Origin of the sequence: Streptomyces sp. NPDC048659 (genome assembly GCF_040650575.1) — a bacterium.
Taxonomy (GTDB): Bacteria; Actinomycetota; Actinomycetes; order Streptomycetales; family Streptomycetaceae; genus Streptomyces.
Map to the genome: position 1 here is coordinate 1 of NZ_JBEZHM010000039.1, position 86179 is coordinate 86179.

Consider the following 86179-nt stretch of genomic DNA (forward strand, 5'->3'; position numbering starts at 1 on the left):
CACCTTCTACAACCACTCCGGCTCGGTCGACCTCATCGCCGACATCGCCGGCTACTACACCGGCTGACCCGGACGCCACACCCCGCGGGGCCTCATGACGGGCGGTACGAACACGAGTCGTCCACCCTTCATCGAGGCCCTGCGGCCGTCGCACCCGGCCGGACCGTCTCCTCCAGCAAAGGCACCTCACCCTGATGAAGCGCTCCACCGCCGTTGCGGCCGGCCTCGCGGTCGCCCTCGGCTCCGTGTTCCTGGGCACCGCCCCCGCCGTCGCCGCCCCGGCGCCCGCCCCTCCGCTGGTACGGATCATGCCGCTCGGCGACTCGATCACCGAGGGCGCGCTCAGCTCGAACGGGGGCGGGTACCGGGCGCCGCTGTGGGAGCTGATGGCCGGCCAGTCCCGCTTCACGCCGGACTTCGTAGGCTCGGGCTCGTCCGGCGGTGTCCAGGACGGGGACCACGAGGGGCACAGCGGCTGGACCATCGAGGGGATCCTGCCCCGGGTCACCCAGTGGCAGCGGGCGGCGGACCCCGACGTGGTCCTGCTCCACCTCGGGATCAACGACCTGAAGAACGACCACACCGCTCCGGACAAGGCCGCGGGCCGGATGACAGAGCTGATCGACACGCTGTTCGCCAACCGGCCCGGCGTGACCGTCATCGTCCAGGGCCTGTTCACCGAGACGACCGGGGTCGCGGCGGAGACCGTGCGGTTCAACGGCCTCCTCCGCGACCAGCAGTTCGACCGGCGCGCCCGAGGGGAGCGGTTCACCTTCGTCGACGCGCCGAACGTGGACGTCGCCACCGAGCTCCCCGACGGCATCCACCCCAACGACGCCGGGTACCGCAAGATGGCCCGGGTGTACGACGACGCCCTGGAGCAGGCGGTCACCGACGGGTGGGTCGTCCGGGCGAAGGCCCCGCGGGCCGGGAACGAGGCGGGCGGCACCGGTTCCGTCCGCTGGGCCGACTTCGACGGCGACGGCCGCACCGACCGGCTCACGATCGCGGACAACGGCGAGGTGCGCGCCTGGCTGAACCGGGGCGGTACGCTGGGCGGCGGCTGGCAGGCGCTCGGCACGGTCGCCACGGGCACCACGAGCGACCGCACCCGGGTCCGTCTCGCCGACTTCGACGGCGACGGCCGCGCCGACTACTGGGCGATCCAGGCCGACGGTTCGGTGCGCGTGTGGCTGAACCACGGCGGCGACCCCGTGGGCGCGAGCGGCTGGCAGGGCATCGGCACGGTCGCCACGGGCACGACCACCCGGCCCGAGCAGGTCCGGCTCGCCGACTTCGACGGCGACGGCCGGGCGGACTACCTCACCGTCGCCGACGACGGCGCGGTGAACGCCTGGCTCAACCGGGGCGGAGACGCCGCGGGCGGCACCGGCTGGCGCCCGCTGGGCCAGGTGGCCACCGGCACGACCCAGGACCGCACCCGCGTCCGCCTCGCCGACCACGACGGCGACGGCCGCGCCGACTACTGGGCCGTCGCCCCCGACGGCTCGGTCACCACCTACCTCAACCGGGGCGGCGACGGCCACGGCGGCTGGCGGTTCCTGGGCCGGACGGCGACCGGGGTGACCACCGACCACAACCGGGTCGAGCTGACCGACTTCGACGGCGACACCCACGCCGACTACCTCCTGGCCGGTCCCACGGGCTCCGTCTCCGCCTGGCTCTTCGACGGCGGCGACACCTCGGGCCCGAACGGCTGGAAGCCCCTCGGCACGGTCTTCCCCGGAAACTAGGGCGCGCTGCGTGCGGCGGGCGCCCGGTCGTCGTGCTCCTCGACGGCCGCGGCGAGGACGGTGATGTCGTCGCGCTCCCAGTCGGCGTCGTGGTCCTCGACGGTGCCGTCGGCGCGGCGGAGCAGGACGATCTCGTGGCCGGCGTTCAGCCAGGCGAGGCGCTCGCCCCGGGGGGCGAGGACGGAGATGACGAGGGTGGTGAATCGTTCGTCCTCGGGAGCGACGATGGCCCAGGCGGCGGCCGCCGCCGCGCGGGGGTCGGGGTCGAGGCGGAGGACCGCGACGACGGCGCTCTTGATCTGGAGGGCGAGCAGCCCGGCGTGAGTGCCGTGCCCGGCGACGTCGCCCTGGATCAGGACCGTGGTGCCGTCCGGCAGGGGGGGACGTCCAGGAAGTCTCCGCGATGACGCCCTCGGCCGTGTGGATCCGCCCGTCCGTGACGACACCGGCACCGGGGGAATGACGGGTGTTCAGGATGGCCCGTACTCCCTCGGACGCCGCGGCGTCGGTGCGCAGGGCCTCGCGGTCCCGGCCGGCCTGGTACTGGGACGGGGGCGGTGTCGGCGGCGGTGCGTCCCAGGTGGGATTCGAGGTCGGCGAGCGGCAGGACGATCCTGCGCCACACCGCGAGGGCCAGTCCGCCCAGGATGAGCAGGAGAGCGGAGACACAGGCGAGATGGAGAGTGAGCAGGACCTTCTGGGCGGCGACGGCGTCCGCGCGGTCCTTCGCCTTGTGCTCGTCGAGAGCGACGGCCAGGACGTCGGCGGCGGTCAGGAGGGCGACTGTCCTGGCCGCGTGCCCAGAACCCGATGTCCTGGCGGCACACGTGCGCTCGTTCGCCCGCATGCTCACCCAGCTGGAAGGTCACCGGCTGCCTGAATGGATCGAAGCCGCCAGCACCGCCAGCCTTCCCGCCCTTCAGTCGTTCGCCCGCCGCCTCGAACGGGACCTGAACGCCGTCATCGCCGGCCTCTGACTGCCCTGGAACTCCGGAATCGTCGAAGGTCATGTCAACCGGATCAAGATGCTGAAACGCCAGATGTTCGACCGCGCCGGATCCCGAGTGCACAGCCTGTGATCTCTCCGGGCGCGTTGTGTCGGCTCTGTCGCTGATCTTGTGACGTACCCCTCGGTGCCCGCCAGCCAGCCCATCAGGCTCTTTGGCCGCGTGAGATCATCGCTGACATGTTCGAAGTCGAGCGCAGGGGGCAGGCCATTGCGGCCGTCGAGTCGCATGTCCGCAACTTCTTCGCCGGGCACGGGATTCAAGCTCACGACTACGATCTTGGGCCTGGTCGGCGGGAGGCCGTTCCTGGCCTTCGCATCTTCGCGGTCAGCCCGGGGCCGCGCGCCAACCTCTGGACATACGTCACCGCCGGCTGCTGGTCCGCAAGGGAGAAGCACGGACAAGGACTGGAGTTCGCCCTGACCGCTCCAGTGGGCGACGAGAGCTTCGTCGACCCTTCTCGCGAAGATCGCGTACTACCATGCTGGACACCGTCTTGACCTTGAACACAGCATGCCCATCGGTGAGCCCTGGATCCCCGGGTCCTCCTGCGACCACCTGCTCGTCAGCCTGCCCTACCTCCATGGGCCGGAGCTCGAACATTGCCCCCTGTCGAACGGCCACGCGCGCATCCTCTGGACTCTTCCCGTGACGGCGAACGAGATCGCCTTCCGTCGCGAACACGGCCACGAAGCACTTGAGCGGCTCTTCGACCAGCACGAGATCGACCCCGTGGATCCCAAGCGCGCCTCCGTGGTCTGACCCGCGCCACCGACAACGGGGGAGCGGGTCAGTTCCTCGGGAGGATGCGAGTGCGGAGGAGGTCGAGCCTGACCCCGACCACAGCCGGCGCGTTTGCGAAGCTGTCTCTGGTCACTTGGTCTTTGACCTGGCCGGAGTTCCACGGGCTCGACGGACCGGCGACGATCGCGTCCCGCTAGTGGAAGTCCGTCGGCGCACTGCCGCAGGGCGCAGGCAGCCCTTCGACGTGATATTGAGCTCCAGGTCCGGGCCGTCCCGGCCCGGACCTGGTCCTTCGCCTTCTCTCGCAGTGCCTTCGCGGTCTCGACGTGGAAGGTCTTCAGGCCGGCCTTCTGCCGCCGCTCGGAGTGCTGGGGCGGCGAGTCGGTGGAGCAGCCGCTGACGAAGACGGCGGCAAGAACGGTGAGGGCGCCGAAGAGGCGGGACCGCCGAGGCGAGGAAGAGGAGGACACGGGCAGGGGTGTCGTCACGACACCCGGGACCCGCACAGTTTTTGATCTTCTGCCGGTCGAACGGGAGAAACGACCTCCGGCCGGACCAGACGCCCGTTCAGCGCGCAATGTGACGGACTACCCCGCCTCATGGGCGGCTTCACCGGCCTTCGCCCATCTGCGTCATACGGTGGCTTCGCTCCCCGCGCTCGGCCGCACGGCCCAATGCGGGTGAGCATCGACGACCACGAGACGGGAGGTCCGCCGGAATGACGCAGGCCGCGGTGCGCGAGCTGGAGGAACGGGTGCCGGGGCGCAGCTGGACGGTGCGGCTGGACGCCTCCGGGCGGGGCGGTACGGCGGTGCGCATCTCGTGCAGCCGCCCCGCCTGCGCCGAGCAGCGGCATCCCTCCGCGGCAGCCGGCCGGGCGGCCGCGGTCGCTCACATCAGGGACCACCTGCGCGCCGACCCAGCCCCGAGAGCCGGGGTCTACTGCGCGTGCAGGGAAGAGGGCTGCCAGAGCCACATCGCGGACAGCGGTCGCGGGCGCGCCGAGCCTTGGCGGTGCGGCGGTCCCGTCGTCCTGGCCGTCATCACCGACCGGCAAGGCCGCTTGTGGCAGGTGAGGGAATGCTGCTCCCGGTGCGCGGCAGCCACCCCCGGCGCGAAGACCGCCGCCACCTCCCAGAAGCCCCAGACACCGGACCGGGCCACTCCCGCCGCCCCGGGTGCAGTCGCGCCGCAGTTTTCCGACCTGCATGACGCCTCAGGCCCGGTTCCGGCGCCGCGCTCGGCACCAGCGCGCCGGAGGCCGCCGCAAGCGAAGATCGCCCAGCGGGTCGTCCCCCACGACCTGCGGCCCGTCACCTTGCGGGACGAGCTCATCGAACTCGGGGACCTCTTCCGCGCCTACCAACTGCGCAACGAGCCCGACTTGGCGCTCCTCGCAGACCTCCACGACCGCAAGGCCCGCGCTTTCACCGCCTGGGCCGATGCCAACCGCGACGAGGCCCTGCGGAGGGAAGCCCGACGCGCCGAACAGGCCGCCCGCGCCGCCCGCCTCCAGCACCAGCAGCGCACCGGCGACATCATCGTCGACGGCGGTCCGGCCGTGGCCCGGCTGCTGGCGGTCCCGGCGCAGTGGGAGCACGCGCGCACTGTCCTCGCACACGTGACCGACCACACCCCGCTGCCCGGGCCGGAAGCCCGGCTCCTGGTGCTGATGCTGACCTTGCGCACCGCGCACACCGGCACTGGCAACGTCGTCGGCCAGGACCTGACCGGGCTGGGCCTGACCGGGCCGGAGGAGCTGGTCGAGAAGCTGAGCGACTGCGGCTGGCTGGAACTTCCCGGCACCGCCGCCGACCTGCTCGCCTCCCGGCCGGAGAACGCCACCCCGGTCACCGTCCCCTCTCTGGCGCCCGGCGACGACGGCACGGGCCCGTTCACGTTCGGCAAGAAGATGAGGCCCAAGCTCTCCGGATGGGCCCAGAAGATCGTCTCGGACAAGAAGCTCCGCAAGACCAAGGCCACTGCCGCCACCCGGCTGCTCGCCCTGACCGTAGCCACTCAGACCGACACCTCAGGCTCCCTCGGCCTCCAGGGACGCGGCATCACCCTGGACACCCTCACCACCTGGGTCCCGGCCACACCCGGCGAGCTGCAGATTCAGGTCCACCAGCTGACCGAAGCTGACTGGCTCACCAACGCCGCCCTCACCGACACCCACCTCACCGGACAGGTGAGCGAGCGGATCCTCCCCCTCACCTGCCCTCTGCTCCCGCCAGACGACAGCCCATAAGCCGGCAACGGCGAGTTGTGCCACCGGACACACGGTCCGCCCCAGACGCCGCATGGCCGGCCTCCGCCCGGTCTCGGAACCGGGCGGAGCCGCAACGCACGCAGCCAGGCCGTCTTCAGGCACCGTGGCCCCTCGGCGTGAACGATGTCCATCGCACTGGGTCTCCAGGGTGCGGATGGCGGGCCAGAGGCCGAGCTCATACGGCCTTGGGGATCAGTGGACGGTGGAGATGCGGGCCCACCAAAGTGCCCACACGGTCGACGAAGGCGGGCCGCTGCAACTCGCCGCCTGACGGTCACCGTGCGAAGGCCCGCTGCCTGTCCTCACCGTGGGCCTTCACCATTCCCGCTCCCGCCCCACCGGCGGTAGCGACACCCCCATGACCGACACCGCCACCCTGTCGCCCGCCGTCATCCTGGACGCCCTCCCCGCGCCGTGCTGCACGGAGGGCCAGGCCGTGATCGCCCGCTGGGTCCAGGCCCTGGCCGACGACCCGTTCAGCCGTGACGCCCTGATCCTGGGCAACCCCTACAGCGCCCACATGATCCGCGCGCACAGGATCACCGGCCGTCCCAACCTCCGCTGCGTCAACTGTCTGGAGTGGATCGCGGGACTGAAGCTGGAAGACAGCCAGGACCCGGACCTGGACACCCAGCTTGGCCGGTAGGCCGCCGGGCATTTCATCCGACACTGGGTGCTGGACCCTGTCGCCGCCGCCCTGGAAGCCGGCGGCACAGCTGTGCTCCCGGAGGGTGACCCCGATCCGCGCGTGAACGGCTAGCCTCTGCCTGCCGGTTACCGCTGCGGCGAGCTCGCCGTCCGCCGGCGGGTGTGGGCCGTCTCCGGCGGGAACCACGTCCGCAGCGCCCGCCCCGACGGATCCGAGTGCGGGAGCCCCGGAGCACGGGGCTCCCGCTCTTGCCTGTGCTGTCTCGGACACCCATCATGCTCGCAGGCCGAAAGGCCCGACGGGCGGCGGCGCGAAAGCCCCCACGAACCCGTCACCCGGTCAGTCGAATCCGCAGCTTCAAGATCATCCCGAGGTCCCTGCTGGTGTCATGCGATGATCCCCCGCGATGGAGAACGGCAGGTGGGGAACGTGGACCAGCGCCGCGGCGCTGGCGGTCGTCGTAACGGCGGTGAGCCCCTGCAGCAGCTCTGGCGGCGAGTGTGTCGGTCGTCGTTGACGTGGGGGAAGCCGCAGCCCTTGTCGAAGTCGTGCCCTGTCGCACCGACGGACTGGAGACGGATGATGGAGCAGGACGAAGCCCTGCAGCTCGGGGTGGCGTTTCTCGCACGCAGCCAGCGAGATGACGAGCCACCTCTCGCCATCGACACTGTGGGGGTACGCGAGAGCAACGGGCTCCTGATCCTGCCCTACAACTCCGTCCAGTACCTTGCCTCGCGCGATTCGAGAGAGCAGTTGTTGGGCTGCTGGCCCATCCTCGTCGACCTTGAAAACGGAGACGTACGGTTCGGGACCCTGGGCGAACGGCATCTGTGGAGGGAGCCGAGCATCTGACGAGGATGCGGCCACTCCGCAACCACAGTTACGGGACAGCTCTTGCTGATCGATTCAGAATGAGTTGAGCTGCGTGTCTCATACTTGCCGATCTTGGCCGGCAGGGTGTCCGAATGAGTGGTGATCTTGTTCCTGGCGACCCGTGGGAACAGGTGGCCTCGCTGCCGCTCCCACCTCCCGACCGGCGCCGCCGGCATCCCGGGCGGCAAACCCGCCCGGTGGACCAAGAAGACCCCAGCAGCCGACGGTGTGACCTGACCCGGCAAGGAACTGCGGGAAGCCTTTCAGTCCCACCAGAACGTCCAGTGGGAGTTGCCCACCAGAGCTTCCTCCGCGTAGAGGCGGATGCTCTCGTACCCCTGCCAGATGTTGTCAGGGCAGAACGCGAAGTGCTCCGCGGCGACCGTGAGAGCTTCATCCAGCGTCTGCGGAGGGGCCGCGACCGACAGGTCCAGCCGTGCGTACGACAGAGCAACCACCCGCACTCCGAAGCGGTCCTCCCAGGAACGGAGAACGGCACACAGCCGGGCCACGTCGTTCTCGTGGTTCACCGGACCTGACCAGCCGATCGCCGCGGGGAGGTCAGCAGACCGGTCCACCGGGACCAAAGCCAGCCGAGGGCTCTTGAGCGAGTGCCCGACCAAAGCCTTGGCCACTTCCGCGGCAGTCGTGTCCGGACCTGCCGGCGTGCTTCCCGGCAGCGCAATCCCGGGCCAGCTCTGCGTGAACGGGGCTATGGTCTCGCCCGCGTCCTCATCGTCTTCGCTCTCCTCGGTTTCCGATGCCGCGGACTCCCAGAAGTCCTTGAGGACCTCCTCGGCGTGATGGGCGCCCGGGTTCGACATCATGCCGGGGTCCAGCTCGCCGGCCCACCACTCCTCGACACCGGATTCGTCCTGGAGAAGGACGGGCTGCAGTCCCGCATCCCGGGCCGGCAGGTACTCGGCCCACGTACGAGGTGCTGCGACCCCATCGGCCACCCAGAGCAGCGGCTCAGGCCAAGGGCCGTCGTTGGTCTCTGTTACCAGTGAGCCCGGCGGCAGGCTAAGTCCCAGGCTTCCGCCCATAGGGTCGGTCAACAGCACCGTCAGCGGCTTGGCGTGTGTCGTCATGACTGTGAAGGTAACGGCCCCCACTGACAGACCACGGCCGCGGCCAGGCATCAGGACGAAAAACAACCACTCAAAGAGCGTTCTATCCCGTAGGTGGTGTTTGGCGGCCGCATCCGAGTGACCTGTCCGATGCCCGGTGGGAACTGCTGGGACCGATCCTATCGGCCTGGCGGGCCGAGCGGAGAGGGAAGGGCCTGGGCATCGGCCGTCCGCCCGAGCACGACCTTCGCCGGATCATGGACGCGGTCCTCTATCTCCCAGATCGCGAAGGCCCACCCGCGGGTGACCAAGGCATGGGCCGAAACCGGCTATCGAACCAAAGCCATCGACCACGGAGCCACCCTCGGCATCGACGTCGAAGTCCTTCACCGCGCCCCTGTCGTGAAAGACTTCAAGGTCATCCCTCGACGCTGGGTCGTCGAGCGGACCTTCGGCTGGCTCATGCGCCACCGCCGCCTGGCCCGCAACTACGAAACCCATCCCCACTGCTCCGAAGCCATGATCCGCCTCGCGATGATCGACCTTATGAGCCGCCGGCTCACCCGCGAATCCACCCCGAACTGGCGCAACGCCTGAACGCGGCATCCCGCATCACCCAGGGCTCACCGACCGCTCCCGAATCACCGTGAATCGCTGATCCAGCACACCCACGCACTCATGCAACCCTGGCCGAGGCAGCTCAGCGCGCTCGCACATCAACGCAATGGCCTCCACGTTCCGCTCCGCGGCAACGCGGCGGTCCACCTCCACCCGGACCTCGACCGAGAGTCTGTCCCACAAAGCGTTCTCCATAACCGCATTGAACCCCGCAGCCGATCGGAGCCGCACCACGTCTCTGAGCAGCTGCTTCACCAAACACCACCTACGGGATAAAACGCCCTTTCATGGGCATCGTGTACGTCCTGCGGACCGATGTCGCCCGGCGCGAGGTCCCGGCGGAGACGGTGGGCTGCTCCGGGGTGATTTTGGCGGGTCATTTGGGGTTCTGGCTCAAGTTCCGTGGAGCGCGCACAGTGGGTAACCGCTGGTGGGAGTTCGGCGCCGCGAATCACGGCCTGCGCTACGCGGACCTGCGCGTAGGTGGCCCCTGGTGCATGTCTAGGATTCGGGCATGAGCACGAGTACCACCAGGCCCCTCGTGGGCGTGCTTGCGTATGCGATCGAGGTCGCCGACGCGCCGCTTGATCGACCGAGACGGGACTCGATCGGCGGATGGCCCTTCCTCGACGAGGGAGAGGAATGGCCGACGTGCTTCTGCGACGACCGGATGGTGCTGTTCTTCCAGCTCGACCTGCCGCACGACGTGGAGCACTTCGGCGGTGACCACCTGCTTGTCTTCCACTGCCGGCAGCACAACGACGCCACCGATCCGCCGACGTCTGACGGCCGCCTTGCGCCAGCCTTCTGGAACGCACCTCAGCCGCCGTACCCAGGGCCCTTTTGGCGGGTCCTACTGCAACGCCGTCCCACACCACTGGCGCAACGTGAACCGTCCCTGCATCCGGTGCCGCTGACCCTGCGTCCATTCGCAGACGAGTCGAATGAGCGCGGCCTGGGTTCGCAGTCGTTCAAGGTCGGGGGAACTCCCTCGTGGGCTCAGCACCCCGAGTCGTACCAGTGCGCGTGCGGCACCGAGCTGGTCTACCTGTGCCAGGTGCCGGAGGACATGGACTTCACCACCGCGCCCGGCGCACCCGAACAGCCGTACTCCAGCTCAATCGACGGCTATCAACTGTTCCTCGGCAACGAGGTATACCTGCTGGCATGCCCGGCGCGCTGTGATCCCGCCGCCATCTGGCCAGTGAACCAGAACTGAACTGGATGAGGCCGCATCCGATGGGGGCGGCTCCGTCGCGGAGCGTCAGGCCAGAAGCACTCGCTTCCGCAGGAGCGGGAAACCGGCACGTCGGCCAGACCGGAGGGCCAATGAATGACTGTCGGTGCTGACCCGCGGAAACACCCCTCCTGAACTCCTCCTGGAGCCGGTCAGGAATCCTGACCGGCCCGACGGCCTGCTGAGGGGGAGCGTAGGCGGCCAGTTCGTGGGCCGCGGGCCGATGCCAGGGGCGGGCCTGACCCGAGTGTCAGTGCCGCCCTGCATAGTGCCGGTCATGATCAACGACTTGGACAAGGCCGACTGGGCGTCCCTGGGGCACGCCTACGGGCCGGCCGACGACGTGCCGGGATGGCTGCGCGGCATGATGTCGCCCGACCCTGCCGTACGCGAGAAGGCGTTCGGCAACTTCTACAGCGCAGCGCTCCATCAAGGGAGTCTGTTTTCGAGCACGCAGGCCAGCCTGCCGTTCCTGTTAGCGATGGCGGACGCCCCTGGGACTCCTGACCGCGGGGAAGTCGTCGCGCTGTTGCTCAGCATCGGGCGGGAAGCGGTCGATGCCGAGGAGATCTACGCCGTCATCTGCGGCGAGGACGGTGAAGAGTCCACGATCTACCCGGACATCGCACGCCTGATGCGCGAGCACGCCGACGCCTTCGTCACCTACGCCGAGGACCCCGACCCGAGGGTGCGCCGGGCGTCGATCGAGGGTCTGGGCCTTTTCCTGGACGATGCCGAACGGGCGGTGGGGCTACTGCAAGGCCGCCTTGTGGAGGAGAGCGGGGCCGTCGAGCGTCTGCTGGTGGTGCGGACGATGGCCGACCTGGCGCTTCGGCTGCCTGCGGCCGCCGCGCCGGCGCGGGCGTGGCTGGACGCGTTGGCCGACAGCGAAACAACCGATCCGGACACCCGTCTGGCGGCGCTCGTCCACCGGGCCCGCTGCGCTCCCGGATCCATCGACGACCAGACGGCGCGGACCGCGATCGAATTGCTCCGCCAGGTCACCCCCGCACCCCAGACCAAGGAGGCCGAGCAGAGGGAACGGGATCCGTCCCGTCCGTGTGCGTGCGAGGCCGAGCCCGAACCCGACCCGAACGTCCCCGGGCACATCGCGGCCGCCTTCACCGACCTCGAACGGCAGGGCCGCGTCCACGCCACCACCACCCCCTTGCTGACGGCTCTCCACAGCGCCCTGGGCACACGTGTCGAAGACCGCACGGCTCTGCTCAACGAGCAGCTGCACAGTCCGGACCCGGGTACCCGCTACGACGCCATCCACATGGCACGCAGTCTGATCACCTCCTGGCGGGGCGACCACACCGGCCTGGTGCGGCTCATCGGCGACTGCCTGCTCCCGGACGACTCCTACACCGCCGCGGCCGCGGCCGAGGCGCTCGGATCGCTGGCCGCCCTCGCCGAACCGGCCCGCGAAGCCCTTGCCGCCTACGTCACCGCCCACCGGCCGGATGCATGGGCCAGCCCGCACCGTGCCGTGCGCCGCGCCCACCAGCTGGCCGTCGTGGCCCTGGCCAGCCTCGGGGACGAGCGGGCCCTGCCCAGCCTGCTCGTCGCGCTGGACACCGACACCGATGCCTGGCGCGCCATGAACGCGGTGGGTCACCTGCCAGAGTGCGCCGCGGATCTCGCGCCCCGGCTGATCCGGCGCCTCGCTGACGTAGACCACTCCCGGCAGTGGCCCGACATCAGCCCTGCGACGCTCGCCTTCGCCCTCGCCAAGCTCGGGGATCCGACGGCCGTACCCGCACTCGCCGAGACCGTCCGAGCCGCCGTCCGGCACAAGCAAGGGCGCACCGCTGAGCCTGTCCTGAAGGCGCTCGCGTCGTTCGGTTCCCGCGCCGCATCCGTCCTGGACGTCGTCCGCCCCCTCACCGACTCAGACGATGATGCCCTGAGCACCGCTGCGGCGGGCGCCGTCTGGGAACTCGAACGCCGCCCTGAGAGCGTCGTGCCGCTTCTGGAACACCTCCTCGACGACCACCGGAACTTCGACGCGATCGACCTCGCCGGCCGGATCGGCCCTGGCGCCGCAGCAGTACTGCCGCGCCTGCGGCAGATCCTGAGCGAGCGGGTCGAGCAGAACGCCCGCAACGAGCAGAACGGCTCGGCCGTATCGAACGACTCGTGGACCCTTGTCCACGTCGCATCCGCCCTGTGGGGCATAGGCGACGTGAGCGAGGCCGGCACCGTAGTGCCGGCGCTGCTGGCCGCCTGGAAAGACAACGACTCAACCGTCCGCGACGTCCTCGCCTGCCTCAACCGTATGGGCGCGGCCGCACGCCCCGCCCTGCCCCAGATCCAGGCCGCCCTTGCGCAGCCCCATCGCGGCGACCAGATGTGGTCAGGCGCCGTCGCTGTCGACCTCGAAGTCGAGCACACCTGCCGTGCCATCCTCACGCGCCTGAGGGACCTTCCGGACCCGGCACGGGCAAGAAGCGAATAGGCCGGCCGCACCGGTGTGCAAGGCTCGCAGGTCTGGATCGAGTGCCGCACCGTCTCCGGCCGGGGTACGAAGGACAGCAGCGGCGCTCAGCAGCGCGACGTCGGGTGGGGCCACCGACGAGCCCGACGGGGAACAGAGGCCCATCCAGGGTGCAGACGCAGGAAGGTTGCCCCGCAGCGGCAGAATTCCAGACGCGCCTCAGTGGCCGCGCTGCCGACAGCAGCCGACCGCGCCGTCGGCGTCCCGTGACCGCCAGACCGCGGCCGCCAACGTCACATCCTCGGCTCCGTCGGCTTCTTGGTGCAGGTGTTTCTAGCGGGTTGTTAGGAGAGCCATTGGGACGGGGTTTTCGGGAGCCACCCGGTGTGATGGCGTGTGACATGCCGCTTTCGGGCCGCTCAGACTCTGTGCTTGTTGACCACGGTCATGTCAGGAGACCGGTGGGTACAGGTCGCGTGAGTGAATCTTTGAGCGGACCCGCCGGGACAAGCGGCTTGATCCGACGGTGTCGGGGTGGATGCTGGCCCAGCGGTACCGGGTATCGCGAAACACGGTGGCGAAGGCGCTGGTGTGCCCGGTGCTGGCGAAGCGGAAGAAGCCGCTGCCACGTGAGAGCGTGCTGGAGCCCGCTGCACCCTCATCCAGACCGGCACCGAGTCCTACCGCTTCCGCGTCACCGAGGCCGAAGGACGCAACTGAACAGGTTGCTCGACCAGTCAGTCCCGGCGGGAAAGAAAGAGGAGTCCGCAGTTCAACGCGAAGCCGGATCGAGGTGTCGGTGGGCAACCCGAGGCTGGCGAGCCTCAGATCCTTCGAGTATCTCGTGATGAGGTCGAGATCCCGCAGTTGGCGCTGGAGCTCGGCAATGGTTGCCTCGTCGAGGTCGGGCAGGTCCTCTTCCTGCTCGGCGAGGTACTCAAGGTGCTCGTCCACGGCATCCACGGCCCGTCGGCTGGCCCAGACCGCGAAGTCACGGCACTCGAACAGGTAGGCGTGCGCGGCATACAGCGTCGCGGCCGCCGCGTCGTCGTCAGCATCCTCGGGACCGTGCTGCCCATCGTTGTGGCAGTACTCGCTGAGCATGTACTCGGCCACACCCCGTTTCACGGCCGTGAAGCCGGTCGAGTCCCCGAGGGAGCCCTCCCAAACGGAGTTCAGCAGTGGCCGCAGACTCATCGTGAACGGTGCCCGATCCTCCTCGGGCAGTGCTTCATGCCAGCTCATGAGCCGTTCAGCGGTGCCAGCGGCGAAGACGCCGCGCTCGCCCGACGACATGGCCGTCAGGCGCTCCTCCACCGACGCCGACAACTCCTGCCACGTGTTCAAGCCGAGCCACCCCCGGGTCGAGACACCGGCGAGCTCACGCCCACCTCGGGGATCATCGCACCCGCCCCTGACAACGCTGGAAGGGGCCGTCCACCAATCTCGCGAACGCAGCAAAAGGGGTGGGCCCGTCCGCACCGCGCCTGTCAGGGACACGGACCGGCAGGGCCCAGAGCACCAAACTGCTGGCATCCATCCCCCGCTGCCGCAGACACTCCCAACCCGAAGTCACTCGATCAAGGTGGCTCTCAGTCCCGCCGCCGATCAAGGACCTACACCGTTGTCCATCTCCTGCACGGACGGATCAAGGCGGCTCTCGAAACCACCGCCCACGTGGCTCTCGTTCACCCCACCGGAAACAGTGCGGGCCTCGCGTCGGGACGCCGTCGGCGGGGTGGCGCTGTTGAGGCAGCGGTCGAGGAGTGTGCGCATGCGGGCTTTGGGGAGGGACGGGTTGGCCGCTGCGCCTTCGGCCGTGCGGAGGTCGGTGAGGAGGGATTCCAGGGCGTCGGGTGTGAGGCTCGGGTTGGTGGCGGCTGCCCGGCGCACCGACTCGTCGGAGTCTTGCACCGGGGGCTCGGGCAGGGCCGGATCGGCTGCAGCCAGGGCGCGTACTTCGGGGTCCGGGTGATTGATGAGGTGGGCCATGCCGATACGGGGGAACGCGGACAGGGTCTGTAGGTGCGGCCGGTGGGCCGGGCGGCGGATGAAGACGTCCAGGAGGAGGTCGGGGGGAGCCAGGGAGTGGTGGCAGGCCAGCCGGATGCGTACCTCTTCGTCGTCATCCTGCGCGAGTTTCCCGACGAGCGTGGCGGGCAGGCCGGGCCAGCTCGCCGCAACCCGGCGGAGCACCGGTTCCTCTGCCGCGGCGCAAGCGGCGAACCAGTCGGGCGACGGCTCGGTGGCCGGCTCGGTGATCGGGCAGGTGCAGTCCGCACCGTGCCCTATGACTCGCTGGATCGCCCAGTACTCGGCCCAGGTGCGGGGGAAGGGGTGGAGCCGTGCACGTGTCCGCACATCCTGGTCCGGATCCTCCCGCAACTCGGTGACCAGGTCGGCTTCCAGGTCGGGCCGGGCGGCCACCATCTCTCGGACCTTCGCCTCGGGGTGGCGGGCGAGCCGGGCGACAGCGTTGGCCGGGGTGTGGCGGTTCCAGGTGAGCGGGTGCACCATGCCGTCCGCGAAGCACTGCTCGACAACCGCGGGGGACAGGGCGCATGTGGCGAGCACGTGCGGCTTGCTGAGCGCACCGATGGACGGCAGCGTGGCCTCCACCGCTTCCGGGTCCAGTTCCCAGCAGCTCTTCCGGGCCGCTTCCCGAACCGCCGGGTCGGGGTCGTCGAGCAGAGCCTCGCGCTGCGCGGGAGTGAGCGACTGCCACCTCCAGGCGGCCTGTTCACGGATTCTGGGGTGCTCGTGCCCGGCCATGGAGCGGTAGAAGGACACAGGGATCTGCCGGGAGGACCTGAGCTCCTCGACGATCTCGTGTTCGGTGAGCAAGCCGTCCTCACCCCCGTCCTGGGCCGTCAGGAGGGTGACGAGGATGTCGTCCGGCAGCGGTCTGACCCATCGGGAGCGCGAGCGGGGGCCGCCGGCGAGCCATCCGCGGACGATCCCCGACGGGTCCGCTGCCAAGGGGGCGAGTCGCGACGGGTCGACATGCCGGTTACAGGCGAGCGCACGCCGGATCGACCGGTCCGGGTGCCGCAGGGCGGCGTCGATGACATCGTCGGGCAGGTCACGACCCTCACACATCCACGGGCCCGCCTTACCGGCCGCTCGATCCATCAGGCGTATCAGTACATCGGAAGGCGCCGCCGGATTGAAAGCGATGCCACGCAGCCACAGTTCACGGAGAGAATCGGACACCGTGTCATCCTGCCATCGTGCTGCGCCCGGACCGGACTACGCGGCAGCCACGCGATGCTGGTCAAGTCCAGCAGTTGAGTATGGTGACGTACGACCAGCTGACCGAGTGGGCCGGTCTGGGACGTGTCGCGCGAGCCGGACGGGACGTTGTAGCCGGCTGGCGGATCCCGGGCTTGATGGTGCACGCCAGACGGACGGGTCCACGTCTGCTCCGCCGCTCCCTGCACGTTCGGCACGGGCTGCCGGGCGGTGAACACAGCGGGCGTGGCCTCTCCTTCCCTGGCGAGGTGAGGAGCGGGCAGAGAGAGGGGCCTGCAGGTCTACCGCGCTGCCACGTCCCTCTGCACCTGCTTGTCGTTGAGTCACGTGCGTGGGTTGACGGCCTCGGGGCGCTCGCTCTCTCACCTGACCTCGTCGGCGGCCTGTCCGGCCTGGATGACCGCGTGCTCTGTGGCCTGGCGGGCGTACGCGAGGGCCTTGGTGACGGTCGGCAGGACGGCGGCGGATCTCAGGCCGGCGGGTCGAGTCCGCGCAGGCCCGATGGCGCGCGTCGCCGGCGCTGGCCTGGTCCCGTTCGTCCGCGCGGGCGCCCACTCCGGGTACGGCTACTTGGTTGAACGTGCCGAGATCCACGCGGCCTGAGGAGAATGCCATGATGAACGTCTTCAAGACCTACGGCACCAACACCCACACGGCCAGGGAGCTGTGCGACCTGCTCGCCGGCCGGCTCGGTGTGACCTTCGTCGAACGCGAGAGCGACTACCTCGGCGCCTACTTCCTCGCCACCCTCGCCGACACGACCTGCCTCCAGGTCCAGCCGAACGCCGTCCCCGGAGACGAAGGGGAAGACGACCTCTACATGGACGAGTACCCCGACGTCCCGGTGCTTCTGTCAGTCACCGCATCGGACACCGTGACTCCCCTCGACGACGCGCTCTCGACGGTCGAAGGACTCGCCCGGCTCGCGCCATCTCGAAAGTTGAGCAGCCGCTGATCCGCAAGTCCTGACGATCACTACTTGAGAGCTCGGTCAGGGACGCTCGGGGCCGGAGGGGTTGGTGGTCCGGGCCAGGCGAGGGTCGACGGCGTAGATGGGGGAGGGGCCGGGGCGCGGCGGGAGGTGTTCGTTGATCCAGGTTCCTTTGACCCGGGTCCGGCGTCGGGTGAAGGTGGTGCCCTCGACGGCGTCGGGTCCGTAGACGGGCCCGGAGGGCCGGCCGTGTTCGCCGGGGAGGTGGACGCGGGTGTTGCGGGTCCAGTGGGCGCGGCGCCCGCCCTGGTACTGCGCGGCCGCCCTGCCTGAAGAGCCCGGCGTTCTCGGCGGCGGGAGTGCGGGGGCTTGGTGGGGCGGGGCGGTGAAGCGGAGGACCCGGACGCCGAGGAGCGCGCCGGCTCGGGCCTGCGGGGTTCGGGCTGCCTGTTCCAGCTGCCGCTGGCGCCGCCGCGCCGCGGGGAGCCGGTTCTTCCTGCTCTTGCCGCTGGCGCGGGCCTGGCCGGGGACCGGCGGGGGTGTGTCCCAGTCCTCCAGCACGTTGAGGGCGGCGTAGTTGCGCAGGACGCGCGCGGCGGGGCCGGGGTTGGCGTCGAGCCGGTGGACCGGATGCATCGCCCAGGCGTACTGGCCGTTGACGCGGTTGGCGACGACCAGCCACCCCTGCAGCGGGTCGAGCAGCAGCGCGGTGTCGCTGCCGTCGTCAGGGTGGGCCAGGAGCACACCTCCCATGACGAGGGGCTCGCCGTCGAAAAGCGTGTCGTGGCCGGCGCCGTAGTGCGCGGTGGCATGGGCGTGAAGGTCGCCGTCGTCGGCGATGACGGCCGGCAGCGGAACCCCGTCGTGGAAGACCATGACCGTCTCGGCCGTCAGCCGCAGCCGCGCCCCGGTCTCCGGCCGCAGCCCGGTGGCGGCGTCGAACGCCTCGCTGGCGGGCACGAAGTACGGGGCGGCGGTGTAGACCGCGAGCATCATCTGCAGGTCGAGGAACCGCTCGGCCTCGCGCTCCCGGCCGCCTTGCAGCGGTTGCCCGTCGGCGGTGGCCGGGTTCAGGCTTCGGAAGCGGATGCTGGCGGCGTCGCCCGGCTCCAGGCCGTGCCCGCGGGTGGCGTGCTCCTCACGCCGGGCGATGTCCTCATAGATCACATCGCCACAGAGCCTCTCGCCCAGCACTCACGGGATGAGCCGGACCAGATCGGTGGTACTCCCGTCCGTCGTACGCAGGACCCGGCGCGGAGCCCCGCCGCGCCAGCTCAGATCCTGACCCGGGGCCAGCCACCGCGTCACCCCGGCGTTGCCCAGCAGCCGTTCCCAGATCCGGGAGAACCCCTGCTGCCCCCGCTGCTCTTCCTCGGGCGTGAGGCGGGCGGCATCGGCCAGGGCGGCGCCGTGCATCAGGCGGGCGTATGCCTCGCTCGACGGGTCGCCGGGCGTCATGGTGCCGAACATCGCGGGCATCGGGCAGGTCCTCTCGGCGGCCGAGCCAGTGCCGCTCGATGACGGGTTTGTCACCCAGGTAGCGATTCCACAGCAGGGGCCCGACTCCCACCCAGGCGGGGAGGCCGGACGTGGGCAGCGGCGCCCGGCCTGCTCGCTCGGCGTCGTCGGCCAGCAGCCGGGCGAGGCTGGCCCGGTGCTCGTCGTTGCTCCGGTGGCCGCGCTCGACGTTGGCGAGGACCTGCCGCAGAGGGTGGGTGCGGATCTCGATTCGACCGCGGTGGGTGGTGTGCTGGTTGTGGGTGAGGAGCTCGACCCAGGAGCAGGCGTCCAGCCCGCGCGCGAGCGCCAGGCGGTCGATGCGGTCGGCCAGCGGCCCGCCCCCGTCGGTCCAGGCCGCGTACAGGCGCACGGAGCCGTCGGGCTGGGGCACATCGGTGCGCACCAGCGTCTCCGGGCCGGCTGCGGCGAGCACACTGGCCACGACGGCCCGTTCGGCCGGGCCACGGTCGCCGGTGGGCGCGAGGACGGGGCGCGCGGTCGAGGGCGGGGCCGTGAGGACCGGCAGGGGCAACTCCAGCAGCGGCGCGTGGGTGAACGAGCGGAACTCCGCACCCTCAACGACGAGTCAGCCACCCGGATACGGACCTGTGCGAACAGCCCGGCCCGGCCCCGTGCCGACCCGGTAGGTCTGGTGCCTACGGCAAACCAAAACGGGGGCGCAGCCCAGCTCGCGAGCCCTGCCCGGCCGACCCATAGCGTTGTCACGGCCCACGGCCCACGGCCCACGGCCCACGGCCCACGGCCGCCTCCAGGCCGATCGCGATGAACGGCGGCTCTGCTCGGGGCTACGGCCTCTCCCAGCGCGCCGTGCCTGCCGTCTCCCGCTCCGCCGACCCGTACCCCACCCCCGCCCCCACTGCCCGCCGAACTGCCGGCGGACTTGTCGACCGCCGTCGGCCGCACCCTGGTCGCCGAGCTCCTTGCTGCCCGCCACGCGCCCGGCGAGCAAGGCGGGCGCGCGGGAAGCGCGCGGAGGCCGTGCCCGTCTTCCCATCGCCGCAGGCTCGTTGGCCGGGTGTGACCGCTACCGACTTCCTGGGCCGCCCGCTCGCAGAGCCGCCGGCCAACACCGTGACCGCCGTCTGCCGCTTCTGCTCGTTCATGGGCCCGATCCACTGGGCCACAACGCCGCTGGACGACGTCCTGGCGGTGGTCGGCGCGCACGTACGCGAGGAGCACGTGGAGTCCGGCATCGAAGAGTGCTACCCCAAGCTCTACTACGGCTTCGTCAGCGGCCTCACCGAGGAGACCCGGACCCGCGTCAACGCGGAGCGCGCCGACACCCCATACGGCACCACCGGCGCGGTGTGCCCGCCCGACTGCGAGTGCGGACAGTAACCCGACGGCCCCGCCGCCCGTACGCTCCCCTCTGTGACCCCACCATCCCCCGCCCGCCGCACCCTCGGCGCCGGGCCACCGCACCGATCCACGCCGCCGAGGTCGACATACTCCCCGGCCTGCCACACCTCGACATGCCCGACCTCCAGGACCTGCGGGCCCGCGGAGTCCTCGGCCCGCCGCCGGCCCCGGCGCCCTGCGGTCGTCGTGCGCTCGGCACCGGCGGCGACGCCGCCCGCACCGAGCCCCCGCAGGGCGGCTGACCGGGCGGCGCCCGCCACGCCCACCCGGCCGCCCGGTACCCGCGCCGCCCCGCGAAACGGGGCGGCTTGTTGCCTGTTGCCAGAATCCAGACGCAACGGGCAACCCCTCCCGGGCACGCTGCGACGCCGGGAGGGTGTAGTCCATGCAGAGCACACTTCTCGCCGGGACCGGCGGCTTCTTTACCACCGTCATCAGCTCGATCGGTGTCCGTCACCACGGCGCTCACGACCTCGTCACCGATGGCCTGTACCTCGACCTGCGCCGGACCCTGCGCAACCCCGCCGACGACCCGGTACTCCGCTACGGCACCGGCCTGGACGCCAAGGTGCGGGCTCACGTGATGGCCACCCCCCGTGCCCGGGAGGTGATCACCCTGACCGCGCTGCGGCTGCGGGCCCTCGCGGACGAGACCCCTGCGGACCGGCTCACCCGGCTCACGGTCGCGTGCCAGGGAGGCCGGCACCGCAGCGTCGCGGTCGCCGAGGCCATCGGCCGTCTTGTCTGGGAGGCGTGGGGCGGCCGGTACGGCGTCGAGATCCAGCATCACCACATCGACCACTCCGTACTGCCCCCCGGCACCCCCGCCTGACCCGCCCACCCGGCGGCTGCCGACACCTCAGCGCGCTCCGCCGTGCACCCGAGCGGGACGCGGCACTGGCGCGGCCCGTTCAGCGGCCTTGTACGTTGGGCACGCGCCCGAGCAGCCCCCACCCACCCCAGACCCCGGTGCCCGGACCGGTGACCGTGGTCCTGGCCGACGGGCAGGAGCTCCGTGGGGCGACCTCGCCGTGCTCCGCGCCGGTGACACCTCAGCCGCTGGCCTGCGCGAGGGCCTCGCCCGTGTCGGGGTCGTGTTGCCCTCGCTCCGGCCGGGGATGCCCGTCGGCGACACCTCGTTCATCGAGCCCGGCGGCTGCATCGCCGTCCGTCTCGCCGAAGTCCTCGACGCCGCCGCCGACGCCGTCCCGCTCTGCAGGTGGCGAAGTGAACACCACCGGCCGCCGGGTTGCTGCGACGCTCAGCGCCGGTGACGTCGTCCGCCCAGGGCGACGGCGTCCGCACCGTCGTGCGGACCTCGACGGCGACCGCCCCGATAGGGGGCCTGACCGTGGTGGTCCACTTCACCGACGGGACCTTGTCCCGCGTTGGCGCGGGCGTCGAGTTCGACGTCGAGCGACCCTCGTTGACCCGCTCGCGCCGCGGCCTCGGGTGGGTATCCGGGGGTGTCGCTGGACCACTACCGGGAGTTCACCTGGCTTGGCGCTGTCGTCCGCGTACGGGTGTACCCGGGAAGACGGCGGAGACATGACCACCCCGCGCACCAACCACCGGAGTCGACGTCCGGCGGCGCGACCACGCTCACGATCTCCAGGTACTCCGACCCAGCCCGGACCGCCGCCCACGCGCATGCCCTGGATGCCGTGTCCCACACGGCCGCCCTGGACCCGCAGACGGCGGTCCTGCTCGCCGCCTGGCTGGAGACCACCGCCACACTGGAGGACCAGGCGGCGGAGCTCTTGACCGGATTCGGGTGCGGGTCTACCGGGCCGCTCACCACCGCACGGTGTCGATGTGGCGGGGTCAGGGAGCGAAGTACCAGCAGTAGAGCTTGAGGTGCTTGTCCGCACGGCTGGCGGCCAGAGCTGATACGCGTTCGAGGAGATCCGTCGCGCTGTCCGGCGATATCTCGTCGTCCGGTTCGGAGGCGGCTGCCGCCCACGCGCGAGCCGTGGCTTGGAGCCGTTCCGCTCCCGCGGTCGCCATGGCCTCGCGCAGAGGTTCCGGGACGGCGAAGACGGAGAACCCGTCGTTGGCCGGGGGGACCACGTGCCGGAGTGTGCTTTCGGCGCCCGTCAGGTGGACTTCCCACCTCCAGACCGCGTCATCGGGGTAGATGCCGTCGCACGCCACGGCCGGGAAGTCGTGACTTCGGCGAGGGCCCACCCGCCGGGCTGTCTCGTCGTCTTCTGCAAGGAAGAACTCACCTATGAGCACCATCAGACGATCATCGCAGCCTCCAGGGCGACTCAGCCGAGCGGCTGGCCCGCACGGCCAGTCAGACACGCCGGCCGCGGCGCCCCGCGGGCGTCATGTGCTCGGCACCAGCGGCAACGCCACCCGCGACGCCCCGCCAGCACGGTCGCGCCCCATCGCCGGGACAAGCGAGTTGCGGACCAGATTCCGCAAGGCCCGCAGTTGCCCCCTCCCTCACCCTTACGGTGAGCGCGTGACGCACGACCACCTCAGCGCGCCCGCGACGGCGTTGGCCGCGCGGGCGGAGTGCGACGCCGACTGGCACGTCTATGTCAACGACCCCGTCCAGGGCCCGCTCAGCTTCTGCACCGGCACCGGGCCCATGGCCCCGTTCGCCCCTGATGCCGCCGCCTGGGTCCTGGAGCGGGACGGCCGGCGCGTCACCGGCCTCTGGATCCCGACACCCCCGACCGCCGAAGCACAGTTCACGGCGACGGTCGAGGAGACGGCTGACGCATAGCCACAGGCACGAGCCGAGCAGGACGTCCGGGTACCGGAAGAGGGAGCAGTGCGTTGTCGTGGAAAGACGCGGTCCAGCCGGCCCTGCGGATGCTGCTCCAGCCGGGGCCCCGGACCGACCCGCACCTGGAGATCCTGCGCCTGGGCGCGGAGCACGAAGACATCGAGGCCGAGAACGTCGTGGTGACCCTGGCCCTGGGCGGTGCGCTGGTGTCCGGCACCCTGGCCTCCACCGGCACCTGGGAACGTCTGCACCTGCGCCAGCTCGGCGATTACGACGACACCCTGCGCCGGGTTGTGCGCCATGCGGTCGGGCACCTGGACGGGGCCGCCGAGAAGCGCCGGCGGCCCCGCGAGACCGACCAGCGCTTCCTTCATCTGCGGGATGTGACCTACCGCTCCGGCCGCACCACCCACACGCTGCCGACCTGGCGCGGCCCGATCTCCGCGATCAGCGGCTGGACCCTCGGCGAACCCGGCAAGGTCTGACGCTGGGCGCGGCGTGTCGAGCCGGACGCCGTCGCGGGCGATGCGCCAGCCCGTCTTGAGCGGGCCTGCGCGAAGCGGCGCCGGCAGGCTGACGCAGCGTCAGAGTGCCGGACTCGGACCCGGGTGCCGGAGGCTGATCAGCCGGATGGCGGTGATGCTGAGCGAGGCCGGGGCGCTGGCGTAGTAGACGACGACGGCCTGGGCGCCGCGAAGGGCGGCCTCTCGGTTCCTGCGCACGAGGCTGTGGTGCGGTCGATGCGTGGCCGTAGGGGCCGTGGGCGGTGGTGGTGCGCGTCTCGGTGCCGATCTGGGTGCGGCGCGGTCGGGGCAGGCCCCGCAGCACGGATTCGGCCCGGGGCCGAGTAGACGATCCGATAGGCCATCTCCGCGGCTTCGTGGCCGTCGAGCGAGGACCAGGTCGCCGTTCTCGTCCAGGGTGACGGTCTCGCTGTAGTCCCTGGCCCGCCGGGCGGTCTCCGTGTCGGTCTCCTCGACGGCACCGGGCACGGTCTCCAGCGCCCGCCACATCAGCCGCTCGTCCTCGGCCGTTCCTGCGGCGCCCCGGACGCTGTCGGCTGGGGCGGCTGTGTCGCCTCGGTTGGGGTGTGGGCCCGGCGCCCGCCGGCACCGGGCTGCGGTCGCAGCGGGACCCGTGCCGATCGGGCAGCGATCGCTGCCCGTTTTTCTGCCCGGCGAGGCATTCCTCGGACGTGCTTGACGCGGTGTCGTGGCGTGGAACCCACTGCCCTCATTTAGTGAAAGGATTTCGCATGTCCACGGAAGTACCACCGGGTAGACCTCCAACGAATGTCCAGAAGCCGGTGAGGCCGGCTCTGCATCGAAGTTCCAGCGCGATGCATCGCCGAATATCAGAGGCCAGCATTCTCGCGCTCCTCATAGGACTCCTTTCAGTCTTCGCCCCTGCGACTCCCGCATCGGCTGTTCCGGTCAACCAAATGGCCATGGTCACATGGAACTTGGCGTCGAACGCGGATCGATGGGTCACGGTGAATGGCTATGCCAGAGGTACGGGTGTAGTCGCACTACAAGAACTGCCTAGAATTCCGAGTCAGGACAGGATCAGGCTACCGCAAGGTGTCACGCATGAGAGGATTATACCTAATTCTGGTCCCGCCGGGGGGGGGGGGTGGTCACTGAATGGCTCTGGCAGCTTGACGGATGGCACCCCCGTCGCCGAATTTAGGTATCTCTACACCTATCTGCCGCCGTCGACCGGTGCGACGGGGATGAACTGGGAGCTTCCTCTCGGTATTGTCACCAGCTTCCGGGCGGGTCGTGTTGATGTGGTGGGGACATCCGTTCAGGGCGAGCGCCGCCCTGCACTGGTCGTGACGGACGAGGGCGACCGGATCGCGTACGCGTCGGTGCACGCAATATCCGGCGGCGGTTCTAATTCCCCGGCACTCGTGGAAGCGATTGGCAGCAGTGTGCACGCTGGGATCGGCGCCGACTGGCACTGGGTGATCCTGGGAGACTTCAACCGCGCCCCAGGCGTACTTCAGCAGGACTTGGCGGCTGCACAAATCCCGGGGAATGTCATCAGAAGCGGCAACCCTACCCATCGAGACGGTGGCGAGCTTGACTATATAGTCACAGATTTGCATGGTACGACATGGGCGGCCAATACGGAGGGCTTGCAGGGAAGTGACCATACTCCGGTCCGCTTCGCGCCCATACAGGCCGGCGGCTTGATTCCCGAGTACACCTACCGATTCCCCTGGGCGGGCCAGCTTCGGGCGGGAACCGTACTGAGTGCCGAAAATCCGAGCGCCATGGATTTCGAGCCCTGGGGGCAAAGGTTCTCTCAGGTTTGGACGCCGACCAATTTTGCCTCATTCAGTCAGATGGGGGCTGTCTATTCGCGTCTCGTCAATCGAGAGTCAGGGGAATGCCTGACGGCGGAGAGACCCAATCCGAGCCTTATGACGCGGCCTTGCACGGGGCTCGACGCCCGCCAGATGTGGCGCTTTGACTATCAAGACAGGCTTACCAACGCAAATGATGTGAGCGTTGGCATGAATGGCGCTTATGTGGGGGCAGTGGAGGGAGCCGACCGTGGCGTGGCAATCGACAGAGAGATGGTTGATCTCCGCTATTGGGGGCATGCTGGTTTTCCCGATCCGACGGCCGGTGATCTTGTCCTCAGGGATAACAGCACCGGACTGATCGTCGCTGACGAGGAACTCACTCCCGATGTGGAAGAGGTCGCCCGCCCCTCCGACAGTGCAAATATTTCCGCTCGGGCAAGATGGCATGTGACGCCGTCCAATCGTCCTGGATATGTGCAGCTAGTGAATCGAGAGACCGGAGAATGCCTGCGGGGAATGGAAAGCTACAACTCATCGACGTACCCGTGCATGAACGACACGGATCAATACTGGGAATATGTTGAAGGGCATGTAAGCAATACGCGGCGTGGCCACCTCGGCCGCTTCCCGGATACAAAGCCGAGGGATCTGGTTACTCGGTTCGGAGTTCCCACGACGTTCACGCTGGAACTGGTGAACAGCGTTCCTCCTCCGTCCTGGATACCGCAGGTGTCCCGCCTGGCGGTCATGCCGCTGGGCGACTCGATCACGCTGGGCGTGGGAAGCAGCACCCGGACCGGTTACCGCCCGGAGCTGAGCAGGCAGCTGTCCAGCGAGGTGCAGCAGGTGGAGTTCGTCGGATCCCAGCGTGACGCGGACGGCACGCACCACGAGGGGCATTCCGGTTGGCGGATCGACCAGCTTCAGGCCAACATCGAGACCTGGCTGGCCGAGGCGAAGCCCAACCTGATCACGCTGCACATCGGTACCAACGACATGAACCGCGACTACCAGGTGGCGACGGCCCCGCAGCGGCTCGGCGCCCTGATCGACCAGATCCACGCGGCCTCTCCGGACACGGTGGTCCTGGTGGCGTCCCTGGTACCCGCCACCGACCCCACGGTGCAGAGGCGGGTGGACACCTACAACAAGGCGATTCCCGGGATCGTCGCCGACCGGGTGCAGCGCGGCTACCGCATCGCTCAGGTCAGCATGGACGGGGTGTCCACCGCTGACCTCAACGACAACCTGCACCCCAACAACAGGGGCTACACGAAGATGGCCGCCGCATTCCACAGCGGCATCGCCAATGTGGGCGGCAAGGGCTGGGTCAAGCCGACGGTCGAGGTCAAGCCCGCCCCGCCGATGCAGGGCCGCACCGCCGGGGACTACAAGGTGGACATCGACGGTGACGGCCACGCCGACTACCTCGTGGTCGACGACAACGGCGCGGTCCGCGCGTACGTGAACACCACCGGTGCCGACGGCAAGGTGAACTGGCTCGACAAGGGCTACATCGCTTCCGGGTCCTCGCAGTGGACCGGCGCCCAGGTACGGTTCGCCGACGTCGGCGGTGACGCCCGCGCCGACTACATCGTCCTCAGCCCCAACGGGGCGGTGCGCGCGTTCATCAACAACGGCGGCAACGGCAACGGGGGCTGGCAGGACATCGGCGTCATCGCCACCGGCTCCACCAACTGGACCGACAAGCAGATCCGGTTCGCCGACATCGGGGGCGATGCCCGCGCCGACTACATCGTCCTCAGCCCCAACGGCGCCGCACGCGCGTACGTGAACACCACCGGTGCCGACGGCAAGGTGAAATGGTCCGACAAGGGCTTCATCGCCGCCGGCTCCGCCAGCTGGACAGACGAACAGATCCGGTTCGCCGACGTCGGCGGTGACGCCCGCGCTGACTACATCGTCCTCAGCCCCAACGGCGCCGCACGCACATACGTGAACAACGGCGGCGACGGCAACGGCGGCTGGCAAAGCGTCGGCTTCATCGCCTCCGGCTCCGACAACTGGCTCGCCAGCCAGGTACGGTTCGCCGACGTCGGCGGTGACGCCCGCGCCGACTACCTCGTACTCTCGGACACCGGAGCCCTGACCGCCTACTACGCCGTCACTGCCGCTGACGGCAGCGTCGGATACAAGAACCAGGGAGTGATCGCCACCGGCACCGGCGCACCCGGCTCCCGCGTGCGCATCTGACAGGGCCAGCACCACCCCCGCCAAGGCCGGCCAACCCGACGAAACACCGGGCTGGCCGGCCCTCCTGGGCTACCAGCCACTCGGCGTCCGCCTGCACGAATACCTGCCTCCGCCTCCAGCCACGCATGCAGTCGGCCCAGGAGGCATACCGGCGTGAGGCCGCCGCACTCTGACGGACCGCCCGCACTGTCCCGACCCCGACCGCGCTTCCGGTCACCTGGTGAGGTCGGCGGATGGGGGAGCGAATCCCATCGGTCCGCACGGTTCGCTCTTCGCCGGACCGCAGGAGTCGGAACTCGCGGGCTCGCAGTCGCCCGGCCCGCACGCCATCACGTCGGGTCGGCGCGGGACCCGCGCGCTCGCGTCGGCCCACCGGTCACCGGACAGCACTGCCCGCAGCTCCTCTTCGCGGACGTTGCCACCGGTCAGGAACCGGCCGATCTCGCACGCCGCGACGTCCCCGTTCGGCAGGACCACCGCGCGCCCGTCCGCGCACCGCCCGCACAACGCCAACACCAGCGGCCCCGCGTTCCCCACCGGCCGCACCGCGCCCAGGTGGACGTCGCTGAGGCCCAGGCCGCGCAGCTCCGCGCACGCCTCCTTGGCCCGGCCGCTCCCGCCGGAGACGAGGACGGACACCCGCAGGGCGATCCGGCGCCGGACGGCCTCGATGATGTTGGCGCGCGTCGCCGCGTGCGACCCCGCCGCCCGGCCCGTCACCGCGTCGTGCTCGGCGGCATCCCGGCTGTGGTACGTCGTAGCAAGCCGCACGGCGGGATCCGCGAACAGCTCCCACTGCTGCTCGCCGACCCGGAACAGGTTCGTGTAGACCCGCACCCGCAGACCGGCGTCGACCGCGTGCCGGACGATGCGGACGAACGAAGGATGCCGTGTCGGCTCTCCGCCGATCACCTGGACTTCCCGTACCCCGAGGGCGAGGGCCTGGTCGATCGTCCGCAGCCAGTCGTCGTCGCTCATGGTGCCGTGACCGCGCGTCGGCCCGGACCCGGCGTAACACACGGACGGGCAGGTGAACTGGCACTGCCCGGTGATCTCCACCGACAGGTGCCGTAACGAAGCCTCCGCCTGCACAGTCGTCATCCGGCGATCGTAGGGGCCGGTGCCCTGGCCGGTACCCGGTCAGGGCACACCTGTTCTCCCCGGGGCGCGATCCGAGACGAGGTGCCGCACGACGCCTCGCCGGCAGGGGTCCGGGGACGCGGGTTCGGCGGATAGGTGATGGTCCTGCACCGCCTCATGGTCGACGGCGCGGCCGCCGGGACCGCCGATCCGCCCGCCGCCCATGCCGCTCGCCTCCCCGCTGGCCGTTCCGGCGCCTTCCCAGAGACGCTCGCGGGCGCGGTGACCGTGGCGCTCGGCCTGCGCCGCGCCCGCTCAGAGCCCCTCCGGGCCCGTATCCGGTAACCGGTAACCGGCCTGCCGCCCGGCCCCGTCCGCCCGGCCCGCCGGCGCCGTACGGTGGACCCGTGCCCGAGCAGCCCGACCCCGGCCTCGACGCCGTACCGGTCCCGGTGACGGTGTCCTGGCCGACGGCCAGGAGGTCCGCGGCCGGCTCTACTCCTGGCACCAGACCCAGACCGGGTGGCAGGGCGATGTGGGCCTGCCCCTGTGGCGCAACCACCCCGGCGACCGCGACGCGGTGACGGTGGAGCGGGCCGAGTACCGGGTGTGGCTCGACGCCCCGCCCAGCTCCGCCCGATTCCCGGCGTCGACTACTCGGCCGTCCCGGCGGTGCGCCTGCCCGAGCCGTCGCTCATCAAGGTGGCCCTGGGGGAGCGGCGCCCGTCCGGCTGGGGCATGCGCGGCGGTCCGCGCGGCCAGGGCACCATCCACGCCCCCGACTGCACCGAAGCACCCCCCGGCGCCACCACCCTCTCCCTGGACCAGGCGCTCACCCTCGCCGAGCGGCCGGCGGTCACGCTGTGCTCGCTGTGCGGCGCCGCCGCCGAGCTCACCCCGCTCCTGCGCGGCTTCGAGGACGGCTTCGACCAGCCCTAGGGGGGTGCCTCCTCGACGGGGCGGATGGCGCGCGGCGATGGAGCGGGAGGGAGGCGCGGGGGACGCCGCCCTGCCCGCTCGGTGGTCGGCGGGTGCCGGCCGAGGCAGCCCAGATCCAGGGCCATGATCGCCTGCTTGATCTCGTCTTTGCTGACGATGCCGTCCTCGTCCGTATCGGCCCGGGCCGTCAGCCCTTTGAAGAGCTCCCTGGCCTCCTGCTCGTACGAGCCCAGCTGCGAGGCGATGGCGAAGAGGAGCTCCTCACCCTCCTCGACGGTTGTCGTGTCCAGCCAGATGTCCGCCAAGTGCTCCACGACGGTCTCCTTGAACTCCTGTTCCGCGTCTGCCATGTGCCCGTCCTTCTCGTATGCGAGTACGACCGTGGTGGACGCCAGCCAACCACGCAGGTGACTGCCCAGACCGGGGTTTCCCCAGACCAGGGCACCGCCGTCCCTCTGCCACGGCGGGCCGAGACGGGGCGGCAGCGCCCCTGCTCCGCCAGCCGCTCCGGATGCGCGACGCCGCGCTCGACCAGGAACGCCTCCAGCCCGTCGAGCGGCCCCCCGGCGGCTCCAGACCAGCCCGCAGCGGGTACCTGGGCCTGACGACCCGCCGGAGCCGCCGCACGAGCGGCGGCCGGCAGTCTCCAGCAGCGCTTTTGTACTCCCGTGCACTCCCATGCACTCGTGTGCACGGCCTGCGCCGGGTTCCGCGCGACCCGTATACCGACGGGAGACGACGGGAGTCCGAGCGTCTCCCGGGCCCGGCCGCACCTCATCGAAGGCCGCCCGCACCGCCCGTACCGCCCGTAGCCGCTCCCCGCGCGCCGTCGGCAGCGCGCCCCGGCGCCCGTCGGCCAGCTCGAAGCCGTCCATCCCCAGGCCGTACGCGACCCCTCAGCCCCCCCGGCCGGTTCACCCGCACGAGTGATCCACGGCCCTCGTGTACGCGGGCGCGGCTTGTGAGACCCGCCCCCAACTCCCTCCCAAAATCTAGCTATTGACAGTAATCAGGACCTATCTGCATGTTTCCGGCACCACCCGGACTGCCACCACCACCCATGGAGGTTCCGCGATGCCCACGACCAAGCCCCAGACCGCCACGGCCAAGGCCCTGGACAGCTTCGGCCCGGTCCAGTTCCCCGCCGCCCTGGACTTCGCGACGTGGCGGTTCGAGCGCGCCCTGGCCCTCGGCCTCATCCCGCCCGCCGACATCGCCGGCACCCGCTGGTCGGCCGCGGCCGTCCAGGCCGCCCTCGACGCCAAGGCGGAGATCTGGGCCGCGACCGGCACCCTGCCCGACATGGGAGCCACCCGCGCCGCCGAGCTCCTCACCGACCGCTTCGGCATCCCCGTCGACCCGGACGTGCTCCCGGAACTCGCCCGCAAGGACCTCATCCCCCGCACCGGCTACTACAAGGGCCACCCCCTCTACGACGGCCTCGCCATCGAGCACTTCACCGACCGAGCCGCCCTCGACAAGGCCCGCCACGACGGCCAGCTCCTCACCCGCGACCGCGCCACCCACTACCTCGGCATCCGCGACAGCGACTTCACCCACCTCACCCGCGCCGGCCTGCTGCTCCCCGCCGTCCACGTCCGCAGCAGCCACCAGCCCCGCCGCGCGGCACCCTCGGTCCCGCTCTACCGCCTCGGCGACCTCGACGTCCTCCTCGCCCACCCCGCCATCGACTGGCACGCCGTCCGCGCCACCCCGAAGGGCCACCGCTCCGCCCTCGCCCGCCTCACCGAGCCCCAGAAGGGCCTCCAGGAGAAGTAGTCAGCACACCCCGGCCCCCTTGACGACCCGCCCCGACCCGCGCGGTTCATGCATCGCGCAGGTCTCTGGGAGCAACCTGTAGGGCAACTTGAACAGCAACTTGCAGGGCAACTCGTAGAGCAACCCCCAGCCCCACCGCTCCGCCGACAACCCGAAGGACAGCCCCGTGTACCCGCACCACGCCACGAACGAGGACCAGGCCGCCGAGGCCGAGGCTGTGCGCCGGCACGCCACCGTCCAGCGGCCCGGCGACCGGGCCTTGCAGTGCGATGCGACCGCCGTCTGCCACGCCCCGGGCGGCACCCGCGCGTACGCCCTCCTCGACGGCGTCGGCGACACCCCGGCCGTCCGCGCCTGGACCCGCACCGCCGCCCGCCGCCTGGCCCGCGCCGCCGCCCTCCGTCACGACGCCGAGGCCGGCCTGCGGGCGGAGTACGACCGCTACGCCGCCGAACCCGCCCGCGCCTCCGACGGGCACGGTCTGCCGTGCGCCGCGGTCGTCGTCGCCGTCCACACCCCCGACGGCCGTTTCTCCGTCGCCTGGTCGGGCGACGCCCGCGCCTACCTCCTCCTCGACGGCCCCGGCCCCCTGCGCCAGCTCACCGAGGACCACAACGCCCGCCGCGCGCACGGGGGCCGGGGCGACCGCAACCTGATCACCGCCTGCCTCGGCGGCACCCGCACCGACGCGGACACCGAGCAGATCTGGGGCCACCCGGCCGTCGAGTACACCGCCGGCCCAGCCCTGCCCGGCTGGCTCCTGCTCGTCTCCGACGGCGCCTACGAAGCCCACGAGGACGCCGGCGGCGACCTCGCCGCCTACCTCACCGGCGCCCCCACGCCGCCGCCGAACGTCTCGTCGACGACGCGATCGGGCATCTGCACGAGCTGGGTGGGCTGTACGTGGACAACGCCACCGCCCTGATCGCCCGCCTCACCGACCTGCGGGCGCGGCCGGATGCGCCCCGGTCATAGGGGCGGCTTATGGGTGCATAAGGGCGGTGTGTCTTCCAGGGTGCCTGACGGCCCGTAAAGCTGGCGTCATATCAGCTATTTGATGGGATTCCGGAAGATTTTCATGAAGCGTAGACGTCGCACCCTGCTCACCACTGCCGTAATTTTCGTGAAGCGTAGAGGTGTCGCTCTGGTCACCGGTGCCGTTTTCAGCGTGCCGGTCTGGGCGGGAGGCGCGATCGCGGTGGCACCGGCACCGGCCGGGACGGCCGCGGCCCGCTCCGCCGGACAGTCCGTGACCGCACCCGGGAGCGTCGCAGGCGCCGCGGGGCAGGCACCGGTGTACGCGGCAGCGGAAGCGGGCCGGGCGAAGGGCGTCCTGACGGTCCGGGTCGCGGGCTGGCCCGCGGAGTTCCGGGCAGGCGGTGACTGGGAACAGTTCGATCTCATCCTGGGAAACACCACCCAGCAGCCGATGGACGACTTCATCATCGGTATCGCTATGAACACGGATTCCGATCCGGGCCTTCATCCCGATCACGCGCAGTTCCAGGCCCTGCTCGCAGGTAAATGGACCGATATAGATCTCCAGGATCCCGGTGAACGGGACATCGACGTGGATCTTCCCCTCGACGGCATGGTCCTGCAGCCCGGAACAACGACTATTCCTTTGCGTCTGAGGTTCTCCGAAGATGCCCCACTGACGAAGTTCTCTTTCGGGCCTCGTGTAGACGATGAGCACGCGGAGGAGGGGAGCGGTGGGTACTGGGAATCCGCGTGGATCGTCCGCCCAGGGAACCCGACTCCGGACCCGACTCCGGACCCGACGCCTGACCCGTCGGGGAAGCCGGACCCGACCCCGGACCCGACGTCCGAGCCGACACCCGACCCGTCAGGGAAGCCTGACCCCTCGGGGGCCCCTGCCCCGGACCCGTCGGCGAAGCCGGAGCCGTCGGACCCCACCCCCACCCCCGCACTGCCGGGATCCGGGGGCAGCGAGGGCCAGACTCCGCCCCCTGCTCGGGATTCGGGTCGTGCGGATGGGGCGTCGGGGTCGCTGGCGCGTACGGGAGGCAGCAGCACGACGGGCTGGTTCCTGGGCGCCGGGACTGTCGTGACCATTGCGGGAATCACTCTCGCAGTCGTCGGACGCCGCGCGAGGAAACGCCACACGGCCTGAGCGCCGAGGACGTCGTCACGGCGATCCGGGCCAAACCGGTCCATGCGGGCCAGCCCGGTGCACACGGCCCCGCCGAACCCGGCGGGGCCCCACGTGGACCAAGGGGCGGAGGTGAAGTGGACGGCGGTGTCCTCACGCGGTCCGACGGGGCACGGTCTCAGGGCGTTGGCCTCGCCCGGGGTCGGCTGTCAGGCCCCACCTCAGGTTTGTGCCGCCCCACTCCGGCAGGTACCGGCACACGGCGTTGATCCAGCCCGCCGAGGTATCGCCCCGGCCGTGGCTCTCGGTGCGGACCCGCAGTGCGCGCCGCCCCGGCAGGACAGCCGTATGCCTGCCCCGGGGCAGCCAGGTCCGGTGTGCAGGCCGGCTGTTCGCGGACAGCAACTCCGCAACGTGGAAGCGGCGGCCCCGGCCCACACCAGACGGGTGCTGGCGGCCCAGACAACGCGACATCAACATTCATCAAGGAGGAGCAGTGGATCCGACCGCAGGGTTCGGTTTCGCCGCAGGGCTCGCCGCGTTGGGGGCTGTGGTCCATTACGTGAGGAACCAGGTCGCTCACGGGAGGATCCGCCGCAACTCGGCCGTGGGTATCCGGACCAAGGCGACCATGGCTTCGGACGAGGCTTGGTATGCCGGGCATGCGGCGGCCTCGCCCTTGCTCACGGCCTCGTTCCTGAGCGCGTACACCCCGGCCGCGGCATGTCTGCTGTTGGCTCTGACCAGCTCCAGGAGTCCGGCGGCGGGCATCGTCGCGGCGGCCGGGGCCGGCTCGGCCCTCACGCTCCTCACAGCGGCCGCGATCAAGGCGAACTCGATCGCGGCCTCGGCCGGCGATCCCGAGGGACGCTCCGGCACGCGCTGAAGCGCGTCTCCCTTCCGTTTCCGTTCCAGGTCTCACCGTCCCAGGAGGACACCATGAAATTCACGTCCAAGAGGACCATCGCCGCGGTGGCGATGCTTTCCGTACTCATGACAGGCGGCGTCACTGCCCAGGCAGCGTTCGCCGACGCGGGTCACGGAGCCTCCGCACCGGGGAAAGCCCGCCTCAAGGAGACGATGAGGCAAACTACGGAGTACAGCAACGAGGATCTCCTGCAACTGCTGCTCGCCGCCCAGGGCCCCATTGCCGACACACATCCCGACCTGAAGCGGATGCTCGGCTTCAACCCCGACAAGCCCCGGACCGACACCGAAGCGCTGGACACGGTGATCGCCGGATACCTGGCCGCCCGCCCTGGTTTCCGCCAAGAGGTGGCGGCTCCTTTGCACAGCGGCGACCCGGTGCGCGTCGACGCCGCCTTGCGCGACTTCTCACTTTCCTTCAACAAGTGGCTGAAAGAGACCGCCCAGCCTGCGCCCGACGGAGGCGCCCCCGCCGTGGCACAGGCACGGGGCTGGTTCTGGATGGGCGCCTACGTCGCGATCTACGCGAATGCCGTCGGGGCCGCCAACGCCGTCGCCTACACGAATGCGGGCGTGGCCACCAATGCCCTCGCCACGCTGGTCGTCGTTACCTGGTACCTGGAGGACGGCAGCCCGACCGGATCGGGCATCGAGCGCGACGCGTTCGTCGACGCCCTCACCTCTGCTCTGACGTGACACGCACTCAGACAACCGAGAGCCGACAGGGCGCCGTCCACACGGGCGGGCCGGGCCGGGGGCCGGTGCCGGCCGCCGCCGTCGGCATCCTCCTGGTCGGCGCCCTGCTGGCCGGGTCGGTCTTCTTCTCGCTGCCCAGCAACGTGCTCTCCACCCGCGACGGGGGTGAACTGCGAGAGTGGTCGGCGAGGCTCCTGCCGCAGAGCTGGGCCTTCTTCACCAAGCCCCCCAGCGATCCCGAGTTCGTCCCCTACGTCGTGTCCGGCGATGCAGCGTCCGCTGCATCGCTGCTGCCGAACTCCCGGCCGGAGAACCTCTACGGGCTTACCCGACGCCAACGCTCCCAAGGCCCCGAGGTGGCGAACATGGCCAACCAGGTGCGGGAATGGCGCAACTGCGAAGAGGTCGAAGGAGACTGTCCAACCGTGGTCGCACGGTCCTCGGCGCCGGCCCGGGCAGAGAACTCCTCCCCCGTGCCGACCCTCTGCGGGCGAGTGGTCCTCGTCGAGACGAGACCTGTTCCGTGGAAATTCCGTGACAGGTACGACGGATGGCGGCTCGACAAGCGGGCGGCCTTGGTGGAGGCGACGTGCCCGGGCAACGGCTGATCGCGGCGCTGGAGCGTTCCGTCCGCGCCTTCCCTGCAGAATCCCGGGCCCTCGGGGCGGGCCGGTCCACCATCGCCCTCGCCCAGGCATCGGTCTTGCTCTTCACCCCAGCGTCCCACCTCTTCGTACCGGTGGGCGGGACGGACGCCGCGACCGACTGCTCGACCCCGGTGCAGGCCGTGGCCCTGTACTGCCTGGCCGGCACGGCGGACCGGCAACTCCTCAACCTGGTGCTCCTGGCCGTGCTGCTCGTCGTCGCAAGCGGGATTCTGCCCCGGTACAGCACCCTGCCACACTTCTGGGCGTCCCTGTCGCTCGGGCAGTCGGTCTCCCTGCCCGACGGCGGTGACGCCGTCTCCCAGGTCGTAACCTTTTTCCTCATGCTGGCCTGCGCCAACGACAGAAGGACCTGGCACTGGCAGCGGCCGGACGGCGAGGTCCGGTCAGAATCCCTGTGGCAGGGCCTGGCCTGGGCCGGCTGGTGGGGCGTGAGGCTCCAGGTCGCGTACATCTACCTCAACAGTGCGCTCGCGAAACTGCCCATCGGCCCTTGGTCGGAGGGGAGCGCGACGTACTACGTCGCCCGCATGGAGAATTTCGGTGCGGCCGGCTTGTTCGCCGACATGTTCCGATGGGCGACAGGCATCACGGCGATCGCTCTCCTCTCCACATGGGGGACGATCCTCGCGGAATCCGCGATCGCGCTGCTCCTGCTGCGCCGAGCCTCCCGGCAGGCGGTGGCCGCGCTGATCAGCATGGCCCTGCACGTCCTGATCATCCTGCAGATCGGTATCGTGTCGTTCGGTCTCACCATGATCGGGGCGGTTCTGTGCGCGGCGTCCCGGGGCGTCGATACGTACGCCCCACGAGGATGGCGGCGACTCACCCGCAAAGGTCGGGCCGCTCCCGCCACGTGCTCCTGAAGGCAAGGTCCTCAGTTCCGCATCGTGCGCGGCAACCAGCACATCCTCGACGTGCTCGATGTCCTGCACCGCAACCGTCTCGCCCTGCGCATCCACGACGGCGCGTTCTCCGCTATGGACCTCACCGCTCGCCCCCCGCACCGGCGAGCTGATGTCCACCGTGAAGTTCATGGTGCAGACCCTCGCCGCCGCCGGCGAACTCCAGCGCGACCTCCAGCGCGAGCTGACCTATGACGGCCTGCGGGCCGCCGAGGCCAAGGGCAACAAAGGCGTGCGCCGCCCCGCCGTCGCGGCCGCGACGGCCGCTGGCGTGCGCACCGCATACCTGGAAGGCCACCCCATCGCCGCCCTCGCCCGCGACCACGGCGTCAGCCGCGGCGCGATCCGTACCGCCGTCGCCGACCTCCTGCCCGAGTACACGGCCGCCGACCCGGGCGCCACCGCCCCGGAGCTGCCGGTCGTCCTGGACATGCCGGGCAAGGTCGCCGACTTCCTGCGCGCCACCGAGCTGGAGCCCGCCGAGCGGGCCGCGCTCGACCAGGGCGTGACCGTACGACACGGCCAGGGCTACACCCTGCGCGTCAGCGCCACCCCCGCGGTCCACCACGAGCTCCTCGCCCGCTGCCAGTCCCTCGACGGCACCCAGGGCGCCCCGGCTATCCCGGCCCAGCGCAAGGCCCGCCGCGAGTACGAGAACCGCGTCAACTCTCTCGTAAGATGATCCTGCTCCAATAGCATCCCGAGACGCCACCCAAGATCTACGCCAGAACCGAGAAACAGGAACACCTGCTGCGGCAGGCATGTGGATCGAGGCCCAGGCAGGTGCCCGGCCGTGGCAGGATGGCCAAATGTTGATCCGAAAGGGCGATGCCGCGTAGGCGTCCCAAGGCCGTACGCGCAGAGCGGTGGCGGCCACGATGGCAGTGTCCGGTCCTGAAAGTCCATGATGTCTCCGCGCGGACTCGTGCAGCGATCCGCAGGGTCGAAGACCAGGAGATGTGGCCCAACGCGGTCGCTGACGCGCTCTCTCGTATCGAGTGGGCTTTCGCGCAGGCTGGCCGGTACCTGGATGCCTCCGTGTTCTGCTCGCCCGGGATAAACGATGCCCGTGATGACCTGGAGTGGGCGATGCGGCACCTTCCTCCGGGAGCCGGACAGGACTTGGGCCGCCTGATCACGCGCATCGACGAAGAACTAGAGCGTCGTACCTTGCCGGAGCCGAATCACATCGAGTTGGCGACGTTCGGCTGGTGGTGGACCAGAATGCGGGAGCGCTGACGGGCTTGGGACGTGCGCACCTCCCCTTCCAGTCGAACGAAACCGTCACCCTCCGCGACGGCTCCCCAAGATCTGTGTCAGAACCGGGAAATGAAGGCACCTCCTTGACCGTCTCGGCGCCCTGCGCCTGCTCACCGAGGACCACAACGCCTGCCGCGCGTACGGGGGCCGGGGCGACCGCAACCTGATCACGGCCTGTCTCGGCGGCACCCGCACCGGCGCGGAGTCCGTGCAGATCTGGGGCCACCCGGCCGTCGAGTCCACCGCCGGCCCAGCCCGGCCCGGCTGGCTCCTGCTCGCCTCCGACGGCGCCTACGAAGCCCACGAGGACGCCGGCGGCGACCTCGCCGCCTACCTCACCGGCGCCCCGAAGGACGCCGCCGCACACCTTGTCGACGACGCCATCGGCCACCTGCACGAGCCCTACGTGGACAACGCCACCGCCCTCGTCGTCCACCTCACCGACCCGCAGGCGGACACCCCTTGACCACCAGCAGGACCCCAGCCACGCACCCCTTGACCACCGGCGGACCCGAAGGACCCAGCCCCTCGCAGCCCGCCGCTACTCCGTCACCGCGTTTGCCGCGCGGTGGCGGAATCCGGCGGCGAGGCCAGCGCTTCCGGCGCCGTGAGCGAGGCGGATTACGGGTTCTGGGGATCGTCGGCGGGCATCTCTGCTTTGAGGTGTGCGAGGACGCGGAGCAGCAGGGTGTCGTCGTCCGAGACCCAGCCGGACGCCGACGGTTCAGGGGAGTGCGCGGTGGACTGCGCGTGCGTGCAGGCGCGGCTCGGCAGGCCATGCCGCGCCGTGTCACGGTGGATGTCACTCTCGTGAGGGTCGAGGGGGAGATCCCGAGGAGAGGTGTCTGGAGTGCTGGCTCCCCGCCCGTGACGGGCGGTGGTGCTTTCGCCCCGTGCCGGGAGGGAAGACGTGTTCTGCTGGTGGCGCATAGGAGCCTCACTTTCGCGTTGTTGACTGGTTTTGCGCGGAGTCCCGTGGGGTGAGGTGGCGCCGCCGTGTCATGCGGTCAGCAGTCCCGTCACCGGCAAGGTGACCTGTGGCGGCGAGCGATCAGAACAATGCGGCCAGGCCCGTGCGCTCTGGCGCGCTGCCCGTTGCTCTGACGCACCGAATCCCTGCGGACTACTTGAGCCGAGAGCTGCCGAGGGTGTCCGTGGTCATGTGCCATGGCTGGAGTCCGGGCAGGACTCCGTCGGGTGGCTGCTCCGGTTGTTGCGGGTGCGGTGGACGGCGACGAGCGTGGTGCCCAGGACGAGGAGTGCTCCCGCGCCGGTGAGGGTCCATGTCACGGCGGCGTCGCTGCCGGAGTGGGCGAGTTGGCCGGTGGGGGCGGGGCCTTCCGGTCCGCCCTCCGATGTGCCCACGGGGCCTGCTTCGGTCGGGCGGGGGTCAGCGGTGTGCGCGGTGGGAGTGGGTTTCGGAGCGGGCGCTGCGCTGGGCGACGAGGACGGGCCTGGGGAAGGGGACTGGGTGGGCGGGGTTGGATCGGGTACTGCGCGCAGTCCCTGGTGCTCTTCCGCGAGCTCGGCGACCGCGCCGGAGAGGCCAGATGCCTGACCGACCTCGGCATCATCCATGAACGCCGGGGGCGGTACGAGGACGCCCACGACCACCATCGGCAAGCGCTACGCGTGTACCGGCAGGCGGGATCCCGCATCGGCGAGACCATCGTGCTGAACAACATCGGGCTGCTCCACCAACGGGAAGGCCACTACGAGGAGGCCCGGCACCAGCACCAGCAGGCACTGGAGCTGAGCCGCAGGTTCGACTTCCCCGGAGACGAGGCGGAGTCCCTCAACGCCCTCGCGGAAGCCGCGCGGTCCATGGGCGACCTCGCCCAGGCAGCGACCGAGTACGAGACGGCGCTGGCCGTCGCCCGCGAGTTCAGCTACCGCCCCGAGCAGGCCCGCGCCCATGACGGCCTGGCACACGTCCACCGCGACCTCGGCCGCATCGCCCTCGCCCACGACCACGCCCGACAGGCCCTCGACCACTACACGGCTCTCGCCGTCCCACAGGCCGACGACATCCGCACCTTCATCACCGGGCTCCCACCGACCGAGGGCGAGCCCGGATCACCGTAGGCGCTCACCCCCCGGCCGGGGCTGGAAGAACGTGCACCGCCGGGCAGTCGGGCGGCCGCTGGGTGGCCACCGCTCTCCTCCGTGTCGTACAGCCGGGCCGTCGCGTGGTCGCCGTCCTGCTGGGTCGCTGTCCGTCCCGCCGCTGTCGTGTGCGAGTTGCGGGGCTCGGGGTTGTCGCACTCCGAGCCCCGGGACTCCTGTCTCTGGGGCAGATCAGATCGATGCGTTCCTGGGCGATCGGGTAGCCGGCCCTCGCGAAGTGGGCGGCCATCGGAACGTCGGTCCGGTCAGTGCCGGCCTCGATGCGGTCCGCACCCTCGCCGGCGACCATGTCCGAGCGCGGCGAGGTTCGCATCGAGGCGGTCGCGCGCCGCAGCGGGCTCGGTACCGCCGCCAACCTGCGCGCGCTGATGCGCCGCGAGACCGGCATCACCCCGTCGGCGTACAAAGCCCGATTCGGGCTGGAGGCGCACCAGGCGTAGTCCGCTGCGTTCTTCGTCATGCCGCCCGTCTCCGTCATCTCCTCTGACAACGGTGGAGCCCTGGCCCTCGGCGCGTCGGCCAGCCGTCGCTCCGGCTGGCGACCGCCCGCGCGGAGGCCCGCGGAACGGCCCGCTCCCACCCGGGGCCGCGCCAGGCGTTGGAGGCGGGCGAAGGGCATCTCGTCACCTCACGGCCGCCACCCAGAGCGAGTGGAGTGAGCGCCAGCGCACCGCGCCGCGGCTGGCCGTTCCCCTCCCGGACATGATGATGCTCTGCCGAGCTGAGGAGCGCGCCCATGCGCCCCATGGCGTGCCGGTGCTCTGCCGACCTACCTACGGGAGGCAGTTCTGTTTCACCCCGCTGCCCCGGCTGGGGGGCCGGGGCAGCGGGGCCGGCCGGCCGAGGTGCTGAAGTACACCCGGGGGCGGAATCAGGGCGCACTCCACAGGTTTCCTCGGACGCGGCGGCTCAGCGAGGTGCGTATGTCTCCCGCACGAAGGGAGCGCACCGGGGAACCGGACCTTCTGGACACGGCGGCCGACTGGCGGTGGTCGCCTCGCCCCGTTGGGCCGGTGTGTGCTTGGACGGAGGTTCAGGACAGGTCGTCCTGGTGACGATCCTCGCCGCTGGCTGGCATGCCTGGCAGCCCGTCCGAGGCAGGGCATCCATAGATCCACGCTCTGACGTGGACGCCGGCGGACCCGCGCCACGCGGATCCAGGCCAAGGTTGGTCCTCTGCATCCCTGCGCGGGCTCGGGCTCCTCACCGGCCGCGTCCACCGGAACACTGAGGCATCCGCGAGACCACGCATCCCGCCTTCCCGCGCTCCGCGGCAGCGGTCGCGGGAGGAGCGGGCCCGAGGCGGACCGCCACGCGGTGCCGATGCAGAAAGCTGCCATGCAATCACTGAGACACCCCCCGTCCCCGTCGCGCCGCTGGACGCGGCGCCTCTCCTTCCTCGCGCGTCTGGCACTGGCCGGCACCTGGTGCTGGGCCGGCTGCGCGAAACTCCTCGATCAGCGGGCGTCGGTGCAGGCGGTCCGTGCGTTCCGGGTCCTTCCCGAACCATGGGTCGAGCCGTTCGCGTACGGACTGCCGGCGCTGGAGATCGGCGCCGCCGTGCTGCTCCTCGCGGGAACGGGGGGCCGTCTCGGAGCAGTGCTCTCCAGCGCTCTACTCGTGGTGTTCACCATCGGGATCGCCCAGGCGTGGGCCCGCGGGCTGAGCATCGACTGCGGATGCTTCGGTGGCGGCGGTGAGGTGGAGCCCGCCGAGGCCCACTACCCGACCGAACTCGCGCGGGACTTCGGCCTGCTCGCCGTCAGCCTCTGGTTGTCCCTCAGGCGCTTGCCACGCGCGGCTGCGGCCTCCGGATCCTTCTGATCATCCCCACTCCGCCGGCGCAGCGGAAGTCCGGCGGCTCCGCACAGCTCCTGAGAGGAACCATGAGTCCTTCCCCCACATCCCGGTACGCCGCCCGCGACGAGCTGCGTGAGCAGCGGCGGAGCGCCGAGCGGCGTAGGCACCGCCGCCGCGGCGCCGTGAAGATCGCCAGTGTCTGCGCGGGGCTCGCAGTCGCCGTCGGCGTGTCCATCGCAGTGCAGTCCGGAGCCAAGGACGGCGGCCGACCGGTGGTCGTGCCCGCGGGTGCGATCGGCGACGGCCATCTCGTGATCCCCGTCGGCCGCGAGGACGCCCCGGTCACGCTCACGGTGTACGAAGACGCGCGCTGCCCGGGCTGCGCCGAGCTCGAAAGGACCCTGAACCCCACGATCAAACGCCTTGAGGACGACGGGAAACTCCGTATCGAGTACCACATTCTGTCCTTCGTCGACCGGATCGTCGGAGGCGAGGGCTCGAAGGCGGGGGCGAACGCACTCGCCGCGGCTCAGGACGCCGGGCACTTCCGGGAATTCCACGACGTGCTGTTCTCCCATCCTCCGGAGGAGGAGAGGGTCGATTCGTTCAAGGACCGCCGTTTCCTCCTGGACCTCGCCGGCCAGGTGCCCGGACTGCGCTCGACCGCGTTCGACGAGGCGGTCCTGGAGGACACGCACGGTCCGTGGGTGAACGCCGTCCAGGAGCGATTCGACGAGCAGACTCGGATTCAGGCGACGCCCGCTGTGATCTTCCGGGGCAAGGACCTGGTGCGGGACAGGCGGCGTCCGCTCACACCGCAGTGGCTGGCCGAACTCGTGGAAGGGGCAGCACAGGCGAAGGACGGCACCACCGCCGGGTGAGACCGCCGATGAGCTCAGGGGGCCGGCGCGACGCCGTCGGCCCCGACTGCGAGGAGCCGGCGGCGACAGGACGGGCCGTCGTACCCCGACGCGGCATCCGGTTGCCGGCCGGCAGGCGTCGCCCCGTCCCGTCCGGTGCCGTGCGGTGTCAGACGGTCCCGCCCCTTCGCATCTGCCGGTGCGCCGTCCGGCGGGCGATGGCGAGGAGCTGGCGGGAGGGGCCGGTGAGGCGTTGCCCGGTCGGCCAGACCGCGAGGAGCGAGCGTTGTATGCGCAGTCCCGTGACCTTCACCGCCGTCAGTGCACCGGTCTTGACCTCCTGGGTGACAGCGAGCGAACTGAGCACCGCGGGGGCGAGGCCCCGCACCGCCGCGCTCTTGATCGCTGCGGTCGATGACAGTTCGAGCGGCGTCGTCGGCTGCCACTGGGGCACCGGGGCCTTGAGGGCCCGCTCGAACGCGGTGCGGGCGCCGGATCCCACCTCTCGCTGGAGCAGCGTCGCGTCGGCCAGCTCCTCGACGGTGATCGCCGTACGGCGTGCCCAGGGGTGCTGGGGCGAGACGACGATCAGCAGTTCGTCCCGCGCCACGGTCTGCCGGTCGAGTTCCTGGGGCGGGCAGGGGCTCTCCATGAAACCCAGCTGGGCCCGCCCTTCCTCCAGGGCGGTGACGACCTGCGCCGAATTGCAGGCGTCAAGAGTGACCGCCGTCTGCGGACTGTCTGCGCGGAGCTCCTTCAGCCACTGAGGGAACAGGTACTCGACGATCGTCTGGCTCGCCGCGACCTGCAGATGGGCATCGCGGCGGGACCGCAGCTGTGAGATCTCGGCGTCCAGGCACTGTGCGGCCGCGATCACTTCTCGCGCGATGAGTGCGATGGCTCTGCCCTCGGTGGTCGGCGTGGATCCCAGGCTGGTCCGTCGCAGCACGGGTGCGCCCACGAGCTGTTCCAGGTAGCGGATACGGGAGCTGGCGGAGGGCTGGCTGATGCCGTGCGCCTGAGCGGCCCGGCCGAGACTGCCGAGCTCGATGACGCTGAGGAGGAGGTCGAGGGCGGAGAGATCGGGGACTCGGGTCGAGATGCGCATACGGGTACCTGTGGGTAGTGCGGGGTGCCTGCGGCCTGGGCTCTCATGCCACGGGCTCTCGGCGGGGGAGGGGAAGCTGCTGCACCGGGTCGTGGCGGGAGCTCGGTCCCGGCAGCGGCTGTCCAGCCTGTTACAGCTAGACATGTCTCATCCGGATATGTCAATCGAGTGCCTTCGCGGTGCAGGTCCTATGGACATGCGCAGATCGGTCCGGTCCGTGCCCGGTGATATCATCCGGACTCGACACATCCGGATTGATAAGGGGGTGGTGCGCATGGCCGGAGGGTCACAGCGCATGCGTGTGACACGAGCCGCGCAGCCACCCCCTTCCGTGGAGGCGTGCGTCGAGGGGGAGGGAACCTGGGTGCGCGAAGAGCTCGCCCACGGCAACTTCGAGGCATGGCACTTCTTCCGGCACGGCACCGCGGGGTCGGCCCCCAGTCATGTGGTCATCCAGCCCGTGCCGGGAGGCGACCCCGCGGCCATCGCCCGCGGGGTGACGACGACCGTGCTGCGTGAGGTCCGCCCCTCGGAAGCGGTGGCACTGCTGGGGGACCAGGAGCGCGAGGAGCGGCGATACCCCCGCGCCCGCCAGGTCGACACGCTGCTGACTGCCGCGAAGCGGCCCGATGACCCCTATCTGGCGGCGCTGGCGCTCCGCTACGAACGGCTGGTGGATTCCGGGGACCGCGTGCCCGTCAAGCGGCTCGTCGACATCACGGGTCTGCCACTGGGAACGGTCAAGTCCCACCTTCAGCTCGCCCGGCGCAAGGGGCTCCTGGAAGCGGTCGGAGCCAAAGCCGGTGGACGGGCCACCGAAGCCGCCCACCGGATCCTCGCCGACATGGGAGACGGCGACAGCCCTGCGGAAGAGTAGTGAGGGCCGTGTCCCTCCGGACGTGGCCCACGGCGCGGGAACATGCGGCTCACCCCCGCTCGGCGGCGGGCCGGACCATCATGGCGTCTGACGTCGGCCGGTGGGCCGGCGGGGGAAGGCGCGGACGCGGTGTCTGAACCGTGATCGCGCGGATGGATCTTCATCCCGGAATCGTCCAGGCTGTCGCTCCGCCACGGCAGCCCGCCCGACTCTGTGGACCCATAGACCGGTGCTCTGGCGGCCACGACCTCCCGGGCGCACGGCGACGGACAGGGGGATCCGGCGCCTGGTGCCCTACGTCGCATCGCGCGGAGACGAGGTCGGCCCCGCAGGCCCATCGGGGAGAACGCGGGCTCCGGGAATCCCCTCCGGTGCGGCTGTGTGCCGTCGTGCACGCGTCGCCGACCGTGACAGCTGGGACCAGGATTGAAGCAGCGCGGCACGAAGCGTCGCCGACGCGACGTGCTCGAGCGGGGCCCGGGAGTAGGCCGCCATGAGACGAATCCGCGCGTCCGCGGAGATGTGCGACGAACCGGTGGTGCTCGACATACGCCGAACCGCACGCCGGCCGGGGAGCGTGGTCGGCGCCGGAACACCGAGCCCCGAGCTTTGACTGGTACTCATTCTCTCTTCCTCCTCTGCGGGCCGGAGTTCCTCGGACTGATCGGTCCCGCGGTCAGTGGTCAGCGGCCAGGGGGCCAGGGGGGTCAGGGCATGGAATCAGCGTTCAGGCCCTGCACGCGATGCCAGACCTGAGCGCCCGACACGGCCCGACCGGAGCCAGGCGCCTTCGAAGGGAAAGGTCTGCTTCCTCTGTCTCCGGGGGGCGACGCGGTGCGTGACCTGCGGCGACCGTGCGGCGCCGCAGGAACCGGTCAGGCCGTTCCGTCAGGTCGACGGAACCGTCGAGCGCTTCGGATCCCAGGAAGTCCGTGGGGCGAAGCTGTCGGGGTCCGCCCGATCCCAGTCGTATGCCCACCCCGAGGGCGGTGCGGTGAGGAGCGAACCCTCGTCGGGCCACTCGTACAGCTCGTCGTAGCCACGGCTCAGCCCGTCGGGCAGCCGACGGCGGAGCATCGCGGGACGCAGATCCGCGGCGGTGCTCGCGCCGAGCGCCGCCATGACGTGCTGGGCGCTCCGAACGGTCGACTCCTGGAAGCGGCGGATGCGTGCGGCCTTGTCGCCGACGTGCAGAGCCCGGGCCCGCAGAGGGTCCTGGGTGGCCACGCCGCTCGGGCAGGCGTTCGTGTGGCACTGCTGGGCCTGGATGCAACCGAGGGCGAGCATCATGGCGCGGGCCGAGTTGGTGAAGTCGGCCCCCTGGACGAGCCGGGCGACGATGTCGCTGCCCGTGGCGATCTTGCCGCTGGCGCCGATCTTGACCTGGTCACGCAGACCGCATCCGACGAGTGCGTTGTGCACGGTCGTCAGACCGTCCGTCAGCGGCAGGCCCATGGCGTCGGCGAATTCGAGCGGCGCCGCGCCCGTGCCGCCCTCTGCCCCGTCCACCACGATGAAGTCGGGAGCGGACCCCTCCTCGACCATGGCCTTGCACAGGGCCAGGAACTGCAGTCTCGACCCGACGCACAGCTTGATCCCGATGGGCTTCCCACCCGACAGCGTGCGCAGTCGGGCGACGAAGCGCACCAACTCGCGCGGCGTGGAACAGGAAGGGTGGGCGGGCGGCGAGATGACGGTCTTCCCCTGCGGTACGCCCCGCGTGCGGGCGATCTCCGCGTTCACCTTCGCGCCGGGCAGTACCCCTCCCATGCTGGGCTTCGCACCCTGGGACAGCTTCAGCAGGATGCACTTGACCTGTTCCCGAGCCGCTGTGACGGCGAAGCCGTGCGGATCGAAGGCACCGTCCGGCGTGCGACACCCGAAGTACCCCGTGCCTATCTGCCAGATGAGATCCGCGCCCCCGGCGAAGTGATGCCGGGACAGTCCGCCTTCACCTGTGTCCTGCGCGAACCCGCCCGCGCGGGCCCCCTCGCCCAGCGCTTGGACCGCCTGGCCGGAGAGCGCGCCGAAACTCATCGCCGAGACGTTCAGCAACGGCATGTCGTACGGGTGCGCACACGCCGGCCCGCCCACGCGAACCGTGGGGGGCTTCGCGGGTACCGGGACGGGAGCCATGGAGGTGGCGAAGAACTCGTGCCCCGAGTCGTACACGCTCCGCTCGGTACCGAAGGCCTTCTCGGCCGGAACGCCCTTGGCCCGCTGGTAGACCACTGCGCGCACGTCCCGTGGGAACGGCGTGCCGTTCACATTGGACTCCGCGAAATACTGGCGTATCGCCGGACGGAAATGCTCCAGCCAGAACCGAAAGTGCCCGAGCAGAGGGTAGCTGCGCAGAATCGCGTGCTCGCGCTGACACAGGTCGTATACGCCCTGCAAGGTGAGGACGCCCGAGAGCACCGCTACCGGCGTCCACCATGGAGAAAGGAGGAAGCACGCCACACCGCTCAGTGCGGCGACGGCGGCAGCCACAGCCAGTGCGGAATAGCGAGCGACCTTCATGAGGCATTTCATGAGACGGATGACACTCCCGGTCGTGATGTGGGTCCCTTCGACCTTCTCCGCACATCGCCCGTTCGGGAATCCCGCGGAGACCTCTGCACCCATAGGCCTCCCCTGGTACCGGGGGAGGAGCGAGCGCGGCCTCACACACCTGGTCGGCCGAGCGTGTCCCCGGTCCGGACGGCGTCCTACCCAAACTGTCCGGCCGTTGCGGCGAACGTGCCGCTGGGGGCCTGCCCCCGGCCCCTCGGGAGCCTGCGTCACGCAGCCCGAGGGACCGGGGCCGGTTCATCGCTCGTGCCTGTGGTCTGTGTGCCGACTGCTCCGGTCCGCTTTCTCTTCGGCGGCGATGTCGGCTTTGAGGTGTGCGGCTACGCGTAGGAGGAGTGTGTAGTCGTCGGCCGCGCTCCACAGGGGCGTGAGGTGCTCGGGTGAGTGGTCGGCGGAGTGCTCGTCGCTGAAGCGACGGCGCGAGGAGGGACGGCGTTCGGTGCCGGGGTGGGTGTCGTCCGTGTGGCCGTCGAGGCGGTGCTCCGTAGGTGACGTGTCTGGAGCGGTGACCCCTCGGTGGGGAGACCCGGTCGCGTCCTTGTTCTGCGCCCGGTGGGAAGGGCAGTCGTGCGGGTGATGCATGAGAGCCTCGCTGTCGAGTGGTGACTGATGAGGTCGTGCGGGGGGCGGATCCGGTGCTGCGGCCCTCACCGCTGGGAGCGGTGGTGCCTGATGCGCCGGATGGTCAGCAGTCCCGTCACCAGCAGGTGACCTGCTATGGCGGCGATCAGGACCGTGCGCCCGGGGCCTGTGGCCTCCGGCGGGATGCCGTCAGCGATGGCGCGGGCGCCGGAGCCGGCAAGGAATGTGGGCATCGGTTCTCCAGTGGAAGCAGTCGTGCTGACGCCCGGAACGCATCCCTCTGAAGGAGCCCGGGCTGCGTTGCGTGTCGGCCGCCCGCCGATCGGGCCTCTGGCCCGCGGTCTGCGCCGCCCCGCGCCCCAGGAGTGTCTCGGGGTAGGCCGGAGGATCTACGGGGTCCGCTCCGAGGGTCGTGTACGGGTGTCTCCTCGGCGGGCTGGGTATGCGCGAGTCAGCCGGTGTGGACCTCGGTGCCGATCGACGAGACGGTGGCCCCGACGAGGGGCGAGCAGGCGCCGATCGAGATCTGACCGCTCCCGACCCGGGGCCCGTACCGGACATGGTCGACGCGGTTCTGGCGGCAGGTCACCTTCGCGCGGAAGTCTCCGGCCCTGCCGATCCCGGAGCATGCGCCCGCGCCGCCGCCCCGGACCTGCACGGTGGTGCAGGCGTGCCGCGGATGAGGGCGGTCGTCCGAGGCCTGATCGGGTGCCGTCAAGGCCCCTCCGACGCCGAGCGTGACGGCTACGGCCGCGGCGCTCAGGACCGCTGACCCGCGCCGGCGGATCGGGTGATGCCTCGCGAGGGCCTCCTCGTCCGGGGAACCGTTGACGTGTTGTTCGGTGGTGGGCCGGCTCACGTGTGGTTCCCCTCGTATCCGACCGAGGTGACGGTGGCCCCGCCGAGGGGCGGGCAGACGCGCGTGGATGTCACTCCGTCGCCGGCCCATGGTCCGTGGCGGACGGGACTGACCATGCTCCGGCAGGACGTCGCCTTCACGCGGACGTTCCCGATGTCACCCGGACTCGTGCACGTGGCGGATCCGACACCGCTGACCTCCCAGGCGTTGAATGAAGCTCTCTTGGCCGGACGGGCGGCGGGCTCGGCTCGGAGGCCGACGCCGTCGCTGCACCGCTGCCCGGGACCCGCCACACGGCAGCCGGGATCGTCACTGATGTCCTGAAACGCAAGAGGCATCCTCACTCGTCAAGGTCCACCGAAGGGGGCCCAACCCTCCCGGGTTCCGGCTTCTCCCGCCGGACAGGCCCGGAAAGGATGGGCACGAGCCGCTCCGGGCGCGCCTCTTCGGATCGGCCCGGCTCGACGCGATCTGCATTCTTCAGCCTGATATGGACCGTTCTGTCCCAGGTAGGCGACTTCGACCTTCCGGCGCATAGGCGTGATCTATGGCCGCTCTTGGCGGGCTGTCAGATCCAGACCCGTACCGCATGGTGCTGCCGCGGCCCGTCACGAGGCTCGATGAGCTGTCCCCGACTCCGGGGCCAGCCGGATCCGGCGCAGATGGAGCGTCCCCGTCGTCGTCCGTCTCGACAGAAGCAGGGGCGAGATCCGATAGCACACGGGCCGGTGTGAAGAACGCATTCCTGGGAGGTGAGGTTGAGGAACTGGCGTCGGGCGCGAGTGATCATGAAGACTTCGTGACGACCACGAAAGGACCCGCTGACCTGCGGGTCGTCGCGACACGGGAGAACTCATGGACGCCACCAAGCTGCTCGCGCTGCTGCCCGAGGAGAACATGTGCGACGACGAGCGGAGTCTCGTCTTCGAAGAGCTCGACGCCGCACGCACCGACGCCGTCGCCCTGCTCACCTTCACGTTCCTGGCCGAACATCGGGGGCTCGCCGCGTGACGAGCGGGTCCGGGGCGGCCGATGTGCGGCTCGGTTTCAAGCGGCACCTGACGGTGAGTGTCCTGCCCGGCGAGGGCGTCTGCCTGGTCTCGTCCCGCGGGGTGACCGTCCTGCGTGGAATGGCGGCCGAGGTGCTCGCGCCGCTCCTCGACGGGGAGCGCAGCTATGCCCGGGTGCTTGCCGAGGCGTGCGAGGAGCTGCCCGAGGACGTCGTCGTGCCCGCGTTGCGCGAGCTGATCAGCGGCGGCTTCGTACGGGCCGTCGGGCGGGGCGGTGACGTGGCGGCCGAGGCCTTCTGGGACCTGGCCGGGCTCGACGGAGAGAGGGCCGGGGCGGAACTGGCCGGGGCCGGGCTGTACATGCTGGCGCTGGCGGGCACGGACCGGGAGGCCGCCGCCGAGGCCTGCAGCCGCTCCGGGATCCGGGTCGTGGACGACCCCGAGCGGGCCGCGCTCACGCTGGTGCTGTGCGCCGACTACCTCGACCCGCGGCTCGCCGCGATCGACGCCCGGCAGCGGGCCGCGGCCCGTCCGTGGCTGCTGGGCGCGCCGGTCGGCGCCGAGCCGTGGACGGGCCCGGTCTTCCGCCCCGGCGAGGGGCCCTGCTGGCACTGCCTTGCTGCCCGGCTGCGCGGACACCGGCACGCCGAACTGGCGGTGCAGCAGGCACTGGGAGCCACGGGCCCGCCGGCCCGGGCCGAGGCCTCGCTGGCCGCAGGCCGGGTCCTCGGTCTCAGCGTCGCCGTTCTGGAGGCGGCCAAGTGGCTCGCCGGGATCCGCCACGCGGGGCAGGACGCCGTCCACGCCCTCGACACGCTGACCCTGCGGGGCGGACTGCACCCAGTCGCTCGCCGGCCCCAGTGCCCGCAGTGCGGCGTACGGGAGCTGGTGGCCGAACGGGTGCGGCGGCCGGTCGTGCTCACCGCGCAGCCGAAGAGCACGGTCGCGGGCAACGGCCACCGAGTCCTGACACCGCGGCAGATGCTGGACCGCCACGGGCATCTGGTCGACCCGGTCACGGGCATCGTGAAGGAGATCCGGCGCGACCCGCGGGGCCCCGCCTTCGTGCACTCCTATGTCTCCGGCCCCAACCTGGCGCTCGCCCCGCAGAGCCTCGTCGGGCTGCGAGCCGGGCTGCGAGCGCTGTCCGGAGGCAAGGGGCTCAACCCCGAGGAGGCGCGGGTCGGCGCCCTGTGCGAGGCGGTCGAGCGGTACTCCGGCTCCTGGCAGGGCGACGAGCCCGTGCTGCGCGCGAGCTACCGCGAGCTGGGCTCCGTAGCGGTGCACCCGGCGGAGATCCAGCTGTTCGATGAGAGGCAGCACCGCGAGCGGGAGGTGTGGAACGCCGCGCACTCCGCCTTCCACCACGTCCCCGAGGCCTTCGACGAGGACGAGCGGGTGGACTGGACCCCCCTCTGGTCCCTGACGCAGAGTCGCCAGCGACTGGTGCCCTCCTCCCTGCTCTACTTCTCCGCCGGGGGCGACGGCCCGCGCGTGCCGCGTGCCGACTCCAACGGCAACGCGGCGGGCGGGAGTCTGGAGGACGCGGTCCTGCAGGGGTTCCTGGAGCTGGTCGAGCGGGACGCGGTCGCCCTGTGGTGGTACAACCGGACCCGCCAGCCCGAGGTCGACCTGGACGCGTTCGCCGCGAGCGAGCCCTGGCTTGCTCGGCTGCGGGAGGACTACCGGGGGATCCAGCGGGAGGTGTGGGCCCTGGACCTCACCACCGACCTCGGCATCCCGGTGGTCGCGGCGCTGTCCCGGAGGACCGACAAGCGTGCCGAGGACGTGCTCTTCGGCTTCGGCGCCCACCTCGACCCCGCCGTGGCGCTACGCCGGGCGATGACGGAGATGGGCCAGCTACTGCCCGCCGTCGCCGACGCCGGGCCGGACGGCAGCGGGTACGCCCTGCGTGACGGAGAACCCCACCGCTGGTGGACCACCGAGACGGTGGCCCGGCAGCCGTACCTGCTGCCCGGTGCGGACCTGCCCGCCCGGGGACCGGGGGACCGGGTGTACGTGCCGAGCACGGAACTACGCGACGACCTCGATGCCGTCGTCGCTCTGGCCCGGAAGCACGGGCTGGAGGTGTTGGTGCTGGACCAGACGCGGCCGGACATCGGGCTGCCGGTCGCCAAGGTGGTCGTGCCGGGGCTGCGGCACTTCTGGGCCCGCTTCGGACCCGGCCGGCTGTACGACGTACCGGTGGCGCTGGGGCGGCTGGAGCGGCCGACCGCCTACGAGGACCTCAACCCGATCCCGCTCTTTCTCTAGGCGCCTGGAGAAGTCGTCCCCGCCCGGCCGAAGACAGGCGGGATCAATCCAGGCGGAAGTCGGGGAAACATCCGGAGCGGTGATCGCTCCGGTCCGGGCGGGACTGCTCAACGCGACCCGGATCAGGAGGGAAGTCGCAGTTCAGAGAGGGTCTAAAGGCCCTCAGTGCAGGGCCTTTCGTTGGCTCTCAGGGGTGGCTGACACGCCATAGGATCATGTCCGGAATATGGGCTGGGGAGCACAGGGGGACGGGAATGAACGACGATCATGATGCCCGGACTCCGCAGACACGGGCCGATGCCGCCGATGTTCTGGCGCCGCGTTTGGCCCGCATCATGCTGTACGCGATCCTCGCGTCGTACCTGACGGTCACGCTCCTCAACATCCTCGCCGAGCACCTCGGCACAACCGCCGTGCTGGCCAGCATGGTCGGCGTCCTCGCCGTCTACGCGCTGCAGCTCCTGCACTCCTCGGGTGGTATCCGGCGGGCGCCGCTGCGCCGCAGGATCGTGCCTCTTGCCGCGCAGGCCGCGCTGACGTTCCTTCCGCTGATGGTCCTGCACTGGCAGTGGGGCAGCATGGGCGGGCTCTTCGCCGCCTCCTGCCTGCTCCTGCTCCCGCCGCGGATCGGGTGGATCCTCTTCGGCCTGACCGGCGTCCTGATGATGCTCTACGCGGCCCAGGCCGGGCTCCCCCTGGCCGAGGTCTTCTACATGGGCCAGTCCACCTGGCTCGGCGGCATCGTCGTGTACGGGATCTCCCGGCTGACCGAGCTGGTCGTCGTCGTGCACGAGACCCGTGGCGAACTGGCGCGGCTCGCCGTGACCAACGAACGGCTGCGCTTCGCCCGCGACCTGCACGATCTGCTCGGCTACAGCCTCTCGGCGATCTCGCTGCGCAGCGAGCTGATCCGCCGGCTGCTGCCCGCCAGCCCCGAGCGGGCCCGCGAAGAGGTCTCGCAGGTTCTCGACATCTCCCGGCAGGCGCTGGCGGACGTCCGGATGGTGGCCAGCGGCTACCGGGACATGTCGCTGGTTCAGGAGTGCGCGTCGGCGCGGGAGGTGCTGCGGGCCGCCGAGGTCGACACCCGCCTGAGCGTCTCCTGCGGCGCGCTGCCACCCGCGGTGGACACCGTCCTGGCGACCGTGCTGCGCGAGGCGATGACGAACATGCTCCGGCACAGCCGGGTCCGCACCTGCGTCATCGAGGCCGTCCAGCAGGAGGGCGTGGTCCGCCTGTCGGTGGTCAACGACGGTGCGGAGGCCGCGATGCGCGAGGTCGACCCGAACGGCGGCAGCGGCCTGGGCAACCTCGGCCAGCGGGTCCGCGCCATGGGGGGCACCCTCATCTCGGGCCTTCACGAGGGCGGCCGCTTCCGGCTGGTCGCCACGGTTCCGGCCGGGTCGGCAGCGCTGGCCCCGGGGCCGCAGCCCCTGAGGATGCTGCGCCGGCTGTCGCGGCGAACGGCCGCTCGATGACGGGGATCGGGAGGTCGCCGATACGGATCTTGCTCGCCGAGGACGCGCACATCGTCCGTGGCGCCCTGATCGCCCTGCTCGGGCTGGAACCGGACTTTCCAGGTGGTCGCTGACGTCGACCGGGGCGACCTCATCCGGCCCGCGGTGCTGGAGCACGCGCCGGACGTGGCCCTGCTCGACGTCGCGCTGCCCGGGATCGACGGACTCAGCGCCGCCGCGCAGATCACGGCCCGGATGCCGACATGCCGGACGCTGATGCTGACTTGCCTCGGACGGCCCGGGATGCTGCGCCGGGCCCTGGACACGCACGTCAGCGGGCACCTGCTCAAGGATGCCCGGCCCGAGCAACTGGCCCACGCCGTGCGGTCGGTCGCCGCCGGCCGGCGGGTGATCGACCCGCAGCCGGCCGTGTCCGCGTGGGAGAGTCCGGAGTGCCCTCTGACGGCGGGGGAGACCGAGGTGCTCCAACTGGCCTCGGCGGGGGAGCGGGGGGCGACATCGCGCGGGGCCTGCACCTGTCGGAGGGCACTGTCCGCAACTACCTGACCTCGGCCGTCAGCAAGCTCGGCGGCCGCACCCGGATCGATGCCATCAGGATCGCCCGGGAGGCGGGCTGGATCTCCTGACCACGGCGCGGCTCAGAGCCAGCCGCGCTCCCGGGCGGCCCGGGCGGCTTCGACCCGCGTCCGGCTGCCTGTCTTCGCGATGGCCGAGGAGAGGTGGTTGCGCACCGTGCCGTGCGCGACATGCAGCCGTGCGGCGACCTCGGTGAGCGGAGCACCCGACTCCGAGGCCTCCAGCATGTCCCGTTCGCGCGGGGTGAGCGGATTGGGCACGGCGGTCAGGGCCGTCAGGGCCACGGTCGCGTCGATCACCCGCTGTCCCGCAGCCACCTGACGGATGGTTCTCACGATCTCCACCACCGCGGCGTCCTTGGCCAGGAAGCCGTCGGCCTTGGCGGCCAGGGCGCGCGTGAGGTAGCCCGGCTGACCGAAGGAGGTCAGGATGATCACACGGCACTGGGGGAGTTGCTGCTTGACCCACTTGGTCACGGCGAGGCCGTCCTGGCCCGGCATGTCGATGTCGAGGAGCGCCACGTCCGGCCGGTGGCGCTGGATGGCGGCGACCGCTTCGTCGGCGTCGTGGGCCAACGCCAGCACGGAGATGTCCTCCTCCTGGTCGAGCAGCTGGCCGAGGGCGTCTGCGATGGTCCGCTGGTCGTCCGCGAGCACGACGGTGATCACTGGTTGTCTTCCTCTCGTCGGGACGGCTCCGGAGCCGGTACGGAGTCGGTGGGCCCGCGGCGGACTGGTGCCTCGGCGACGACCTGGAAGCACGTGCCTCGGTGGTCGGTCCGAAGCGTCCCGCCCAGAACGGACATCTGGGCCAGCATACTGGCCAGTCCGGTGCCCGCCCCGGGGCCGAGGGGGTCGGCGGGCGAGTGCGGCCGGGCCTGCGGTGCCCCGTTGTTGGTGATGGTGAGACGGATGCCGGCAGGACCGACGCGGAGGGAGATCCGCATCCGGTCCGCGGTGCTGTGCCGCAGGAGGTTCGCGGTGCACTCGCCCGGCACCCAGCCGAAGGCGTTTCTCAGGCGGGGCCCCAGGGCGTCCAGCGCGCCCAGAGCGCGAAGGGTGCCCGGGGTGTTGAAGGATCCGAGGGCACCGGGGCCGTCCGGGGCGCCCGGCTCGTCCCCCGGCGTCGCGGTCCGGCGACGGGTTCCGCCGCCGCGGCGGGTGCTCCACGACGCGGCAGTCGGCCTGGACGCCCACTGCGCGCGGGATGGTGACCGCCCGGTCGAGCGCCGCGCCGAGGCGGACGTCCCGGCGGTAGCCGGGGTCGGCGAAACGGGCCTCGTGCAGCACCGCCCGCAACCGCCGTTCCAGTACGGTCCATTCCGCCGGTGCGGCCCCGCCCCGGCTTCCGGTCGAAGCGCCGGAGCCCCGGGCCAGGACCGCGAGGCGGTCGAGTCGGTCCCCGACCGGGTCGGCGGGCCAGGGCTCTGCCGGGGTGCCCATGGAGGCGATGCCCGGAGAGGGGCCGCGGAACGGCGGGCGTAGCCACCGGGCGGCCAGGCCTCCCGGGCCGGCCGGGACCGGCGTCACCGCTTTCGGGCGGCCCGCCGGAACGCCGCCAGCGCGAGCGCTGCGAAGGCCGCGGTCCAGACCGCGAACACGGCCGGAGTCTGCCAGCCGGGCAGCCCGCCGGAGATCAGCGTGCGCCCGGACTCGGCGACCTGGAAGGACGGCGTCAGGGTGCTCAGGCTGGCCACCCAGCCGGGAAGGACCTCCGCCGGCAGCCACAGGCCGCCGAGCAGCGCGAAGAACATCAACGCGATCATGCTGGCCGCGTAACTGGTCTCGCCCGTGGTCGTCAGGCCGATGACCACGCCCAGCGCGCTGAACGAGAGAGAGCCGACCGCGACGACCAGCAGAGCCAGTGCCCAGCGCTCCGGTGCCATGCGCACGCCGTTGAACAGTGAGCCGGTCACGAAGACGGCCAGGACGGCCGGGACGCCGACCGACACGGCCGACAGCAGCTTCCCGAGCACCACCTGGGCCGCGGTCAGCGGAGTCAGCGTCAGCTGCTGGAACCAGCCGCTGCCGCGTTCCTGGGACAGCCGGTGTCCCGCGGTGGACAGACAGGCGGACACCGTCGCGAAGGCCGCCATGTTCATCATGTAGTGCGAGGCGAACTCGGCTGGTGGAGAGTCGCCCAACCGCCCCTTGTTGAGCTGGACGAAGACGATGTTCATCATGACCGGCATCAGCAGGGTCATGACCAGGAAGCGGGGATTGCGCAGCGTGCGCCGTACTTCGAAGAGCAAGTAGGACACCATGGGGGAGTTCAGCCTCCGTGAGGGGTGGGGAGCGGGGACGGCGCCGGGCCGGGCCGACGGGCGGCCGAGGCGACGACGGACAGGTAGGCCTCCTCCAGGTCCACCGCCTGCACTTGGAGGTCGTAGCTGTCCGGCACACGGTGCACCAGGGCCCGGACGGTCGCGTCGGGGTCCGTCGTGCGCACGGTCAGGGTGTCGGCCTCCGTACTGCATCCGGTCGCGCCGGGCAGCGCGAGCAGCTCCGCGGACGGGACCTGCCGGGCGCAGCGGAACCGGACGGTCGAGCCGCCCGAGCGCCGGCGCAGTTCCTGCGGGGTCTCGTCGGCGACCGTGCGGCCTTGGGCGATGACGACGACCCGATCCGCGGCGTGCTCCACCTCGCTCATGTGGTGGGTGGAGAACAGGACGGACCGGCCGTCGGCTGCCGCGGCGCCGACCTGGCCCCAGAACGAGTGCCGGGAGGCGACGTCCATCTCGTTCGTCGGCTCATCCAGGACCAGCAGCTGCGGCCGCCCGACCAGGGTCAAGGCGAACCGCACGCGCTGGCGCTGGCCGCCGGAGAGCTTCTCCACGCGGAGGCCGGCGATGTCCTCCAGCGACGCCGCGGCGAGCGCCTCGGCGACGGGCAGCGGATCGCGGTGCAGCGAGGCGACGAAGGAGAGCAGCTCCCGCACCGTCACCTGCTCGGCGAGGCCCGCCGTCTGGAGCATCGCGCCGACCCGGCCCGCCTCGAGGGCGCCGCGCGGGGCGGACCCGTACACCCGGACCGAGCCCTCGGTGGGGGCGATGAGGTCCAGCAGCGTGCCGATCAACGTGGACTTGCCCGCGCCGTTCGGGCCGAGCAGAGCAACGATCTCGCCCGGACGCACCCGGAAGTCGACGCCGTCCACGGCATCGACTTCCGATCCCGGATAGCGGACCCGCAAGCCGCGCACGTCGACCGCGAGAATTCCTGAATTCACGCCCTTTGTCGTGTCCGTGCGTTCCGCTTCCACGAATGTCACCTCTTGGCTCAGTTCTGCGCGTGTAGGGCGATTCGAGCCTATTTCGCTTCATCGGTGCTTGCCAAGGTTCGTTTGTCGGGCATGACCCATGACAGTTGTCACGGGTTTTGCTGCATTGATGACGGAGAACGGTCGGAGGGGGTCTGCCCGGAAACTCTCGGGGAAGGGTTTCCTCAAGTGGGGCCGGACGTGAGGGCCGGTCGTGGTCCGGGTGGAGCCGGAACTTCGAGTGACAGTCGTCATGGTGCGGGGGCTTTTCTGTGCGCTCTGTCACCGGTCGCGTCTGACAATCGTCATCAGAATTGGTGATCATTTGACGGATCGTCGGAATGGGTGTCAGAAATGTGTCACCGGCCGGACGGGGCGAACGAATCCGGAAGGTTGGAAGGCGGCAAGTCGCCGCAATCATCGAATTCTCTTGAAGGAGACATCATGTCGAACACCGTCAACCCGGCCGCCGGCATCGACTTCGACGGCCTGGACCTCGAGGTCCTGGAAGTCGGCGAGGTCCGCGACGCCGTGCAGCTCCCGGAGACGGGCGCCTCCTCCGGCAGCAGCAGCTGCGACTCGCACTCCACCTGCGGCTCGACCTCCACCTGCTGCATCTGATCCCCCTCGTGGACGACCACGGCGGATGACCTCGCTCGGGGGGCGGCGGGACACCCCGTCTCCCCCCGAGAGGGCGCCGCAGGCCAGCCCCTGACGCCAAGGAAGACCCGCATGCCGAGTGCAGTGACCACTCAGCCGGCAGAACCCCACGCGGCCACCGCCGGCGCGTCCCGGATCGGGGCGGCGCCCTGGGTCCTGGTGCGTGCCAACCTCGTGACCGCGCCGCCCCGCCCCCGACTCCACCACCAGGCCCTCGACGAGCTCCACCGCCTCCGCGACGCGCGGCACCGCTCCGCCCGCGCACTGCTGGCCGCGCTGTTCACCCTGGGCAGCCGCGATCAGCAGCCCGAACTTCGCCGGGCGGCCGTCGCGCTGGCCCGGCGGATCCGGCGCGACGTGGACGCCGTGGCCACCCCGCCCGCCGTCCCGCCCGCCCCCGCTGACGTGCTCCCCACGGCCGTGCGGGATGCCGCCGAGCACTGGCGCACCGCCCTCGGCACCGAACACGAGGCCCTGGCCCGGCTCTCAGCCCTGGCCGCGCGCCAGCTCGCGGGCGAACGCTCATGGCTGTCCGCGACCCTCGCCGACCCCGCGTTCCAGCTGGCCGCCACCATGTCCAGCGTCTCCCTGGCCCACACCGCGCGACGCTACGCCGAGGCCGCCGGCCGCCCGGACAGGCAACTGCGCAAGCGCGAGCCCCGGCTGCTGCGCACTGCGGCCCGCGCCCTGCACCGCACGAGCCCCTTCTCTCACTACACCGCGGTCGGCCTGGCCTGGGACGCCGCCGGGGCCGACACCGCCGTGGCCGTGGACGCCGGGCCGCTCGACCTGGACCCGGACACCGGTCTGTCCGCCCGCCTGACCACCGACCTGGCCGCCCTGCACCGTCTGGTCCGCGCCCGCTCGGCAGCTCTCGGCGGAGCCGGGCCGCTGACCGCCGCCGCGGTCGCCGCCGACGACGGATCGGTTCTGGTGTTCCAGCAGCCCGTGGACGACCCCGACGGCCAGTCCCGGATCGTCGACGGCCGTGGCCGAACCGTCAGCCTGCGCGCCACCCCCGCCGTCCGCACCGTCCTCGGAGCCCTCGCCGGGGGCCCGCGCTCGCGCGACGGCTTGGCCGCGCAGCTCGGCGGCACCAGCCCCGACCGGACCCGCCGCGCCGCCGCCCTCGTCGACGAGCTGCTGGCCGCCGGAGCCCTGCGCCACTGGGATCCCGTCGACCCCGACGACCCCGACCCCGTGAGATCCGCCGCCGACCGGCTCCGGTCCCTCGCAGACCCCGGCACCGAACGGCTGGCCGACGACCTCGTCGCCATCGCCGCCGCCACCGAAGCCCTTCACCCGCGGGACGGCTCGGGCGACCGTGCGGGCGCGGCCCTGGCGCTGGCGGACACCTGGACCGCCGCGGGGGCGAGCCCCGCACGGCCCGCGTACGAGGACGTGTCGGCCGCCCGCCCGGTGGCCTTCCCCGCCGCGGCCTGGGCCGAGGTCCGGAACGACCTGGCCGCGCTCACCGCCGTCGCCGACGTCTTCGACAACACGCACATCGGGCACGCGATCCTGCACGGCTCCCTTGCCGCCGAGGTCGGCGTCGGCGGCACCCTGCCCTTCACGGAACTCGCCCGGCGCCTGCCCGAGTTCCTGGCCGGACAGTCCCTCGACCGAGACCGGCTGCTGGCCGAGGTGTGCGCCTCGAGCCCCGCCGTCGCCACGCTCGTCGAGATGCGCGCGCAGGCCGCCGCCGAACTCGCCGCCGCGGGCCGAGCCGGTCAGAGCGAGGTCGTCTGGACCCCCGCCCGGCTGCGACGCTGGGCCGAGGCCGTCCCCACCGAACTGCGGCGTGAACGACAAGCCCTGGCCTACTTCGTCCAGCCCACCGGCCGTGATGACCGGTCCGACGGCACCCCGCGGGTCACAGGGGCCGTCCTCAACGCCGTTCACGACGGCTACGCCCAGATGGCCTCCCGCTTCCTGAGTGGCTGGGGCGACGGCGTCATCATGGCCGTCCGCGAGAGCCTCGCCGGGCTGCTCGGCCCCGACGCGGTCGAGCTTCGGCCGGTGCACGGCTTCAACGCCAACGTCCACCCGGCGCTGCTGGAGCGGTCCTTCACCACGACGGACCGGCCCCACTCCCATGTGCCCGGCGCGGACCTCCTCGACCCTGCGCAGGTGCGCGTCCGCGTCGGCGCGCACACCCTCCGCGCCGAGGGCCCGGACGGGCGCCCCGTCCATCCGGCCTACTTCGGCTTTCTGGTGCCCTTCCTGCTGCCCGCCCGGGACGCGGCCCTGTACATGCTCGGCCGCGGCCCGCTGGTCCGGATGGACCTGGGCGCGGACGTGGAGCGCACCAGCGACCCCGCGGCGATCGTGCACCATCCGCGGGTGACCGCCGGGCGGGTCGTGGTGACCCGTCGTGCCTGGACCATGCAGGCCGGGGCGTTCCCCGTCCGAGGTCCCGGCGACGACGACACCACCGCCCTCCTCGCCATGGAGTCCTTCCGCCGCCGTCACGGCATCCCCGCCCGGGTCTTCGTCCGGGCCGAACCACAGGCCGAGGGTGCCTGGCAGCAGTTCGTCGCCATGCGCACCAAGCCGGTTCCGGTGGACCTCCGTTCGATGCTCGACCTGCGCTCGCTGCCCGCCTGGACGGCCGGAGCGGCACGCATCCGGGTCACCGAGGCACTGCCCGACACCGAGGACCGGCCCACCGATCTGCTGGCCGGCGACCGGTGCACCGAATACGTCCTGGAGACCGTCGTGGCCGCCGGACCCGCCCCCGTCGAGACCAGAGGACCGGAGGACTCATGACGAACGACCCGAGCACGGGCACCGCCCGACCGCGCGTCCTGGTGCTGTCCCACCACGCCGACAGCAAGCTCGCCCTGGCCACGGACCTCGCCGCGACGCTGCTCGCGCAGCACGGGACGGGGACCGGGGCCACAGGCGGCTCCGGTCCCCACGTCGGAATGGAACGGCACTGGCTGCGCGGACCGCACATCCGGATCTGGGCCGCGCCCGACCGCCTCAACGCCCTGGCCGGAACCGCCCGGACCGTACTCGGCAGGCACCCCTCGCCGCAGCGCCTGGAGGAACGAATCCACCTGGACCGCTCGGAGGCCCTGGGCCGGGCCGAACTCGTCCCCGGCCCCTACGGACCGCTGCGCCCCGACAACACCGTCGCCGTCGAGGAGCTGCCCGCCGGTCCGATCACCGAGCTCATCGGCGGCGCCGGCCTGCGCCTCAAGCAGCGAGTCGCGGCTGAATTCCTGCCCGCCCTCGCGGTCTCCCGAAGTCTCGACTCCTTGCCGGGCGGGCTGCGGGCCGTCCCGGCGATGGTCGCGCTGGCCGCCACCTGGCCGGTCGGCGGAGTGCGATCCGGCCACCTCACCTACCGCTCCCACCTGGAGGAGTACCTCCACCTCGGTGACCCCGAAGGGCGGCTGCGGGCGCGGTTCGCCGGCCGGCACGCGCAGATCGCGGACGCCGTGGACCGGCTCGTCGGAGACGTCCTCGCCGGTATCGACGACGACCACCCGGACGGGGCCCGCCGTGGCCCGTACACCGGCGACGACCCGGTGACCGCTGCCTGGTCCGCGGCCTTCGGCCGGGCCTTGGCCCACGCCACCGCGGCAGCGGAACGTGGCGAGCTCGGCGAGGACCTCGGCTCCGGCTACGCCGCCCTGGCGGCCCGTCACTGGCCCGCGGACCGGGCTCGCTGGGAGTTCGGCGAGGACCGCGGCTACAGCGAGTTCCACCGGACCCTGCGGGGCCTCGACCACCTGCCCGAACGGGTCCACGTCACCGAGTTCGCCGCCTACCGCTTCGTCGTCAACCAGTTCCTGCGCACCGTCCCGCTGCTCGATGTCTCACCCGTGGAGCGGTACTTCGCGGCGTTCGCGCTGTGCGCCTCCGTCGAGCGGCTGCTCGGCGTCGACTGGCGCGGACTTCTCGCCACCGGGGCGGAGGCGCGCTCATGACGACACCACCGGCCACGTGGCCGACCACGGCGCCGGCGACCTCCGCGGCACCTCCGACTTCTTCGGATACGGCACCTGACACCGTCCCGGCCGCCTCCCCGGCCGCGGCACCGGCCGCCCCGCGGGGGAGCCTGTCCGGCGTGCCCCGGCTGCGGCCCGGCGCCGGGGTACGGGCCGTCGACGACGGCCTCGTCCTGCACCGGCCCGGCGCCACCGTCCGGCTGCGCACCGCTCCCGGCCTGCCCGCGCTCTGGCGGGCCACCGGCATCGGGCTGGTCACCGGCCCGGACCCCGGGCCCGGACAGGACGGTGCCCGCCGGGCTCGGGCCGTCCTGACCGCGCTGCTCGACGAACACGGTTTGCTGACCCGCCGCGACGTCACCCCGGGGGAGGCCCAGACGGCCGCCCTCGCCTCCGACGACTCCTGGTGGGACCCCGCCGGACTGGACTGGGAGCTGGCCGGCGGCCCGGAGTGGACAGCCGCCGCCAGGGCCGCCCTCGACGGTCAGGCCGTTCCGGCCCGGACCACCGTCCTGGCGGGCGGACCGGGGGCGCTGCTCCGCGTGTCGGCCCTCACCACCGACGGCCACCGGGTCGCCGGCGCCGCCGTGCTGCCCCACGCGGAGGGCGCCGCGGTGGTCGACACCACGGCCCTGGAGCGGTTCCGACGCCTCTCCCCACCCCTTCGGCCCGCCGTCAGGGCAGCCATGCCCTCGGTGGCGGCCGCCGTCGCCGCGCACCGGGTGCTGCGAGCACTGGCCGGGCGGGCGCGGGCCGACCAGTGGCACCACGTCGGGACCGACGGCGTACGGCTGCGCGCCCTGCCCGCGGACGCCGACCTCGCCCCCCGTGCGCCGCTGCCCCTCGGCGCGCCCCGCCGGACCGCGCCCGACGACTTCGGCCCGGTCATCGACGCCCTCCGCGCGGACTGGGACCCCGAACTCGGCCCCTGGCGGGAGCCACACCCCGGACGACTGCTCCAGATGCCGACCGCGCTGGCCGCGGTCACCGGCCCGCGCGTCGTCGTCGGGCTCGGCGACACGCACGACGCGGCCTGGGTGGCCGCCGCCCTCGGTGCCTCCCGGCTCGCGGCGGCCGCCGCAGCCCCTCCGGGCGCCCTCGCGATCGCCGGGCTCGGCGACCTCGGCCTGGTCGCGGACCTCGGCATACGCGCTGCCGTGGTCCTCGCGCCCCCGCACGCCGACGCACCGGAGCAGTGGCAGCCGGTCGACCCGCTCCCGGAGGTGGCGCGGATCCGCTGGGCCGAGGGCATCGCCGTCCTCGCTCCCGCAGGAACGCCCCGCCTCGGTGCGGTCCGGCTGCACCACGGGGGACCGCTGCCCGTGGCCGAGGCCGACCTCTGGCTGCCAGGCGCGGACGCACCCGTGCCGCACCGGGCGGCCGCGGCGGACGCGGACACGGCCGTGGCGGAGGCGCTTCGCCTGGCCACTGCCCGCACCCAGCTCCTGGTGGGAGAGGGGAACGCGGGCGCGAAGCTGTCGGCCGAGGCCGTCGACCCACACGCCACCGCCCTAGCGGCGCTGAACGGGGACACGGAGCTGGTCGACCGGCTGGCGGCCGGGGGCGGCGACGCCGAGGCGTTCCGGCAAGCCCTGGAAAGCCTCGCGGCGCTGCTGCCGGGAACGACCGTTCGCCAAGCGGCCGTCGGACCGCGGTGGCGGGAAGCCGCCGTACACGTGGGATGGGTGGGCGCATCGTGACGCTGACGACCAAGACCCCGGCCGGGACCGAGACGCGGACCGCTCCGTCCGCCGTCGCGCAGGCCTCGGCGGACGGGGGCGAGGCGGCTGCGGCGGCCGACGGGGCCGCGGTGGCCCTCGACGCGCCTGTCGTGGCCGACCTGGCTCGGGCTCGGCTGGCGCGGGTCCTGCGGGACTGGGCTGCGGCGCAGGACACCGTGACGGCCCTCGTCGGTTTCGACGCCGCCCCGGCCGCCGAGGCCGGCCGCCTCGACGCCCTGGCTCGGGACGCGGGCCGCCACACCCTTGCCGCCCGCCTGATCGGCGACGTCCTCCAGCTCGGCCCGCTGCTGCCGCCCGGCGGCCGCGGCTGCCTGCTCTGCGCCGACAGCCGTCACCGAGCGGTGCTCGACGACACGGGACTCGACCCGGCCGCCACCGAGGCGGGGCCGGAGATCGCCGACGACCTCGGCCGGGCCCTGCCCGGCGCGCACTGGCTCCCCGCGCTGCCGGCCCTCCTGACGGAGCTCGGGCGGCGCACCCACGGCTGCGACGAGGCCACCGGCCGCCCCATTCTCTGCATCGACCTGGTCTCGGCCACCCTCACCTGGCACCGGCTCACCCCCGTCGTCGGCTGCCGCGGTTGCGACGACACCGCCGCGGACCCTCAGCCCGGCCCCTTCGTCCACCGCCCGATGAACGCCCCCGGCTCGCTGCGCTGCCAGGACGTGCCCGACGGGGAACACCTGGAACGCCTGCTCGTCGACCACCGCTTCGGCCCGATGCGCCGCGCCTACCGTGACGCCTTCGCCCCCGGCGCGCTCGTCGGTGTCGAGGTGGCGCTGCCGCGGGTGCACCGCCGACTGTGGGGGTACGGGCGAGGAGACGACCACGCCGGAGCCCGCACGGTCGGGCTCCTGGAGGCCGTCGAGCGCGAAAGCGGCTGTCGTCCGCAGCGCCGCCACGACAAGGTCACCGCGAGCTACAGCGAACTCGGCGACCGGGCCCTGGATCCCGCCCTGCTGGGCCTGCCCGATGCCGGGTACGAGGACCACCCCGCCTCGATCCTCGACCCGTACCGGCCGGACACCGTCACCACGTGGGTCCCGGCCTGGTCCCACGCCGAGCAGCGCCACCTCCTGGTCCCGGAACACGTCGCGCACTACGGCGTCCCCTCCCGGCCGGACCGGGCGATGTTCGTCTACGAGTGCTCCAACGGCTGCGCCGTCGGCGCCAACCGGGAGGAGGCGACCTTGCACGCGGCTCTCGAGGTCCTCGAACGGGACGCCTTCCTGCTGCGTTGGTACGCCCGCGAGGCGGCCCCGCCGATCGCCCCCGGGACGCTCACCGACCCGACCGCACTGCTCTTCCGGCAGCGGGCGCAGGCCGAGGGCTACACGGTCCACCTCTTCGACGCGACTACGGACACCGGCGTCCCCGTGGTCCAGGCCCTCGCCGTCGCGCCCGACCGGCCCGACGCCGCCAGCTTCTCCGCCGCGGGCGCCCACTTCGACCCGCAGCGGGCCGTCCGGGCGGCGCTGCTGGAGGTCGTGGTGATGATCCTCCTCCAGGGCCGTCGTCCCGGCGTGGACCGCGACCGGCGACTCGCGATGCTCCAGGACCCCACGCTGGTCGAGGACATGGAGGACCATGTCGCGCTGTACACCCTCCCGGAGTCACTGCACCGCTTCGACTACCTGCTGGAATCCGGGCTGCCCGCGACCGACCTGTCCGCACACCGGGAGCGGTGGGAGCGGATCCGACGCAGCGACGACCTGACTGGCCTGCTCACGGAGGTGCTCGACGCGATGACCGCCGCCGGAGTGCCGCCCGTCGTCGTCGACCTGACGAGCCGTCGGGACGCCGCTCTCGGACTGGCCACCGTCAAGCTCGTCGCGCCCGGGGCGGTGCCGGTGACCTTCGGGCACGTCCACCACCGCACCACCGGACTGCCCCGCCTGGACCGGGCGCGAGCCCGCACCGGACACCGCGGAGCGCCGCTGCCGCACCCGTTCCCCTGAGACCACGGCGCCCGTCGGCAACCCCGCCGATCGCCGTCCGTCCGGCCCGTCGTCGCTGTCGCCCCGCTCCCGAGGAAGACCCATGCCCACCACCCCGAAACCCAGAGCCTCCTCCGCCACTGCCGGCATCACCGGTGCCGACCGTGCCGGGTCCCGCTGGCAGTCCCTGCACGTCTTCGCGCACGGCGACCGGACCACCGCCGACCACCTGTACCTCGCCGCGGCCTCGGAGGGCCGCCGGGCCGTGGCCGAGGACCGGGCCGCTGGATGGTTCGCCCTGCGGTACTGGGAAGGAGGCCCGCACGTCCGGCTGCGGCTGCACGACGCCCGCCCCGGAGCCGCCGAAGCGGTCGCGGACCGCCTGGCCGCCGCCGTACCCGGACTGCCGGGGGCCGCGCCGCTCGACGCGGACGCCTTCTACGCCCGCACCGCCGACCCGGACGGGGCCGCGAACCTGGGCTGGCAGCCCTCGGGCACCGTCCTGCGGCCCCCGTACCTGCCCGAGACCGACCGCTACGGCGGCCCCCGGGCACTGCCCTACGGCGAACGGCTCTTCGAACTGTCCAGTGAGGTGGCCGCTGCCGCCCTCCCCGCCGTCCTGGCGGGCACCTCGCGGACCGGCGCGGCCCTCGGGCTGCTCGCCGGGCACGTCGCCGGCCTGCTGGACGCGGGCTTCGACGAGACCGTCACGGCCGCGGTGCTGCGCCGGTACGCGCTCGCCTGGGCCGACCTGCCCGGGGCTCCCCGGCTCGATGTCGCGGCCGCCCGTGCCCGCGCCGAGGCCGAGCACGACCGGCACCCCGAACAGTTCCGACAGGCCGTCGCCCGGCTACGGGCCTCCCGCCCGGCCCCGGCCGGGCTGCCGGGGCGCTGGGCAGCCGCCGTCCGTGCGTACGCCCATGACCTGGCGGGACTCGGCGACGACCTGCGACACGGCCCGTGGCCCGCGCTGACCAGCCAGTGGCACATGCTGGCCAATCGGATGGGTGTCCCCGTCGCCGACGAGGCGTTCCTCGCCTGGCTGGCGAGCCTCGCACTGGCCGGCGCGGGCGGCCCTGAGACCATGCACGCCACCGGCCGCACCGCGGCCTCGGACTTCCTCCAGGCAGGCAAGTTCCGGCGCGGCGCGATGGCCCGCCAGGCGCCGCGCAAGGGGGCGGCCCGCCCCGATCCGGCGGACGCCCCCGATCTGCGCGCCGACAGCGACGTCCCGCTGCCCACCGCCGATCCGGCGCGGCTGGAGGCCCCCGCCCTTGCGGACGCCCTCGCCGGGCGCCGCAGCGCGTACGGCCGTTTCGCGGGCGAACTGGACGCCGTCGAACTGGGCACACTGCTCGGCCTTGCGGCCGGGGTCACCGACACCGTCGAGGCACAGGAGGAGGGGCGGCCGGTCCACCTCGACCTGTACGCGCACCCCTCCGCGGGCGCCGTCCGCCCGGTGCTTCTCGACGTCATCGTGCAGCGGGTGGCCGGAATCGCACCAGGTGCCTACCGCTACCTGCCCGGCTCCCACTCCCTGGCCCCTCGCGCGGCAGTGGACGCCGCCGCCCTGCTTGCCGCCTCCCCCTACACGGAGCCGCGCGGCGGGGGACCGCGGCCGGTCGTCGCCGAGGAGGCACCGGTGCTCCTGGTCCTGGGCGTGGCGCCCGGGGCGATCACCCCCCGGTACGGGCAGCGCGGCATCCGCTTCGCCCTGCTCGAAGCCGGCCACCTCGCACAGAACCTGCTGCTCACCGCTACCGCGCTTGGTCTGAGGACGCTGCCGGTGGGGGGCTTCTACGACGACGAGCTGGCCCTGGCCGCCGGGTGGGACGGCCTCGTCGCCCAGCCGCTGTACCTGATCCCGGTGGGGGTGGGGCGGTGAACCGCAGGGTCGTGACCGTCCCCAACCCGGACCTGCGGGGGCTCTTGGCGGAGCGGGCCCGGGAATTCCGGTTCGTGGCCGGGGCAGAGCGGGAGAACGCGGAGCTGGCGGTGGTGGAACGGTCCGGCTGGCTGGTGACCGGAGACGCCGAACTGGCCGGGGCCGGGGCCGGGGACGGCGCGGAGCGGCGGCCCGTGCCGACCGGTGCCCTGCCGCACCACGCGGCCGTGCTGGCCGGGCTGCTCCGCCGGCTCGACCCGGCCCGCCCCGGCGACTGGTACGCCCTCGACCTCGACGGGCTGCGACTGCGTGGAGGCAACGGTGCCCCGGATCTCGGCTGACCAGCGCATCCCCGCCCTCCTCGACGCCGTCCGCGGCGGCCGGCTCCCGGCCCGCCTCGCACCCGGAGGCCCGCCTGCGGGGCTCGGGGTCGGCCGTGGTCCCGACGGGCTCCTGGTGACCGGGGGACCGCGGACCTGGCGGCTCACCGGAGCCGCGGGCACCCGGCTGGGCGCGGTCCTGGCCGGGCGCACACCGGACCTCGCGGAGGCGGAGCTGCTGCACGCGCTCGGCCTGTGGGAACACCACGTCCCCGCGCTGACTGCCGCGCAGCACGGGGCCTTCGCGGATCCCGCCGTCCGCGACGCGGCCCTGCGCTTCTGCGGCCGCTGGGCCGCGACCACCCGCCACCACCCGGGTGGCGCCGCGGCCCTCTCCGCCTGGCGCGGGATCCGCCCGGTGGTCGTGGGGCACTCCGTCCTGGCCCGCGCGATCACCCACGCCTTGACCCACACCTGGCCGACCCCACCGCCCGGGGCTACGACCGCCCCGGCGGGACCCCCGCCGCCCGGGTGCGGAACCAGAGCTGCGAGTGTCGGCACCGGTGACGCCGGAGCAGCGCGGCCCGGTCCTGTCCTGGCGGGGGAGCCCCTGAGACACCCGGCCGTCCTTCGTGCCGTCCCGACGGGTGCCGGGTCGCCCGGCGCCGCAGCCGGGGCCGCCGCTTCCGGCGCCTGTGGTGGGCCCCGTGCGGCAGTCCACGGTGAGCACGGCCCGACCCGGCCGCTGCACCGAGGCGCGGAGCCGGCTCCGCGCCGTCCCGCCGGGGAACCCGCAGTGGGTGCGCCGGAGCTGCGGGAGCTCGTCCTCGTCGTGGACCAGGAGGCGGACCCCTTGGAGGCGCGGCCGCAGCTGCTGGTGCGCGGCTTCGGCGAGAGCGTCCGGATCGGTCCCTGGACGGAGCCCGGGGAGACGCCGTGCCCGGGTTGCGTCGCCCGGGAACCCGCCGTGCCGCCCCGGCCCGTGACCGGGGACCTGGAGCTGCTGGCCGCGCTCGCCGTCGCCGAGGCCGTGCACACCTCCGCCGGGCTCGGGCGTGGAGCCAGGCCGGGCCTCGTCGTCGAGCACACGCCCGCCACCGGCACCACTCGGGCCCTCGGCACCGGTCCCACCCCCGACTGCGCCCACTGCGCCGGGCGCCCCGCACGGCCCGGCCGGGCCCGCGCCGCAGCCGAGGCGCTTCCCGCACTGTTGCTCGGGGCCGCCCCGCCGCGTCGCTGGCGTGCTCCGGCAGCGGAGGAAGTCCACTATTCGGAGGCCGCCGTCGGTCTCCAGCACGCCGCACTGCCCGGGGAGCCCTTGACCCCCGGCCTCACCGCACTGCCGTCGGAGCCCTGCTGGACGGAGTTCCTCGTACGGGTGGCCGGACGGCGTTCCGTGGCCCCGGCGGTCGATCGCTGGGCCCCCTCCGCGGGCAACCTCGGAGCGGGTGCGCTCCTGGTGCCCGGCCGCGAAGGCTTGTTGCTGGTGCAGCCCTGCCCGGACACGGACGATCCCTCCGCCCTCCGGGCCGCACGGGTCCCCGTCGGACCGTCCGGCGACGGCTTCGGCCTGGCTGTCGACGTGGGTCGGCTGGTGGACAAGTACGGCGGCTCCGGGGCCCGGATCGCCGCCGCCGAGGCCGGTGCGCTGCTCGCACAGGCCATCACGGCCGCCGCCGCTTCCGGCCTGCGGGCCCGGGCCGTCTCAGGCCCGCCGACCATACTGCCGCCGGGCTTCCAGGCGTACGGCGGCCTCCGGATCACTTCCGGCCACCCACGCGACCCGCGTGCCGAAGCCGCCCTCTGGGCGCGCCGAAGCCGCCGCGACCTGCGCTGGAGCCCCGCCGCCGACCGGGTGGCCCTGCGCCGTGCCCTGGGGCAGGCCCGCAGCCAGGCCCGGGCCGCCAGGATCGACACTTCCGGCATCCGGCTCACCCTGCTCCCACCCGGCACCGCGGACGACGTCCTCATGCAGCCCGGCCTGCCCGGACGGGCCGCGGTGCTGCTCGCGCACACCGACCTCACCGTGCGCGGCGGCCCCGACGTAGTGCGGGACGCGGCCGCGCTGCTGGCCCTGACCGCCCTGGCCGGGGGACCGGACGGGCTGCACTCCTGCCTGGTCCACGGCCTCGTGCCGGTCGTGGCGGCGGCCCGGCTCGGCGGAGGGCTGATCGACCGGGCGGCACTGATCGGCCTCCTGGTGGGCCACGGACCGAAGGACTCCCATGCCTGACACTCCACCCGAGCCCGCACCCCGCGCCGACCCCCCGGCTCACTCCGGACCGCACACACCCGCCGCATCCCGGCCCATGGCCCTGGCCGCGCCTCCCGTTCCGCGTGGAGGGGACGTTGCGGTCGAAGCCCCGGCCGCTCCCCGGGCCGCTGACGACGCCCCGGCTCCGGCCGCGCCGGGCTCCGTGGTGTGCTCCGGTGCCGGACGGCGAGTGCTGGTGCTGCGCCCCGTCACCGTGGTCGTGCCCGCGCCGGAGGGCCTCTTCATCCGCAGCCCACGCGGCGAGTACACGCTCCGGGCTCCCGCACTCGGCCGGGCCTGGCCGAGCCTTGCGGCGCACCTCGAATCGGGAGCCGTTCCGGAGCTGCTGCCGGGCTCGCTCGTGGAGGCCCTGCTCGGTACGGGAGCCGCAGTGCAGGTGCCCGCCGCCCTGGCCGGGTCCGAGCTGCCCTGGCACCGGTACGCCCTGGCCTGGGCGGCAAACCCGGCCGCAGCCGTCGACCGCATCGCGACGGCCCGCTGGGAGGTGTCCGGAGGCCCGGTGGAAACCGGGGCGGTACGGGCCGCCGCGCACGACTGGGGCCTGGCGGAGCCCGGCGGTACCGCATCCCCTGCGGGCGGCGGGCACGGGCTCCGGCTGGTCTGCCGGGGCGGCGGCGGCCGGTTCGTGTTGAGGCTGGTCGCCCGCGACGGCGTCCTCGTGGTGGAGCGGGCCGACGGGGGCCTCGCGCCCGAGCCGCTCCCGGGCGGCTTCGCCCCGCCGGTGCGCGCGGTGGCCGCCGCGGCCGCGCTCCACGCCGGGCTGGTCCTCGCCTCCGGCCCCGGCGGCTGGGAGTGGCCCGGACTCCCGGTGACCGTCGATCCCCGCACCCTCACCCTGACCGGTGCCGACGGCACATCCAGCCGCTAGGGCGCTCCGTCCCTCACGATCCGACCAACCATCCGATGAACGCAAAGACACTTCCTTGGAGGCCCCTTGACCCCCGAGCCCGCGCTCACATGGGATCTGGTCGCCGCCGGCCGCCCGCAGGGTCGACCCGTCTACGACCGGCCCGCACCGCTGCCCGGCCCCGTCCTCCCGCTGCCCTACCCCGGCACACTTCCGCTTGCGGGCTCCGAGGCGGACGTGGCCGCCGCCGCGGCGGGGCTCGACCCGCTCACCGCCGTTACCGCGGTGGCCGACGGCACTCTCGGGATGCGGCGCCTCGAACCCCGAGACCTGGTCGGCCCGCACGCGGCCACCGCCTCCGTGCGCGGGGTCCGCGCCGCCCGCCTGACCCTGACCTCCGCCGGGCACACCGCCGAGTATGACCCCGTGCGCCACGCCGCGGCGCCCGCAGGGGCCGGATTCGTCCCCGCCGGACTGCGGCTCGAAGCGGACGTCACCAGGGTCCCCGCGGGCTACGCCCCGGTGCGCGAGGTGGTCGGCCTGCTCGAGGCCGGGATGCACCACGCCACCGCGGCCTGGCTCATGGCGTTGCTGCTGCCTGAGTGGGTCCGAAAGGGGGCGGCCGCGGTGACTCCCGGCCGCTGCCCGGTCTCGGCCTGGCAGGCCCCGGGCCCCGCGCCCGCTCCTGCCCCGAGGCCCGCGCCCGCTTCCGTCCCGGGCCCCGTCTGGCCCTTCGACCCCACCCGCTTCGCCCGTCCCTTCGGTGCCCTCCTCGGCCGCACCGGCGTCCTCGACGCCCTGTGCCGACGCAGTGCCGGCCGCGGCCCGCTCGGCCTCGCTCCCGCCCGGCTCCCCGACCCTCGGGGACCGCACGCCCTCACGGAGCTGCTCCGGGCGGCCGCTGCGGACCTCGGCCTGCCGGTCGTGACGCCCGGTACCGGGGCCAGGGGCGGGGCCGGGCGGACCACGCCGGAAGCGGCCCCGCTGCGTCTGCTCCCCGTTGCCCCGGCCGCCGTCGCGGCCGCGTTCACGTACCCCGCGGACCGGGTGGACGCGGCCGCATGCGACGTCGGCTTCGTTCTGGCCGCCCGTCGGAACCCGGCCCACGCCCCCGCGGTCGTCTGCGGGGCCCTCCTTGCGGCCGGGGCCTGTTACCAGCGGCTGGCTCTGGCCGCCGGGGCTCACGGGTACTTCCTGCGCCCCGTCCGCAGCGTCCGGGCCCCCGAACTCGCCGCTTCCGCAGGGCTCCGGTCCGACGAGGCGGTGCTGCTCACCCTCCTCGGCGGCCGCAGTCGTTACACGGAACTCTCACTCCCCGTGGGGGCCCCGTTCCAGCCGTTGGCGACGGAGGGAGAGGGCTCGCTGCACGGTCGACTGGTGGCCACGGACGGAAGGGGAGCCTGGCGTGGTGGAGGTGAGCTCGACGGGAGCGATCGGGGTGGAGTACGCCCACGTTGATGCCGGGGAGGAGAGGAAGCCAGAGTGCTAACAGCAGGATGGGTGCAACGGATCCTCCGGGGCGGGGCTCTTGCGGCGGTCGGGAGGCCCGAACCCTACGTCCGCCGCCTGACGCCCGCTGACATGCTCCAGAGCCATTCTGGCCTTCGTTTGCGGCCACGTGGTCTCGCCTGAGCGCCACTTGCGCACCGTCACCTCGGACAGCTCGCCGCGCGGCGAGGCTTTCTGCGTGACGTCCCGGATGGCCGTGTTCAGGGCCTTGGCGAGTCCGAGCGCCGTCCAGTCTTCTTCGCCACCCAGGCGATGAACGCCGCATCCCCGAGCATGGGGCATCCCCTCACGGTAAAGGCGGGCGGCACCTTCGCAAGTGGCGCGCGCCCGCGCGCGAGGACGTCGAGGGCGCAGCCGAGCTCGCCCCGCTCGTCGCCGGGATGCTGGAGCAGTTGGGCGACATCAAGCGCACGCAGGTTGTCCTGCGCTGGACCGAGAACCGCACCGTGGGGGCACCCGAGTGAAGAGGGGCCACCGTTGCAGGGAGTGTCCCGGCCGGGACAGCCGAGGAGACGTGCCCCGTATCGGACCGGCGTGGAACACCTCGCCCACGGCCTTGCCCACCGGCTGCCTGTGGGCCTTCGCCACCCTCGGCCACTCATCCGGAGCCAACGCCCGCTGTCGGCGTCGCGGGAGGCCGGAGACTGGCCTGCCCAGGCTCTGCTGCAGCTGTTCAATCGCATGCCCGGCCGGCTCCCCGTTCCATCGCGTCCTGGACGGGCGACCGTGTCCACAGGCGACGCCGGCCCGGCGACTCCCGGGAAAGGCCGGAAACAGGCCGGGGGTTCGAAATTCGGAGCCCGGCCCCGCCGACGGGCCCTCCCTCTGTTCCTCACGCCGTACGACGGCCGACGGGCGGCGCACGGGGCGTCTGCTGAGGCGCGGGCCGAATGGTCCAGCCCGGCGGAACCCTCGCGGCCCAGCGCCACGAAGGTCCGGACGGGGAGCGCGGACGCCATGGTCCACCCGTGCACGGCGCCCGTGCAGGAGGCCGGGACGCCGGACCCTGGCACCGCGGACGGTCGGCCCGGGCCGTCGCGCCCCCGGATCGCGCCACACTGGCTGCCGTACCGCGCCGGAAATCGTCCGGTGACCGCAGCCCCCGAAATCCCCCCGAAGGGAACACGACGGGCACTGGGCTTTGCATCCTTGTGGCGAAAGGCGGGAGGGAGGCATGAAGATCTGCTCCATGTCACCCGAGATCACGCCTGAGACCGTCTCCGCGACCACTCCCGAAACTGGGCGGTGGACCTCGATACACGGCCAGCCGTACCGCTCCGCCCCGTACCGGCCGGAGCGGATGCCGCAGCCGGAATCTCTCTCTCGCGCCGCCGAGTTGCGGGTGCGGATGGACGAGCGGCGAACCGTGCGCCACTTTTCTCCCGATCCCGTGCCCGAGCAGGTGGTCCGGGATGCGATCGCCTGTGCGGCGACCGCTCCCTCCGGGGCGCACCAGCAGCCCTGGACCTTCGTTCTGGTCAAGGACCCGGCCTTGCGGCAGCGGATCCGCGCCGCCGCCGAGCAGGAGGAGGAGCTCTCCTACGACGGCCGGCTGGGTGACGAGTGGCTCGCGGCGCTGCGTCCGCTGGGTACGGACGCGGTGAAGACCCATCTCACGGATGCCCCGGCGCTGATCGTGGTCTTCCAGCAGCGCTACTGGCTCGGTCCGGACGGCACGAAGCACAAGCACTACTACGTCGACGAGTCGGTCGGCATCGCGGTCGGCATGCTGCTGTCCGCTCTCCACCTGTCCGGGCTGGCGGCACTGACCCACACCCCGAGCCCGATGCGCTTCCTCTCCCACGTCCTCGACCGCCCCGAGAACGAGAAGGCCTTCGCGGTGATCCCGGTCGGCTACCCCGCGGACGACTGCGAGGTGCCCGACCTGGTCCGCAAGTCCCTGGACCAGGTCCTGATCGAGCTCTAGGTTCCGTCGTCACGTGCCACGCCGTCATCAGGAGCGTTGCGGCGATGACGGCTGCGTCATATTGGCAGCGCTGGGGTTCTATCCGGTCGGCAGACGTTCCTGAGCTTTCGCTTCAGGCACGTGAAGCAGCGCCCACGTTGTTGCGGTGTTGTACGCCCCGAGTCGAACTGCGGCGCTGAGGTGTACTTCGCCCGATCCGCGAGCGGGCCGGCCATCTCCCAACCGCGGCCGACATCGAGTATCGCCTCGGTTGCCCTGGTCAGCGGCGCCGTCCGGTTGCTTCCGCAAGACAGGTACTCGACACCGGTCAACGTGAGAACCCCGCGCGTGGCCAGGAGCAGCTCTTCGTACATCTCGGTCAGGCTGATCCGATGGGTCTGGAACGCCAGTACCAGGTCAAGCGATCCGGTGTGCACCTGATCAAGGAGGCCGGCGAAAGCCTCGCCGTCGCCATCTTCGTCATGGGTGACCCCATGACGAAGATGGATGAGCATGACCAGGAGCCGGTCGATGAACACCAGCCGCTACTTCTCGCCGGCACCCACAGCACGCCGCCGCGGCCGGGAGGCCAGCTGTGCCTGGTGACGTTCATGCCATAACGGGCCAAGGTCCGCGTCGCGTTCAGCGATCACGTCGGCTGACAAGCCCGTGATCCGACGGTTGCTGACGATCGCTGCACGAGTCACGGTTCCGACCGGCCCACCATGATCGACCACTCGTCGCTCGACGTGTCACCGCTTACTGTGCACGAGCTCGTCAGTTGCCGGGGAAGACCGTGCCGAGGGGCTTCCAGCCGTTCGGGCCCGAGGTGTCGCCGCCGTCGAAGAGCCAGGCGGACACGGAGCCGGCGGGACCGGCCAGGAGGTAGTCGGCGTGGGTGTCGCCGTCGAAGTCGGCCAGCTCGACCCGGTTGTGGTCGGTGGTCACCCCGGTCGCCGTCCGGCCCAGGAACCGCCAGCCGCCGTGGCCGTCGCCGCCCCGGTTGAGATAGGTGATGACCGAACCGTCGGGGGCGACGGCCCAGTAGTCGGCGCGGCCGTCGCCGTCGTGGTCGGCGAGGCGGACCCGCGTGCGGTCCTGGGTGGTACCAGTGGCCACCTGGCCCAGGGGGCGCCAGCCGGTGCTGCCCGTGGCGTCGCCGCCCCGGTTGAGCCAGGCGTTCACCGCGCCGTTGTCGGCGACGGTGAGGTAGTCCGCCCGGCCGTCGCCGTCGAAGTCCGCGAGCCGGACCTGCTCAGGCCTGGTGGTGGTGCCCGTGGCCACCGTGCCGATGCCCTGCCAGCCGCTCGCGCCCACGACGTCACCGCCGTGGTTCAGCCACACGCGCACCGAACCGTCGGCCTGTATCGCCCAGTAGTCGGCGCGGCCGTCGCCGTCGAAGTCGGCGAGCCGGACCCGGGTGCGGTCGTTCGTGGTGCCGGTGGCGACCGCGCCGAGCGCCTGCCAGCCGCCGCCCGGTGTGCCACCCCGGTTCAGCCAGGCGCGCACCTCGCCGTTGTCCGCGATGGTGAGCCGGTCGGTGCGGCCGTCGCCGTCGAAGTCGGCCCAGCGGACGGAACCGGTGCCGCCCGCCTCGTTCCCGGCCCGCGGGGCCTTGGCCCGGACGACCCACCCGTCGGTGACCGCCTGCTCCAGGGCGTCGTCGTACACCCGGGCCATCTTGCGGTACCCGGCGTCGTTGGGGTGGATGCCGTCGGGGAGTTCGGTGGCGACGTCCACGTTCGGCGCGTCGACGAAGGTGAACCGTTCCCCGCGAGCACGCCTGTCGAGCTGCTGGTCGCGGATGAGGCCGTTGAACCGGATGGTCTCGTCCGCGACCCCGGTCGTCTCGGTGAACAGGCCCTGGACGATGACGGTCAAGCCGGGCCGGTTGGCGAAGAGCGTGTCGATCAGCTCCGTCATCCGGCGCGCGTGTCGATGAGCCCGAAGCCCTGCGGGAACTCCTCCAGGAACTCACGGCGAGCGGGGTTGGTCTCGGCAGCTGCCATCTCCCCGAGCAGGACGATCAGCTCCTGTCGCTGATCACTCGACAGCGTGCTGACCACGTGTGCGACGCCCTCCATGACCTTGACCGCATCGTCCTGGTCCATCTGCTCGTCTTCACTGCCGTCGATGAACCACAGGACATCGACCAAAGCCTCGGCCAAGGCACGAGTCAGGAACGGGTACGAAGACGTCACGACGGTCTCCCAGCAGATCAACGGCAGAGCCCGGCCATCCCACCACACACCACCGACATCACTTTCCGTGAGCCTCCACAGAAAGTGGACCAGAGTCCGTTCTCGTGGATATAGCCAGGGCGGGGGAGTGGGGTGTCTGGTTTGTCGGTTTCGGTGAAAGTGGTTCGGATGGCGCCTGGTGTGGGATAGAACTGCAGGTCACGGAGTCTGCTCCCCGCCTGCGTGGGGATGGTCCCAGCCCGCAGTCCGCGCCGAACGAGATCGCCAACTACTCCTCGCGCCCCCGGGGATGGTCCCAAGATCGGCGACCAGACCGTAAGCGGCGTCTGCGGGTCATGACGACGCTGGCCGTTTTGGGGTGCCGGATGTGGGACGCTGCTTCGTCGTCACGTGTTCAGTCTGGAGCCCTTCCTGTGTGCAGCGAGCGCCGTCTCTCCGGCGGATCCCCTCGGTCCTTCCGTCTTCTCGTCACGGGCGGAGGTACGGGTGGGCATACCTATCCGGCCCTGACGGCGGTCCGGACCATGCGGGACCGGCTGTCCGCCGAGGGTCGCGCGCTGGAGGTTCTCTGGATCGGTACCGCCGAGGGCCTTGAGGCACGCGTCGCACCTGCGGAGGGGATCCCCTTCGCAACGGTCGCGACGGGGAAGGTCCGTCGCTCGAGCAACCCGCTCAAGATGCTGTCGGCGGCCAATGTGAAGGACATGGCGAAGGTGCCGCTGGGCATCGCCCAGGCGCGCAAACTGGTGGGGGAGTTCCTGCCGGACGTGGTGCTCGCCACCGGCGGCTATGTGGCTGTCCCGGCCGGCCTTGCCGCGCGGATGTGCCGCCGGCCGCTGGTGCTGCACGAGCAGACGGTGCGCCTCGGGCTGGCCAACCGGCAGCTGGCGAGTTCGGCCACCCGGATCGCCGTGTCCTCGGAGTCGTCGCTGCCGCTGCTTCCCGAGGCTGTACGCGGGGTCGCGGTGGTCACCGGCAACCCGGTACGCCCGGAGGTGCTGACCGGTCGCGCGGACAAGGCGGTCGAGGGTCTCGGTCTGACGGGCTTCGACCGGCGGCTGCCGACTGTGTATGTCACCGGCGGCGCGCAGGGCGCCCAGCAGATCAACGGCGTGGTCGGTGACGCCCTTGAGTGGCTGCTGGAGCGCGCCAACGTCATCCACCAGTGCGGGCCCGACAACGTCTCGGGGCTGCGCCAGCTCGTGGGTGGGCTGCCGGGGGCGCTGCGCGGCAGGTACCACCTCACAGGCTTCGTCGGCGGGGAGTTGCCGGACGTCCTGGCACTCGCCGACGTCGTCATCTCCCGTAGCGGCGCAGGGACGCTCGCTGAGCTGACCGCGCTGGGCAAGCCGGCGGTTTTCGTGCCGCTGGCCACGTCGGCTGGGAACGAGCAGGTCCACAACGCCTGGCACTTGGAAAAAGTGGGCGCCGCCGTCGCCTTGGTCGGTGACGTGTCCGCGGACCGGCTGAAGAACGCCGTGGGCCCGCTGCTCACCGATCCCGCGCGGCGGGAGACGATGGGGCAGCGGGCCAGGGAACACGGGCGGCCGGATGCGGCGGACAGGCTTGTCGACGTGCTGCTGTCCGCCGCCGCTGGCTGACCGACCTACAACCGTCGCGGTCCGAGATGCAGCGCCGTGCCGGCTTCGATCAGCACGGCGCACCCAGCGCCCCGCCCGCCCCTGCGCAGGATGCAGCAGCCCCCAGGCGCACGGTGAGCAGCTTGCGCATCACGTGCCTTCGACCGTCTCGAGGGCTCGTCCCAGCTCCGCCACCACGTGCTCGATGTCGGCCTGGGTGAGGTGCTGGTGGAAGGGGAGGCTGAGGATCTCTGCGCCCGCTTGCTCGGTCGCCGGGAGGAAGCGGCGCCAGGTCGCGAAGGCGGGCTGGAGGTGGTTGGGCGGGTAGTGGACGCCCACGCCGATGTGCTTCGCGCGCAGCTCGGTGAAGACTTCGTCGCGCCGTGGGAGGCGGACCTGGCACAGATGCGGCACGGCATGGTCCGGATCGACGTCGATGAGCGTCACGCCGTCCAGACCGTTGAGACGGTCGCGGTAGGCGTGCCAGAGACGGCGGCGCGCCAGCTCGGTGGTGGTGAACCGGTCGAGCTGTGCCAGCCCGATGGCAGCGTTGATGCTGGAGAGCTGATAGCGCAGCCCGAAGTTCTCCACACGGTAGGTGGTGATGTTCGCGCGCTCGCTCTGGGACTGGACGACACCAAGGAGCCGGAGCCGGCGAAGCCGGTCTGCCTCCTCCGGTGAGCGGGGGATGGCCATGCCGCCCTGGCCGCAGGTGAGGTTCTTGATCGGGCCGAACGAGAAGCAGGTCAGCGCGCCCGTCGTTCCGACTCGGCGGCCGCCGATCCGGGAACCGAAGGCGTGCGCCGCGTCCTCGATCACGGCGATGCCCCGGGCGTCCAGGTCTTCCTGGACGGTGGTGAGGTCGATGGCGCGGCCGCCGAACAGGACCGGGACGACGGCCGCGGTCGCTTCCGTGACCGCCTCCATCAGGAGGTCTTCGGTGACGCACAGAGTGGAGGGATTGATGTCGGCGAACCGCGGCGTGGCACCGGCCGCGAGGATCGCTTGGATGGTCGCGCAGAACGTCATCGACGGCACGACCACCTCCTGGCCCGGGCCGACTCCTGCGGCGAGGAGCGCAGCGTGGAGGGCAGCGGTGCCTGAGGAGACGGCGACGGCGTCGGGCACGCCGAGGAAGTTCGCGATCCTGCGTTCGAACTGTTCGGTGACGTCGGTGTGTCCGTACTGGCCGGACTCCAGGACGCGGGCTACCGCGGCGGCCTCGCGCCCGTAAAGGTACGGGGTGGCGTTGCGGCGGGCGTCCGGCCTCGAAGAACCGATGGGTGTGTTCACTTCACCTCCGTGACGGGCCGGATGATCGGCCGGATCAGCGCACTGGCCGTCTTCAGGGCGGCGGACACGTCCGCCACCGACGGCCCGGCGGCTACGAGCATGCCGATCTTGTGACCGGACTGGTCATGCGGACGGACAAGGTCGCCCACCTCGGCGTACAGTTCGAGGCCGGTGATTCCGGGCGTGTTGCGGGCTTCGGTGACGCCTTCCCACGCGATCAGCTCGCCGTCCGTGGCGAGCGGGGACCCGATCAGCTCCACCGCCGCATGCGCGTCGTGCGTCGGCGTCAGGTACTCATCGAACGGCTCGCCGAGCGCGAGCGCGACGAGCGCACCCACGACGTTCACCCCGTACGCAGCTGCATGCACTCGCGGAATGCCGTCGCCGCTGAGGCGCGGATTGGCCTCGATGATGCGCCCCAGGCCGTCTGCGCCGAGAACCAGGTCGAAGTTCGCCGGCCCGTTGACGATGCCGAGCGCGCGGCACAGGCGCTCGGCGCTCGCCTCAAGGTGGTCCCGCTCCTTCGGCGACAGTTCCGCGGTGCCGATTCGCCTGACGACGAAACCACCGGCGACCAGCTCTTGGTCCTTGATGCAGGTCATGACCGACCTGCCGTTCCGCAGGAAGAGGTCGATGGTCAACTGCCGGCCCTGAACGAACTCCTCGACGATCACAGTCCGGGAAGCCGCGTAGGTGCGGGCGCTGAGGAAGGCGGAGGGCAGGTCGTCAGGTCGGGTGATGCAGGTGACGCCCTTGCTGCCCGACCCGTCCACGGGCTTGACCACGAGCGGGAAATTCAGCCCCGCCGCCCTCACGAGGATCTCGTCCGGATCACTCGACGCTACCCACCCGTACCCGGTCAGGCCGCAGGATACGACGACCTTGTGGAAGGCGGCCTTGTCGAGACCGGCGAACGCCTCCTTGGGGTACACGTAGGGAGCGTCGTACAGCAGGGCCAGGGTGCGCCAAGTGGCCAGGGCGGCGTCGCTGGCGCCGACCACGATGCCGGCGGGGCGCGTGTCGCCCAGCGCGTCGGCGATGGCGTCAGCGTCCCGGGTGGAGATGTGAAGGGTGGCGCCGGCCAGCGGGAACGCGGGGGCGTCTGCTCGCATGTCCACCGCTATGGTCGGGATGTCGCGGCTCCGCGCCTCCTGGTAGAGCGGGATGTGCTCCTCGGATGCGCCGAGCACAAGCAGTGCGTTGTGCGGCAACTGGTCAGGCATGCTGCGACTCCCGAATGGTGTCGGGGGCGACGTGCGGTCGCACGGTGACGGAGCTGCGCATCAGCGGCGCCCAGCGGTCGGGGTTGCGTCGGTACCAGTCGACGGTCTCGGCGAGGGACTCGTCGAAGTCGCGCTCGGGCCGGAAGCCCAGGGCCGTGAGCTTGGCCCAGGTCATGGAGTACCGGATGTCGTTCGACCGGCGGTCCGGCACGTAGACGACGGAACCCCAGTCGGCACCCACGACGCCGAGCAGGCGCTCAGTCAGCTCCTTGTTGGTGAAGTCGGTGCCGCCGCCGATGTTGTAGACCTCGCCCGCGGCACCGTGCCGCAGGACCAGCTCGATGCCGGCGCAGTTGTCCTCGACGTGCAGCCAGTTCCTCACGTGCTGGCCCTGCCCGTGGAGGGTGACCTTCTCGCCGCGCAGGAGGCGGGTCGCGAACAAGGGAATGATCTTCTCGGGGTGCTGGTACGGCCCGAAGTTGTTCGCGCTCCGCGTGACGCACACAGGAACGTCGTAGGTGCGGAAGTAGCTCAGCGCCACCAGGTCGCTCGCCGCCTTCGACGCCGCGTACGGGACGGTGGGCCGCAGCGGGGCCGCCTCGCTGGCGGACCCCTCGGGCAAGGGACCGTAGACCTCGTCGGTCGATACGTGCACGAATTTCTCGACGCCGTGCCGCATGGCCGCGTCCGCGAGCTTCTGGGTGCCGAGCACGTTGGTCTGGACGAAAGCGCCGGCCGCGAAGAACGAGCGGTCGACGTGCGACTCAGCGGCGAAGTGAACGATCGCCGTGTGGTCGCGGACGAGCTCGTCGACCAGCTCGGCGTCGAGGATGTTGCCGTGGACGAACGTCAGCTTCGGGTTGAGGAAGGCCTCGCCGAGGTTCTCGATGTGCCCGGCGTAGGTCAGGGCGTCGAGAACCGTCACGTGAGTGATGTCGTCGGCCCACAGGATCCGTTTCACGAAATGGGAGCCGATGAACCCGGCTCCGCCCGTCACGAGAATCTTGTTCATGATGCCTCCGGGGAGGTGCGAGCATCGGGCCGGCCCCATGTGCCGCCCGTCTGCGAAACCCACGGTGACGCCCGCTCGGCCCATACGGGACCGTCCAGGTCGTCCCCGCACACGGTGTGAGGAACTGGCACATGCCGTGCTTCCGCACGCCCTGCCGCGGCCCAGCGAACGGCGCTAGCGTCGTGCCTCCCGTCGGTGCACAGGAGGTACCAATGGGCCAGCACGAGAACGACTTAGGGTCCGTGTTCCGCGGCGCCCGAAGCGCGCTCCGGCTCACCCAGAAGCAGGTCGGACTGATCGTCGGCTACTCCGCCTCGGCGATCTCCCGGATCGAGAGCAACCAGATGCGCCCAGACCTCCCCACGTGCCTGGCCCTGGCGGAAGCTCTGGGCATTCCCGCCGAGCGGGTGCGCGGTGCCGCTGTGCCTGAGGGCCCGGTGATCGCTACGGTGGCGAGCGGATACCCGCCGGACGAGGAGGACGCTGTGCGTCGCAGACAACTACTGACCGGGGCGCTCGCGGCTGGGGCGACGGCCATCGTCGGCGAGGGACCGGCCCACGCGCTGTCAACTGTCGACCTGGAGGACGTCCTCTTCCTGCTTCCGTCAGCGGCGCCGGCCCCGCTCGCCGAACTGGCGGCCCGGACCGCAACCGCTCGGAGAGCCTTCACTAGCGCCCGTTACAACGACCTCGCAGCCTCCCTGCCCAGTCTCCTCGCGACCGCTGAGGCAACGCGTGACGCCGCCGGCGGTCGCGCCCGTCAGCAGGCGTCCGCCGTCCTCGCCCGCTCCTACGTACTCGCAGCGGAGCTCGCCGCCAAGCAGCACTCCGACACGGCCTGGGCCGCTGCCGACCGCGCGCTTACCGCCGCCCGGGCAAGCGGCATGCCCGTTCCCGTCGGGGAAGCCTCCCGTGTCCTGGCCATCACGATGCGTCGCTCCGGCCGCTGGTCATCGGCCGTGCACCTGCTCACTCGGGAAGCCGGCGACCTTGACACCGCCGATCCTCGAACCGCAGCCGTACGCACCACGCTTCTGCTCACCGCAGCGTACTCGGCAGCGACCGGCGGCGATCGCAACGGGAGCCTCGGGCTCCTCGACGAGGCGGAGGCCGACGTCGAACGCCGCCCCGGATCCCCTGACGGCCTGTTCACCGTCGAAGCTACCCGAGCCCAGGTCGACGTCTACCGTATCGGCGCTCTGAACGCCCTCGGCACGCCTGACGAAGCTGTGAAGGTAGCCGCCGGACTCAACATTGACAGCATGCCCACCCCCGAGCGCCGAGCTCGTGCATGGACCGATACGGCCCGCATGTGGCACGCCCTCGGCAACAGTGAGCAGACCTTCACTGCGCTGCGCCACGTCGAGCAGGAGGCTCCCCAGGAGGCCCGACGGCCGGCGCTGCGCGCCCTTACCTCCGACCTCCTGTACGGGCCTGGACGACCGCAGGGACTACGGGAGTTCGCCGCCCGCACCGGGGCGCTCGTCTCCTGACACAAGGACGGTACCCCTGCGCGAGTGCTCGGGCGGGACACCGCTGAAGACGAGGTCACCCCGGCCGGGGCTTCCGGTCCAAGAAGCGCCGCTGTTTCCGGTGCCGCCGGTGGGGCCTCGCGGGTGGGGAGGTTGCGGGGGTTCTGCTGGTCCGTATTCGCGGGGAAGTGGGTGTCTGGTTTGCCGGTTTCGGTGAAAGTGGTTCAGATGGCATTGGCCGTGGGGTAAAACTGCAGGTCATGGAGTCTGCTCCCCGCACGCGCGGGGATGGTCCCAGCTCCGCCGCACCGCCGAAGCCCTCGAAGCCCTGCTCCCCGCACGCGCGGGGATGGTCCCACCTCGACCGGCGGGCGGACTCCCGCGCCCCACTGCTCCCCGCACGCGCGGGGATGGTCCTCAGTCGATCGCGACGCCGGACATGGGTGAAGAGTGTTCCCCGCACTGCGGGAAGGGGCCCGGGCACCTCGTCGTAGTCGGGATGGTGGTCCCCCTCGAAGCTCTCACGGACGCTTGGTCGGTGAGCCGAGCTCCGCACGCGCGGGGATGGCCCCGTGGCGCACCACGCCTGCCAGTCGCTCCACTCCTGCTCCCCGCGTAAGCGAGGATGGCCCCCATGTCCGCACCCACACCTCGGACCTGATCACTGCTCCCCGCGGCCGCAGGGATTGCCCCCGGACCTGCTCGGCGTCGAGTACGGTCTGGATCTGCTTCCCGTGCACGCCGGGATGGCCCCGTGTCGAGGGCCGACAAGGTTGTCGGTCTGGACTGCTTTCCGTGCCTGTGGGGATGGCCGTCCTGGCTTCGCTGTTGTGGCACTGCTGCGGGTTTCTGGTGTGTCTGCGGGGGAGCGGTGTCTTGTTTGTCGGATTCCGCGAAAGTGGTTCAGATGGTGTTGGTTGTGAGGTAGAACTGCAGGTCAGGAAGTCTGCTCCCCGCACCCGCGGGGATGGCCCCCGGGCCGGATCCTCTTCCGCGAGGTGGCACAGCTGCTCCCCGCACCCGCGGGGATGGCCCCCTCGCTCCCGACGAGTTCCTCCTCGGCATCGACTGCTCCCCGCACCCGCGGGGATGGCCCCGGGCCGTCTCCCTCAGGCGGGGGAGATCTGCCCTTGCTCACCGCGCACGCGGGGGTGGTCCCTGGCCGAGGGGGTGTCTTCAAATGATCGCCGTTGGTGGATCATGGTGTGGTGATACGTCGTCATGAGTTGTCGGATGCTGAGTGGGAGTTCGTTCGGCCGTTGCTTCCGGTGTCGTTGCGGGGGCGGAAGCGGCTGGACGATCGCCGGGTGCTGAACGGGATCGTGTGGAAGTTCCGGACCGGGACGGCCTGGCGGGATGTGCCCGAGCGCTATGGTCCGTGGGCCACGTTGCACACGCGTTTTCGCAGGTGGGCGGCGGACGGGACGTTCGACCGGATGCTCCGGGCGGCGAAAGCGGACGCGGCGGGTGACATCGACTGGCTGGTCTCGGTCGACTCCACGGTCGTCCGCGCTCACCAGCATGCGGCCGGGGCCGGAAAAGGGGGCTCCGTGACCCGGCTCTCGGCCGGTCCAGAGGCGGTCAGACCAGTAAGGTCCATCTGGCCTGTGACGGGCGGGGCCGTCCGCTCGGCTTCGTCGTGACGGGCGGCAACACCAACGACTGCACCCGGTTCACTTTCGTCATGGACCAGATACGGGTGCCCCGGATCGGCCCGGGGCGTCCCCGTATCCGGCCTGATCACGTCTGGGTGGCAAGGGCTGCAGCTCGAAGGCGATCCGCACGTGGCTCCGCGACCGGGGCATTCCGCACACGATTCCCGAGCGGGCCGACCAGATCGCCAACCGAACCCGGCGAGGCAGTCGAGGAGGCCGCCCGCCGGCCTTCGACCGCGAAGCCTACAAGCACCGCAACGTCGTCGAACGGTGCTTCAACCGCCTGAAGCAATGGCGCGGCATAGCCACCCGCTACGACAAAACCGCCCAGTCCTACGAAGCCGCCGTCACCCTCGCATCACTCCTGATGTGGGCGTGACATTTGACGACAGAACCTAGGCCGCGCACGGCCAGGACGTCGAGCTCATCGGAGGCGGCGGCGTGTTGGCGGATCTCTTCGCGGGCGGCGGCCTGTGAGGAGTAGACCCGGACGACCTCGGGAAAGGCGGCGAGATCGAAAGCGGCCCCGCCGACCCGCTTCTCCCGGCTGGCTGCAAGGCCGAGGAGGTGCCGGGCGTCGTCGGGCATGTTGAGGCTGTCGGCGATTCGCTCGTACACGTCGAGCCGGGTGATCTCGCGTCGGCCGTTGATGATCTCGTTCACGCGCCCCTGAGAGAGTTCGACGGCGGCTGCGATACGGGCCTGGCTGGCCCCGCTGTACTGCTGGACGTAGCGGAAGACCGCGCCGATGTCCCGGTTGCGGAGGGCTTGGCGGACCTCCGACCGCTCCCACGACCATGCCTCTAACTGGATCGGCCCGGAGGTCATGTGATGTCCCCTCACCCATTGTGGGATCGGAATGCATCCCACGGTGAGATTACCGTTCTGGGATCGAAACGCCACCCTCCGTCACAGGATCCTGACGGTATGACACCCCGACTCAGGGACTGGCTTCTCACCGGGCGCACGGTCGCGATGTGCCCCGCAGGCACCTGGTGGGACGCCGTCCGTGGTCGCCGTTCCCTTGGGCTGGCCGTCCTCGGCACGCTGGGCGAGCGCAACGGGGCCGTCATCGAGGATTTGGGCAGCAACAGCCTGGTGTGGTCGCCGAGCCGGGCCGCCGCATGGCGGTCACTGTCCCATTCCGCTGCACTGTCCGGAGAACGGCACTTCTGATCCTTCCGAGGGCTGCGCGGCGGCGCGGTGCTCGGTGATGTCGCGCAGGCGGAAGGATGTGAGCTGCTCCCCGCGCCTACGGGGATGGTCCCCGACGAGACCCACGATGCCGAGCATCAGGCCACTGCTCCCCGCGCACGCGGGGATGGTCCCCAGCCGTTCAAGGTGGAGCCGGGCCTTATCGACTGCTCCCCGCGCACGCGGTGGATGGTCCCCTGGTCGCGAGAGACAGGACGAGCGGCGAACTCTGCTCCCCGCGTCTGCGGGGATGGTCCCCCGTCCGACGCCGTGACGGTGTTGTCGGTTCTGGTGGGTGCCGTATTCGTTTTCCGTATCTGTCCTGAATTCGGATTCTGCATAGGTGTTTTGCCGACAGGTCAGGAGCCGCTTTCTCGGAGGGTTTTGCGGGTTGTGTATGCGGGTTTTGGTGGCCTTTTCCGTCGCCCCGTCAGTTCCCTTTCTGCCCATGTGTTTTGGGTATTTCCGCATACGGCCCAAGGTGTTCGGATCAGGCGGACCTCCCACCCCCTTGCTGCGCTTTTCAGAAGATTGGCATAGACCACTTGTCATCCAGGAATGCTCCTGCTGTCGTACGGAGAGCGGCCTCCCCTTCGGGGTGTAGGGGCTGGACGTGTCAGGGTTCGGGTGCATACTGTGATCAGGTTTAGGGCTTGATGGGGAGCCGCCGGCCCCGCAGCCGCGACCTGTGCCGGGTCATCCGCCAGGTGCGCCCGCAGCGCGCGATCATCCCGTCCCCCGAGATCAACTGGGCCCGCGTGGCGGACCTCCAC

General features: G+C 71.6%; 73 protein-coding genes, 4 pseudogenes and 1 CRISPR repeat array. Of the genes and pseudogenes, 50 read left to right on the forward strand and 27 right to left on the reverse strand.

Annotated features, from left to right (window positions below; genetic code table 11):
• Positions 1 to 194: 194 nt before the first annotated feature.
• Positions 195 to 1754, forward strand: a complete 1560-nt coding sequence (locus tag AB0C99_RS26150) for an FG-GAP-like repeat-containing protein (RefSeq protein WP_362479623.1) — start codon at positions 195 to 197, stop codon at positions 1752 to 1754.
• Here AB0C99_RS26150 and AB0C99_RS26155 read toward each other — a convergent pair.
• Entirely contained in the window at positions 1751 to 2200 is a 450-nt protein-coding gene (locus AB0C99_RS26155; protein ID WP_362479626.1) for a SpoIIE family protein phosphatase, read from the reverse strand. The genes AB0C99_RS26150 and AB0C99_RS26155 overlap by 4 nt on opposite strands.
• Before the next feature lie 399 nt (positions 2201 to 2599).
• Here AB0C99_RS26155 and AB0C99_RS26160 point away from each other — a divergent pair, with 399 nt between their 5' ends.
• The 6 genes from AB0C99_RS26160 (at position 2600) to AB0C99_RS26185 (ending at position 7278) form a co-directional block, all read left to right on the forward strand.
• Positions 2600 to 2731, forward strand: a complete 132-nt coding sequence (locus AB0C99_RS26160) for a hypothetical protein (protein ID WP_362479629.1) — start codon at positions 2600 to 2602, stop codon at positions 2729 to 2731.
• Between the two features lie 209 nt (positions 2732 to 2940).
• A complete protein-coding gene (locus AB0C99_RS26165; protein ID WP_362479632.1) occupies positions 2941 to 3261 on the forward strand; it encodes a hypothetical protein in 321 nt (106 codons plus the stop codon).
• Between the two features lie 13 nt (positions 3262 to 3274).
• The gene (locus AB0C99_RS26170; RefSeq protein ID WP_362479634.1) at positions 3275 to 3523 is read left to right on the forward strand and encodes a suppressor of fused domain protein; all 249 of its coding nucleotides are present in this window, start codon (positions 3275 to 3277) and stop codon (positions 3521 to 3523) included.
• Positions 3524 to 4223: 700 nt separating this feature from the next.
• A complete protein-coding gene (locus AB0C99_RS26175) occupies positions 4224 to 5756 on the forward strand; it encodes a hypothetical protein (RefSeq protein ID WP_362479637.1) in 1533 nt (510 codons plus the stop codon).
• A gap of 379 nt (positions 5757 to 6135) precedes the next feature.
• A complete protein-coding gene (locus tag AB0C99_RS26180) occupies positions 6136 to 6423 on the forward strand; it encodes a hypothetical protein (RefSeq protein WP_362479639.1) in 288 nt (95 codons plus the stop codon).
• Positions 6424 to 7005: 582 nt separating this feature from the next.
• The gene (locus AB0C99_RS26185; protein ID WP_362479642.1) at positions 7006 to 7278 is read left to right on the forward strand and encodes a hypothetical protein; all 273 of its coding nucleotides are present in this window, start codon (positions 7006 to 7008) and stop codon (positions 7276 to 7278) included.
• Between the two features lie 284 nt (positions 7279 to 7562).
• Here AB0C99_RS26185 and AB0C99_RS26190 read toward each other — a convergent pair whose 3' ends face one another.
• Positions 7563 to 8390 (reverse strand): DUF4253 domain-containing protein, encoded by an 828-nt coding sequence (locus AB0C99_RS26190; protein WP_362479645.1) that lies wholly within the window; start codon positions 8388 to 8390, stop codon positions 7563 to 7565.
• Positions 8391 to 8512: 122 nt separating this feature from the next.
• Here AB0C99_RS26190 and AB0C99_RS26195 point away from each other — a divergent pair.
• Positions 8513 to 8966, forward strand: a pseudogene (locus AB0C99_RS26195) (transposase).
• Positions 8967 to 8981: 15 nt separating this feature from the next.
• Here the strand turns inward: AB0C99_RS26195 and AB0C99_RS26200 are convergent.
• A complete protein-coding gene (locus tag AB0C99_RS26200) occupies positions 8982 to 9242 on the reverse strand; it encodes a hypothetical protein (protein WP_362479648.1) in 261 nt (86 codons plus the stop codon).
• A 259-nt stretch (positions 9243 to 9501) separates the two neighbouring features.
• Here AB0C99_RS26200 and AB0C99_RS26205 point away from each other — a divergent pair, with 259 nt between their 5' ends.
• Positions 9502 to 10206 carry a hypothetical protein gene (locus AB0C99_RS26205; RefSeq protein WP_362479651.1) on the forward strand — a complete coding sequence of 235 codons (705 nt, stop codon included), beginning with the start codon at positions 9502 to 9504 and terminating at the stop codon, positions 10204 to 10206.
• 295 nt (positions 10207 to 10501) lie between these two features.
• A complete protein-coding gene (locus tag AB0C99_RS26210; protein WP_362479654.1) occupies positions 10502 to 12685 on the forward strand; it encodes a HEAT repeat domain-containing protein in 2184 nt (727 codons plus the stop codon).
• 429 nt (positions 12686 to 13114) lie between these two features.
• On the opposite strand, the gene AB0C99_RS26215 is transcribed toward AB0C99_RS26210, so the two are convergent.
• Positions 13115 to 14011 carry a hypothetical protein gene (locus tag AB0C99_RS26215; RefSeq protein WP_362479657.1) on the reverse strand — a complete coding sequence of 299 codons (897 nt, stop codon included), beginning with the start codon at positions 14009 to 14011 and terminating at the stop codon, positions 13115 to 13117.
• Positions 14012 to 14272: 261 nt separating this feature from the next.
• Positions 14273 to 15877 (reverse strand): hypothetical protein, encoded by a 1605-nt coding sequence (locus AB0C99_RS26220; RefSeq protein ID WP_362479660.1) that lies wholly within the window; start codon positions 15875 to 15877, stop codon positions 14273 to 14275.
• Positions 15878 to 16529: 652 nt separating this feature from the next.
• On the opposite strand from AB0C99_RS26220, the gene AB0C99_RS26225 reads away from it, so the two are divergent.
• Entirely contained in the window at positions 16530 to 16871 is a 342-nt protein-coding gene (locus AB0C99_RS26225) for a hypothetical protein (protein WP_362479663.1), read from the forward strand.
• Between the two features lie 36 nt (positions 16872 to 16907).
• Here AB0C99_RS26225 and AB0C99_RS26230 read toward each other — a convergent pair whose 3' ends face one another.
• Positions 16908 to 18014 carry a hypothetical protein gene (locus AB0C99_RS26230; protein ID WP_362479666.1) on the reverse strand — a complete coding sequence of 369 codons (1107 nt, stop codon included), beginning with the start codon at positions 18012 to 18014 and terminating at the stop codon, positions 16908 to 16910.
• A gap of 27 nt (positions 18015 to 18041) precedes the next feature.
• On the reverse strand, positions 18042 to 18326 hold the full coding sequence (locus AB0C99_RS26235; protein ID WP_362479669.1) for a hypothetical protein: 285 nt from the start codon (positions 18324 to 18326) through the stop codon (positions 18042 to 18044).
• 1059 nt (positions 18327 to 19385) lie between these two features.
• Between AB0C99_RS26235 and AB0C99_RS26240 the strand changes: the two genes are divergently transcribed.
• From AB0C99_RS26240 to AB0C99_RS26250, 3 genes are all read left to right on the forward strand, one after another.
• Positions 19386 to 19706, forward strand: a complete 321-nt coding sequence (locus AB0C99_RS26240) for a hypothetical protein (protein ID WP_362479672.1) — start codon at positions 19386 to 19388, stop codon at positions 19704 to 19706.
• A 134-nt stretch (positions 19707 to 19840) separates the two neighbouring features.
• Positions 19841 to 19969, forward strand: coding sequence for a hypothetical protein (locus tag AB0C99_RS26245; protein ID WP_362479675.1), 129 nt, complete (start codon positions 19841 to 19843; stop codon positions 19967 to 19969).
• 143 nt (positions 19970 to 20112) lie between these two features.
• Positions 20113 to 20559: an RNase adapter RapZ gene (locus tag AB0C99_RS26250; protein WP_362479678.1), complete on the forward strand. Its 447-nt coding sequence runs from the start codon at positions 20113 to 20115 to the stop codon at positions 20557 to 20559.
• Between the two features lie 220 nt (positions 20560 to 20779).
• Here AB0C99_RS26250 and AB0C99_RS26255 read toward each other — a convergent pair whose 3' ends face one another.
• A complete protein-coding gene (locus AB0C99_RS26255) occupies positions 20780 to 20965 on the reverse strand; it encodes a hypothetical protein (protein ID WP_362479681.1) in 186 nt (61 codons plus the stop codon).
• Positions 20966 to 21551: 586 nt separating this feature from the next.
• Positions 21552 to 21968 (reverse strand): hypothetical protein, encoded by a 417-nt coding sequence (locus tag AB0C99_RS26260; protein ID WP_362479684.1) that lies wholly within the window; start codon positions 21966 to 21968, stop codon positions 21552 to 21554.
• Between the two features lie 229 nt (positions 21969 to 22197).
• On the opposite strand from AB0C99_RS26260, the gene AB0C99_RS26265 reads away from it, so the two are divergent.
• Both AB0C99_RS26265 and AB0C99_RS26270 read left to right on the forward strand, forming a co-directional pair.
• Positions 22198 to 22464: a hypothetical protein gene (locus AB0C99_RS26265; RefSeq protein WP_362479687.1), complete on the forward strand. Its 267-nt coding sequence runs from the start codon at positions 22198 to 22200 to the stop codon at positions 22462 to 22464.
• 53 nt (positions 22465 to 22517) lie between these two features.
• Positions 22518 to 22952: a hypothetical protein gene (locus tag AB0C99_RS26270; protein WP_362479690.1), complete on the forward strand. Its 435-nt coding sequence runs from the start codon at positions 22518 to 22520 to the stop codon at positions 22950 to 22952.
• A 99-nt stretch (positions 22953 to 23051) separates the two neighbouring features.
• On the opposite strand, the gene AB0C99_RS26275 is transcribed toward AB0C99_RS26270, so the two are convergent.
• Entirely contained in the window at positions 23052 to 23189 is a 138-nt protein-coding gene (locus tag AB0C99_RS26275) for a hypothetical protein (protein ID WP_362479693.1), read from the reverse strand.
• Positions 23190 to 24124: 935 nt separating this feature from the next.
• Between AB0C99_RS26275 and AB0C99_RS26280 the strand changes: the two genes are divergently transcribed.
• The gene (locus AB0C99_RS26280; protein ID WP_362479695.1) at positions 24125 to 26995 is read left to right on the forward strand and encodes a GDSL-type esterase/lipase family protein; all 2871 of its coding nucleotides are present in this window, start codon (positions 24125 to 24127) and stop codon (positions 26993 to 26995) included.
• 213 nt (positions 26996 to 27208) lie between these two features.
• On the opposite strand, the gene AB0C99_RS26285 is transcribed toward AB0C99_RS26280, so the two are convergent.
• Complete coding sequence (locus tag AB0C99_RS26285) at positions 27209 to 28096, reverse strand: radical SAM protein (RefSeq protein WP_362479698.1); 888 nt, start codon at positions 28094 to 28096, stop codon at positions 27209 to 27211.
• Positions 28097 to 28684: 588 nt separating this feature from the next.
• On the opposite strand from AB0C99_RS26285, the gene AB0C99_RS26290 reads away from it, so the two are divergent.
• Positions 28685 to 29014 (forward strand): DUF6233 domain-containing protein, encoded by a 330-nt coding sequence (locus AB0C99_RS26290; RefSeq protein ID WP_362479701.1) that lies wholly within the window; start codon positions 28685 to 28687, stop codon positions 29012 to 29014.
• Here the strand turns inward: AB0C99_RS26290 and AB0C99_RS26295 are convergent.
• Positions 29011 to 29364 carry a hypothetical protein gene (locus AB0C99_RS26295; protein ID WP_362479704.1) on the reverse strand — a complete coding sequence of 118 codons (354 nt, stop codon included), beginning with the start codon at positions 29362 to 29364 and terminating at the stop codon, positions 29011 to 29013. The two genes, AB0C99_RS26290 and AB0C99_RS26295, sit on opposite strands and share 4 nt — an antisense overlap.
• A gap of 724 nt (positions 29365 to 30088) precedes the next feature.
• Between AB0C99_RS26295 and AB0C99_RS26300 the strand changes: the two genes are divergently transcribed.
• The 8 genes from AB0C99_RS26300 to AB0C99_RS26335 all read left to right on the forward strand — a co-directional run bounded on the left by AB0C99_RS26300 (position 30089) and on the right by AB0C99_RS26335 (position 37825).
• Positions 30089 to 30793 carry a hypothetical protein gene (locus AB0C99_RS26300; RefSeq protein WP_362479707.1) on the forward strand — a complete coding sequence of 235 codons (705 nt, stop codon included), beginning with the start codon at positions 30089 to 30091 and terminating at the stop codon, positions 30791 to 30793.
• Between the two features lie 166 nt (positions 30794 to 30959).
• On the forward strand, positions 30960 to 31718 hold the full coding sequence (locus tag AB0C99_RS26305) for a mucin-2 (protein WP_362479710.1): 759 nt from the start codon (positions 30960 to 30962) through the stop codon (positions 31716 to 31718).
• Between the two features lie 1684 nt (positions 31719 to 33402).
• On the forward strand, positions 33403 to 33792 hold the full coding sequence (locus tag AB0C99_RS26310; RefSeq protein WP_362479713.1) for an SdpI family protein: 390 nt from the start codon (positions 33403 to 33405) through the stop codon (positions 33790 to 33792).
• 53 nt (positions 33793 to 33845) lie between these two features.
• Complete coding sequence (locus tag AB0C99_RS26315) at positions 33846 to 34529, forward strand: hypothetical protein (RefSeq protein WP_362479715.1); 684 nt, start codon at positions 33846 to 33848, stop codon at positions 34527 to 34529.
• Between the two features lie 65 nt (positions 34530 to 34594).
• Positions 34595 to 35137 carry an SdpA family antimicrobial peptide system protein gene (locus AB0C99_RS26320; RefSeq protein ID WP_362479717.1) on the forward strand — a complete coding sequence of 181 codons (543 nt, stop codon included), beginning with the start codon at positions 34595 to 34597 and terminating at the stop codon, positions 35135 to 35137.
• Entirely contained in the window at positions 35119 to 36060 is a 942-nt protein-coding gene (locus AB0C99_RS26325; protein ID WP_362479719.1) for a sporulation-delaying protein SdpB family protein, read from the forward strand. The genes AB0C99_RS26320 and AB0C99_RS26325 overlap by 19 nt, the downstream gene beginning before the upstream one ends.
• Positions 36061 to 36211: 151 nt before the next feature.
• On the forward strand, positions 36212 to 36781 hold the full coding sequence (locus AB0C99_RS26330) for a hypothetical protein (RefSeq protein ID WP_362479722.1): 570 nt from the start codon (positions 36212 to 36214) through the stop codon (positions 36779 to 36781).
• Positions 36782 to 37567: 786 nt separating this feature from the next.
• On the forward strand, positions 37568 to 37825 hold the full coding sequence (locus tag AB0C99_RS26335) for a hypothetical protein (protein WP_362479725.1): 258 nt from the start codon (positions 37568 to 37570) through the stop codon (positions 37823 to 37825).
• A gap of 692 nt (positions 37826 to 38517) precedes the next feature.
• On the opposite strand, the gene AB0C99_RS26340 is transcribed toward AB0C99_RS26335, so the two are convergent.
• Positions 38518 to 38724 (reverse strand): hypothetical protein, encoded by a 207-nt coding sequence (locus AB0C99_RS26340; RefSeq protein ID WP_362479728.1) that lies wholly within the window; start codon positions 38722 to 38724, stop codon positions 38518 to 38520.
• Between the two features lie 33 nt (positions 38725 to 38757).
• Here AB0C99_RS26340 and AB0C99_RS26345 point away from each other — a divergent pair, with 33 nt between their 5' ends.
• The 4 genes and pseudogenes from AB0C99_RS26345 to AB0C99_RS26360 all read left to right on the forward strand — a co-directional run bounded on the left by AB0C99_RS26345 (position 38758) and on the right by AB0C99_RS26360 (position 42167).
• Positions 38758 to 39444, forward strand: a complete 687-nt coding sequence (locus tag AB0C99_RS26345) for a tetratricopeptide repeat protein (RefSeq protein ID WP_362479731.1) — start codon at positions 38758 to 38760, stop codon at positions 39442 to 39444.
• 329 nt (positions 39445 to 39773) lie between these two features.
• Positions 39774 to 39926 (forward strand): annotated as a pseudogene (locus AB0C99_RS26350) (AraC family transcriptional regulator); the annotation flags it as partial.
• Between the two features lie 898 nt (positions 39927 to 40824).
• Positions 40825 to 41310 carry a MauE/DoxX family redox-associated membrane protein gene (locus tag AB0C99_RS26355; protein ID WP_362479734.1) on the forward strand — a complete coding sequence of 162 codons (486 nt, stop codon included), beginning with the start codon at positions 40825 to 40827 and terminating at the stop codon, positions 41308 to 41310.
• Between the two features lie 158 nt (positions 41311 to 41468).
• Positions 41469 to 42167, forward strand: a complete 699-nt coding sequence (locus AB0C99_RS26360) for a thioredoxin domain-containing protein (protein WP_362479737.1) — start codon at positions 41469 to 41471, stop codon at positions 42165 to 42167.
• A gap of 148 nt (positions 42168 to 42315) precedes the next feature.
• Here the strand turns inward: AB0C99_RS26360 and AB0C99_RS26365 are convergent, their stop codons facing one another.
• On the reverse strand, positions 42316 to 43254 hold the full coding sequence (locus tag AB0C99_RS26365) for a LysR family transcriptional regulator (RefSeq protein WP_362479740.1): 939 nt from the start codon (positions 43252 to 43254) through the stop codon (positions 42316 to 42318).
• 364 nt (positions 43255 to 43618) lie between these two features.
• On the opposite strand from AB0C99_RS26365, the gene AB0C99_RS26370 reads away from it, so the two are divergent.
• On the forward strand, positions 43619 to 44131 hold the full coding sequence (locus tag AB0C99_RS26370) for a hypothetical protein (protein WP_362479743.1): 513 nt from the start codon (positions 43619 to 43621) through the stop codon (positions 44129 to 44131).
• An 888-nt stretch (positions 44132 to 45019) separates the two neighbouring features.
• On the opposite strand, the gene AB0C99_RS26375 is transcribed toward AB0C99_RS26370, so the two are convergent.
• The 3 genes from AB0C99_RS26375 to AB0C99_RS26385 form a co-directional block, all read right to left on the reverse strand.
• The gene (locus AB0C99_RS26375) at positions 45020 to 46651 is read right to left on the reverse strand and encodes an FMN-binding glutamate synthase family protein (RefSeq protein ID WP_362479746.1); all 1632 of its coding nucleotides are present in this window, start codon (positions 46649 to 46651) and stop codon (positions 45020 to 45022) included.
• Positions 46652 to 47349: 698 nt separating this feature from the next.
• Positions 47350 to 47517 carry a hypothetical protein gene (locus tag AB0C99_RS26380; protein WP_362479749.1) on the reverse strand — a complete coding sequence of 56 codons (168 nt, stop codon included), beginning with the start codon at positions 47515 to 47517 and terminating at the stop codon, positions 47350 to 47352.
• A gap of 218 nt (positions 47518 to 47735) precedes the next feature.
• Positions 47736 to 48143, reverse strand: a complete 408-nt coding sequence (locus tag AB0C99_RS26385; protein WP_362479752.1) for a hypothetical protein — start codon at positions 48141 to 48143, stop codon at positions 47736 to 47738.
• An 855-nt stretch (positions 48144 to 48998) separates the two neighbouring features.
• Between AB0C99_RS26385 and AB0C99_RS26390 the strand changes: the two genes are divergently transcribed.
• The 4 genes and pseudogenes from AB0C99_RS26390 (at position 48999) to AB0C99_RS26405 (ending at position 53531) form a co-directional block, all read left to right on the forward strand.
• Positions 48999 to 49154 carry a hypothetical protein gene (locus AB0C99_RS26390; protein ID WP_362479755.1) on the forward strand — a complete coding sequence of 52 codons (156 nt, stop codon included), beginning with the start codon at positions 48999 to 49001 and terminating at the stop codon, positions 49152 to 49154.
• Entirely contained in the window at positions 49151 to 51427 is a 2277-nt protein-coding gene (locus AB0C99_RS26395; RefSeq protein WP_362479757.1) for a TOMM precursor leader peptide-binding protein, read from the forward strand. The genes AB0C99_RS26390 and AB0C99_RS26395 overlap by 4 nt, the downstream gene beginning before the upstream one ends.
• Positions 51428 to 51762: 335 nt before the next feature.
• Positions 51763 to 52905, forward strand: coding sequence for a histidine kinase (locus AB0C99_RS26400; protein ID WP_362479760.1), 1143 nt, complete (start codon positions 51763 to 51765; stop codon positions 52903 to 52905).
• Positions 52902 to 53531, forward strand: a pseudogene (locus AB0C99_RS26405) (response regulator transcription factor). Before AB0C99_RS26400 ends, AB0C99_RS26405 begins: the two are co-directional and overlap by 4 nt.
• Positions 53532 to 53543: 12 nt before the next feature.
• Here the strand turns inward: AB0C99_RS26405 and AB0C99_RS26410 are convergent.
• From AB0C99_RS26410 to AB0C99_RS26420, 3 genes are all read right to left on the reverse strand, one after another.
• Positions 53544 to 54149 carry a response regulator transcription factor gene (locus AB0C99_RS26410; RefSeq protein WP_362479763.1) on the reverse strand — a complete coding sequence of 202 codons (606 nt, stop codon included), beginning with the start codon at positions 54147 to 54149 and terminating at the stop codon, positions 53544 to 53546.
• Between the two features lie 857 nt (positions 54150 to 55006).
• Positions 55007 to 55744 carry an ABC transporter permease gene (locus AB0C99_RS26415; protein ID WP_362479766.1) on the reverse strand — a complete coding sequence of 246 codons (738 nt, stop codon included), beginning with the start codon at positions 55742 to 55744 and terminating at the stop codon, positions 55007 to 55009.
• 8 nt (positions 55745 to 55752) lie between these two features.
• The gene (locus AB0C99_RS26420; protein ID WP_362479769.1) at positions 55753 to 56706 is read right to left on the reverse strand and encodes an ABC transporter ATP-binding protein; all 954 of its coding nucleotides are present in this window, start codon (positions 56704 to 56706) and stop codon (positions 55753 to 55755) included.
• Between the two features lie 474 nt (positions 56707 to 57180).
• On the opposite strand from AB0C99_RS26420, the gene AB0C99_RS26425 reads away from it, so the two are divergent.
• The 11 genes from AB0C99_RS26425 (at position 57181) to AB0C99_RS26475 (ending at position 73797) form a co-directional block, all read left to right on the forward strand.
• Positions 57181 to 57357: a thiazolylpeptide-type bacteriocin gene (locus tag AB0C99_RS26425; RefSeq protein WP_362479772.1), complete on the forward strand. Its 177-nt coding sequence runs from the start codon at positions 57181 to 57183 to the stop codon at positions 57355 to 57357.
• Positions 57358 to 57468: 111 nt separating this feature from the next.
• Positions 57469 to 60165: a lantibiotic dehydratase gene (locus AB0C99_RS26430; protein WP_362479775.1), complete on the forward strand. Its 2697-nt coding sequence runs from the start codon at positions 57469 to 57471 to the stop codon at positions 60163 to 60165.
• Complete coding sequence (locus AB0C99_RS26435) at positions 60162 to 61334, forward strand: hypothetical protein (protein ID WP_362479778.1); 1173 nt, start codon at positions 60162 to 60164, stop codon at positions 61332 to 61334. Before AB0C99_RS26430 ends, AB0C99_RS26435 begins: the two co-directional genes overlap by 4 nt.
• A gap of 140 nt (positions 61335 to 61474) precedes the next feature.
• Positions 61475 to 63055, forward strand: coding sequence for a hypothetical protein (locus AB0C99_RS26440; RefSeq protein ID WP_362479781.1), 1581 nt, complete (start codon positions 61475 to 61477; stop codon positions 63053 to 63055).
• Positions 63052 to 65055: a TOMM precursor leader peptide-binding protein gene (locus AB0C99_RS26445; protein ID WP_362479784.1), complete on the forward strand. Its 2004-nt coding sequence runs from the start codon at positions 63052 to 63054 to the stop codon at positions 65053 to 65055. The genes AB0C99_RS26440 and AB0C99_RS26445 overlap by 4 nt, the downstream gene beginning before the upstream one ends.
• Before the next feature lie 82 nt (positions 65056 to 65137).
• Positions 65138 to 66919, forward strand: coding sequence for a lantibiotic dehydratase C-terminal domain-containing protein (locus AB0C99_RS26450; RefSeq protein WP_362479787.1), 1782 nt, complete (start codon positions 65138 to 65140; stop codon positions 66917 to 66919).
• A complete protein-coding gene (locus AB0C99_RS26455) occupies positions 66916 to 67260 on the forward strand; it encodes a hypothetical protein (RefSeq protein ID WP_362479790.1) in 345 nt (114 codons plus the stop codon). The genes AB0C99_RS26450 and AB0C99_RS26455 overlap by 4 nt, the downstream gene beginning before the upstream one ends.
• Positions 67241 to 69472 carry a hypothetical protein gene (locus tag AB0C99_RS26460; protein WP_362479793.1) on the forward strand — a complete coding sequence of 744 codons (2232 nt, stop codon included), beginning with the start codon at positions 67241 to 67243 and terminating at the stop codon, positions 69470 to 69472. The genes AB0C99_RS26455 and AB0C99_RS26460 overlap by 20 nt, the downstream gene beginning before the upstream one ends.
• 217 nt (positions 69473 to 69689) lie before the next feature.
• The gene (locus tag AB0C99_RS26465) at positions 69690 to 70382 is read left to right on the forward strand and encodes a hypothetical protein (RefSeq protein WP_362479796.1); all 693 of its coding nucleotides are present in this window, start codon (positions 69690 to 69692) and stop codon (positions 70380 to 70382) included.
• 66 nt (positions 70383 to 70448) lie between these two features.
• A complete protein-coding gene (locus AB0C99_RS26470; RefSeq protein WP_362479799.1) occupies positions 70449 to 71819 on the forward strand; it encodes a hypothetical protein in 1371 nt (456 codons plus the stop codon).
• 1240 nt (positions 71820 to 73059) lie between these two features.
• Positions 73060 to 73797, forward strand: a complete 738-nt coding sequence (locus AB0C99_RS26475; RefSeq protein WP_362479802.1) for a nitroreductase family protein — start codon at positions 73060 to 73062, stop codon at positions 73795 to 73797.
• A 56-nt stretch (positions 73798 to 73853) separates the two neighbouring features.
• Here the strand turns inward: AB0C99_RS26475 and AB0C99_RS26480 are convergent, their stop codons facing one another.
• The 3 genes from AB0C99_RS26480 to AB0C99_RS26490 all read right to left on the reverse strand — a co-directional run bounded on the left by AB0C99_RS26480 (position 73854) and on the right by AB0C99_RS26490 (position 75977).
• Positions 73854 to 74315, reverse strand: coding sequence for a hypothetical protein (locus AB0C99_RS26480; RefSeq protein WP_362479804.1), 462 nt, complete (start codon positions 74313 to 74315; stop codon positions 73854 to 73856).
• Positions 74316 to 74553: 238 nt separating this feature from the next.
• Positions 74554 to 75699 carry an FG-GAP-like repeat-containing protein gene (locus AB0C99_RS26485; protein ID WP_362479807.1) on the reverse strand — a complete coding sequence of 382 codons (1146 nt, stop codon included), beginning with the start codon at positions 75697 to 75699 and terminating at the stop codon, positions 74554 to 74556.
• Positions 75696 to 75977: a hypothetical protein gene (locus AB0C99_RS26490; protein WP_362479810.1), complete on the reverse strand. Its 282-nt coding sequence runs from the start codon at positions 75975 to 75977 to the stop codon at positions 75696 to 75698. Before AB0C99_RS26490 ends, AB0C99_RS26485 begins: the two co-directional genes overlap by 4 nt.
• Before the next feature lie 413 nt (positions 75978 to 76390).
• Between AB0C99_RS26490 and AB0C99_RS26495 the strand changes: the two genes are divergently transcribed.
• Positions 76391 to 77578 carry a UDP-N-acetylglucosamine--N-acetylmuramyl-(pentapeptide) pyrophosphoryl-undecaprenol N-acetylglucosamine transferase gene (locus AB0C99_RS26495; RefSeq protein WP_362479813.1) on the forward strand — a complete coding sequence of 396 codons (1188 nt, stop codon included), beginning with the start codon at positions 76391 to 76393 and terminating at the stop codon, positions 77576 to 77578.
• A gap of 129 nt (positions 77579 to 77707) precedes the next feature.
• Here the strand turns inward: AB0C99_RS26495 and AB0C99_RS26500 are convergent, their stop codons facing one another.
• From AB0C99_RS26500 to rfbB, 3 genes are read right to left on the reverse strand one after another with little or no spacing between them, the layout of a single operon-like run.
• On the reverse strand, positions 77708 to 78850 hold the full coding sequence (locus AB0C99_RS26500) for a DegT/DnrJ/EryC1/StrS family aminotransferase (RefSeq protein ID WP_362479816.1): 1143 nt from the start codon (positions 78848 to 78850) through the stop codon (positions 77708 to 77710).
• On the reverse strand, positions 78847 to 80073 hold the full coding sequence (locus tag AB0C99_RS26505) for an ATP-grasp domain-containing protein (RefSeq protein WP_362479819.1): 1227 nt from the start codon (positions 80071 to 80073) through the stop codon (positions 78847 to 78849). Before AB0C99_RS26505 ends, AB0C99_RS26500 begins: the two co-directional genes overlap by 4 nt.
• Positions 80066 to 81085: a dTDP-glucose 4,6-dehydratase gene (gene rfbB, locus AB0C99_RS26510; RefSeq protein WP_362479822.1), complete on the reverse strand. Its 1020-nt coding sequence runs from the start codon at positions 81083 to 81085 to the stop codon at positions 80066 to 80068. Before rfbB ends, AB0C99_RS26505 begins: the two co-directional genes overlap by 8 nt.
• 212 nt (positions 81086 to 81297) lie before the next feature.
• Between rfbB and AB0C99_RS26515 the strand changes: the two genes are divergently transcribed.
• The gene (locus AB0C99_RS26515; protein ID WP_362479825.1) at positions 81298 to 82578 is read left to right on the forward strand and encodes a helix-turn-helix transcriptional regulator; all 1281 of its coding nucleotides are present in this window, start codon (positions 81298 to 81300) and stop codon (positions 82576 to 82578) included.
• A gap of 925 nt (positions 82579 to 83503) precedes the next feature.
• Positions 83504 to 83716: direct repeats of the CRISPR family, unit length 29 nt; unit sequence CTGCTCCCCGCACCCGCGGGGATGGCCCC.
• 52 nt (positions 83717 to 83768) lie between these two features.
• Positions 83769 to 84591, forward strand: a pseudogene (locus tag AB0C99_RS26520) (IS5 family transposase).
• Here AB0C99_RS26520 and AB0C99_RS26525 read toward each other — a convergent pair.
• Positions 84546 to 85040, reverse strand: coding sequence for a helix-turn-helix transcriptional regulator (locus AB0C99_RS26525; protein ID WP_362479828.1), 495 nt, complete (start codon positions 85038 to 85040; stop codon positions 84546 to 84548). The pseudogene AB0C99_RS26520 and the gene AB0C99_RS26525 overlap by 46 nt on opposite strands.
• 99 nt (positions 85041 to 85139) lie before the next feature.
• On the opposite strand from AB0C99_RS26525, the gene AB0C99_RS26530 reads away from it, so the two are divergent.
• Positions 85140 to 85388 (forward strand): hypothetical protein, encoded by a 249-nt coding sequence (locus AB0C99_RS26530; protein WP_362479831.1) that lies wholly within the window; start codon positions 85140 to 85142, stop codon positions 85386 to 85388.
• The last annotated feature ends 791 nt before the right edge of the window (positions 85389 to 86179 follow it).

Bases quoted from the DNA above. Each gene is read 5' to 3' on its own strand.
- AB0C99_RS26505 (WP_362479819.1), bottom strand. From the start codon at position 80,073: ATGCCTGACCAGTTGCCGCACAACGCACTGCTTGTGCTCGGCGCATCC.
- AB0C99_RS26260 (WP_362479684.1), bottom strand. From the start codon at position 21,968: ATGGTGCTCATAGGTGAGTTCTTCCTTGCAGAAGACGACGAGACAGCC.
- AB0C99_RS26365 (WP_362479740.1), bottom strand. From the start codon at position 43,254: ATGCGCATCTCGACCCGAGTCCCCGATCTCTCCGCCCTCGACCTCCTC.
- AB0C99_RS26435 (WP_362479778.1), top strand. From the start codon at position 60,162: ATGACGAACGACCCGAGCACGGGCACCGCCCGACCGCGCGTCCTGGTG.
- AB0C99_RS26430 (WP_362479775.1), top strand. From the start codon at position 57,469: ATGCCGAGTGCAGTGACCACTCAGCCGGCAGAACCCCACGCGGCCACC.
- AB0C99_RS26210 (WP_362479654.1), top strand. From the start codon at position 10,502: ATGATCAACGACTTGGACAAGGCCGACTGGGCGTCCCTGGGGCACGCC.
- AB0C99_RS26425 (WP_362479772.1), top strand. From the start codon at position 57,181: ATGTCGAACACCGTCAACCCGGCCGCCGGCATCGACTTCGACGGCCTG.
- AB0C99_RS26525 (WP_362479828.1), bottom strand. From the start codon at position 85,040: ATGACCTCCGGGCCGATCCAGTTAGAGGCATGGTCGTGGGAGCGGTCG.
- AB0C99_RS26530 (WP_362479831.1), top strand. From the start codon at position 85,140: ATGACACCCCGACTCAGGGACTGGCTTCTCACCGGGCGCACGGTCGCG.
- AB0C99_RS26175 (WP_362479637.1), top strand. From the start codon at position 4,224: ATGACGCAGGCCGCGGTGCGCGAGCTGGAGGAACGGGTGCCGGGGCGC.
- AB0C99_RS26475 (WP_362479802.1), top strand. From the start codon at position 73,060: ATGTCACCCGAGATCACGCCTGAGACCGTCTCCGCGACCACTCCCGAA.
- AB0C99_RS26225 (WP_362479663.1), top strand. From the start codon at position 16,530: ATGATGAACGTCTTCAAGACCTACGGCACCAACACCCACACGGCCAGG.
- AB0C99_RS26295 (WP_362479704.1), bottom strand. From the start codon at position 29,364: ATGGCAGACGCGGAACAGGAGTTCAAGGAGACCGTCGTGGAGCACTTG.
- rfbB (WP_362479822.1), bottom strand. From the start codon at position 81,085: ATGAACAAGATTCTCGTGACGGGCGGAGCCGGGTTCATCGGCTCCCAT.
- AB0C99_RS26185 (WP_362479642.1), top strand. From the start codon at position 7,006: ATGATGGAGCAGGACGAAGCCCTGCAGCTCGGGGTGGCGTTTCTCGCA.
- AB0C99_RS26355 (WP_362479734.1), top strand. From the start codon at position 40,825: ATGCAATCACTGAGACACCCCCCGTCCCCGTCGCGCCGCTGGACGCGG.
- AB0C99_RS26190 (WP_362479645.1), bottom strand. From the start codon at position 8,390: ATGACGACACACGCCAAGCCGCTGACGGTGCTGTTGACCGACCCTATG.
- AB0C99_RS26330 (WP_362479722.1), top strand. From the start codon at position 36,212: ATGTCCACCGTGAAGTTCATGGTGCAGACCCTCGCCGCCGCCGGCGAA.
- AB0C99_RS26205 (WP_362479651.1), top strand. From the start codon at position 9,502: ATGAGCACGAGTACCACCAGGCCCCTCGTGGGCGTGCTTGCGTATGCG.
- AB0C99_RS26315 (WP_362479715.1), top strand. From the start codon at position 33,846: ATGAAATTCACGTCCAAGAGGACCATCGCCGCGGTGGCGATGCTTTCC.
- AB0C99_RS26380 (WP_362479749.1), bottom strand. From the start codon at position 47,517: ATGCCCACATTCCTTGCCGGCTCCGGCGCCCGCGCCATCGCTGACGGC.
- AB0C99_RS26400 (WP_362479760.1), top strand. From the start codon at position 51,763: ATGCTGTACGCGATCCTCGCGTCGTACCTGACGGTCACGCTCCTCAAC.
- AB0C99_RS26415 (WP_362479766.1), bottom strand. From the start codon at position 55,744: ATGGTGTCCTACTTGCTCTTCGAAGTACGGCGCACGCTGCGCAATCCC.
- AB0C99_RS26390 (WP_362479755.1), top strand. From the start codon at position 48,999: ATGGACGCCACCAAGCTGCTCGCGCTGCTGCCCGAGGAGAACATGTGC.
- AB0C99_RS26300 (WP_362479707.1), top strand. From the start codon at position 30,089: ATGCCCACGACCAAGCCCCAGACCGCCACGGCCAAGGCCCTGGACAGC.
- AB0C99_RS26180 (WP_362479639.1), top strand. From the start codon at position 6,136: ATGACCGACACCGCCACCCTGTCGCCCGCCGTCATCCTGGACGCCCTC.
- AB0C99_RS26285 (WP_362479698.1), bottom strand. From the start codon at position 28,096: ATGACGACTGTGCAGGCGGAGGCTTCGTTACGGCACCTGTCGGTGGAG.
- AB0C99_RS26450 (WP_362479787.1), top strand. From the start codon at position 65,138: ATGCCCACCACCCCGAAACCCAGAGCCTCCTCCGCCACTGCCGGCATC.
- AB0C99_RS26515 (WP_362479825.1), top strand. From the start codon at position 81,298: ATGGGCCAGCACGAGAACGACTTAGGGTCCGTGTTCCGCGGCGCCCGA.
- AB0C99_RS26165 (WP_362479632.1), top strand. From the start codon at position 2,941: ATGTTCGAAGTCGAGCGCAGGGGGCAGGCCATTGCGGCCGTCGAGTCG.
- AB0C99_RS26160 (WP_362479629.1), top strand. From the start codon at position 2,600: ATGCTCACCCAGCTGGAAGGTCACCGGCTGCCTGAATGGATCGAAGCC.
- AB0C99_RS26250 (WP_362479678.1), top strand. From the start codon at position 20,113: ATGCAGAGCACACTTCTCGCCGGGACCGGCGGCTTCTTTACCACCGTC.
- AB0C99_RS26245 (WP_362479675.1), top strand. From the start codon at position 19,841: ATGCCCGACCTCCAGGACCTGCGGGCCCGCGGAGTCCTCGGCCCGCCG.
- AB0C99_RS26235 (WP_362479669.1), bottom strand. From the start codon at position 18,326: ATGCCCGCGATGTTCGGCACCATGACGCCCGGCGACCCGTCGAGCGAG.
- AB0C99_RS26150 (WP_362479623.1), top strand. From the start codon at position 195: ATGAAGCGCTCCACCGCCGTTGCGGCCGGCCTCGCGGTCGCCCTCGGC.
- AB0C99_RS26485 (WP_362479807.1), bottom strand. From the start codon at position 75,699: ATGACGGAGCTGATCGACACGCTCTTCGCCAACCGGCCCGGCTTGACC.
- AB0C99_RS26375 (WP_362479746.1), bottom strand. From the start codon at position 46,651: ATGAAGGTCGCTCGCTATTCCGCACTGGCTGTGGCTGCCGCCGTCGCC.
- AB0C99_RS26170 (WP_362479634.1), top strand. From the start codon at position 3,275: ATGCCCATCGGTGAGCCCTGGATCCCCGGGTCCTCCTGCGACCACCTG.